At 62.9% G+C, this 108,206-nt stretch carries 118 protein-coding genes and 2 tRNA genes (1 of these 120 running past the window's edge); 59 read left to right on the top strand and 61 right to left on the bottom strand.

The window, feature by feature from the left end; all coding sequences use genetic code 11:
• Both betB and betA read left to right on the top strand, forming a co-directional pair.
• Window positions 1-818 carry the 3' portion of a betaine-aldehyde dehydrogenase gene (betB, locus tag ACQZ5H_RS00600; RefSeq protein WP_449096411.1) on the top strand. Its footprint begins 646 nt before the window's first position, so the window shows 818 of its 1,464 coding nt (coding positions 647-1,464); its start codon lies beyond the left edge, outside the window; the stop codon is at window positions 816-818.
• A 184-nt stretch (window positions 819-1,002) separates the two neighbouring features.
• A complete protein-coding gene (gene betA / locus ACQZ5H_RS00595; RefSeq protein ID WP_449096410.1) occupies window positions 1,003-2,652 on the top strand; it encodes a choline dehydrogenase in 1,650 nt (549 codons plus the stop codon).
• Between the two features lie 8 nt (window positions 2,653-2,660).
• Here the strand turns inward: betA and ACQZ5H_RS00590 are convergent, their stop codons facing one another.
• From ACQZ5H_RS00590 to ACQZ5H_RS00575, 4 genes are read right to left on the bottom strand one after another with little or no spacing between them, the layout of a single operon-like run.
• Complete coding sequence (locus ACQZ5H_RS00590; protein ID WP_112712743.1) at window positions 2,661-2,960, bottom strand: type II toxin-antitoxin system RelE/ParE family toxin; 300 nt, start codon at window positions 2,958-2,960, stop codon at window positions 2,661-2,663.
• On the bottom strand, window positions 2,957-3,238 hold the full coding sequence (locus ACQZ5H_RS00585; RefSeq protein ID WP_112712745.1) for a YlcI/YnfO family protein: 282 nt from the start codon (window positions 3,236-3,238) through the stop codon (window positions 2,957-2,959). Before ACQZ5H_RS00585 ends, ACQZ5H_RS00590 begins: the two co-directional genes overlap by 4 nt.
• Before the next feature lie 59 nt (window positions 3,239-3,297).
• Window positions 3,298-3,774, bottom strand: a complete 477-nt coding sequence (locus ACQZ5H_RS00580; protein ID WP_449096409.1) for a DUF6644 family protein — start codon at window positions 3,772-3,774, stop codon at window positions 3,298-3,300.
• 3 nt (window positions 3,775-3,777) lie between these two features.
• The gene (locus ACQZ5H_RS00575) at window positions 3,778-4,161 is read right to left on the bottom strand and encodes a DUF6152 family protein (protein WP_130278836.1); all 384 of its coding nucleotides are present in this window, start codon (window positions 4,159-4,161) and stop codon (window positions 3,778-3,780) included.
• Between the two features lie 149 nt (window positions 4,162-4,310).
• Between ACQZ5H_RS00575 and ACQZ5H_RS00570 the strand changes: the two genes are divergently transcribed.
• Window positions 4,311-5,660 (top strand): chloride channel protein, encoded by a 1,350-nt coding sequence (locus ACQZ5H_RS00570; protein ID WP_449096408.1) that lies wholly within the window; start codon window positions 4,311-4,313, stop codon window positions 5,658-5,660.
• Window positions 5,661-5,693: 33 nt separating this feature from the next.
• Here ACQZ5H_RS00570 and ACQZ5H_RS00565 read toward each other — a convergent pair whose 3' ends face one another.
• From ACQZ5H_RS00565 to ACQZ5H_RS00550, 4 genes are all read right to left on the bottom strand, one after another.
• Window positions 5,694-6,389 carry a hypothetical protein gene (locus ACQZ5H_RS00565; RefSeq protein WP_449096407.1) on the bottom strand — a complete coding sequence of 232 codons (696 nt, stop codon included), beginning with the start codon at window positions 6,387-6,389 and terminating at the stop codon, window positions 5,694-5,696.
• An 81-nt stretch (window positions 6,390-6,470) separates the two neighbouring features.
• Window positions 6,471-7,022: a hypothetical protein gene (locus tag ACQZ5H_RS00560; protein ID WP_449096406.1), complete on the bottom strand. Its 552-nt coding sequence runs from the start codon at window positions 7,020-7,022 to the stop codon at window positions 6,471-6,473.
• 136 nt (window positions 7,023-7,158) lie between these two features.
• Window positions 7,159-7,605: an RrF2 family transcriptional regulator gene (locus tag ACQZ5H_RS00555; protein ID WP_112712759.1), complete on the bottom strand. Its 447-nt coding sequence runs from the start codon at window positions 7,603-7,605 to the stop codon at window positions 7,159-7,161.
• 207 nt (window positions 7,606-7,812) lie between these two features.
• Window positions 7,813-8,028, bottom strand: a complete 216-nt coding sequence (locus ACQZ5H_RS00550; RefSeq protein ID WP_449096405.1) for a hypothetical protein — start codon at window positions 8,026-8,028, stop codon at window positions 7,813-7,815.
• On the opposite strand from ACQZ5H_RS00550, the gene ACQZ5H_RS00545 reads away from it, so the two are divergent.
• The 3 genes from ACQZ5H_RS00545 to cysN all read left to right on the top strand — a co-directional run bounded on the left by ACQZ5H_RS00545 (window position 8,027) and on the right by cysN (window position 11,337).
• Window positions 8,027-8,770 (top strand): phosphoadenylyl-sulfate reductase, encoded by a 744-nt coding sequence (locus tag ACQZ5H_RS00545; RefSeq protein ID WP_112714314.1) that lies wholly within the window; start codon window positions 8,027-8,029, stop codon window positions 8,768-8,770. The two genes, ACQZ5H_RS00550 and ACQZ5H_RS00545, sit on opposite strands and share 2 nt — an antisense overlap.
• Window positions 8,771-8,897: 127 nt before the next feature.
• Window positions 8,898-9,851, top strand: coding sequence for a sulfate adenylyltransferase subunit CysD (gene cysD / locus ACQZ5H_RS00540; RefSeq protein ID WP_112712761.1), 954 nt, complete (start codon window positions 8,898-8,900; stop codon window positions 9,849-9,851).
• 1 nt (window position 9,852) lies between these two features.
• Window positions 9,853-11,337: a sulfate adenylyltransferase subunit CysN gene (cysN, locus tag ACQZ5H_RS00535; RefSeq protein ID WP_112712763.1), complete on the top strand. Its 1,485-nt coding sequence runs from the start codon at window positions 9,853-9,855 to the stop codon at window positions 11,335-11,337.
• A 96-nt stretch (window positions 11,338-11,433) separates the two neighbouring features.
• Here cysN and ACQZ5H_RS00530 read toward each other — a convergent pair whose 3' ends face one another.
• The 6 genes from ACQZ5H_RS00530 to ACQZ5H_RS00505 all read right to left on the bottom strand — a co-directional run bounded on the left by ACQZ5H_RS00530 (window position 11,434) and on the right by ACQZ5H_RS00505 (window position 14,485).
• The gene (locus tag ACQZ5H_RS00530; protein WP_112712765.1) at window positions 11,434-12,045 is read right to left on the bottom strand and encodes an ATP-dependent Clp protease proteolytic subunit; all 612 of its coding nucleotides are present in this window, start codon (window positions 12,043-12,045) and stop codon (window positions 11,434-11,436) included.
• A 44-nt stretch (window positions 12,046-12,089) separates the two neighbouring features.
• Entirely contained in the window at window positions 12,090-12,449 is a 360-nt protein-coding gene (locus ACQZ5H_RS00525; RefSeq protein ID WP_112712767.1) for an SRPBCC family protein, read from the bottom strand.
• Window positions 12,446-12,760 carry an ArsR/SmtB family transcription factor gene (locus tag ACQZ5H_RS00520; RefSeq protein ID WP_130278842.1) on the bottom strand — a complete coding sequence of 105 codons (315 nt, stop codon included), beginning with the start codon at window positions 12,758-12,760 and terminating at the stop codon, window positions 12,446-12,448. The genes ACQZ5H_RS00525 and ACQZ5H_RS00520 overlap by 4 nt, the downstream gene beginning before the upstream one ends.
• Before the next feature lie 78 nt (window positions 12,761-12,838).
• On the bottom strand, window positions 12,839-13,873 hold the full coding sequence (locus ACQZ5H_RS00515; protein WP_449096404.1) for a LacI family DNA-binding transcriptional regulator: 1,035 nt from the start codon (window positions 13,871-13,873) through the stop codon (window positions 12,839-12,841).
• 235 nt (window positions 13,874-14,108) lie between these two features.
• Complete coding sequence (locus ACQZ5H_RS00510) at window positions 14,109-14,351, bottom strand: hypothetical protein (protein WP_199626381.1); 243 nt, start codon at window positions 14,349-14,351, stop codon at window positions 14,109-14,111.
• Between the two features lie 57 nt (window positions 14,352-14,408).
• Window positions 14,409-14,485, bottom strand: a tRNA-Pro gene (locus tag ACQZ5H_RS00505).
• Window positions 14,486-14,756: 271 nt separating this feature from the next.
• Here ACQZ5H_RS00505 and ACQZ5H_RS00500 point away from each other — a divergent pair.
• From ACQZ5H_RS00500 to ACQZ5H_RS00490, 3 genes are all read left to right on the top strand, one after another.
• Window positions 14,757-15,170: a hypothetical protein gene (locus ACQZ5H_RS00500; RefSeq protein WP_130278879.1), complete on the top strand. Its 414-nt coding sequence runs from the start codon at window positions 14,757-14,759 to the stop codon at window positions 15,168-15,170.
• A 193-nt stretch (window positions 15,171-15,363) separates the two neighbouring features.
• Complete coding sequence (locus ACQZ5H_RS00495; protein ID WP_449096403.1) at window positions 15,364-15,558, top strand: type II toxin-antitoxin system HicA family toxin; 195 nt, start codon at window positions 15,364-15,366, stop codon at window positions 15,556-15,558.
• Window positions 15,559-15,582: 24 nt separating this feature from the next.
• Window positions 15,583-16,008, top strand: coding sequence for a type II toxin-antitoxin system HicB family antitoxin (locus ACQZ5H_RS00490; protein ID WP_449096402.1), 426 nt, complete (start codon window positions 15,583-15,585; stop codon window positions 16,006-16,008).
• A gap of 25 nt (window positions 16,009-16,033) precedes the next feature.
• Here the strand turns inward: ACQZ5H_RS00490 and ACQZ5H_RS00485 are convergent.
• A tRNA-Gln gene (locus tag ACQZ5H_RS00485) sits at window positions 16,034-16,108 on the bottom strand.
• Between the two features lie 163 nt (window positions 16,109-16,271).
• Between ACQZ5H_RS00485 and ACQZ5H_RS00480 the strand changes: the two genes are divergently transcribed.
• The 4 genes from ACQZ5H_RS00480 to ACQZ5H_RS00465 are packed head-to-tail and all read left to right on the top strand — an operon-like array spanning window position 16,272 to window position 19,623.
• Window positions 16,272-16,568, top strand: coding sequence for a cupin domain-containing protein (locus tag ACQZ5H_RS00480; protein ID WP_112714318.1), 297 nt, complete (start codon window positions 16,272-16,274; stop codon window positions 16,566-16,568).
• A gap of 3 nt (window positions 16,569-16,571) precedes the next feature.
• Complete coding sequence (locus ACQZ5H_RS00475; RefSeq protein ID WP_449096401.1) at window positions 16,572-17,486, top strand: MBL fold metallo-hydrolase; 915 nt, start codon at window positions 16,572-16,574, stop codon at window positions 17,484-17,486.
• Window positions 17,483-17,941: a DCC1-like thiol-disulfide oxidoreductase family protein gene (locus ACQZ5H_RS00470; protein WP_112712781.1), complete on the top strand. Its 459-nt coding sequence runs from the start codon at window positions 17,483-17,485 to the stop codon at window positions 17,939-17,941. Before ACQZ5H_RS00475 ends, ACQZ5H_RS00470 begins: the two co-directional genes overlap by 4 nt.
• The gene (locus tag ACQZ5H_RS00465) at window positions 17,938-19,623 is read left to right on the top strand and encodes an SDR family oxidoreductase (RefSeq protein WP_112712783.1); all 1,686 of its coding nucleotides are present in this window, start codon (window positions 17,938-17,940) and stop codon (window positions 19,621-19,623) included. The genes ACQZ5H_RS00470 and ACQZ5H_RS00465 overlap by 4 nt, the downstream gene beginning before the upstream one ends.
• On the opposite strand, the gene ACQZ5H_RS00460 is transcribed toward ACQZ5H_RS00465, so the two are convergent.
• Window positions 19,620-20,531: a DUF1499 domain-containing protein gene (locus tag ACQZ5H_RS00460; protein WP_449096400.1), complete on the bottom strand. Its 912-nt coding sequence runs from the start codon at window positions 20,529-20,531 to the stop codon at window positions 19,620-19,622. The genes ACQZ5H_RS00465 and ACQZ5H_RS00460 overlap by 4 nt on opposite strands.
• A 254-nt stretch (window positions 20,532-20,785) precedes the next feature.
• Between ACQZ5H_RS00460 and ACQZ5H_RS00455 the strand changes: the two genes are divergently transcribed.
• Both ACQZ5H_RS00455 and ACQZ5H_RS00450 read left to right on the top strand, forming a co-directional pair.
• Complete coding sequence (locus tag ACQZ5H_RS00455) at window positions 20,786-21,175, top strand: hypothetical protein (protein WP_112712787.1); 390 nt, start codon at window positions 20,786-20,788, stop codon at window positions 21,173-21,175.
• Window positions 21,176-21,273: 98 nt separating this feature from the next.
• On the top strand, window positions 21,274-21,549 hold the full coding sequence (locus ACQZ5H_RS00450) for a hypothetical protein (protein WP_112712789.1): 276 nt from the start codon (window positions 21,274-21,276) through the stop codon (window positions 21,547-21,549).
• Between the two features lie 12 nt (window positions 21,550-21,561).
• Here the strand turns inward: ACQZ5H_RS00450 and ppdK are convergent, their stop codons facing one another.
• The 3 genes from ppdK to ACQZ5H_RS00435 all read right to left on the bottom strand — a co-directional run bounded on the left by ppdK (window position 21,562) and on the right by ACQZ5H_RS00435 (window position 28,977).
• Entirely contained in the window at window positions 21,562-24,228 is a 2,667-nt protein-coding gene (ppdK, locus tag ACQZ5H_RS00445) for a pyruvate, phosphate dikinase (protein WP_449096399.1), read from the bottom strand.
• Window positions 24,229-24,642: 414 nt separating this feature from the next.
• Window positions 24,643-28,104 (bottom strand): chromosome segregation protein SMC, encoded by a 3,462-nt coding sequence (gene smc / locus ACQZ5H_RS00440; RefSeq protein WP_449096398.1) that lies wholly within the window; start codon window positions 28,102-28,104, stop codon window positions 24,643-24,645.
• A 180-nt stretch (window positions 28,105-28,284) separates the two neighbouring features.
• On the bottom strand, window positions 28,285-28,977 hold the full coding sequence (locus ACQZ5H_RS00435) for a DsbA family protein (RefSeq protein WP_199626362.1): 693 nt from the start codon (window positions 28,975-28,977) through the stop codon (window positions 28,285-28,287).
• Window positions 28,978-29,186: 209 nt separating this feature from the next.
• On the opposite strand from ACQZ5H_RS00435, the gene ACQZ5H_RS00430 reads away from it, so the two are divergent.
• Window positions 29,187-29,426, top strand: a complete 240-nt coding sequence (locus tag ACQZ5H_RS00430; protein WP_449096397.1) for a FitA-like ribbon-helix-helix domain-containing protein — start codon at window positions 29,187-29,189, stop codon at window positions 29,424-29,426.
• On the opposite strand, the gene ACQZ5H_RS00425 is transcribed toward ACQZ5H_RS00430, so the two are convergent.
• Genes ACQZ5H_RS00425 through ACQZ5H_RS00415 form a run of 3 tightly spaced genes read right to left on the bottom strand, consistent with a single transcriptional unit; the run spans window position 29,427 to window position 30,530 of the window.
• The gene (locus tag ACQZ5H_RS00425; protein WP_449096396.1) at window positions 29,427-29,726 is read right to left on the bottom strand and encodes a type II toxin-antitoxin system RelE/ParE family toxin; all 300 of its coding nucleotides are present in this window, start codon (window positions 29,724-29,726) and stop codon (window positions 29,427-29,429) included.
• Window positions 29,723-29,992 (bottom strand): type II toxin-antitoxin system ParD family antitoxin, encoded by a 270-nt coding sequence (locus ACQZ5H_RS00420; RefSeq protein ID WP_449096395.1) that lies wholly within the window; start codon window positions 29,990-29,992, stop codon window positions 29,723-29,725. Before ACQZ5H_RS00420 ends, ACQZ5H_RS00425 begins: the two co-directional genes overlap by 4 nt.
• A 52-nt stretch (window positions 29,993-30,044) precedes the next feature.
• Window positions 30,045-30,530, bottom strand: coding sequence for a DUF721 domain-containing protein (locus ACQZ5H_RS00415; protein WP_449096394.1), 486 nt, complete (start codon window positions 30,528-30,530; stop codon window positions 30,045-30,047).
• Between the two features lie 96 nt (window positions 30,531-30,626).
• Here ACQZ5H_RS00415 and mutY point away from each other — a divergent pair, with 96 nt between their 5' ends.
• From mutY to ACQZ5H_RS00395, 4 genes are all read left to right on the top strand, one after another.
• Complete coding sequence (gene mutY / locus ACQZ5H_RS00410) at window positions 30,627-31,721, top strand: A/G-specific adenine glycosylase (RefSeq protein WP_449097002.1); 1,095 nt, start codon at window positions 30,627-30,629, stop codon at window positions 31,719-31,721.
• A complete protein-coding gene (locus ACQZ5H_RS00405) occupies window positions 31,722-32,330 on the top strand; it encodes an HAD family hydrolase (RefSeq protein WP_199626359.1) in 609 nt (202 codons plus the stop codon).
• 2 nt (window positions 32,331-32,332) lie between these two features.
• The gene (locus ACQZ5H_RS00400; protein ID WP_112712799.1) at window positions 32,333-32,698 is read left to right on the top strand and encodes a nuclear transport factor 2 family protein; all 366 of its coding nucleotides are present in this window, start codon (window positions 32,333-32,335) and stop codon (window positions 32,696-32,698) included.
• Between the two features lie 255 nt (window positions 32,699-32,953).
• Window positions 32,954-33,874, top strand: a complete 921-nt coding sequence (locus ACQZ5H_RS00395; protein WP_449096393.1) for a hypothetical protein — start codon at window positions 32,954-32,956, stop codon at window positions 33,872-33,874.
• Between the two features lie 110 nt (window positions 33,875-33,984).
• Here ACQZ5H_RS00395 and ACQZ5H_RS00390 read toward each other — a convergent pair whose 3' ends face one another.
• From ACQZ5H_RS00390 to ACQZ5H_RS00375, 4 genes are all read right to left on the bottom strand, one after another.
• A complete protein-coding gene (locus tag ACQZ5H_RS00390; protein WP_449096392.1) occupies window positions 33,985-35,115 on the bottom strand; it encodes a DNA methyltransferase in 1,131 nt (376 codons plus the stop codon).
• A gap of 150 nt (window positions 35,116-35,265) precedes the next feature.
• On the bottom strand, window positions 35,266-36,639 hold the full coding sequence (locus ACQZ5H_RS00385) for a pilus assembly protein TadG-related protein (RefSeq protein WP_130278891.1): 1,374 nt from the start codon (window positions 36,637-36,639) through the stop codon (window positions 35,266-35,268).
• Between the two features lie 200 nt (window positions 36,640-36,839).
• Complete coding sequence (locus ACQZ5H_RS00380) at window positions 36,840-37,196, bottom strand: antibiotic biosynthesis monooxygenase family protein (RefSeq protein ID WP_413711121.1); 357 nt, start codon at window positions 37,194-37,196, stop codon at window positions 36,840-36,842.
• The gene (locus tag ACQZ5H_RS00375; protein ID WP_112712809.1) at window positions 37,193-37,522 is read right to left on the bottom strand and encodes an NIPSNAP family protein; all 330 of its coding nucleotides are present in this window, start codon (window positions 37,520-37,522) and stop codon (window positions 37,193-37,195) included. The genes ACQZ5H_RS00380 and ACQZ5H_RS00375 overlap by 4 nt, the downstream gene beginning before the upstream one ends.
• 71 nt (window positions 37,523-37,593) lie before the next feature.
• Between ACQZ5H_RS00375 and ACQZ5H_RS00370 the strand changes: the two genes are divergently transcribed.
• Together ACQZ5H_RS00370 and ACQZ5H_RS00365 are read left to right on the top strand one after the other, a co-directional pair.
• The gene (locus ACQZ5H_RS00370; protein ID WP_449096391.1) at window positions 37,594-38,277 is read left to right on the top strand and encodes an ArsR/SmtB family transcription factor; all 684 of its coding nucleotides are present in this window, start codon (window positions 37,594-37,596) and stop codon (window positions 38,275-38,277) included.
• 103 nt (window positions 38,278-38,380) lie between these two features.
• Window positions 38,381-39,070, top strand: coding sequence for an HAD family hydrolase (locus ACQZ5H_RS00365; RefSeq protein WP_112712813.1), 690 nt, complete (start codon window positions 38,381-38,383; stop codon window positions 39,068-39,070).
• Here the strand turns inward: ACQZ5H_RS00365 and ACQZ5H_RS00360 are convergent, their stop codons facing one another.
• Together ACQZ5H_RS00360 and ACQZ5H_RS00355 are read right to left on the bottom strand one after the other, a co-directional pair.
• Window positions 39,071-39,988: a diacylglycerol/lipid kinase family protein gene (locus ACQZ5H_RS00360; RefSeq protein WP_449096390.1), complete on the bottom strand. Its 918-nt coding sequence runs from the start codon at window positions 39,986-39,988 to the stop codon at window positions 39,071-39,073.
• Window positions 39,989-40,046: 58 nt separating this feature from the next.
• Complete coding sequence (locus tag ACQZ5H_RS00355) at window positions 40,047-40,742, bottom strand: hypothetical protein (protein ID WP_449097001.1); 696 nt, start codon at window positions 40,740-40,742, stop codon at window positions 40,047-40,049.
• A gap of 207 nt (window positions 40,743-40,949) precedes the next feature.
• On the opposite strand from ACQZ5H_RS00355, the gene thrC reads away from it, so the two are divergent.
• The 5 genes from thrC (at window position 40,950) to ACQZ5H_RS00330 (ending at window position 48,594) form a co-directional block, all read left to right on the top strand.
• The gene (gene thrC, locus ACQZ5H_RS00350) at window positions 40,950-42,341 is read left to right on the top strand and encodes a threonine synthase (RefSeq protein ID WP_449096389.1); all 1,392 of its coding nucleotides are present in this window, start codon (window positions 40,950-40,952) and stop codon (window positions 42,339-42,341) included.
• 25 nt (window positions 42,342-42,366) lie between these two features.
• Window positions 42,367-43,665 carry a M16 family metallopeptidase gene (locus tag ACQZ5H_RS00345; protein ID WP_449096388.1) on the top strand — a complete coding sequence of 433 codons (1,299 nt, stop codon included), beginning with the start codon at window positions 42,367-42,369 and terminating at the stop codon, window positions 43,663-43,665.
• Window positions 43,666-43,693: 28 nt separating this feature from the next.
• Entirely contained in the window at window positions 43,694-44,308 is a 615-nt protein-coding gene (locus tag ACQZ5H_RS00340; RefSeq protein WP_449096387.1) for a GNAT family N-acetyltransferase, read from the top strand.
• Window positions 44,305-47,217, top strand: a complete 2,913-nt coding sequence (locus ACQZ5H_RS00335; protein ID WP_203429448.1) for a sensor domain-containing phosphodiesterase — start codon at window positions 44,305-44,307, stop codon at window positions 47,215-47,217. The genes ACQZ5H_RS00340 and ACQZ5H_RS00335 overlap by 4 nt, the downstream gene beginning before the upstream one ends.
• A 276-nt stretch (window positions 47,218-47,493) precedes the next feature.
• Window positions 47,494-48,594, top strand: coding sequence for a porin (locus ACQZ5H_RS00330; protein ID WP_449096386.1), 1,101 nt, complete (start codon window positions 47,494-47,496; stop codon window positions 48,592-48,594).
• 69 nt (window positions 48,595-48,663) lie between these two features.
• On the opposite strand, the gene ACQZ5H_RS00325 is transcribed toward ACQZ5H_RS00330, so the two are convergent.
• Window positions 48,664-49,053, bottom strand: a complete 390-nt coding sequence (locus ACQZ5H_RS00325) for a RidA family protein (RefSeq protein ID WP_449096385.1) — start codon at window positions 49,051-49,053, stop codon at window positions 48,664-48,666.
• A gap of 217 nt (window positions 49,054-49,270) precedes the next feature.
• Between ACQZ5H_RS00325 and ACQZ5H_RS00320 the strand changes: the two genes are divergently transcribed.
• Window positions 49,271-49,843 carry a TetR/AcrR family transcriptional regulator gene (locus ACQZ5H_RS00320; RefSeq protein ID WP_112712831.1) on the top strand — a complete coding sequence of 191 codons (573 nt, stop codon included), beginning with the start codon at window positions 49,271-49,273 and terminating at the stop codon, window positions 49,841-49,843.
• Here ACQZ5H_RS00320 and ACQZ5H_RS00315 read toward each other — a convergent pair whose 3' ends face one another.
• The 3 genes from ACQZ5H_RS00315 to ACQZ5H_RS00305 form a co-directional block, all read right to left on the bottom strand.
• A complete protein-coding gene (locus tag ACQZ5H_RS00315; RefSeq protein WP_449096384.1) occupies window positions 49,844-50,929 on the bottom strand; it encodes a zinc-binding metallopeptidase family protein in 1,086 nt (361 codons plus the stop codon).
• 82 nt (window positions 50,930-51,011) lie between these two features.
• Complete coding sequence (locus ACQZ5H_RS00310; protein ID WP_112712835.1) at window positions 51,012-51,203, bottom strand: CsbD family protein; 192 nt, start codon at window positions 51,201-51,203, stop codon at window positions 51,012-51,014.
• Window positions 51,204-51,291: 88 nt separating this feature from the next.
• Entirely contained in the window at window positions 51,292-51,897 is a 606-nt protein-coding gene (locus tag ACQZ5H_RS00305; RefSeq protein WP_112712837.1) for a YqgE/AlgH family protein, read from the bottom strand.
• 143 nt (window positions 51,898-52,040) lie between these two features.
• On the opposite strand from ACQZ5H_RS00305, the gene ACQZ5H_RS00300 reads away from it, so the two are divergent.
• Together ACQZ5H_RS00300 and ACQZ5H_RS00295 are read left to right on the top strand one after the other, a co-directional pair.
• Window positions 52,041-52,883, top strand: coding sequence for a protein-disulfide reductase DsbD domain-containing protein (locus tag ACQZ5H_RS00300; protein WP_449096383.1), 843 nt, complete (start codon window positions 52,041-52,043; stop codon window positions 52,881-52,883).
• 67 nt (window positions 52,884-52,950) lie between these two features.
• On the top strand, window positions 52,951-53,436 hold the full coding sequence (locus tag ACQZ5H_RS00295; protein ID WP_112712841.1) for a peroxiredoxin: 486 nt from the start codon (window positions 52,951-52,953) through the stop codon (window positions 53,434-53,436).
• A 380-nt stretch (window positions 53,437-53,816) separates the two neighbouring features.
• On the opposite strand, the gene ACQZ5H_RS00290 is transcribed toward ACQZ5H_RS00295, so the two are convergent.
• The gene (locus ACQZ5H_RS00290; protein WP_449097000.1) at window positions 53,817-54,041 is read right to left on the bottom strand and encodes a ribbon-helix-helix domain-containing protein; all 225 of its coding nucleotides are present in this window, start codon (window positions 54,039-54,041) and stop codon (window positions 53,817-53,819) included.
• Window positions 54,042-54,296: 255 nt separating this feature from the next.
• Between ACQZ5H_RS00290 and ACQZ5H_RS00285 the strand changes: the two genes are divergently transcribed.
• Genes ACQZ5H_RS00285 through ACQZ5H_RS00275 form a run of 3 tightly spaced genes read left to right on the top strand, consistent with a single transcriptional unit; the run spans window position 54,297 to window position 56,823 of the window.
• Window positions 54,297-55,037 carry an ABC transporter ATP-binding protein gene (locus ACQZ5H_RS00285; protein ID WP_112714328.1) on the top strand — a complete coding sequence of 247 codons (741 nt, stop codon included), beginning with the start codon at window positions 54,297-54,299 and terminating at the stop codon, window positions 55,035-55,037.
• Window positions 55,034-55,906, top strand: a complete 873-nt coding sequence (locus ACQZ5H_RS00280) for a metal ABC transporter permease (protein WP_112712847.1) — start codon at window positions 55,034-55,036, stop codon at window positions 55,904-55,906. Before ACQZ5H_RS00285 ends, ACQZ5H_RS00280 begins: the two co-directional genes overlap by 4 nt.
• 17 nt (window positions 55,907-55,923) lie before the next feature.
• Window positions 55,924-56,823 carry a metal ABC transporter solute-binding protein, Zn/Mn family gene (locus ACQZ5H_RS00275; RefSeq protein WP_199626345.1) on the top strand — a complete coding sequence of 300 codons (900 nt, stop codon included), beginning with the start codon at window positions 55,924-55,926 and terminating at the stop codon, window positions 56,821-56,823.
• A 36-nt stretch (window positions 56,824-56,859) separates the two neighbouring features.
• Here ACQZ5H_RS00275 and ACQZ5H_RS00270 read toward each other — a convergent pair whose 3' ends face one another.
• Window positions 56,860-57,168, bottom strand: a complete 309-nt coding sequence (locus tag ACQZ5H_RS00270) for a Dabb family protein (protein WP_203429457.1) — start codon at window positions 57,166-57,168, stop codon at window positions 56,860-56,862.
• Window positions 57,169-57,387: 219 nt separating this feature from the next.
• On the opposite strand from ACQZ5H_RS00270, the gene ACQZ5H_RS00265 reads away from it, so the two are divergent.
• Window positions 57,388-58,830 carry an FAD-binding oxidoreductase gene (locus ACQZ5H_RS00265; RefSeq protein ID WP_449096382.1) on the top strand — a complete coding sequence of 481 codons (1,443 nt, stop codon included), beginning with the start codon at window positions 57,388-57,390 and terminating at the stop codon, window positions 58,828-58,830.
• A 60-nt stretch (window positions 58,831-58,890) separates the two neighbouring features.
• On the opposite strand, the gene ACQZ5H_RS00260 is transcribed toward ACQZ5H_RS00265, so the two are convergent.
• Window positions 58,891-59,262 (bottom strand): DoxX family protein, encoded by a 372-nt coding sequence (locus tag ACQZ5H_RS00260; RefSeq protein ID WP_449096999.1) that lies wholly within the window; start codon window positions 59,260-59,262, stop codon window positions 58,891-58,893.
• Between the two features lie 260 nt (window positions 59,263-59,522).
• On the opposite strand from ACQZ5H_RS00260, the gene ACQZ5H_RS00255 reads away from it, so the two are divergent.
• Entirely contained in the window at window positions 59,523-61,418 is a 1,896-nt protein-coding gene (locus tag ACQZ5H_RS00255) for a diguanylate cyclase (protein ID WP_449096381.1), read from the top strand.
• Here ACQZ5H_RS00255 and ACQZ5H_RS00250 read toward each other — a convergent pair.
• From ACQZ5H_RS00250 to ACQZ5H_RS00225, 6 genes are all read right to left on the bottom strand, one after another.
• The gene (locus ACQZ5H_RS00250; protein ID WP_449096998.1) at window positions 61,415-62,218 is read right to left on the bottom strand and encodes an endonuclease/exonuclease/phosphatase family protein; all 804 of its coding nucleotides are present in this window, start codon (window positions 62,216-62,218) and stop codon (window positions 61,415-61,417) included. The genes ACQZ5H_RS00255 and ACQZ5H_RS00250 overlap by 4 nt on opposite strands.
• Window positions 62,219-62,242: 24 nt before the next feature.
• Entirely contained in the window at window positions 62,243-62,683 is a 441-nt protein-coding gene (rnhA, locus tag ACQZ5H_RS00245; protein ID WP_449096380.1) for a ribonuclease HI, read from the bottom strand.
• Window positions 62,680-63,645 carry a homoserine kinase gene (locus ACQZ5H_RS00240; protein WP_449096379.1) on the bottom strand — a complete coding sequence of 322 codons (966 nt, stop codon included), beginning with the start codon at window positions 63,643-63,645 and terminating at the stop codon, window positions 62,680-62,682. The genes rnhA and ACQZ5H_RS00240 overlap by 4 nt, the downstream gene beginning before the upstream one ends.
• Window positions 63,646-63,816: 171 nt before the next feature.
• Window positions 63,817-64,818 (bottom strand): 4-hydroxy-3-methylbut-2-enyl diphosphate reductase, encoded by a 1,002-nt coding sequence (gene ispH / locus ACQZ5H_RS00235; protein ID WP_449096378.1) that lies wholly within the window; start codon window positions 64,816-64,818, stop codon window positions 63,817-63,819.
• Window positions 64,819-64,881: 63 nt separating this feature from the next.
• Entirely contained in the window at window positions 64,882-65,637 is a 756-nt protein-coding gene (locus tag ACQZ5H_RS00230) for an SURF1 family protein (RefSeq protein WP_449096377.1), read from the bottom strand.
• Window positions 65,630-66,010, bottom strand: a complete 381-nt coding sequence (locus ACQZ5H_RS00225; RefSeq protein WP_203429461.1) for a DUF983 domain-containing protein — start codon at window positions 66,008-66,010, stop codon at window positions 65,630-65,632. Before ACQZ5H_RS00225 ends, ACQZ5H_RS00230 begins: the two co-directional genes overlap by 8 nt.
• Before the next feature lie 120 nt (window positions 66,011-66,130).
• On the opposite strand from ACQZ5H_RS00225, the gene ACQZ5H_RS00220 reads away from it, so the two are divergent.
• Window positions 66,131-66,772 (top strand): chloramphenicol phosphotransferase CPT family protein, encoded by a 642-nt coding sequence (locus tag ACQZ5H_RS00220; RefSeq protein ID WP_112712871.1) that lies wholly within the window; start codon window positions 66,131-66,133, stop codon window positions 66,770-66,772.
• A gap of 61 nt (window positions 66,773-66,833) precedes the next feature.
• Here the strand turns inward: ACQZ5H_RS00220 and ACQZ5H_RS00215 are convergent, their stop codons facing one another.
• The 6 genes from ACQZ5H_RS00215 to coxB form a co-directional block, all read right to left on the bottom strand.
• A complete protein-coding gene (locus ACQZ5H_RS00215; RefSeq protein WP_112712873.1) occupies window positions 66,834-67,712 on the bottom strand; it encodes a cytochrome c oxidase subunit 3 in 879 nt (292 codons plus the stop codon).
• A 58-nt stretch (window positions 67,713-67,770) separates the two neighbouring features.
• The gene (locus ACQZ5H_RS00210) at window positions 67,771-68,379 is read right to left on the bottom strand and encodes a cytochrome c oxidase assembly protein (protein ID WP_112714332.1); all 609 of its coding nucleotides are present in this window, start codon (window positions 68,377-68,379) and stop codon (window positions 67,771-67,773) included.
• Between the two features lie 4 nt (window positions 68,380-68,383).
• Window positions 68,384-68,521 (bottom strand): hypothetical protein, encoded by a 138-nt coding sequence (locus ACQZ5H_RS00205; protein WP_165402624.1) that lies wholly within the window; start codon window positions 68,519-68,521, stop codon window positions 68,384-68,386.
• The gene (locus ACQZ5H_RS00200) at window positions 68,521-69,477 is read right to left on the bottom strand and encodes a heme o synthase (RefSeq protein ID WP_112712875.1); all 957 of its coding nucleotides are present in this window, start codon (window positions 69,475-69,477) and stop codon (window positions 68,521-68,523) included. Before ACQZ5H_RS00200 ends, ACQZ5H_RS00205 begins: the two co-directional genes overlap by 1 nt.
• Before the next feature lie 147 nt (window positions 69,478-69,624).
• Window positions 69,625-71,322 carry a cytochrome c oxidase subunit I gene (gene ctaD, locus ACQZ5H_RS00195; protein WP_112712877.1) on the bottom strand — a complete coding sequence of 566 codons (1,698 nt, stop codon included), beginning with the start codon at window positions 71,320-71,322 and terminating at the stop codon, window positions 69,625-69,627.
• A 20-nt stretch (window positions 71,323-71,342) separates the two neighbouring features.
• Window positions 71,343-72,233, bottom strand: a complete 891-nt coding sequence (gene coxB, locus ACQZ5H_RS00190) for a cytochrome c oxidase subunit II (protein WP_112712879.1) — start codon at window positions 72,231-72,233, stop codon at window positions 71,343-71,345.
• Window positions 72,234-72,573: 340 nt separating this feature from the next.
• On the opposite strand from coxB, the gene ACQZ5H_RS00185 reads away from it, so the two are divergent.
• From ACQZ5H_RS00185 to ACQZ5H_RS00170, 4 genes are all read left to right on the top strand, one after another.
• Complete coding sequence (locus ACQZ5H_RS00185; RefSeq protein WP_112712881.1) at window positions 72,574-73,173, top strand: invasion associated locus B family protein; 600 nt, start codon at window positions 72,574-72,576, stop codon at window positions 73,171-73,173.
• Window positions 73,174-73,260: 87 nt separating this feature from the next.
• Entirely contained in the window at window positions 73,261-74,676 is a 1,416-nt protein-coding gene (gene tldD / locus ACQZ5H_RS00180) for a metalloprotease TldD (protein WP_112712909.1), read from the top strand.
• 17 nt (window positions 74,677-74,693) lie between these two features.
• Window positions 74,694-75,194: a GNAT family N-acetyltransferase gene (locus ACQZ5H_RS00175; protein WP_449096376.1), complete on the top strand. Its 501-nt coding sequence runs from the start codon at window positions 74,694-74,696 to the stop codon at window positions 75,192-75,194.
• A 42-nt stretch (window positions 75,195-75,236) separates the two neighbouring features.
• The gene (locus ACQZ5H_RS00170; RefSeq protein WP_449096375.1) at window positions 75,237-75,626 is read left to right on the top strand and encodes a DUF2442 domain-containing protein; all 390 of its coding nucleotides are present in this window, start codon (window positions 75,237-75,239) and stop codon (window positions 75,624-75,626) included.
• Between the two features lies 1 nt (window position 75,627).
• On the opposite strand, the gene ACQZ5H_RS00165 is transcribed toward ACQZ5H_RS00170, so the two are convergent.
• Both ACQZ5H_RS00165 and ACQZ5H_RS00160 read right to left on the bottom strand, forming a co-directional pair.
• Window positions 75,628-75,927 (bottom strand): pyrophosphatase, encoded by a 300-nt coding sequence (locus ACQZ5H_RS00165; RefSeq protein WP_449096374.1) that lies wholly within the window; start codon window positions 75,925-75,927, stop codon window positions 75,628-75,630.
• Between the two features lie 99 nt (window positions 75,928-76,026).
• Complete coding sequence (locus tag ACQZ5H_RS00160) at window positions 76,027-77,058, bottom strand: SDR family oxidoreductase (RefSeq protein ID WP_449096373.1); 1,032 nt, start codon at window positions 77,056-77,058, stop codon at window positions 76,027-76,029.
• Window positions 77,059-77,184: 126 nt separating this feature from the next.
• Here ACQZ5H_RS00160 and ACQZ5H_RS00155 point away from each other — a divergent pair, with 126 nt between their 5' ends.
• On the top strand, window positions 77,185-78,165 hold the full coding sequence (locus ACQZ5H_RS00155; RefSeq protein ID WP_449096372.1) for an AraC family transcriptional regulator: 981 nt from the start codon (window positions 77,185-77,187) through the stop codon (window positions 78,163-78,165).
• A gap of 23 nt (window positions 78,166-78,188) precedes the next feature.
• Here ACQZ5H_RS00155 and ACQZ5H_RS00150 read toward each other — a convergent pair whose 3' ends face one another.
• A complete protein-coding gene (locus ACQZ5H_RS00150) occupies window positions 78,189-79,472 on the bottom strand; it encodes a D-alanyl-D-alanine carboxypeptidase family protein (protein WP_203429469.1) in 1,284 nt (427 codons plus the stop codon).
• A gap of 220 nt (window positions 79,473-79,692) precedes the next feature.
• Between ACQZ5H_RS00150 and ACQZ5H_RS00145 the strand changes: the two genes are divergently transcribed.
• A complete protein-coding gene (locus ACQZ5H_RS00145) occupies window positions 79,693-80,739 on the top strand; it encodes a polysaccharide deacetylase family protein (protein WP_449096371.1) in 1,047 nt (348 codons plus the stop codon).
• Between the two features lie 4 nt (window positions 80,740-80,743).
• Here the strand turns inward: ACQZ5H_RS00145 and pdxH are convergent, their stop codons facing one another.
• Window positions 80,744-81,364: a pyridoxamine 5'-phosphate oxidase gene (pdxH, locus tag ACQZ5H_RS00140; protein WP_449096370.1), complete on the bottom strand. Its 621-nt coding sequence runs from the start codon at window positions 81,362-81,364 to the stop codon at window positions 80,744-80,746.
• A gap of 66 nt (window positions 81,365-81,430) precedes the next feature.
• On the opposite strand from pdxH, the gene ACQZ5H_RS00135 reads away from it, so the two are divergent.
• The 4 genes from ACQZ5H_RS00135 (at window position 81,431) to ACQZ5H_RS00120 (ending at window position 84,891) form a co-directional block, all read left to right on the top strand.
• Window positions 81,431-81,889, top strand: a complete 459-nt coding sequence (locus tag ACQZ5H_RS00135) for an RT0821/Lpp0805 family surface protein (RefSeq protein WP_130278922.1) — start codon at window positions 81,431-81,433, stop codon at window positions 81,887-81,889.
• A gap of 241 nt (window positions 81,890-82,130) precedes the next feature.
• The gene (locus ACQZ5H_RS00130) at window positions 82,131-83,333 is read left to right on the top strand and encodes a DnaJ C-terminal domain-containing protein (RefSeq protein ID WP_449096369.1); all 1,203 of its coding nucleotides are present in this window, start codon (window positions 82,131-82,133) and stop codon (window positions 83,331-83,333) included.
• A 122-nt stretch (window positions 83,334-83,455) separates the two neighbouring features.
• Complete coding sequence (fabI, locus tag ACQZ5H_RS00125) at window positions 83,456-84,274, top strand: enoyl-ACP reductase FabI (protein WP_130278924.1); 819 nt, start codon at window positions 83,456-83,458, stop codon at window positions 84,272-84,274.
• Window positions 84,275-84,300: 26 nt separating this feature from the next.
• Window positions 84,301-84,891: a histidine phosphatase family protein gene (locus ACQZ5H_RS00120; RefSeq protein ID WP_449096368.1), complete on the top strand. Its 591-nt coding sequence runs from the start codon at window positions 84,301-84,303 to the stop codon at window positions 84,889-84,891.
• 6 nt (window positions 84,892-84,897) lie between these two features.
• Here the strand turns inward: ACQZ5H_RS00120 and ACQZ5H_RS00115 are convergent, their stop codons facing one another.
• Window positions 84,898-85,158 (bottom strand): DUF1344 domain-containing protein, encoded by a 261-nt coding sequence (locus ACQZ5H_RS00115; protein ID WP_112386465.1) that lies wholly within the window; start codon window positions 85,156-85,158, stop codon window positions 84,898-84,900.
• Between the two features lie 276 nt (window positions 85,159-85,434).
• On the opposite strand from ACQZ5H_RS00115, the gene ACQZ5H_RS00110 reads away from it, so the two are divergent.
• From ACQZ5H_RS00110 to ribB, 3 genes are all read left to right on the top strand, one after another.
• Window positions 85,435-88,581: a bifunctional diguanylate cyclase/phosphodiesterase gene (locus tag ACQZ5H_RS00110; protein WP_449096997.1), complete on the top strand. Its 3,147-nt coding sequence runs from the start codon at window positions 85,435-85,437 to the stop codon at window positions 88,579-88,581.
• A gap of 162 nt (window positions 88,582-88,743) precedes the next feature.
• Window positions 88,744-89,841 (top strand): chorismate synthase, encoded by a 1,098-nt coding sequence (gene aroC / locus ACQZ5H_RS00105; RefSeq protein ID WP_449096367.1) that lies wholly within the window; start codon window positions 88,744-88,746, stop codon window positions 89,839-89,841.
• Window positions 89,842-89,852: 11 nt separating this feature from the next.
• Window positions 89,853-90,956, top strand: coding sequence for a 3,4-dihydroxy-2-butanone-4-phosphate synthase (ribB, locus tag ACQZ5H_RS00100; protein WP_112712939.1), 1,104 nt, complete (start codon window positions 89,853-89,855; stop codon window positions 90,954-90,956).
• A gap of 29 nt (window positions 90,957-90,985) precedes the next feature.
• Here the strand turns inward: ribB and ACQZ5H_RS00095 are convergent, their stop codons facing one another.
• Both ACQZ5H_RS00095 and ACQZ5H_RS00090 read right to left on the bottom strand, forming a co-directional pair.
• On the bottom strand, window positions 90,986-91,195 hold the full coding sequence (locus tag ACQZ5H_RS00095) for a KTSC domain-containing protein (protein WP_199626294.1): 210 nt from the start codon (window positions 91,193-91,195) through the stop codon (window positions 90,986-90,988).
• Window positions 91,196-91,454: 259 nt separating this feature from the next.
• Entirely contained in the window at window positions 91,455-92,645 is a 1,191-nt protein-coding gene (locus ACQZ5H_RS00090; protein ID WP_449096366.1) for a winged helix-turn-helix domain-containing protein, read from the bottom strand.
• Window positions 92,646-92,743: 98 nt separating this feature from the next.
• On the opposite strand from ACQZ5H_RS00090, the gene ACQZ5H_RS00085 reads away from it, so the two are divergent.
• The 3 genes from ACQZ5H_RS00085 to ACQZ5H_RS00075 are packed head-to-tail and all read left to right on the top strand — an operon-like array spanning window position 92,744 to window position 94,614.
• Window positions 92,744-93,418, top strand: a complete 675-nt coding sequence (locus ACQZ5H_RS00085) for an energy-coupling factor ABC transporter ATP-binding protein (RefSeq protein ID WP_449096365.1) — start codon at window positions 92,744-92,746, stop codon at window positions 93,416-93,418.
• Window positions 93,418-94,026, top strand: coding sequence for a CbiQ family ECF transporter T component (locus tag ACQZ5H_RS00080; RefSeq protein ID WP_449096364.1), 609 nt, complete (start codon window positions 93,418-93,420; stop codon window positions 94,024-94,026). Before ACQZ5H_RS00085 ends, ACQZ5H_RS00080 begins: the two co-directional genes overlap by 1 nt.
• A 24-nt stretch (window positions 94,027-94,050) precedes the next feature.
• On the top strand, window positions 94,051-94,614 hold the full coding sequence (locus ACQZ5H_RS00075; protein WP_449096363.1) for a biotin transporter BioY: 564 nt from the start codon (window positions 94,051-94,053) through the stop codon (window positions 94,612-94,614).
• Here ACQZ5H_RS00075 and ACQZ5H_RS00070 read toward each other — a convergent pair.
• Window positions 94,611-95,012 (bottom strand): acyl-CoA thioesterase, encoded by a 402-nt coding sequence (locus ACQZ5H_RS00070; RefSeq protein WP_203429476.1) that lies wholly within the window; start codon window positions 95,010-95,012, stop codon window positions 94,611-94,613. The genes ACQZ5H_RS00075 and ACQZ5H_RS00070 overlap by 4 nt on opposite strands.
• 163 nt (window positions 95,013-95,175) lie before the next feature.
• On the opposite strand from ACQZ5H_RS00070, the gene ACQZ5H_RS00065 reads away from it, so the two are divergent.
• Window positions 95,176-96,111, top strand: coding sequence for a histone deacetylase family protein (locus tag ACQZ5H_RS00065; RefSeq protein WP_413711088.1), 936 nt, complete (start codon window positions 95,176-95,178; stop codon window positions 96,109-96,111).
• Between the two features lie 2 nt (window positions 96,112-96,113).
• A complete protein-coding gene (locus tag ACQZ5H_RS00060) occupies window positions 96,114-96,365 on the top strand; it encodes an exodeoxyribonuclease VII small subunit (RefSeq protein WP_025582353.1) in 252 nt (83 codons plus the stop codon).
• A 5-nt stretch (window positions 96,366-96,370) separates the two neighbouring features.
• Here ACQZ5H_RS00060 and ACQZ5H_RS00055 read toward each other — a convergent pair whose 3' ends face one another.
• Both ACQZ5H_RS00055 and ACQZ5H_RS00050 read right to left on the bottom strand, forming a co-directional pair.
• The gene (locus tag ACQZ5H_RS00055; protein WP_449096362.1) at window positions 96,371-96,721 is read right to left on the bottom strand and encodes an HVO_A0114 family putative DNA-binding protein; all 351 of its coding nucleotides are present in this window, start codon (window positions 96,719-96,721) and stop codon (window positions 96,371-96,373) included.
• On the bottom strand, window positions 96,718-97,008 hold the full coding sequence (locus tag ACQZ5H_RS00050; RefSeq protein WP_449096361.1) for a toxin-antitoxin system TumE family protein: 291 nt from the start codon (window positions 97,006-97,008) through the stop codon (window positions 96,718-96,720). The genes ACQZ5H_RS00055 and ACQZ5H_RS00050 overlap by 4 nt, the downstream gene beginning before the upstream one ends.
• A 112-nt stretch (window positions 97,009-97,120) precedes the next feature.
• Between ACQZ5H_RS00050 and ACQZ5H_RS00045 the strand changes: the two genes are divergently transcribed.
• Window positions 97,121-98,044: a pirin family protein gene (locus ACQZ5H_RS00045; RefSeq protein WP_449096360.1), complete on the top strand. Its 924-nt coding sequence runs from the start codon at window positions 97,121-97,123 to the stop codon at window positions 98,042-98,044.
• A 103-nt stretch (window positions 98,045-98,147) separates the two neighbouring features.
• Complete coding sequence (gene dxs, locus ACQZ5H_RS00040) at window positions 98,148-100,064, top strand: 1-deoxy-D-xylulose-5-phosphate synthase (protein ID WP_449096359.1); 1,917 nt, start codon at window positions 98,148-98,150, stop codon at window positions 100,062-100,064.
• Between the two features lie 165 nt (window positions 100,065-100,229).
• On the opposite strand, the gene ACQZ5H_RS00035 is transcribed toward dxs, so the two are convergent.
• Together ACQZ5H_RS00035 and ACQZ5H_RS00030 are read right to left on the bottom strand one after the other, a co-directional pair.
• Window positions 100,230-100,559 (bottom strand): Atu4866 domain-containing protein, encoded by a 330-nt coding sequence (locus tag ACQZ5H_RS00035; protein ID WP_449096358.1) that lies wholly within the window; start codon window positions 100,557-100,559, stop codon window positions 100,230-100,232.
• A gap of 2 nt (window positions 100,560-100,561) precedes the next feature.
• Window positions 100,562-101,299 (bottom strand): SDR family oxidoreductase, encoded by a 738-nt coding sequence (locus ACQZ5H_RS00030; RefSeq protein ID WP_449096357.1) that lies wholly within the window; start codon window positions 101,297-101,299, stop codon window positions 100,562-100,564.
• 169 nt (window positions 101,300-101,468) lie between these two features.
• On the opposite strand from ACQZ5H_RS00030, the gene ACQZ5H_RS00025 reads away from it, so the two are divergent.
• Window positions 101,469-102,344, top strand: coding sequence for an AraC family transcriptional regulator N-terminal domain-containing protein (locus tag ACQZ5H_RS00025; RefSeq protein WP_449096356.1), 876 nt, complete (start codon window positions 101,469-101,471; stop codon window positions 102,342-102,344).
• Between the two features lie 261 nt (window positions 102,345-102,605).
• Here the strand turns inward: ACQZ5H_RS00025 and ACQZ5H_RS00020 are convergent, their stop codons facing one another.
• Complete coding sequence (locus tag ACQZ5H_RS00020; protein WP_449096355.1) at window positions 102,606-104,549, bottom strand: methyl-accepting chemotaxis protein; 1,944 nt, start codon at window positions 104,547-104,549, stop codon at window positions 102,606-102,608.
• Between the two features lie 236 nt (window positions 104,550-104,785).
• Window positions 104,786-105,793, bottom strand: a complete 1,008-nt coding sequence (locus tag ACQZ5H_RS00015; protein ID WP_449096996.1) for a DUF4424 domain-containing protein — start codon at window positions 105,791-105,793, stop codon at window positions 104,786-104,788.
• Window positions 105,794-105,921: 128 nt separating this feature from the next.
• Between ACQZ5H_RS00015 and ACQZ5H_RS00010 the strand changes: the two genes are divergently transcribed.
• Together ACQZ5H_RS00010 and ACQZ5H_RS00005 are read left to right on the top strand one after the other, a co-directional pair.
• A complete protein-coding gene (locus ACQZ5H_RS00010) occupies window positions 105,922-106,668 on the top strand; it encodes a TlyA family RNA methyltransferase (RefSeq protein WP_449096354.1) in 747 nt (248 codons plus the stop codon).
• Complete coding sequence (locus ACQZ5H_RS00005; protein WP_449096353.1) at window positions 106,665-107,915, top strand: class I SAM-dependent RNA methyltransferase; 1,251 nt, start codon at window positions 106,665-106,667, stop codon at window positions 107,913-107,915. The genes ACQZ5H_RS00010 and ACQZ5H_RS00005 overlap by 4 nt, the downstream gene beginning before the upstream one ends.
• Window positions 107,916-108,206 lie beyond the last annotated feature (291 nt).

The raw sequence follows: 108,206 nt of genomic DNA, 5'->3' as shown, positions 1-108,206 counted from the left end.
TCAACCATCCTGACGTCGCCAAGGTTTCGCTGACGGGATCGGTGCCGACGGGCCGCCGCGTCGCGGCTGCGGCTGCCAGCCATCTGAAGCATGTGACGATGGAGCTCGGCGGCAAGTCGCCGCTGATCGTGTTCGACGACGCCGATATCGACAGCGCCATCGGCGGCGCGATGCTCGGCAATTTCTATTCGACCGGGCAAGTCTGCTCCAACGGCACGCGCGTCTTCGTGCAGAAGAAGATCAAGGGCGAATTCCTGAAGCGGCTGAAGGGCCGCACCGAGGCGATGGTGATCGGTGATCCGATGGACGAGGCAACGCAGATCGGCCCGATGGTTTCATGGGCGCAGCGCCAGAAGGTTCTCGAGTATATTGAGAAGGGCAAGGCAGAGGGCGCGACACTGCTGACCGGCGGCGGCATTCCCAACAATGTGGCGGGCGAAGGCTATTACGTGCAGCCGACCGTGTTTGCCGATGTGACCGACGAGATGACCATCGCCCGCGAGGAAATCTTCGGGCCCGTCATGTGCGTGCTCGATTTCGACGACGAGGCCGAGGTGATCGGCCGTGCCAACGCCACCGAATTCGGTCTCTCGGGCGGCGTGTTCACCGCCGACATGACCCGCGCCCACCGCGTCGTCGATCTGCTGGAAGCCGGCACATTGTGGATCAACACCTACAATCTCTGCCCGGTCGAAATCCCCTTCGGCGGCTCCAAACAATCCGGCTTCGGCCGCGAAAACTCGGCAGCGGCGCTGGAGCACTATTCCGAACTGAAGACCGTCTATGTCGGCATGGGGCCGGTGCAGGCGCCTTATTGAGACTTTGAGATAAGAGAACCCCTCTTCCGCTTTGCCATGCAGCCCCCTCATCCGCCCTTCGGGCACCTTCTCCCCGAGGGGAGAAGGGAACACGAGGCCGCGCGGCACATCCCTTCTCCCCTCGGGGAGAAGGTGGCGGCAGCCGGATGAGGGGGCCGCCCGGACGAACCTAGAAGAGAGACCCATGCAAGCAGATTTCGTCATCATCGGCTCCGGCTCGGCGGGCTCCGCCCTTGCCTACCGCCTCTCCGAAGACGGCAAGAACACCGTCATCGTCATCGAGGCCGGCGGTTCGGATTTCGGACCGTTCATCCAGATGCCGGCAGCGCTTGCCTGGCCGATGAGCATGAAGCGCTATAACTGGGGCTATCTCTCCGAGCCCGAGCCCAATCTCAACAACCGGCAGATCACCGCGCCGCGCGGCAAGGTGATCGGCGGTTCGTCGTCGATCAACGGCATGGTCTATGTCCGCGGCCATGCCGAGGACTATAACCGATGGGAAGAGCTCGGCGCCCAGGGCTGGGCCTATTCCGACGTGCTCCCCTATTTCAAGCGCATGGAACACAGCCATGGCGGCGAAGAGGGCTGGCGCGGCACCGACGGGCCGCTGCATGTGCAGCGCGGTGTCTTCCGTAACCCGCTGTTCCAGGCCTTCGTCGAGGCCGGCAAGCAGGCGGGCTTCGAGACGACGGAGGATTACAACGGCTCGAAGCAGGAAGGCTTCGGGCTGATGGAGCAGACGATCTTCGGCGGCCGCCGCTGGTCGGCGGCATCGGCCTATCTGAAGCCGGCGCTGAAGCGGCCGAATGTCTCGATCGTGTATGGTCTGGCGCGCAAGGTGGTCATCGAGAACGGCCGGGCCCTCGGCGTCGAGATCGAGCGCGGCAACAGCGTCGAGGTGATCAAGGCGAACCGCGAGGTGATCGTTTCGGCCTCCTCCTTCAATTCGCCGAAGCTGCTGATGCTCTCCGGCATCGGCCCGGGCGCGCATCTGCAGGAGATGGGCATCGAGGTGAAGGCCGACCGGCCGGGCGTCGGCGCCAATCTTCAGGACCATATGGAATTCTATTTCCAGCAGGTCTCGACCAAGCCGGTGTCGCTCTATTCCTGGCTGCCGTGGTTCTGGCAGGGGGTTGCCGGGGCGCAGTGGATGTTCACCAAGTCGGGCCTGGGCACCTCGAACCAGTTCGAGGCCTGCGCCTTCCTGCGCTCGGCGCCGGGGATCAAGCAGCCGGATATCCAATATCACTTCCTGCCGGTCGCCATCAGCTATGACGGCAAGGCCGCGGCCAAGAGCCATGGCTTCCAGGTGCATGTCGGCTACAATCTCTCGAAGTCGCGCGGCAATGTCACGCTGCGCTCGTCCGACCCGAAGGCCGATCCGGTCATCCGCTTCAACTATATGAGCAACCCGGAGGATTGGGAGAAGTTCCGCCATTGCGTGCGCCTCACCCGCGAGATCTTCGGCCAGCAGGCCTTCGACCAGTATCGCGGACCGGAGATCCAGCCGGGCGAGAAGGTACAGAGCGACGACGAGATCGACGCCTTCCTGCGCGAGCACCTGGAAAGCGCCTACCACCCTTGCGGCACCTGCAAGATGGGCGCTAGCAACGACCCGATGGCCGTCGTCGACCCGGAAACCCGCGTCATCGGCGTCGATAACCTGCGCGTCGCCGATAGCTCGATCTTCCCGCACGTGACCTACGGCAACCTCAACGGCCCCTCGATCATGACCGGCGAGAAGGCTGCCGACCACATCCTCGGCAAGCAGCCGCTGCCCCGGTCGAACCAGGAGCCATGGGTGAACCCGCGCTGGGCTGTGAGCGACCGGTAGGCGGGAGGCTAGTGGTAGTCGTCTTCGCGTTGGTGGCGGATGGCGGCAATGGTGACGGCCTGGCTTCCGTCGATGTGAAAGAGAACCACATATCCCGAGGAGCCAAAGGGCACCAGCAATTCGCGCATCAGCGTATTCTCGGCGCTCGCCTTGCGGCATGAGAATGGGAATTCCTCAAGCACGACCAGCGCCTTCATGATGGCGTCATAGGCGCGGTCGGCGAGGTCGAGGTCGTAGGCGATGAGATAATCGTAGAGGCGGTCGAGGTCTTCAAGTGCCTCGTCGGTGAAGCGAAGCTGATAGCTCATTCCTGCCCGGCCGCGCGCTTTGCCTTGGCGGCATCAAGCTTGGCCTTCAACATGGCCATCACGTCTTCAGCACTGTGATAGATGCCCGTCCGCTCGGCTTCCGCCAGCGACGCCAGTCCCCGCGCGATAAATTCCGCCTGCGTCTTACGATAGTGAACCTGGCGCCGCAGCGAGTCTTCCATCAGCGCCGAGAGGGTTTCCCCCTCCTTCAGCACGCTCTCGGCGGCAGCGCGCAATTCGGGATCTACGCGAAGGGATGGCAAGGTTGCGGTTTTCATGGGGCGCTCCATGCGTTGCAATTGCGATGCATGATGCCGAACTTCAAGTTCAGAATCAACTAGACGAAACCGATCCATCGTCCCGCGAGGAGACTCGCAATCCAGGCGCAGAAGGAGATGCCGGCCGCGTATCGGATGCGGGGTGGGGCGAGTTCGTTGGTCAGCGTTTGGCGCCAGCCCTTCCCTGTATGGATGAGGATGGCGTTCAGGATGCCGAGGGCGATGAGGGAGAGTTTGGCGAGGAAGGCGGGGTTCTCCGCATACTCGGCCGGGCGGACGCTGAAGAGGAGTGCGCCGGTGAGGATGGCGAGCACGAGGCCGGTGGCGGCGGCGGTGGAGAGGAAGGGGCCGATGACGGCGAGCGGCACCGACTGGAACCAGCCCATGAGCCTGAGATCGAGCGGCAGGATGGCGCCGATCAGCAGGCCGATCGACAGGATGTGGGCGGCGTTGACGAAAATGTAGAGAAGCGCCGAGCGCCGGAGGGCGACGGCCGGCGGCGCTGCGGCGATCCACTCGAAGAGGTCTGCGGTCATCCGTCAGTTCGTCTGGATGCGTTCGGGATAGATGTCGTAGCGCTTGCCTGAGACTGTGATGCGCACCGCCTTCATGCGCTTCTCGCCAGCGTCCTGCGAGCGGTTGCCGAGGGCGACGATGGCGTCACCATTCTTCGCCGAGCCCTCGATGAAGCCGGAGCGCTCCGTCTGGCGCGGATTGCCGAGCTCGACCCGCCAGACGCCATCGGCGGCAGCAACGTCGAGCGACGGATGCGGGCCGCCCATCGAAATCTGCTGGATCGTGCCCGTCAGCTCCATCTGCTCGGCCTCCGCCCAGGACCAGCCGTGATGGGCCGCGGCGCCTGTTGCGAAGACTGCGGCGAGTGCTGCGGCGGCGATCGATTTCCTGATCATGGATATGCGCATGTCATGTCTCCCTACCCTGTTCCGGCAAGGGGCAAGTGGCGCGGTGGGCATGCTTGGGAAGGTATTTCACCAAATGTTGAAACAAGGGGTGATCTTTGCCGACGATTGGGACTAGAAGGGGATGCCCCCATCACGTGCCAGAGTCCCCCATGCCCTCCTCCCATCGCAATTCCAAGCTGCTCCGCCGTTCCCGCGTCATCTGGGGATCCTTCTCGCTCTGGCGGCCGCGGCTGGTCTTCTGGTGCGGGGCGCTGGCGATCGGGGTGATCAGCGTCGGCTTTGCCAAGCTCGCCGATCTGGCGCAGAAGGCCTTTACTGGACTGACATCCTCGGGCGAATGGGCCTTCCTGCTGCCGCTCGTCCTGACGCCCTTCGTCTTCATGCTGTCGGCCTATCTGGCAGCGACGCTGTTTCCGAATTCGCAGGGCAGCGGCATTCCGCAGGCGATCGCCGCCCGGCATCTGCGCGACGAGGAAGACCGGACGCGGCTCTTGTCGCTCAGGATCGCCTTCGGCAAGATCGTGCTGACGGTGCTCGGGCTGTTTTCCGGCGCCTCGATCGGCCGCGAGGGGCCGACGGTGCAGGTCGGCGCATCGATCATGCTGGCGGTCGCCCGGTTCGGCGGCATGGCGCAGGCGCGCGGTCTGATCCTGGCGGGATCGGCGGCGGGCATCGCGGCAGCCTTCAACACGCCGCTTGCCGGTATCGTCTTTGCGATCGAGGAGATGAGCCGCACCTATGAGTCACGGGCAAACGGCCTGGTGCTCACCGCCGTCATCCTCTCCGGCCTGGCGGCGCTCGGGCTTGCGGGAAGCTACAACTATTTCGGCGAAGCCTCCGTTGCGCCAACGCAATTGCGCGACTGGGGCCTTGTGCTCGTCTGCGGCATCGGTGGCGGGGCGCTCGGGGCTGCCTTCAGCGGCTTTGCCCTGCATTTCGGCCAGAAGATCCGCCGCTGGGCACAGCCGCAGCCGCTGAAGCGCATGCTGGCGCTCGCCGGTATCTGCGGTCTCGCCATCGCCGTGATCGGCATCCTCTCGGGCGGCACGACCTTCGGCACCGGCTACGAGCAGGCGCGCGGCGCCGTTGAAGGCCACGCGCTGCCGCTCCTCTTCTTTGTCGAGAAACTGGCCGCGAGTTTCCTGTCGATGATCTCAGGCATTCCGGGCGGCATCTTCGCGCCGTCGCTTGCCGTTGGCGCCGGTTTCGGCAGCACGGTCGGCTCGCTGCTCGGCACCAGTCTCGCACTCGCCGCCATCCTCGGCATGGCCGGATATTTCTCCGGCGTCGTGCAGGCGCCGATGACCGCCTTCGTCATCATTCTCGAAATGACCGGAGACCACCAGGCCGTCATCCCGATAATGGCCGTCTCGATGATCGGCTACGTAACGTCGCGCATCCTGTCGCGTGAGCCGCTCTATCACGGCCTGTCGCGCGTCTTCATCGCCGCAGCCATCCGGGCGCGGCGAGCGATCGAGAAGGAAGAGGTGGCAGGCTAGGCCGGCATCGGTGAAAAGCGCAACGCTCCCCTCTCATTGCAGAGCAGGGCTTCCATCGTGAAAACGGACTGTCCAGGTAGTAACATCGCCTGATGTCGTGCCGGCAGCGAATAGAGCAATCACAGAAGCTTGGTCATCTCTGAACACACGATATTTGCCGAAATTAGGCACCACAGTCTTTTCAATTACCGCTTTCAATCCCTTTGCCCTGATATTCATCGTACCGTTGAACTTGTGAGTATCGGCAGTGAAATCGCCTGCGCCTTCGAGTTCGACGCTGTATTTCGTGCTTGCGATTGACGCCGAAAAACGAGGAAACGCAACGGGATATCCGCTATCCTTGCCACGTTCTGGTCGATCGAGTGGAACCTTGAACGTAGCATGCACCTTCGCATCGAAAGGCAGGAGATCACCAAGCGCTGCACTGAAATAATGGCCCAAGCCGTGAAAATCATTGAGCGAAAAGTCGAATACACCCGTTCCATGCTCTTCACCCTTGCGGATGACTGCGGATAAATCATCGATGCCAAAATCTAAATTGAGGACGGGTTTATTGACGATATTCTTGGATCTCAGAGAAAATTCGTATTCGCTCACCCTCGAAAAGACACCATCAAGCAGATTTTCATTCAGCGCACGCTGCAGCGAATAGCCACTAACGATATCTTTCCAGATGCCAGAAAAGTCGCCTTTCAGCTTCCAGTTGATCGATGCCGATTGCGTTTTCATCAGGGACAATTGGCCTGACCGCCAAGTCTCCGACTGTAGTTCCGACGACGTAATTCCTCCCTGAAGCATCGAAAGCGAAGTCTAGATGCCGTTCAACCGGCTCCAAAGATAAATCGTTCCAAATGAATCAACATCGCTATCACCATTGGCGCTCGTCGCGGAATTGACGTCGCGAAACTCGGCGGCCAAACGGCTTTCACCCAATAACTCATAGGCCAGCTTTGCGTTGACATTCATGCTGGCAATCTGCGTCTTGACGCTGGCCTGGCCACCCAGGACGAGATCATTCGAATAACCGGTGGCTTCCGTGGACCTTATCGCCCAACCGTCACTTTCGGGTTCAGCGCGAAAATATCCAACCTGCGGCATCAGATACGCGTAGCTCGGCAACCCGATTGCCTGCGCGAACTTGTCGCTGATGATGGTTAGAAATTTCACGGGGCCATCTTCCTCAACCAACACAAAATCCTGTCGGCTGGCATCGATGCCAAAAAACCGGGTAATAGAATCCTGTATCGCTCGGGCGCTTCCCGGGAGAGCATCGGTATTGCTGCCCGACTCTTTCGCCAGCGCAATTGAAGGAGACGACATCGCTGCAAAAACAACTACAAAAAATACAGAAATGCGATCCAATGAAATATCCCTGCTCGCTCATCCGCGATGCAATTTCATAGAACTATTTTCACAATCCAGCCAAGGAACCGTGGACAGAATTTTGAACCAGAGCCCGATTTTCGATGCGTAAATCGAGAAAGTTTACGGCAGCAGGCTAGGCCAGCATCCGCGTCACGACAGCGCCCTTGGCGGGGGCGACGGCGTCGGCGATCGTCGTCGAGAACAGCACCTTGCGGGTGGCGTCGGCGACCTTGGCGAAGACGTGGCGGATTTCGCAGTTCTGTTCGCCGTCGCAGTCATCGCATTTGCGGTAGGCGGTGATCGACAGGCAGGGAAGCGGCGCGATGGGGCCGTCGATGATGCGCAGGATTTCGCCGAAGGTGATCATGTCGGCGGGCTTCAGCAGCAGATAGCCGCCCGCCTTGCCGCGGCGGCTGACGACGATGCCCTGATGCTTGAGGTCGAGAAGGATCTGCTCGAGGAATTTCTTCGGGATCTTCTGCTGTGCAGCAATATCCGAGATCATCACCGGTTCGTCGGCATCGGCTTCCGCCAAAACCGTGAGCGCACGGAGCGCATATTTTGCCTTCTGCGTAATCATTTTAGACCGTCACACACACCAGCGGCCCGTGAGCCCCGCCGCTTTTCAAGCTTACCTGCACCCCTATTGCACAACCAGCATGAACGGAATTTGAACGCGCCGGCAAAAGCCTTGAGATACAAGCATTTTGGCCCTGTTTTTCAAGCTTGGCCAATGGGCTTAATTCTACGTCAAAATTGCGTCTTCCGCATCTTTCGGCGCATCACTTCAGATTTCGAATTGACAGGCGGCGTGTAACTCTACTAAATCACTAGACATTAGCGCTGCCCGCCGGCTTTCATCGCCGGGGCGGCTGCTTTTCTGCATTGCGGCAGCTTCGGAGAGATATTTGCTCCTGCTTATGCTGCTTTCGAAATCCCTTTTTCTGTCCGATCCCTCCTCCAGCTGCGATACTCCGGCCAACATCGAGGACAGGATTGCCATGACTGTTATCCATACAATCGAAGAGGCCGAGGCGCTGAATGCCAAGCTCGCGTCTCTCGACCTTGCCGGAAGGCTGGCCTTTGTCGCCGGTCTCGGCGGCCGCGCCGTCTTCACGACGTCGCTCGGCATCGAAGACCAGGTGATCACCGCCGAGATCGGCAATCACCGTCTGCCCATCGACGTCGTGACGCTGCAGACCGGACGGCTCTTTCCCGAGACGCTGGCGCTGATCGACGAGACCGAGAGCCAGTACGACATCAAGATTTCTCGCTACGAGCCCGAACAGGCCGATATCGACGCCTATGCGGCGAAGTATGGCCTGAACGGTTTCTACGAAAGCGTCGAAGCCAGGCATGCCTGTTGTGGCGTGCGCAAGCTGAAGCCGCTTGCGCGCGCACTCAATGGGGCAACCATCTGGATCACCGGTCTGCGCCGCGGTCAGTCCAACAACCGCGCCGACACGCCCTTTGCCGAATATGACGCCGAGCGCCATCTGCTGAAGGTCAACCCGCTGGCCGACTGGGATATCGACGTGATCAAGGCCTATGTCGCCGACAACAGCGTGCCGGTGAACCCGCTGCATGCGCGCGGCTATCCCTCGATCGGCTGCGAGCCCTGCACCCGCGCCATCAAGCCCGGCGAACCCGAGCGCGCCGGCCGCTGGTGGTGGGAACAGGACGAAAAGCGCGAATGCGGCCTGCATGTTGCTGAAGAGGCGTCGGCGATCCCGGCTGCTCAGTAAGCGAGGGCAACGCCCGGAGCCCCCTCATCCGGCCCTTTCGGGCCACACGGTGCAACGCCGGTGAGGCCACGAAACAAGATCACGCAGAGGCATCTCTGCACACGAATTGAGAAGTCTGGAGTAGGAAATGCCCGATACCCGCAAGGATACGGAACTCAGCAATCCCCAGAGCAGCAAGCCGCCGCTCGATCCGCACCTGAAGGCACTTGAGAACGAAGCGATCCACATCTTCCGTGAGGTCGCTGCCGAATTCGAACGTCCCGTCATGCTCTACTCGATCGGCAAGGATAGTTCCGTCCTGCTGCATCTGGCGCGCAAGGCGTTCTATCCGGGCCGCGTCCCCTTCCCGCTGCTGCATGTCAATACCGGCTGGAAGTTCGCCGAGATGATCACCTTCCGCGACAAGATCGTGAAGGAATATGATCTCGACCTGATCGAGCATATCAATCCGCGCGGTGCGGCCGAAAACATCACGCCGTTCACCTACGGCTCGGCCCGCTATACCGACATCATGAAGACCGAAGCGCTGCGTAATGCGCTCGACGCCGGCAAGTTCGACGCTGCCTTCGGCGGCGCGCGCCGCGACGAGGAAGCCAGCCGCGCCAAGGAACGCATCTACTCGTTCCGCACGCCCGACCATCGCTGGGATCCGCGCAACCAGCGCCCCGAGCTCTGGAACATCTATAACGGCCAGATCCGCCAGGGCGAGAGCGTTCGCGCCTTCCCGCTGTCGAACTGGACCGAGGTCGATATCTGGCGTTACATCCAGGCCGAGAACATCCCGATCGTGCCGCTCTATTTCGCTGCGAAGCGCCCCTTCGTCGAGCGCGACGGCATGATGATCGATGCGACCGATCCGCGTCTGGAGCTGTTGCCCGGCGAAACGAAGCAGGAGGATTACATCCGCTTCCGCACGCTCGGCTGCTTCCCGCTGACGGGCGCCATCCGCTCGAACGCCACCAGCCTTGAAGAGATCATCGCGGAGCTGGAAATCGCCACGGTTTCCGAGCGCCAGGGCCGCGCCATCGACCGGGACCAGTCCGGCTCCATGGAAAAGAAGAAGCGTGAAGGATATTTCTGAGATGACCGCAGCAAACCTCGCCAACGCCGTTGCCCAGCCCGCAGCCGAGCCCGTTGCGGCCCTGCGCGACACGCGGCCGTTGCGCCTCATCACCTGCGGTTCCGTCGATGACGGCAAGTCGACGCTGATCGGCCGCCTGCTCTGGGATACCAAGGCAGTCAAGGAAGACCAGGCCGCGACCCTGCAGCGCGATTCCACCGGCAAGCAGAACGATCTCGGCCTGCCCGACTTCGCACTGCTGCTCGACGGCCTGCAGGCCGAGCGCGAACAGGGCATCACCATCGATGTCGCCTATCGCTACTTCTCGACCGACAAGCGCTCCTTCATCGTTGCCGACACGCCCGGTCACGAGCAGTATACCCGCAACATGGCGACCGGCGCCTCGACCGCCGATCTCGCCATTCTGCTGGTCGATGCCCGCGCCGGCATCCTCGAGCAGACGCGCCGCCACGCGACGATCGCTTCTCTGATGGGCATCAAGCAGTTCGTGCTGGCCGTCAACAAGATCGACCTGACGAATTACGATCGCGCAGGCTTCGACAAGATCACCCACGAATTCAAGGAATTCGCGCTGTCGCTCGGCGTCAAGCAGATCACCGCGATCCCGATGTCGGCTCTTAAGGGCGAAAACGTCGTCTATTCCGGCCAGGCAGCAATGCCCTGGTATAACGGCCCGACGCTGGTCGAGACGCTGGAGCTCGCCAGCGTGCGCTCGGGACAGTCGACCGGCTTCCGCCTTTCGGTCCAGCGCGTGTCACGCCCGGGCGAAAGCTTCCGCGGCTACCAGGGCACGGTTGCCGGCGGCTCGGTCAAGCCGGGTGACAGCGTCATGATCCTGCCGTCGGGCATGGTCGCCAACGTCTCCAAGATCGTAACCTTTGACCTGGTGCGTAACGCCGCCGTCACCGGCGATGCGATCACGCTGGTTCTCGACCGCCAGGTCGATGTCGCCCGCGGCGACATGATCGTCTCTATCGACGCACAGCCGCAGACCGGCATCAACTTCGACGCCCAGATCGTGGCACTGCAGCCCGAGGGCATCGAAGCCGGCAAGCGCTACTGGCTGAAGAGCGGCAGCCGCCGCCAGCGTGTCCAGGTGCAGCCGATCGCTCAGTTGGAACTGAAGTCCGGCGCCTGGGCTCCGGCCGACCGGCTCTACATGAACGCCATCGGCAAGGTCCGCCTGGTATTCGACGAAACGGCGATCTTCGACCCCTATGAGCAGAACCGCGCATCGGGCTCCTTCATCCTGATCGATCCGGAAACCAACAACACGGTTGCCGGCGGCATGGTGAGCGGCAAGCGCAGCGACGTCAGCGGCCTGCACGGCGGTGACGCCCGCGTCATTCTCTCGCTGCCGGCCGATCTCGCCGAGCAGATCATGGCAAGCGAACTCTTCGCCAGCCGCCGAGACGAAGCGCATGTGCAGCGGATGACCGCCGCAGAAGCCGCCGATCTCTGGAAGAATGCCGCCAGCGATATCTGAGCGGCATTCCGGAACGGATAAGACCTGCGATGACCGGCCATTGTTTTGGCCGGTCATCGAGAGCGTTTCTCAGACATGAGATTTCTGAAGCACGGCCTATAGTTCGCCCGTGTCTTCCCGAATCTTCAGGATGCGGTCGATAAGACCCCATTCCAGCGCCTCCTCCGCCGTCATGAAGCGGTCGCGATCCATCGCGCGCTCGAAGTCTTCGTAGGAACGCCCACAATGCTCGGCGTAAAGCCGCGTCATGCGGTGCTTGGTTTTCTGCATTTCCTCCGCATGGATCAGCATGTCCGAAGCCTGCCCCTGGAATCCGCCCAGCGGCTGGTGAATGTGGATGCTGGCATTGGGAAGCGCCGTGCGTTCGCCCGGCTGGCCGGACATCAGCAGGAACGAGCCCATCGAGCGGGCGGTGCCCATGCACAGCGTATGCACGGGGGCGCGGATGTAATGCATGGTGTCGTACATGGCGAGGCCGCTGGTCACGACGCCGCCCGGCGAATTGATATAGAGATGGATCGGCTTTCTGGGATTTTCCGCTTCCAGAAACAACAGTTGCGCGCAGACGAGCGCCGAGACGGTATCGTTGACCTCGCCATTGAGGAAGATGATCCGCTCGCGCAGCAGCCGAGAATAGATATCAAAGGACCGCTCCCCTCGGCTGGACTGTTCGACGACCATAGGGACGAGTTGCATCGCTTCGCGCATCGGCGACCTCCAGGCTTTCAGATTTTGAGGGGGAAGGCTCGCCGTCAGGCGGCGAGCATGAGCAGCGGGCTGTTGCTGTTTGCCGGCGCTCTGGTCATTTCATCGAGCCTCGCGTCCGTGAGCTCGTGGACGATCCGCAGGCAGGTGCCGCCATCGGCATTCGGGGTGAGCGTGAAGGTCACGATACTTTCAAGGAAAGGCGGCGTGTCGTCGCGCAGCCTGTAGCGAACCTGCTCACCGGGGGTGACCGATATCGCATCGGGATCGGCCAAGGATTCCTTCGGCAACCACCTTTCCCTAAGTTCGGGAATGGTGACGGCGCGCCAGACCTTTTGTGGCGGATCGCCGAGGTCGAACTCCAGCTCGATGCCGCTCTCCTGCTCGCTCACCTGCGCTTCGCTCATTGATCCATGTCCTTCAGCAAGACTTTGAGTGCTGCGATACGATCCGGCCAATAGGCGCGGTATTTCGCCAGCCACTGGGCGATGAGAGCCAGCCCATCGGGATCGACTTCGTAGATCACGAACCGCCCCTGCCGCTCTTCCCTGACGAGCCTTGCGCTGCGCAGAACCGCGAGGTGCTGCGACATCGCCGGCTGGCTGATCTCCATGCCCTCGCGCAAGGCGCTGGCGTTCATACTGCCTGCCGCGAGCTTCTCAAAGATCGCGCGGCGGGTCGGGTCTGCCAAAGCCCGGAAGAAATCGTTCTCTATCATGCAAACACATAAGCACGTACTTATGCGATTCGCAAGCGATTTCGAGGAAGGTTTCTGGCGGTGTTATGGAGATAGCGTCTAGCGGGTGGAGCCGCGCTCGACGATCTTGAAGCCGAAATCGACATGGGCTTCGTACGGCTCTTCCTCGCGGACAGCCTTCAGCAGCATATCGGCGACGCGGTGGCCGATATCGTAGCGCGGGATGCTGACCGTCGTCAGCGCCGGTTCGCAATGGATCGCGTAATCGAGATCGTTGAAGCCGCAGATGCCGATATCCTCGGGGACGCGCAGGCCGCGTGTCCAGCATTCGAGAAGCGCGCCGACGGCGAGGTCGTCGCTCTGGCAGAAGACCGCGTCGACATCCGGCGCGACCTCCACCAGATTGCTGAAGAGCTCGCGTCCGGCGCCGATGCCGATTGCACCCACCTGGCTTGCGACCAGTGCCTCGTCGAAACAGCCGGCTTCGCGCATGACATCGGCATATCCATCGAAACGGCGGCGCGGGCGGGTATCGCGGCGGCAGCCGACGAAAGCGATGCGGCGGTAGTTCTTCGACAGCAGCATGCGGGTGGCGGCAGCACCCGCCGCATAGTGATCGACGGCGGCGACCAGGCCCTCGGCCTTCTGGCTGGAATCGACGATATGGGCAACGGGGCAGGCAGCGGCGCTCAAAAGCGGCGCCAGCGCATCGTAATATTCCGCACCGGCAACGATGATGCCGGCCGGCTTCTGCGCCAGGAAGGATTTCAGCTGGTTCATTTCCTGGTCGGGATCATAGAGCGTATTGGCATATTGGACGCGCAGGTCGGTCGCCCGCAGGCGATCCTCGATGCCGCTCATGATATCGGTAAAGGAGTGCTGATGGAGGGCCGGCGTAATGACGCCGACGACGCCGCTGTGACGGCTGGCGAGCGCGCGGGCCGCGAGGTTCGGGACATAACCCATCTCATCGACAGTGCGCAGAATGAGTTGACGCAGATCTTCGGAAACGATCTCCGGATTGCGCAGTGCCCGGGAGATGGTGATGGGACTGACGCCCACCTTCTTTGCGACATCGCTCAATCTGACATGCGCTGAGCGCTTGCTTTCCCTACCCGGCACTTCATTCCCCATTCCGGCATTACACGCTGCGAACCCCTCCCCCTTCGACTCGCAGATGCCTTTGTGAAGAGAAATTAAATTAGAGTCCACTAACCCTTTTGCTTTTGCGACGAAAGGCGAAGCAAGGGGCCGTGTTTGCAGCGCTTTTAGATACGCTGGAGGCCGCCTACTGGATCACAGCCCCGATAGAACTGTCCAGATTCCGGAAAAATAGACAATCTTGGAATGGTGCGAGCCGCGGCGCGGCCTACTCCATGGCGACGAGGAGCTCGCCGCTTTCGACCATTTCGAACATCGAGCTGTCGATCAGCCTGACGGCATCGCCTTCGGCGGTGCACCAGAAGCGGGCGCCGACATAACGGCGCGGCCCGGCGGCGGTCTGGCTGAGGATCACATGGCGGCGCTCATAGAGCCTGACCGGCAGACCGTTGCTGTCGATACAGGCCCGCTCGCTGATCGTCTCGACCGTCTTCTCGCCGTCCATGTCCATGAGGATGCACTCGCAAAGCCATAAAAGAAAAAACCCCGCCGGAGCGGGGTTTTCGGCTGGTCGGAGTGGCAAGATTCGAACTTGCGACCCCCACGTCCCGAACGTGGTGCGCTACCAGACTGCGCTACACTCCGTGACCAGCGGCGCCTCTATAGAACGGCCCATCTTATTGCGCAAGCGCCAAATTTCAAAAAACTGACGCATTTTTTCGAGGCTCGCGAATGGCCGCTTGGGACGGCCTGAACTGCAACAAAAAGCCACACCGGCCGCAAATTTCGCAAATGCGAATGAAGGGCAATTTTCTTTTGCCGGGTTCCGCGCTAAAGCGCTTTCCGGGACAAGCGGAAACCGCTCGGACATAGCGATTCCCGCCGTCGAATGCGCGACAATTCAGGGACGATACATATGAAACTCCGCACCTTTGCCGCGGCCGGGCTCGCTATTGCGCTTGCCGGCTGCACGACCATTCCTTCTGCCGGCGATCCCGTTTCCGCACGCTGGAACGGCCAGTCGGCCGGAAAGTTCTTTGCTGCCTACGGCCCGCCGCTGAGCGACGCCGAAAACGGCTCCTCCGTCGTCTACACCTGGAAGGGCGGCTACAAGACCGTGCGCGTTCCGGCGAAATATGCCGAAGGCGACAACGGCAAGCGCGGCAAGCAGACGGCGCCGGCCCGCACCATGTATCTGCGCTGCCAGGCCGAAATCACCACCAATTCCGACTACACGATCCGCAGCATCCGCACGGTCAACGACATGCCCGGCGAAAGCGGCAAGTCCTACTGCGCCGAATTCCTGGCCCCGGCCCAGCCGGCAGGCTGATCGCGATCAGCGATCGGGTTTGATGCAGGCGGCCGGGAGGCCGCCTGTTTTCGTTTGTGCCCCTCAAAACTGCTGGTGACCGAACACACGAAATCGGCCGATAATCCCTTCGCTCGAAGCCCCGGCGAGGCATGCACGCATCATCGATATGAACTTGCGTTGCGCACAAAAATGTGCGCATTTGAGAGGGCGAATGAAACGCGAGCAGCTTCTGCGTGAACTTCGAAAGCTCGCCAAGGAAACGGGAAAGCAGTTCGACGTCTATGAAGACAGGGGCAAGGGATCGCATTATCGCGTCACGTTCGGAGACCGTTTCACGACGATAAAGTCGGGCGAGCTTACGCCCGGCTATGTCCGGCTGATCAGAAAGCAGCTTGGCGTCGATTGAACGCTGAGGCACGGAGAGAGCACGATGCGATATGTCTACATGGCAAATCTCGAAACCGATCCCGACGGCGGAATGCTTGTGACCTTTGCCGACGTGCCGGAAGCGGTCACCCATGGTGAAACGCTTTCCGAGGCGCTGAGCAATGCAAGGGAAGCGCTCGGCCTGGCACTGCGGGGTATCGTTCAGGAAGGGCGAACGACGCCGGTACCTTTGGCCGTTGATGGTGTGGCAGTGGCCGTCGATGCGGAGGAGGCAATCAAGCTCGCGGTCATCGAGGCGTTCCGCGAGGCCGGAATTTCGAAACGGGAGCTGGCGCGGCGGCTGAACAAGAGCGAAAACGAAGCCCGCCGCATCCTCGACCCGGACCACCCTTCCAAGCTCAGCCAGCTGCAGGATGCAATGCAGGCACTGGGCAAGACGATTGTCATTTCCGTGCTGGAAGCGGCGTAGGGAAGACAAGTAGAAACCAAAACAATGGCTGGGGCGCCAGGATTCGAACCTGGGAATGCCGGTACCAAAAACCGGTGCCTTACCGCTTGGCGACGCCCCACCAGAGCTTTTGCGGAAAACCGCTTTTGCCGAAGCGAGGCCTGATTAGCAAAGGTGGTGGCGCGTCACAATCACTAAGTTCGGCGGGCCAGCATATTTCTGTGCGCGCGGGCGGCAGGCGTGGTAGGTCTTCGGGCGAGTTATGAATGCCTGCCGGAGTTGCCATGAGCCAGTACCGTGCCCGCCCGCCTGCCCTTGCGACGCTGCTGCTTGACGATGCCGTGGTGCGCATCACCCGCTGGGACTTCGAGCCGGGGGCCGATACCGGGGTGCATACGCATGGATACGGCTATGTCGTGGTGCCGATGACGGATTGCGCCTTTCTGATCGAGGAAGGGGCGGAAAGCCGCCGGGTGGATATCGCCAAGGGTGCCGCCTACCGGCGCGAGGCGGGTACCGAGCATAATGTCGTCAATGCCGGCGATCAGCCGATGTCCTTCATCGAGATCGAATACAAGTAGATCATGCCGAGCCCGCGATTCGATCTGAGTTTCGACCCGGCCTATGGCACGCCCGTTGCCGTTGCGCCCGGCATCCAGCGGCTGACGGCCAATAATCCGAGCCCTTTCACCTTTCACGGCACCAACAGCTATATCGTCGGCGCGGGCGATACCGTTGCCGTGGTCGATCCAGGGCCGGAGAACGATGCGCATTTCGAGGCGCTGATGGCTGCGCTCGGCAAGCGGCGCGTCTCGCATATCCTGATCACCCATACGCATCGCGACCACTCGCCGCTTGCGGCGCGGCTGAAGGCAGCGACCGGCGCGCCGACGGCCGGCGAAGGGCCGCACCGGGCCTCGCGGCCGCTTCATGCGGGAGAGGTCAATCCCTTCTCGGAGAGTTCCGACATGGGTTTCATGCCGGATATTCCGCTTGCCGATGGCGACGTGATAGAAGGTGACGGTTTTACGCTCAGGGCGATAGCGACACCCGGGCATGCGGCCAATCACCTGGCCTTTGCTCTCGAGGGTAGCGACATCCTGTTGTCCGGCGATCACGTCATGGCCTGGGCGACCTCGATCGTCGCGCCGCCGGATGGGTCGATGGCCGATTACATGGCTTCGCTCGACAAGCTGATTGCCCGGCGCGACCATCTGCTGTTGCCCGGCCACGGCGGCCCGGTGAAACACCCGCTGACCTTTCTGAGAGCGCTGAAGACGCACCGGCGGATGCGCGAGCGGGCGGTTCTGGAGCGGATCAAGACGGGAGACCGGAAGATCGCCGACATGGTGAAGGCGATCTACCGCGATACCGATCCGCGGCTCCATGGGGCGGCGGCGCTTTCGGTGCTGGCGCATATCGAGGATCTCGTCGAGCGCGGCAAGGTGGAGACCAACGGCCCGCCGTCGCTGACAGGCGATTACTGGGTGGCCAAATGAGCGGGCAAAGGGATGCCTACAGCTTTCGCAGCGATGCCGGCGTTCCCGCCTTTCCCGATGACCAGCCGCTGATCATCTTCGACGGCGAATGCATCTTCTGCTCCGGCTGGGTGAAGTTTGCGCTGAAGCACGACAAATCCCGGCGCTACCGGTTTCTGACGGCGCAATCGCCGCTCGGCGAGGCGCTTTACCGGCACTATGGGCTGGACAGCCGCGACTACGAGACCAACATCTTCATCGACAAGGGCGTCGCGCATTTCAAATCCGACGGCTCGATCCGGATGATTGCCGGGCTCGGCTTTCCCTGGTCGCTCGTCACCGTCTTCCGCCTCTTGCCGCGGGCGCTTGCCGACCGGCTCTACGAATTTATCGCCCGCAACCGGCTGCGGATCGCCGGGCGCAGCAGCAGCTGTTTCGTGCCGACGCCCGAGGTGAGGAGCCGTTTCCTGGGATGACAAGCAGCGGGCTTCGCGTGCTCATCATCGGCGGTTACGGCACCTTCGGCAGCCGATTGGCGCGGCTGCTGAAAGACGATCCGCGCTTTCGCCTGATCATCGGGGGCCGGTCGCTTGAGAAGGCTCGTGGATTTGCGGCGGAGCTCGGCGGTCAGGCTGAGGGCGCGCGGTTCGATCGGGATGCGGAGCTGATCCCACAGTTGAAGGCGCTGATGCCATCGGTCATCGTCGATGCTTCCGGCCCGTTTCAGGCGATGGGGGAGGATCGTTACCGGGTGGCGGAAGCGGCGATCGCGCTCGGCATCTCCTATCTCGATCTGGCCGACAGCCTGGCTTTCGTTGCCGGGATCGACGCTCTCGATGCGGCGGCGAGCCAAAGCGGCGTCTTTGTGCTGTCGGGGCTCAGCAGCTTTCCGGCGCTCTCCTTTGCGGCGGCGGAAGTGCTTGCCGCTGATTTCAGTGAGGTGACCGGCGTCAGTGCGGGCATTGCGCCCTCCCCGCGCGCCGGGATCGGGCTCAATGTCATCAAGGCGATTGCGAGCTATGCCGGGAAGCCGGTGCAGGTGACGAAAGATGGGCGGGCGCTGGATGGGGTCGGCCTTGTCGATTTCAGGCGGATGGTGATCGCGCCGCCCGGGGCTGTGCCACTCCGGGCGCGGGATTTCCTCCTGGCGGATGCGCCCGATCTTGCGCTGCTGCCGATGCGCTTTCCGGGGCTGAAGACCGCGTTCACCGGCGCGGGAACGGAGCCGCGCTGGCTGCAATCGCTGCTGCGGCTTGCGGCACGGACAGTGAACTTCCGGCTGCTGCCGTCGCTTTCGCCGTTTGCCGGGCTCATCCATGCCGCGAGCCGCCGTCTTGCCTTTGGCGAGCATCGCGGCGGCATGTTCGTATCGGTCGAGGGCAAGGGGCTGGATGGCGGGGACTATCGGGCGGACTGGCATCTGATCGCCGAGGGCGATGACGGACCTTTCATTCCGGCGACCGGCGCAGCGGCGCTGCTGCGGGCGCTTGCGGATGGCCAGCGGCCGGCCTCCGGGGCGCGGCCGGCGATCGGTGAAGTGCCGCTATCGGCATTCGACGCGGCATTCCGGCCGCTGGCGATCCGGACCGGGATACGGCGGCATCGCGCTGGCGATCGCGACCTGCCGCTTTATCGGCGGGTGCTGGGCGATGCCTGGGCTGCATTGCCGCCGGCAGTCGCGGCGATGCATTCCGTCAGCGGCGGCGAATACCGCGTCTCCGGCCGGGCGCGGGTGGAGCGGGGCAAGGGTCTGCTTGCCTCGATGGTGGCCGCGGTGATCGGCTTTCCCAAGGCGGCGGAGGATATTCCCGTCAGCGTCACCTTCTCGGTCGAAGGCGGGCGCGAGACCTGGGTGCGCGATTTCGGCGGGCGGCGGTTCTTGAGCCGACAGCTTGAGGGCACCGGGCGGCATGCGCATCTGTTGGCGGAAGAGTTCGGGCCGGTCCGTGTCTATATCGCGCTCGTGCCCGAGAGCGGGCGGATGCGCCTGGTGATCCGGGGATGGCAGATATTCGGCGTAACTCTACCGCTGTTTCTCGCACCGGATGGCGATACGTTCGAGGAGGAGCGCGATGGGCGCTTCCGCTTCCATGTGGAGATCGGCAGTCCGCTGACCGGGCTGATCGTACGCTATACCGGCTGGCTGATGCCGGATTAACCGGCGATGCCGAGGAGCTCGGAATCCAGCGCTTCCAGGAACTGGTCGGCGAGAGCGGCGCTGAAGCCGAGATCGTGCGGGCCGTAGCGCGAGGCGACGCGGATATCGACGAAGGTGGTCTCGGCCTCTTCGCGCAGGCGGATGATGACATCGAAGCGCAGGCCGAGAATGAGGGTCTTGTCCTCGCCCTGCAGGGTGACGCCATTGGCGCCGCGGATCAGCTTGGCGACATCGTCGTCATAGGGGCGCGGGGTCGGCACCGGCACCTGATCGGGCGCTTCGGCCACGGCATCACCGGCGCCGGGTGCCGGCGGCTTGGCGGGCACGTCTTCCAAATCACGGCCAGGATCGCTGGCATCGCTGGTCTTGGTGATGACGATGCCATTCTGGCGGGCGACTTTCTTGACCGCTTCGAGAACGCGGTCGATGGCGCCCTCATAACGGCGGCCCGTCAGTTCGGGATAGGCTTCCAGCTGCTTTTCGCGGTCGGCGCCGGTTACTTCGGGGCTGCGCTTCATCCAGATCTGATCGGCATGCGGCTGGGAAAGCCATTCCGGCGCCGAGACGAGGTCAGTGGAGACATCATAGATCTCAGGCAGGGTGAAGTAGCGCTCGGCGGCGAGGCCGCCGAAAGCCAATGGTGCCGCGGCAAAGATGAGCGCCTTCAGCGCGTCGAGGCCGCCTTCGGCGCCTGTCAGCCACAGGCTTCTCAGGCCGACGAGCGCCAACAGCACGGCGAGCGCAGCACATCCGGTGGCGACGAGAACGAGCAGCACCATGTAGGGCGTGGCGAGGCCGCCGAAGCGATGGGCGGCGAGCACGGCCACCCAGAGGACCAGCGCAAACGCCCCGAAGCGCCGCGCGAAGCGGGCCGAACTGGAAACGGGGCGGTCGAAACGGATGGCCATCAAACTTACCGGTTATACGCGGGCACACGCCCGTCGCGGACACGCGAAGCACCCACACCTTGTTTATGGCAAGATTCGCCTAGTTTTTGAAACTGTTGTCTCTCGTCAGCGTCGCCAATCCACCGAAAGGCGGAGATGGTTTTTATGAGCGACATCTGATATGCCGTAAAATGGCCATTCTGGCGGGCTTTCATGCTGCCGGGAGGTTTGAAGCATGCTTAAGGCAAAAGCATGCGCGTTTCAGGAGAAGAGCCATGCTTTCACCGGAAATGACCGAAAGACAGCAATCGCCGGCGCTCGGTGCCGTCGATTCATCCGAACCCTTCCTGCCGATGGAGCTTCTTGAACTGGAGCTCTCGCTGGAAGGCTATAATGGCGGCGAAGCGGGTTTCTGCGAAGCCGTGCGCACCGCTGCCGGAAAGGCTGGCGGAGAGTTCCTTTTCGACCTGCCTGCAGCCGGCCTGATCGAGGACTGCCGCCGCATCGCGGTGCTGCGGGTTCCGACATCGAGCGACGACATGCGGGTGGTGCTGGCGGTGCTCGACCGCGATGGCGTCGAGATCCGGATGCAGGCGCCCGACGAGGATACCGTCCATCTCGTGCGCTTTGCCGATGCCTTCATCGAAGTGCTGGAACGAATCTGACTGCAGCCGCGTTGTCTCTGGCTGTTGATGCGGTGTTGACGCGGGCTGGCAAATCGCCTCATGTCCGGACGACCGTTTCACGCACCGGAGACTGTACCATGCGTCTTTCCGCCCTCTCGCTCACGCTCGCTGCCCTGGCGATCGGCCTTTCGGCCTGCCAGACGATGACGCCTGAAGAGCGGCGCGCGGCCGATGAGCGGCAGTGCCTGAGCTACGGTTTCAAGCCGGGCACCAACGGTTTCGCCACCTGCCTGCAGCGCATCGATCTCGACCGCCGCGCCGATGCCCGCGCCTTCCGCATCCAGGCCGACGAGAACTTCGACGACTTCATGGCCGGGCCGCGTTACTACCCGCGCTACTATTACCGCCGCTAGAATTGACCTGCCTCAATGGCCGCCGTTGATGGCGGCCTGCGCTGCCGCCAGCCGTGCGATCGGCACGCGGAAGGGCGAGCAGGAGACGTAGTCGAGGCCGATCCTTTCGCAGAAATGGATCGAGGCGGGATCACCGCCATGTTCACCGCAAATGCCGAGCTTCATGTCGTTGCGGGTGCGCCTGCCGCGCTCGGCGGCAATGCTGATCAGCTCGCCGACGCCATCGAAATCCAGCGAGATGAAGGGGTCATGCTCGATGATGCCCTTGCGCTGGTAGGTGGGGATGAAGGCCGAGGCGTCGTCGCGCGAGATGCCGAAAGTGGTCTGCGTCAGGTCGTTGGTGCCGAAGGAGAAGAATTCGGCGGCCTCGGCGATCGTATGCGCGCGCAGGGCCGCGCGCGGCAGCTCGATCATCGTGCCGACGAGATAATCGATCTTCATATCCGCTTCGGCCATGACCGCCTTGGCGATCGTATCGATGCGTTCCTTGACGTAATCGAGCTCGGAGCGCAGGCCGACCAGCGGCACCATGATCTCGGGGACGACGGCGGCACCGGTTTCGTGGGCAGCGGCGACGGCCGCCTCGAAGATGGCGCGGGCCTGCATCTCGACGATCTCGGGATAGGAGATCGCCAGGCGGCAGCCGCGATGGCCGAGCATCGGGTTGAACTCGTGCAGCGCATCGACGCGCTGGCGCAGCGCCAGCGGCTCCATGCCCATGGCCGCCGCGACATCGGCGATTTCCTCATCCGACTTCGGCAGGAACTCGTGAAGCGGCGGATCGAGCAGGCGGATGGTAACCGGCAGGCCGTGCATGACGCTGAAAAGACTGGTGAAATCCAGCCGCTGCATCGGCAGCAGCTTGTCGAGCGAGGCGCGGCGGCCCTTCTCGTCTTCGGCAAGGATCATTTCGCGCATCACATGGATGCGGTCGCCCTCGAAGAACATGTGCTCGGTGCGGCAGAGGCCGATACCTTCGGCACCGAAGGAACGGGCGGCGCGGGCATCGGCTGGCGTATCGGCATTGGTGCGCACCGTCATGCGGCGGACGCGATCGGCCCAGCCCATGATGCGGCCGAAATCGCCTGACAGTTCCGGCTGGATCATCGGCACTTCGCCCTTCAGCACCTGACCGGCGGAGCCATCGATGGTGATGATATCGCCCTTCTTCAGCGTCACGCCGACGCCGATCAGGCGCTCGTTGCGCAGATCGATGCGCATGGTGCCGGCGCCGACAACGCAGGGGATGCCCATGCCGCGGGCGACGACGGCCGCATGGCTGGTCATGCCGCCGCGGGTCGTCAGAATGCCTTCGGCGGCGTGCATGCCGTGGATATCTTCCGGGCTGGTCTCGACGCGCAGCAGGATGACCTTGCGCCCCTCCTCTTCCGCCGCAACCGCCTCTTCGGCGGTGAAGACGATGGCGCCGGTCGCCGCTCCCGGGGACGCCGGCAGGCCGCTGCCGATCACCTGGCGCTGGACGCGCGGATCGATGGTCGGATGCAGAAGCTGGTCGAGCGTCGAGGGCTCGATCCGCAGCACCGCTTCCTCTTCGGTGATCAGCCGCTCATCGACCATATCGACGGCGATCCGCATGGCGGCGCGGGTGGACCGCTTGCCGGAGCGGGTCTGCAGCATCCAGAGCTTGCCGCGCTCGATGGTGAACTCGATGTCCTGCATGTCGCGGTAATGTGCTTCGAGCTCCGAACAGATACGGGTCAGCTCGGCGAAGGCTTCCGGCATCAGCTTTTCGAGCGACGGGCGCTCCGAACCGGAATTTAGCCGCCCCTCCTCGGTGATGCTCTGCGGCGTACGGATGCCGGCGACGACATCCTCGCCCTGGGCATTGACCAGAAACTCGCCATAGAAGGACTTCTCGCCGGTCGAGGGATTGCGGGTGAACGCGACGCCGGTGGCCGAGGCATTGCCGAGATTGCCGAAGACCATGGCCTGGATGTTGATCGCCGTGCCCCAGACTTCCGGAATATTGTGGAGCATGCGGTAGGTGACGGCGCGCGCGCTCATCCAGCTGGCGAAGACGGCGCCGACGGCGCCCCAGAGCTGGACTTCCGGTTCCTGCGGGAAGGCTTCGCCGAGCTCTTCTTCGATGACGTCCTTGTAGAGCGCGACGATATGCTGCCATTCGGCGGCGGTCAGCTCGGTATCGTATTCGTGGCCAAGACGCGCCTTCTCGTCCTCGAGGATTTCCTCGAAGACCTCGTTATCGAGGCCCATGACGACATCGGCATACATCTGGATGAAACGGCGGTAGCTATCCCAGGCAAAGCGCGCGTCGCCGGCATCATGGCCGAGCGCCTGCACCGTCTCGTCGTTGAGGCCGAGATTGAGCACGGTATCCATCATGCCCGGCATCGAAACGCGGGCGCCAGAGCGGACGGAGAGCAGAAGCGGATGGGCGGTATCGCCGAAGCGGCGGCCGGTCGCCTTCTCGATGCCTTCGAGGCCGCTGCGGATCTGCTCCTTCAGCGCGTCTTCGAGCGTGCGGCCGTTCTTGTAATAGGTGGTGCAGGCATCGGCGACGATCGTCAGCCCCGGTGGAACGGGAAGTCCCAGCGCACACATTTCGGCAAGATTGGCGCCCTTGCCTCCCAGAACGTCCCGGTCGCGCGCACGGCCTTCCGCCTGCCCGTTTCCGAACGTATAGACCAGCTTGGACATCTTCCCCCCGTCTCATTCTCCGGGACCACCTTAATCCCTTGGTCCGGAAATGAAAATCGACAAATACGGCAAAATGTTGCACCGCACAATGAATGCGGGACATCAAACCGTTTTAATGAGGGAAGCGCATAAAAAAAGCTTTGCGGGACTGCAACAACGGTCCCGCAAAGCCTTATTTCCGTCCAGCCAGGAAAACTGGACGGGGGGTCCACCTATGCCATCAAGCCCGGTTTCTGCCCTCGTCCCGGACCGTCTAGCAGTATCCAACATGCGCGACGGAGCTCACTTTTCAGCAATCTCTTTATTCGCTAGGACAACTTCTAATGCAAAAGCAAGCTGAAAGCATCACCCAATTGGGTTAAGGTTTCCGCCAGACCCGTACTTTTTTGGGGTTTTCTCGAAAAGCTATTATTTTCAAGCGGTTTCGCGCAGGCGTTCGGCCGTCTGAAGGTCGACGGATAAAAGCTGAGAGACACCCTGCTCTGCCATCGTCACACCAAATAGGCGATTCATGCGGGCCATGGTGATCGGATTGTGAGTGATGATCACGAATCGCGTTTCCGTCGAAGCGGCCATCTCGTCCATCAGGTTGCAGTAACGCTCGACATTGTGATCGTCGAGCGGGGCGTCTACTTCGTCCAGCACACAGATCGGCGCCGGGTTGGTGAGAAATACCGCAAAGATCAGCGCCATGGCGGTCAGCGCCTGCTCGCCGCCGGAAAGCAGCGTCATGGTCTGCGGCTTCTTGCCGGGCGGGCGCGCGAGGATTTCGAGGCCGGCTTCGAGGGGATCGTCGGATTCGATCAGCTGCAGCTCGGCGGTGCCGCCGCCGAAGAGGTGGGTGAAGAGGCGCTGGAACTGGCCGTTGACCACGTCGAAAGCGGCGATCAGGCGCTCGCGACCTTCGCGGTTCAGGCTCTGGATCGCGCCGCGCAGCTTGCGGATGGCGTCGATGACGTCGTCGCGCTCCTTGATCAGCGCTTCGAGCTTCTCGCTGAGCTCCTTCTGCTCTTCCTCGGCGCGCAGGTTGACGGCGCCGAGACGCTCACGCTCCATCTTCAGGCGCTCGAGATCACGCTCGACTTCGCGCGGATCGGGGATTGCCTGCATCGGCTGAAGGCCGGTGAGGCGGAAGGCTTCGTGCGGGGCGACGTTCAGCGCCTCGCGGATGCGGCCTTCGCTTTCCTGCCGCTTTTCACGGGCGGAGACGAGACGCTCTTCGGCGCGGCCGCGGCGCTCGCGGCTTTCGGCGAGTTCCGACAGCGCGGTGGCGGCCTTGTGATCGGCATCGCGCTGGACGAGCTCGGCTGCGGCAAGCAGATCGGCGGCGTTGCGGCGGGCTTCGTCGGCTTTCTGCAGCTCGCTCAGCAGCGCCCGGCGCTTGTCGTCGAATTCATCCGGCGCCATTTCCAGCTCGGCGGCTTCGTCGCGGGCTTCTTCCTCGCGGTCGCGGAGCGTTGCGATATGGTCTTCGGCGCTGGCGGCGCGCTGCCGCCAGGTTTCGCGCTCCTGGCCGATCGCCACGATGCGGCGCTGGCGGGCGTCGTTTTCGCGGTTCAGGCTTTCGTGGCGGGCGCGGGCTTCGGCAGCAAGGCCACGATCGGTCGCGACTTCGACCTGCTGCAGGCGCAGCCGCTCGTCGATCGCCGTCAGATCGGGCGCGTCTTCCAGCTCGATGCGGGCATTCTCTTCCTGGATCGAGAGGTCTTCCTGCTGCGACTGCAGCTGGCTGACGGCCTCGGCAACGACATCGCGGCGGCGCACGAGATCGCCGGAGGCGCGCTCGGCGGCGGCAAGCGCATCACGCGCTTCGGCGAGATGACGGGCCGACAGGCGGCTCATGTCGCGGGCGTCGTTGAGACGGCGTTCCTCGCCGCGGATACCTTCAGCGGCAGCGGCAAGCCGCTCCTCGGCCTCGGCGAGAACATCGCGGGCGAGCGAGACTTCGTTTTCCAGTTCCGCAAGGCGGTTCTTCTGGGCAAGGCGGAGGGCAGCGGCGCTCGGCGCATCGGCGCCGGTGACGTGGCCATCCCAGCGATAGACGGCGCCTTCCTTGGTGACCAGGCGCTGGCCGGGCTTCAGATCGCGCACGAGGCGGCGGGCATCGGCTTCGACAACGAGGCCGATCTGCTTCAGGCGGCGCGTCAGGGCAGCGGGCGCGCGGACATGGTTCAGGAGCGGCGTTGTGCCGGCGGGCAATGCGGGGTCAGCGGCGCCATCGCCGTTTTCGGACCAGTGGGCCGGCGCCTTCGGATCGAGCGGCGATTCCAGATCGTCGCCGAGTGCTGCACCGAGCGCCGTCTCGAAGCCACGATCGACGCGCAGCTCTTCGGCAACCGGCGGGAACTCGCCTGCGGCGGCACCGGCAGCCAGCATGCGCTGGATGGTGCGGGCTTCGGTTTCCAGGCCATTGAGCTTGGCGCGGGCTTCGTCGACCGGGGCACGCGAAAGCGCCTCGGTGCGGCGGGCTTCGGCGAGCGCCTGTTCGACCGCTTGGATCGCAGCTTCGGCCTCGGCAACGGCGATCTCGCCCGCCTCGACCATCGCGCGCTTCTCCTCGGGATCGGGAAGCGCCGAGACCTTTTCCCCGATGGCGGAGAGTTCGCGGTTCGCCTCGTCCATCTGCCGCTCGAGGCGCATCTTGCGATCGGCGAGATCGCGGATGGCGCGTTCCAGCTGATTGCGGCCGGCGGCGGCTTCGGCGCGCTCGGCGGTCAGCGAGGTGAAGATGCGCTCGCTGTCCGAGAGCTTGGCGGCGGCTTCCTCGAAGGCTTCGCGGAGCTCATCGGCGTGGCGGCCGGAATCGGCCAGGATCTCGGTGATATCGGCCTCTTCGGCATCGAGACGCGCGAGGATTTCGGCATTGTCGGAGACAAGACGCTCTTCGCGGCGGATGTCCTCGGCAAGCTGCGTCAGGCGGCGGGTCAGCTCGTCGCGGCGGCGCAGGATGCGGTTGGCATCTTCTTCCAGCTGCGTCTTGGCGATCTGCAGGCGCTGCAGGGCGGCGGCAGCGCGCGCCTCGGCATCACGCAGTTCCGGTAGCTTGAGGCTGGCGATGCCCTGAGACTTCGCCGCTTCCATCTGGATCTGCGCCTTTTCGGCGACGACGACGGTGGCCTGGTTCAGTGCGCTGTCGGCCTCGGCTTCGGCTTCCTTGGCCTGCACCCAGCGGATATGCAGCAGCATCGCCTCGCGGGCGCGGATATCGGCCGACAGCGTCTTGAAGCGGTTTGCCTGACGGGCCTGACGCTTCAGGCTCTCGATCTGGCTTTCGAGCTGCGAGGTGACATCGTCAAGGCGCTCGAGATTGCTCTCGGCGGCGCGCAGGCGAAGCTCGGCTTCGTGGCGGCGGGAATGGAGACCGGAAATGCCGGCCGCTTCTTCCAGCAGCTGGCGGCGGGCCTGCGGCTTCGCCGAAATCAGCTCACCGATACGCCCCTGGCCGACCATCGACGGCGAGCGGGCGCCGGTCGAGGCATCGGCAAACAGCAGCTGCACATCCTTGGCGCGGCTTTCCTTGCCGTTGATGCGGTAGATCGAGCCCTGCTCGCGCTCGATGCGGCGGGTGACCTGGATTTCGTCGCTGTCGTTAAAGGCTGCAGGCGCGGTGCGCTCGCCGTTATCGAGATAGAGCGCGACTTCGGCGGTGTTGCGCGCCGGGCGGTTGCCGGAGCCCGAGAAGATGACGTCATCCATGCCGGATGCGCGCATGTTCTTGTAGGAATTCTCGCCCATCACCCAGCGGAGCGCCTCGACGAGATTGGACTTGCCGCAGCCGTTCGGCCCGACGACGCCCGTGAGGCCGCGCTCGATGATGAATTCAGTCGGTTCTACGAAGGATTTGAAGCCGACAAGGCGGAGCTTGTTGAACTTCATGCGGTCGTCTCCAATCGACGGACCGTGTTAGGAGGCAGTAGGGACACCTTGAAGCTTGCGCTCCGTGGCCCCCTCATCCGCCCTTCGGGCACCTTCTCCCCGTGGGGGAGAAGGGAAGGCGCAGAGTAAAAGACGGGCGCGCGGCTTTCGCCGCCGCCCGTCAGATCAAAACGGTACGGTTCAGAGCAGGCTGTCGATAAGTGCCGACATGGAGTCAACCGTCATGTCCCCAGCGTAACGCTTGCCGTTGATCAGGAAAGTCGGCGTGGCGTTGACGCCGAACTCCTTGGAGCCCCTTTCCCGGGTCGCGTTCACTTCATCCAGAAGCTTCTGGTTCGTCAAGCACTTCGTAAAGCTATCCTCACTAAATCCAGCGAGTTTGGACATCTGCAGAAGTGCGGCGCGGCGATCGTCGGCAGCAGCCCAGGTTTCCTGCTGCTTGAAGAGCATCGAAACCATCGGGAAATACTGTTCCGGCGTGCTGAGCTTCGTCGGGTCGGAGGCGTTGCAGCGCGCCAGCATGAAGGCGGCGGCAGCGGCCGGATCGAAGGGGAACTCGCGGATGATGAAACGGACCTTGCCCGTTTCGACATACTTCTTCTTGATCTCGTCGAAGGTGGTGTTGTGGAAGTGGGCGCAATGCGGGCAGGTCATCGACATGTATTCGACGATCTTGACCTTGGCGTCCTCAGGACCGAGCGCCATTTCCGGCAGCTCGCCGGGCTTCAGCACCGCTTCCATATCGACATCGCCTTCCGGCTGCGGCATTTCAACCGCTGCATGGGCCGCGGTGGAGAGCGCGAGCGTCGCGGTCGCTGCGGCGACACCGCTCATGAGCTGGCGCTTCGTCAGTTGCATTTCAGAAAGCTGCATGGGTTCCCCATAAACAAAAAGTGGCGGCTGCATGTGCGATATAACGGCCAATGGCCGCGAACAAGGCACGCTTCGCCAACTTTCTTCAAAGAATTGTGACCTTGCGAAGGCTATCAGGGAAATTCTTCCGGCGGCAACCGTCCGGCGCCAGATTTCCTTGATATCATCGATCCTCGAAATGATATCGTCTACCGTAAACGGAGGCGCCGATGCCGACCATTGTCCTACGCAACCTGCCTGCGGAAACACACCGGGCGCTCAAGCTTCGAGCAAAGCTGAACGGCAGAAGCATCGAGGCCGAAATCAGCTCGATCCTTGAGGACGCGGTCAGACCCGCGGGCAGGCTGAAAATCGGATCGGAGCTTGCAGCATTTAAGGACGAGCTCGGTGGCAGCGAGATCGAATTTCGCCGTGACCTCACTCCCATCAATCCAGCCTCTTTCGAATGATCATTCCCGAAAAGCTGAGGGCGTGTTTCTGCCAGCGTAAAACATTCGCAAAATCTGGATGTTCGCTCGATGAAGCCGGTAGGCGATGGTGACGCGTTTCTCGTAGACGAGGATTCGCACGCCAGGCGAAAAGTCGTCGCGCGGCGAGCCTCGTTCCGGAAATTCTGAGAGGCTGGCGCAAAGCGAGCGGATACCTCTGACCATGGCGATGGCTGCTGTGGGATTTTCGGAGGCGATGTGGTGATAGATATCAAGCAGATCCTTCTCTGCCCGCGGGCGGAAAACGACCTTTGCCGTCACGAGCGCCCAGCCTTTTCCGCCTGCGCATGAAGCTGCTCGATACGGTCGAAGACGGTATCGGCGTCGATATCGGGAGCCGGATCATCGATCGCTTCTTCGATCTTGCGCCTGATAATTTCGTTCAGGGCGGCGTCTTCGCGGTCCAGTGCGCGCAGAGCGGCGCGCATGACTTCGCTGGCCGAGCTATACTCGCCGGAGTCCAGACGAGCATCCAGACTCTTCTGCTGGCTTCCCAATGTCACGGTGATTGGCTTGCTTGTTCGCATCGGCGTGCCTCGCTCTCTATTACACTGTAATACAGAGGCCGGTTATTTCAAGCTACCGCCGCTTCCCCAGCACCGCCGTACCCAGCCGCTTCACCGCCTCGCGCAGCTTGTCGCCCTCGATGCCTTCCATCATGCCTTCGAGCTTGCGGGCCGCTTCGCCTTTCAGGGGCGGCGGGGTGCGGGAGCGTTTGCTGGCCTGGGAGACCGGCTTCTGGACGATGCGGATCTGGTGGACGGCGGAGAAGCCGAAGAAGCTGTTGATGCGCTGGATGAGTTCGCCCTGCGCGTGGGTGAGGAAAAGGGCGCGCGCGCCTTCGCAGGCGATCGTGAGAACGCCGGGCTTGTAGGTGCCGTCTTCGCCGCCGCGGGCCCAGGCGATCTTTTCGGGGCGGGTGCAATCGGCAAAGTCCTCGCCAGCGATTTCGTCCCATGAACCGAGCAGCGCGGTATTGATACCGGCGCGCTTGGCGAGCACCGGATCGATCAGCCCGTTTGCCAGCTCGGAGATCTGCTTTTCACCTTTGCGTGGATAACTCATCGAAACCTTCTGATGCCGCCGCCAACTGGCGTTGCTGCCTTGATCGGGCGGCAATGCTTCGCCAATTATAGGCCACTCCCCGCACTCCGGTAAATGATGACTTCCACGACACTCATCGCGCCAAGCGCAAAAGCCCTGCTCGACTGGTACGACCGGCACCACCGCGACCTACCCTGGCGCGTCTCGCCGCCGATGGCGGCGCGCGGCATCAAGGCCGATCCCTATCGCGTCTGGCTCTCCGAAGTGATGCTGCAGCAGACGACCGTGCAGGCGGTAAAACCCTACTTCGCCAATTTCCTGGCGCGCTGGCCGACGGTGAAGGATCTGGCGGCGGCGCCGAGCGAGGACGTGATGGCGGCCTGGGCGGGGCTCGGCTACTACGCCCGTGCCCGCAATCTGAAGAAATGCGCCGAGGCTGTCGCGGCCGGTCATGCCGGCATCTTTCCCGATACCGAGGAAGGGCTGAAATCGCTGCCTGGTATCGGCGACTATACGGCGGCGGCCGTCGCCGCCATCGCCTTCAACCGGCAAGCGGCGGTGATGGATGGCAATGTCGAGCGGGTGGTCTCACGCCTCTATGCTATCGCCACCCCCGTTCCCGCCGGCAAGCCGCTGATGAAGCATAAGGTAGCTCTGCTGACGCCGGCAGACCGGCCGGGCGATTTCGCGCAGGCGATGATGGATCTCGGGGCGACGATCTGTACGCCGAAGCGACCGGCCTGTTCGCTCTGTCCGTTCAGGGATGCGTGCGAGGCGCTGCGCGTCCATGATCCCGAGAAATTTCCGGTCAAGGCGGCGAAGAAGGACAAGCCGGTGCGCGTTGGCGCCGCGTTCATCGCCGTCACCGCCGATGGCGAAATCCTGTTGAAGAAGCGCGTCGAGAGCGGGTTGCTCGGCGGCATGACCGAGGTGCCGACGACAGGATGGACGGCGCGGATCGACGGGGCGACCGGGACGGATGCCGCACCTTTCGCCGCCGACTGGCAGGCGTCGGGAACGGTCACCCATGTCTTCACGCATTTCGAGCTGAGGCTGTCGATCTATCGCGTCGCCATTGCCGATCCCATTGAAATCAATGACGGATGGTGGGAGCCGGTTACAAATCTTGAAGCCCAGGCGCTGCCGACCATCATGAAAAAAGCGATCGCAGCGGCTATTCCTCTCGCGTTCAAATCAGCCAAGGAACGATAGATGCCCATCAATCATATTGTCTTCGATATCGGCAAAGTGCTCATCCACTATGATCCCAGCCTGCCCTACCAGCGGCTGATCCCCGATGCCGGAGAACGCAAGTGGTTTTTCGACAATGTCTGCACCCATGACTGGAACATCGAGCAGGACCGCGGCCGCACCTGGGAAGAGGCCGAAGCGCTGCTGATCGAGGCGCATCCTGAGCGCGAAGAGCAGATCCGCCATTTCCGCAAATACTGGCACGAGATGGTGCCGCATGCCTATGACGATAGCGTCGCCGTGATGGAAGAGCTGATCGCGGGCGGGCATGACGTGACGATGCTGACCAACTTCGCCTCCGACACCTTTCGCGAAGCGCAGGTGCGCTATCCGTTCCTGACGAAGACGCGGGGCGTCACCGTCTCGGGCGATGTGAAGCTGATCAAGCCGGATGTGGCGATCTACGAGATGCATGCCGACAGCTTCGGCCTCGATCCGGCAACCACCGTGTTCATCGACGATACCGTCGCCAATGTCGACGGCGCCAAACAGGCTGGATGGCAGGCGGTGCATTTCACCGGCGCCGACAAGCTGCGCGCCGATCTGACCGCGCTCGGCGTGAGGGTCTGATCATGGCGTTCGATCCTGTCGAAGAAATCAAGCTCTTCCACGGCGCCATCAACGCGCTGGATTTCGAAACCATCGAGAATTACTTCGCGGAGGATGCGACCTACGTCTCCAACGGTGTCGGCAGTCTTGCCGGGCGCGACGAGATCATGGCGGCCTTCCGCAAGTATTTCGACGATTACCCGGACCAGACGGCAATCGATACGCTGGTCGAAAAAGTGTCGCCCCGCGCTGGGCGCGCAGTCTGGTCCGTCCGGGCCACGCATAGCGGCACCGGCAAGCCGCTGATCCGCGAGGGCGAGGAGACGATCACCTTCGACGAGGACGGCCATGTGACCCACGTGCAGGTCACCGACTACCAGGCCTTCTAACCGGCAGGGCGGCACCGCTGCCGCCCTTTCTGCAACAATCCCTGCAAATGTTGCAACCAACTCAAAGACTTCAGGAACATTCTCGGTTTCCCGCTGTTTTGATCCCAGCCGCATCGATTGCGGCATGCATCAATCAGCAGCCCGGCATGGCCGGCAGGAGGACTAGGATGGGTAGAGGTATATTGCTTTGGTTTCTCGGGGTTCCGATTCCGCTGATCCTGATCATCCTTCTGTTCTGGCACTAGGGGGATCACGATGTCGCAACCCCTATCGAGCGTCGTCACCGGCGCTCCGCAGGAATCGTCGTCCTCGGCCGTCAGCTGGGGACCGATCCTCGCCGGCACGCTGGCCGCCACGGCGATCACCCTGATCTTCATGCTGATCGGCTCCGGACTGGGGCTGACGATGATTTCCCCGTTTGCGGGCGATAGCAGTTCGCTGGCGACCATCGGTGCGACGGCAGCCGTCTGGCTGATCGTCGTGCAATGGGCATCGTCGGCGCTTGGCGGCTACATTACCGGCCGCCTGAGATCCAAATGGGTGGGCGTTCACACCTATGAGGTGTTTTTCCGCGATACGGCGCATGGCTTCCTTGCCTGGGCACTGGCAACGCTCATCGTCGTCGGTCTGCTCGGCTCCGCGATATCGTCTCTTGCCAGTGCCGGAGCCAGCGCGACGGCGACCGCAGTCGGCGCCACGGCCGCGGCAGGTGGTGCCGGAGCAGCGGCGGCAGCCTCTAACTCGGACAGCGCCGGTGGCTTCTCGACGTCGTATTTCACGGATGCCCTGCTGCGCCCGGCCGATGGCCGCAGCGCGCCGCAGAACCAGAGCAACGAAGCCGTCAGCGCCGAGATCTCCCGCGTGCTGATCAATGGTGCGGCACAAGGCGAGATTTCCGCCGACGACCGCGCCTATCTCGACCAGGTGGTCGCTACGCGGACCGGGCTTTCGGAAGCCGATGCGAAAACCCGTGTCGATGGCGTTCTGAAGCGCATCGACGACGCCAAGGCAGCGGCGCAGAAGGCAGCCGATACGGCGCGCAAGACGGCGTCGGGCGCTGCCCTCATCGGCGCGATGTCGCTGCTCGTCGGCGCCTTCATCGCCAGCGTCTCGGCCGCAATCGGCGGCCGCCAGCGGGACGACGACGAGGAGCGTCAGGCGCTGCTGCAGCGGTAAGCCGAAAAAGAAGACGCCCGGGGTGTTGATCCCCGGGCGCCATGGGCCTTCTTCCGTAACTGGAGGTACAAAAACCGGAAGAAGGTAGTCTCGACCGGTAAAGGCTTACGCTATTCCGCCTTTGCCAGATCACTGCGGATGACGGACCGGAGATCGTCGATCGGGCGCAGGGTCTGCCCGTCTTCGTAATGCCAGAAGGTCCATCCGTTGCATGCATCAAGACCCTGGACCTTAGCGCCAAGGCGATGAATGGAGCCGGCGTCACCGCCGGAAGCCACGGTGCCGTCGGCGCGGACGATCGCGCTGTAGCGGCGGCGGGCGTCATGCAGCACTTGGCCGGGCTTGATCAGGCCGCTTTCGACGAGAACGTTGAAGGCAACGCGCACTTCCTGCTTCTTGCCGGTCATGACCGTCAGCTCCGCCTTGCCGAGCGGCTCGACGGCGGCGATGCGGGCGGATGCCGCATCGATATAATCCTGCTCGCGCTCGATGCCGACGAAGTGGCGACCGAGGCGCTTGGCAACGGCACCCGTGGTGCCCGAGCCGAAGAACGGATCGAGGATCACGTCGCCCGGCTTCGAGGAGGCCATGATGACGCGGGCGAGCAGCGCTTCCGGCTTCTGGGTCGGGTGGACTTTCTTGCCGTCGTCGCCCTTCAGGCGTTCGCCGCCGCTGCAGATCGGGAACAGCCAGTCGGAGCGCATCTGCACGTCGTCATTGGCAGCCTTCATCGCATCGTAGTTGAAGGTATAGCCCTTGGCCTTGGCATCCGGGCTCGCCCAGATCATCGTTTCATGGGCGTTCTGGAAACGGCGGCCCTTGAAGTTCGGCATCGGGTTGGTCTTGCGCCAGACGATGTCATTGAGGATCCAGAAATTGAGATCCTGCAGCGTGGCGCCGACGCGGAAGATGTTGTGATAGGAGCCGATGACCCAGATCGTGCCCGTCGGCTTCAGGACGCGGCGGCAGGCGAGCAGCCAGGCGCGCGTGAAGGCATCATAGGCTTCGAAGGAGGCGAACTGATCCCACTCGTCGTCGACGGCATCGACCAGCGACTGGTCGGGACGGTGCAGCGTGCCGCCCAGCTGGAGGTTATACGGCGGGTCGGCGAAAATCACATCGACGGAATTGGTCGGCAGGGCCTCGAGGGCAGCGACACAATCACCCTTGATGATCGTGTCGATCCAGGAATCCGGTTTTGCGGAGGCCTTCAGATCGGCAAGCGGAAAGACAGACGCCATTATGATACTCGCTCATACACTTACGCTTTTTACTGATCGTTATGGTTACCCAGTTTGGTTACCAAAGCCTGAAGCGGTGAACGATTTCGGGAAATTATTCAAAAGATACACGCAGGAAATGAAGAAGGCGGGCACCCGGCCCGCCTCCCCTCAATTCGTCAGTCTGAGGCCGCTCGTGGCACTCGCCGCCTTGCTGAACAAGGCCGACATCGAGGCGGCCATGTCATCCGTCGGCTTCACCTCGAAGAACAATCCCTCGGTGGCGCAGGCTTTCAGATTGGGGCCGATATTCTTGGCGAAGACGGGGTTGATCGCCTGGTTCCAGATCGGATCAGTAGGGATCGGCAGGTAGGTGGTGTAGAGCACCGCCACCTTGATGCCGCGGTCTTTCAGGGCCGAACAGAGCTTGGGATCGATTGGCTGCAGGCAGCGGTCGGGATTGGACCACCAGGAGCCGCCGGTGCAGCTGTCCTTGCGGCTGTCGCCCATGCCGTCGGTGACGAAGAAGACGACTTCCTGGCGGTCGCCGGTGCTGGCGCCGGTGCCGCCATCGGTCTTGATCTCCTTGCCGATGCTGGTCAGCGCCGTATCGAAGCTCGTCAGTGCATCCTCGTTGAACTGGTGGTGCTGCGTCGTCATCAGGCTGATCTGGCCGATGGCGTTGCGCATCGTCGAGAGGTCGCCGGTCAGGCTGGCGATACGCGAGATGCTGTAATAGGGCGCGGTTTCGGAGGCGGCCGCACCGAAGGTGTAGGCGGCGAAGCGGTACTGGTTCGGCTGCGTTTCCTCGGCGGCATCGTCCATCAGACCCTTGACGGCATCGGTGACCACGTCGATGCGCAGCGTGATGTCGTTGGCGCGGGCGATGATGTAATCGCTGTCGGTGTTTTCGACGCCGCTGCCCCAGACCATGTGGCAGGCGAAGGCACAGTTGCGGCCGGCGGCATCCGGGGAATTGGCCGTCGCCTTCACCAGTGCGTCGATATCGGCCTGTGTCGCGCCGATACCCATCGAGGGCGTGTTGTCGAGCAGCAGGTAGAAATCCGTGTAGCTGGCGCTCGACATGCCGCCGCTCGTCGCCGTGGCCGTGCCTGCGACGGTCATCGTGTCGACGCCCAGAACCTTCATGAAGGTGGTCGGCGCATCGACGCTGAAATTGACGGTCGAGGTGACGACGCCGCTTGCTTTCGCGACCTTGATCGTGATGTTGAGCGGCAGGTCGGAGAGCGACTGGCTGAGGCCGCTGGAGCGCTGCGCCATGAACATGTCCCTGGCGTCCGCCTCGGCCACGGTGATCTCGCCATCGCCGGTCATGGCCTGGACGGCCTTGTAACCGGCGGTATCGGGAGCGATCGCGCCGAGGGCGGCGGCATCCGCGGCCTCCATCAGCTCGGTGTGCATTTCGCTTTCGTTGCTATAGTCGACGGCGATGCCTGCGGCGCCCAGGAGCGGCACCATGAGAATTGCTGTCATCACGCCGAAATTGCCGCGCCGGTCCTTGAGAAAGGGACGAAAAACACGCATTGAGAATATGCCTCGGATCTAAAATATAAATCCGTTATGCGGGAAATTCGATAATATACCGTAAGCATGGAAGCGCTTTCACGGCTTCGTGACAGTAAAATAATACTCTATATACTTTAGATGATAGTGATATCCAAGTTCTATTCTACCAGTAATGGAATGCCGACAGAATTGCCGGCACGCCCTCGTTGATATCGGCTTCAGGCGCCCGCTGCGTCGTGAACCCTGCGGCTGTCCTCGGGCGCCTCGTCCCGCTCGAACATGCCGTAGTCGCGCACGATATGGCCGATGCGCAGGCGGTAATCGGCGAAGACACCGTTGCGGCCGGCGGCCTGGGCGTTGCGGTGGGCCTCGCGGTTGCGCCAGTTCTTGACGGCCTCCTCATCGCGCCAGAAGGACAGCGACAGGATCTTGCCGCGCATGGTCAGGCTCTCGAAGCGCTCGATGGAGATGAAGCCATCCATGCTCTCGAGTTCGCCGCGCAGCTCCCCGGCGAGATCGAGATACTTGTGGCGCTCGCCCATGAAGGGCACGACTTCGAAGATGACGGCGATCATGGCAGCACCAGCTCGGCATGGGGAGCGGAGACATTCTTCAGGAAGATGCGGTCTTCCTTCAGGATGAAGCGCTCGCGTTTGGCAAATTCGTAGTTCTCACGGCCGAGAGGATCGGCGGCGAGCCTGGCACGATAGGCCTCGTAGGCGGCCAGGCTCTCGATATTGTAGACGCCGTAAGCCGTCGTCAGCGAGCCCTCATGCGGGGCGAAATAGCCGATCAAGTCGGCGCCGTTCCTCGGGATGGCCTGGCCCCAGTTGCGGGCATATTCGGCGAAGGCCTCCTTCTTGAACGGGTCGATCTCGTAGCGGATGAAGCAGGTGAGCATCTCTTTCTCCTGTTGTTGTGAGAAGAGTTTTGCATGTTGCCGCACCGACATGCTTCGGTTACGATCGAAGTATGAAAGAAGGACCAGACATCGCACAGATCGGCTCGCTCATCGGCGATCCCGCCCGCGCCAACATGCTGACGGCGCTGATGGGCGGCAAGGCGCTGACGGCGACGGAGCTTGCCGCGGCCGGCGGCATCACGCTGCAGACGGCGAGTACGCATCTTGCCAAGCTCGAAGCCGGCGGCCTGCTGGCGCAGCGCAAGCAGGGGCGGCATCGCTATTTCGCGCTGGCCGACGACGCGGTCGGCAAACTGCTAGAAAGCATCATGGGCTTTGCGGCCGGGCGCGGGCATCTGCGCCATCAACCGGGACCAAAGGAGCCGGCGCTGCGCAAGGCGCGCATCTGCTACGATCATCTGGCGGGCGACTACGGCGTGCGGATGCTGGACAGCCTGATCGCCTCAGGCGCGATCGATGCCATCGGCGACGGCTTGGTGGTGACCGAGAAGGGCGAAGACCGGTTCAAGTGCATCGGCATCGACCTGCACGGCCTGAAATCGTCGCGGCGGCCGCTCTGCCGCTCCTGCCTCGACTGGAGCGAGCGGCGCGCGCATCTGGCTGGCAGCCTCGGCAAGGCGCTGCTTTCGAGTTTCTTCGACAAGGGCTGGGCGCGGCGAACGGCGGAAAGCCGCTCGGTGATCTTCTCCCCGGAAGGCGAGCGGCAGTTCCTGCAGCTGTTTCCGGCGGACTAAACACAGCCGCCCACAGCGCGCATCGCAGCCATGCCGCCCTGCCCGTTGAGATTTTCCGTTCCATCGTGTAAACGGCGGCGTCCCCAAACAAGGCTGGAAGAATATGCAAGGCTTCGACCTTATTATCTTCGACTGCGACGGCGTTCTGGTCGATTCCGAAATCATTGCGGCGCAAGTCGAGTCCGGGCTTCTGACTGAAGCCGGTTATCCGATCAGCCCCGAGGAAATGGCCGAGCGTTTTGCCGGCATGACCTGGAAGAACATCCTGCTGCAGGTCGAGAAGGAGGCGAGCATTCCGCTTTCCGCCTCGCTGCTCGACAAGTCCGAGAAGCTGCTCGACCTGAAGCTCGAAAGCGAAGTGCAGGCGATCGCCGGTGTCGAGGCTGCGGTTTCGAAGCTGCCGCTGAAGCGCTGCATCTGCTCCAATTCCAGCTCCCACCGTCTCGACATGATGCTCGGCAAAGTCGGCCTCAAGCCGCTGTTTGCGCCGCATATCTTCTCGGCCAAGGATCTTGGACCGGATCGCGTCAAGCCGAAGCCGGATATCTTCCTGCATGGCGCGGAGAAGCTCGGCGTTTCGCCGTCGCGCACCGTCGTCGTCGAGGATTCGATCCATGGCGTTCATGCGGCGCGCAGTGCGGGCATGCGGGTCATCGGCTTTACCGGCGCTTCGCACAGCTATCCCTCGCATGCCGACCATCTGACCGATGCCGGCGCCGAAACGGTGATTTCGAGGATGAGCGATCTGCCGGGCGTCGTTGCAGCACTTTCCGAATGGGAAGGCGTGCTCTGATCAGACGAGGAGGTTGACTGCCCCGGGCAGCACCTCGAAACGCGCCGGGATATGGCCCGGCGCCTCGCCATCGCTGTCGATGGATGCCGGCTCCCCGGCCGGCCAGACCTCGACGAGCCGGGCCCGGCGGGTGCTGACCAGCGGGCTTTTCACATGACGGCCGCTATAGATGCTGTTCATCAGCGTCAGCACCTTGAGCCGCGCTGCCCCCTTGATGATCACCACATCGAAGACGCCATCGGCGACATCAGCCTCCGGCGCCACCTTCATGCCGCCACCGAACCAGGCGCCGTTGGCGATTGCGACAGCGGTGACCGGGCCGTCATAGACATCCTCGCCATCAAGGCGCAGGCGGATGCTGAGCGGCTTGTAGCGCAGGATCTCCCGGAGGCTGTGATAGAAGAACACCATCCGCCCCGGCAGCTTGCGGCCGCGGCGCGCCTCGTTGACGGCGCGAACGATCTCGCCGGAGACGCCGAAGCTCGCGATATTGATGAAGTGCCGGGTGCAGGTCAGGCCATCTTCGGTCTCGCAGGTGAGCAAACCGGCATCGACGGACCGGACCGGCGCGGTGACAAGATGCTCGGCGATCCTGGCGGGTTCACGCGGAATCTTGAAATTGCGGGCGAAATCGCAGCCGGTGCCTGTCGGGATGAAGGAGAACACAGCGCCCGGACGATGCGAGCGCAGGATACCACCCGCCACCTCTCCGACCGTACCATCGCCGCCGACGGCGAGCACCAGGTCGCAACCATCTTCGGCGAGCTCGCGTCCATGCCTTTCGGCATCGCCGAAACCCTTGGTCTCACGCAGGCTGATATCGGCCGAGCGTGCCTCGAGCGCACGCCGCAACGCGGACCAGAACAGCCGCCTGCCCCGCCTTCCGGACGCCGGATTGAGAACGATACCGATTTTCACGATCTAATCTCTCCCGCCATGACAGAAGCATGACGGGAGGGCCGAAACAAGCGGCGCGTTACGAGCTCTTGGCTTTCTTCGTCTTCGGGGCGTTGCCCTGATCGAAGCCGATATTGACGCGCACCAGCCCGCCCGAGCCGACCGGCAGCTTGAAGCCGTCGTGGCGGAAGAGAACCTGCGTCGAGGTCTGGCCGGGCGGGATCTGCGCGGTGAAGGGCACGGTTTCGCTGTTGATCGCACCCTGGCTATCGACGGCGCTGATGCGGATCGGCAGCGACACAGTGCCGGAACCGCCGGCCGGACCGGCGAGCACGCGAATCTGCGCGACGATGGTCATCGTCAGGTTCTGGTCGTTCAGCGTGCACTGGCGCGTGTAATCGGCGAAGGAGGCCTGATAGACGATCTGGTCAGTCGGCTGCGTATCCTGCTGGCCGGCGGCGCTGTTGACGACAGGCTTCTTGCCGCCCTTGGCATAGGTGCGGAAGATCGCGTCCTGATCGCGCATGTAGATCTGTGGGCAGGCGCCCTGAACGACGCGCTGGACATTGCCGGAAGCGTTGGTGGCGGTGCCGATCGACGGGTCGTTGGAAGACGGATTCTGCGGCGCCATCGGCATGATCTGGGCATTGCCGCTCGGCTGCGCCGGGGTCTCTGCCGGCTTGCTGTCGCCGCCCATTCCAAGGGAATTGCAGCTTGCGAGAAGAGCGGCCAACGATGCGGAAACGATGAGACGCGAGACTTTGCCGAACACGATTATTCCACCCTCTTACAAAGTTTTTTGGCAGGCCCGAAGTCGCGTTTGCAAGGCCTTTCGTCACAGTTTGCGATGGTCTATATCAGCGGCGCAAAGAAAAATCGATTGGGTAAGCACTGTTTTGATGCACATTTCAGCCCGCATCATTCCGGGGGCTTGCTTTCCTTCTCCGGATTTCCTCCGGCCATAACGTCAAGGATGAAGAACGTGGACTATATCTCGACCCGCGGCGAAGCCCCTTCCCTCGGCTTTTGCGATGCGCTTCTGACGGGTCTTGCCCGCGACGGCGGTCTCTATGTTCCGCGTGAATGGCCGCACTTCTCCAAGAAGGACATCCGGGCGCTGCGCGGCAAGAGCTATCAGGAGATCGCGTTCACGATTCTCTCGCCCTTCACCAATGGCGAAATCCCGGCAGACACGTTCCGCGCCATGATCGACGAGGCCTACGGCACCTTCCGTCACCCGGCGATCGCGCCGCTGGTGCAGACCGGCCCGAACAGCTTCGTGATGGAGCTTTTCCACGGCACGACGCTCGCCTTCAAGGACGTGGCGATGCAGCTGCTCGCACGCCTTATGGACTATGCGCTGGAGAAGCGCGGCGAGCGCGCCACCATCGTCGGCGCCACCTCGGGCGATACCGGCGGCGCTGCGATCGACGCTTTCGCGGGCCGCGAGCGCACCGACATCTTCATCCTCTTCCCGCATGGCAAGGTCTCGCCGGTGCAGCAGCGCCAGATGACGACCTCGACCTCGCCGAATGTTCACGCGCTCGCCGTCAACGGCAATTTCGACGACTGCCAGAACCTCGTGAAGGCGATGTTCAACGACGGCGCCTTCCGCGACAGGGTGAAGCTGTCCGGCGTCAACTCGATCAACTGGGCGCGCATCATGGCCCAGATCGTCTATTACTTCACGACCGCGGTTGCGCTCGGCGGTCCGGACCGAAAGATCTCGTTCACCGTACCGACGGGGAATTTCGGGGATATCTTCGCCGGTTACGCCGCCAAGAAGATGGGTCTGCCGATCGGCAAGCTGGTCATCGCCACCAACGAAAACGACATCCTGGCGCGGACGATGAAGACCGGCCGCTACGACATGAAGGAGGTCAAGGCGACCACCTCTCCGTCGATGGATATCCAGATTTCGTCGAACTTCGAACGCCTGCTGTTCGAAGCCTATGACCGCGACGCCTCGAAGGTGCGCCATGCAATGGACAGCCTGAAGCAATCGAACGGTTTCGAGATCTCCTCGAAGGCGCTTGCCGCCATCAAGAAGGACTTCCGTGCCGGCCGCGCCAGCGAGAAGCAGGTTGCCCAGACGATCAAGGAAACGCTTGCAAAAACCGGCTATCTGCTTGATCCGCATTCGGCGATTGGCGTCTTCGTTGCGGCCAAGCACGAGAAGCCGAACACGCCGATGGTGACGCTGGCGACAGCCCACCCGGCTAAGTTCCCGGCGGCCGTAAAATCCGCCTCCGGTATTGACCCGGCGCTCCCGACGTGGCTTGCTGATCTGATGCTTAAGGAGGAGCGCTTCCAAGTCATCGATCCGGAACTTAAGGCCGTTGAAAGCTTTATCGGCAAGCATGCCCGGACGTAATTCGGCAGGCGCAGAAAGATAGCCAATGACAGTTGAGTGCACCCGGCTCAAATCCGGGCTGACAGTAGTGACCCAGACCATGCCGCACCTTGAAAGTGCCGCGCTCGGGGTCTGGATCAAATCAGGTTCGCGCAACGAGACGGAAGACGAGCATGGCATCGCCCACCTGCTCGAACACATGGCTTTCAAGGGAACCGCACGCCGCTCGGCGCGCGATATCGCCGAAGAAATCGAGGATGTCGGCGGCGAAGTGAACGCCGCGACATCGACCGAAACCACCTCCTATTACGCCCGTGTCCTCAAGGATCACGTACCGCTCGCCATCGATATCCTCGCCGACATCCTGACGGAATCGGCTTTCGAGGAAGATGAGCTGGAGCGCGAAAAGCAGGTCATCCTGCAGGAAATCAACGCCGCCAACGACACGCCCGACGACGTGGTCTTCGACAAGTTCTCGGAGACCGCCTATCGCGACCAGACGCTCGGCCGGCCGATCCTCGGCACGCCGGAGACCGTCGTCTCCTTCTCGCCGCAGCAGATCCGCACCTATCTCAGCCGCAACTACACGACGGACCGGATGTTCGTCGTCGCGGCCGGTGCCGTAAAGCACGACGAGTTCGTGAAGATGGTGGAGCAGCGCTTCGCCAGCCTGCCGACCTCGCCGAGCGCCCCGCCCGTCATGGAGCCGGCCCGCTATATCGGCGGCAACGTGCGCGAGACGCGCGACCTGATGGACGCGCAGATCCTGCTCGGCTTCGAGGGCAAGGCCTATCACGCCCGCGACTTCTACTGTTCGCAGATCCTCGCCAATATCCTTGGCGGCGGCATGTCCTCCCGCCTGTTCCAGGAAGTGCGCGAAATCCGCGGCCTCTGCTACTCGCTCTATGCCTTCCACTGGGGCTTTTCCGACACCGGCATCTTCGGCATCCATGCCGCGACCGGCGGCGAGAACCTGCCGGAGCTGGTGCCCGTCATCATCGACGAGCTGCACAAGTCGGCCTCCTCGATCGAGCAGAAGGAAATCGAGCGCGCCCGCGCCCAGATCCGCGCCCAGCTTCTCATGGGCCAGGAAAGCCCGGCCGCCCGCGCCGGTCAGATCGCCCGCCAGATGATGCTTTACGGCCGCCCGATCTCCAACCAGGAGATGATGGAACGGCTGGAAGGCATCACCGTCGAGCGCCTCACCGACCTCGCCGGCCGGCTGTTCTTCGATACCGTTCCGACGCTTTCGGCGATCGGCCCGCTGGAGCAGCTTGCCCCGATGGAAGACATCGCCGCATCGCTTTCCGCCACGGTGCCGCAGTCCAAGCAAGCAAGCCGCTAGACCGCTTTCAGCCCGCCGGGAGTGATCGATGCCCAAATCGGTTTTTCGGTTCCTGTCGCGGCAGCCGGAAGCAGTCGAGCTGGAAAACAGCCGCTATGCGCTGCGGCTGCCCCGCTATCAGGACTTCAACCAGTGGCACAGGCTGCGCTCGGACAGCCGCCGGTTCTTGGAACCCTGGGAGCCGACCTGGCGGCGTGACGAACTGACGGAGGGCGCCTTCCGCGCCCGCGTCATCCGCGGCAAGCAGGAATATGCTTCCGGACAGGCGATCCCACTCTTCCTGTTTTCCAAGCCCGAGATGGAACTGCTCGGCGGCATTACCATCGGCTATATCCGCCGCGGGGCGGCGCAGAGCTGCATGATCGGCTACTGGATGGGCGAGAAGCACGCCGGCCAGGGCCATATGTTCGCCGCACTTCAGTTGGTTATACCCTATATCTTCGCAGGGCTTGAGTTGCACCGTATCGAAGCAGCCTGTATTCCAGACAACGCACGGAGCATTCGCCTGCTTGAAAAAGCCGGGTTTCAGCGGGAAGGCTATCTGCGCGGATACTTGAAAATAAACGGTCAGTGGCATGACCATGTGATGTTTTCACTGCTGGCCACCGACGCGGATACAGGCAGGAAAACCGACAGCCGATGACCACGAACCGCATGCTGCACCTATCACCGTCCGGCCGATTGATCGCGGTGATCGCAGCCCTCTTCCTGTCGGTGCTTGCGCTGGCTGCAGGCACCGCGCATGCGGCTGAACCGGTCAAGATTTCGCGTGACGACACGGCGCTCGACCTGACCAAGACTACCGAAATCTATGCCAACCAGGGCGAGGCCTTCCAGGTTTCCACCGCGGCCGGTGCCGACGGTATCCGGCGCCGTATTGAGGTACGTGCCAGCTCGGACAACCACCAGGGCGACTGGGCGGTATTCGCGCTGGCCAACGTTTCGGAAGAGCAGCTGGAGCGCGTCATCGTCGCCCCGCATTTCCGCCTCGTCAATTCCAAGCTTTTCTGGCCGGATCTCGGCTCGCAGCGCATCATGGCAATCACGCCGAGCGAGGGCTTTGCGCTCGACCGGCAGCCGAGCGACGAGGCCGACGTCTTCCGCATCACGCTGAACCCGGGCGCCGTCATCACCTTCGTCGCCGAGCTCACCAGCCCCGATCTGCCGCAAATCTATCTCTGGGAACCCGACGCCTACAAGGACACGATCAACGCCTTCACGCTCTATCGCGGCATCGTGCTCGGCATTGCCGGTCTGCTGGCGGTGTTCCTGACGATCCTGTTCGTCGTCAAGGGAACCTCGATGCTGCCGGCGACGGCCGCACTCGCCTGGGCGGTGCTCGGCTATATCTGCGTCGACTTCGGCTTCCTCGGCAAGCTGATCAGCATCGCTTCGGCGGACCAGCGAATATGGCGCGCCTGCGCGGAAGTGGCGCTGGCCTCGAGTTTCGTGATCTTCCTGTTTACCTATCTGAACCTCAACCGCTGGCACACGCATCTCGGCTATGCGACGCTCGCCTGGGTGCTTGGTCTCGCCCTGCTCTTCGGCGTGGCGATCTACGACCCGTCGATCGCCGCCGGTATCGCCCGCCTGTCCTTCGCGCTGACGGCGACGATGGGTCTGGTGCTGATCGTCTATCTCGGCCTGAACCGCTATGACCGCGCCATCCTGCTGGTGCCCGCCTGGGCGCTGATCCTCGTCTGGATCTTCGGGGCGTGGCTGACCATCACCGGCCGGCTCGACAACGACATCATCCAGCCGGCGCTCGGCGGCGGCCTCGTCCTCATCGTGCTGCTGATCGGCTTCACCGTCATGCAGCATGCCTTTGCGGGCGGCGCATTCCAGCAGGGACTGTTCTCCGATCTGGAGCGGCAATCGCTGGCACTCACCGGCTCCGGCGACATGGTCTGGGACTGGGACGTGGCGCGCGACCGTGTCGTCACCATCCCCGATGTGTCCGTCAAGCTCGGGCTTTCGCCGGGAACCATGCATGGCGCGGCGCGCAACTGGCTGCCGCGGCTGCATCCTGACGATCGCGACCGCTTCCGCGCCACGCTCGACGTTCTGCTCGAGCATCGCCGTGGACGTCTGAACCACGAATTCCGCATCCGCGCCGAGGACGGCCATTTCCATTGGCTGCTGATCCGCGCCCGGCCGGTGCTTGGCTCAAACGGCGAGATCATCCGCTGCGTCGGGACGATCGTCGATGTCACCGAACAGAAGAATTCCGTCGAGCGGCTGCTCCATGATGCGCTGCACGATAACCTGACCGGCCTGCCGAACCGCCAGCTCTTCCTCGACCGCCTGCAATCCGTTCTGGCGCTGGCGCCTTCCGGCGAGACACTGCGGCCGACGGTGATGGTGATCGATATCGACCGCTACAAGCTGGTCAACGATGCACTCGGCGTTGCTGCCGGCGACAACATCCTGATCGCGCTGACGCGCCGCCTTCGCCGCCTCTTGAAGCAGCAGGATACGCTGGCCCGCCTTGCCGGCGACCAGTTCGGCCTGATCCTGGTCTCTGAACGCGACCCGGCGAAGATTGCCGATTTTGCCGATGCGATCAGCAAGGCGATCATGGTGCCGATCAACTTCTCGAACCGCGAGATCATCCTGACCGCCTCGATCGGCCTCGCCTCCTGGGTGGATCAGCAGGAAAACGCATCGGGCATGCTGAGCGATGCCGAGCTTGCGATGTACCGCGCCAAGCGCGCCGGCGGCAATCGCGTCGAGCCGTTCCGCCCCGCCTTCCGCGATTTCGGCGCCGACCGTCTGCAGCTGGAATCCGACCTGCGCCGCGCCATCGAGCGCAAGGAACTGTCGATGGTCTATCAGCCGATCGCCGGGCTGGAGAATGTCGAGATCGCCGGTTTCGAGGCACTGATGCGCTGGGAGCATCCGAAGCGCGGCAATATCCCGCCATCGGAATTCATCCCGATCGCCGAGGCTTCCGACATCATCGGCCCGCTCGGTCTCTTCGCGCTCGAGCAGGCGACCAACGACCTGATGGGCTGGCAGAACCAGACCGGTGAATTGCCGATCTTCGTTTCGATCAATCTCTCCAGCGTGCAGCTGCTCAACAACGAGCTCTATGACGACGTGCGCTCGGTGCTCGCCAAGACGCATTGCGAACCCTCGCGCCTGAAGCTGGAGCTGACGGAATCGATGGTGATGGAGAACCCGGAACAGGCGCGCCTCGTGCTGCAGAAGCTCAAGGAAGCCGGTCTCGGCCTGGCGCTCGACGACTTCGGCACCGGCTATTCGTCCCTCTCCTATCTCACCCGCTTCCCGTTCGACACGATCAAGCTCGACAAGGCGCTGGTGCGCGACGACAGCGACAAGAAGGCGACCATCCTGCGCTCGGTCATCAACATGGCCCGCGAACTCGACATGAAGGTGGTGGCCGAGGGGATCGAATCCAACGAGGATGCGATCGAGCTGGCGAAGATGGGCTGCAGCTACGGCCAGAGCTACCTCTTCGGCCCGCCGATGCCGTCGGAATCGGTTCTGCGGCTGCTGAAGGAACGCTTTCCGCTGACGAAGCGGGCTTGAGCCGAGAATATCTTTTCGCGGGAATTTTCCCGCGAAACACTCCCTTCTGATTGCAAATTGCGACAGAACGATGTGACAAAGGCGTCACGTTTGAGGCGCTTTGCCACTTTTTTATACATGTGCGTTTAGCATATAATTGACGAAGCCGGCTCCCAGCGAGCTTAGTGTTTCCGTTGCCAATCGGCGCGTTCCCTCTCCGGCGTCCCCCTCGCGGCACCGCACGCCTCGCGCCACATGCGAGCCAACCGCAAGGTGGGCTCTGAAACGGAGACAAGCATGAACATCAAGAGCCTTCTTCTCGGCTCCGCCGCTGCATTCGCAGCAGTATCCGGCGCCCAGGCTGCTGACGCCATCGTCGCTGCCGAGCCGGAACCCGTGGAATATGTCCGCGTCTGCGACGCGTACGGAACAGGCTACTTCTACATACCGGGCACCGAAACCTGCCTGAAGATCGGCGGCTATCTGCGCTTCGAAGTCGGCTACGGCTTCGGAGAAGGCTATGAAGACAATGGCGTCGGCGGCAGCGGCGATCAGGACTGGGAAAGCCATACCCGCGCCCATGTGAGCTTCGACGCCAAGAGCGATACCGAATACGGCCCGCTGACCAGCCGCATCGTTCTCGAATCCAACTACTATGGCGGCGGGGGCCCCGCCACGCGTACCACCGAGTTTGTCGGCTGGTCGAATGCCGCCGCCTATGGCACGGACAATACGATCATCGACGAAGCCTATCTGGAGCTTGCCGGTATCCGCGCCGGCCGCTTCGCAAGCTGGTGGGACAACGACTTCTCCGGTGAATCCGATCTGATGACCGGCAACGACACCAAATGGAATGCGATCCGCTACGAATATGACAGCGACAGCTTCAATGCCGGCCTGTCGCTGGATGAACTGCCTGCAGACTTCGACGGAGCCGAAAGCGGTCTCGGCATCGACGCGATGATCGGCGGCAAGGCAGGCGTCTTTACCTGGCAGGTCTATGGCGGCTACGACGCCGCCATGCAGGACGGTTCCGTGACGGCGCGCATGGGCGCGGAAATCGGTCCGGGCGTCTTCGAACTTGCCGGCATCTATTCGAGCGGCCCCAATACCTACTACCAGGCCAGCGAATGGTCGGTGATCGCGCAATATGCGCTGAAGATCAACGACAAGTTCACCATAACGCCGGAAGCGCAATATAGCGGCCGGATCCGCGAAGCCGACGACGAATATCACGGCGGCAGCATGTGGCGCGGCGGCGTGACGCTCGACTACAAGATCGTTGACGACCTCACCCTGCATACGGCGGCAACCTACGTGGCCGAGAACCACGACTTCCCGGGCACCGACGACTCGCATTACGTCGAAGGCTTCGTGCGCCTCGAACGCGACTTCTGAGAGCGCTTGCTTCACAGTGAAAGAAAGACCCGGCGCAAGGCCGGGTCTTTTGCTTTTGTGCATTCAGGCCTACGGCACCCGCGCGATCACCTTGATCTCGAAATCGAAGCCCGCCAGCCAGTTGACGCCGACGGCGGTCCAGGTGGGGTAAGGCGCTTCGCCGAGAAAGGTCTCGCGGATCGCCATGAAGGTCTCGAACTGGTTTTGCGGATCGGTGTGAAAGCTGGTGACGTCGATGACGTCCTCGAACGTGGCGCCGGCAGCTTTCAGCACGGCATTGAGATTTTCGAAGGCGAGTTTCACCTGGCGCTCATAATCCGGCTCCGGCGAACCGTCGGCGCGGCTGCCGACCTGGCCGGAGACGAACAGCAGGTCTCCTGAACGCACGGCCGCGGAATAGCGGTGCGCGGTGTAGAGGGCGTGGCGGTCAGCCGGAAAGATTGCTTCGCGTTTGGTCATGTCTAACTCCTGATGACAAAGCGGACCCCGCGGGCAGACACGCGCCTGCCCGGCCTTGCACCGTGATCTGTGGTGAGGTCCGCACTTAACAAGTGGCAGCGATTTTGATATACGCTCCGTATGCGTATATGTTTGCATACGTCTCGTATGTCAATATGCATACGGGGCGTATGTTCGATTTCAGGAGAGTGCCGTGGTTGGAAAACGCCGCGCGGAAATGATGGAAGAGACCCGGGCCAAGCTTATCCAGGCGGGCCGGAAGGCTTTTGCGACAAAGGGTTATGCCGCATCCTCGATGGATGATTTCACCGCCGAGGCCGGACTGACGCGCGGCGCGCTCTATCATAATTTCGGCGATAAAAAGGGTCTGCTGCAGGCGGTGATCGACCAGATCGATGCGGAAATGCTGGTGCGGATGTGCGCCGCGCAGAAACAGGCACCGACCCGCTGGGAGGGCTTCCTGGCCGAGGGGATCGCCTATATCGAGATGGCGCTCGAGCCGGAGATCCAGCGCATCATGCTGCTCGACGGTCCCGCCGTTCTCGGCGATCCCTCGCAATGGCCGAGCCAGAACGCCTGCCTGACGACGACGGCGGCGACGATCCAGGCGCTGATCGATGAAGGCACGGTCAAGCCGGTGGATGCCGAAGCTGCCGCCCGCCTCTATAACGGCGCGGCGCTGAATGCGGCGCTGTGGATCGCCGCGGAAAAGGATTCCGCCGAGGTCTTCGCTAAGGCCGTCGAAGCGTTCAAGCAGCTCGCCAGCGGCCTCCTGAAGACGCCTGCCTGATCAGGCGGCCGCGCGCTGCCATTCCATATTGGCGCCCTGGATCAGGGCGTGCACATAGTCGAGCTTGGCGATGACGGGCGGCGAGAGCACGAAAGGATAGGAATCCGGCTGGCCCATGCTGCGCTGGATGGCATTGATGGCGACGCTGAGCGGGATCCAGGCGCTGGCGAGCTGTTCGGCATCCTTGGCTCTGTAAGGCTGAAAATCGACTTCCGCCGCCATTTCCTCGTGACCGCGCGGATCGATGGCGATGCCGAAGGCGCGCGCCGTCTCCAGCGTATCGACGATATGCAGGTAGTGCGCGAAGCACTCAGCGAAATCCTCCCAGGGATGAGAGGCGGCATAGGCGCTGATGAAGCTCTCCTGCCAGCCGAGCGGCGCGCCATTGGCATAGTGGTTTTGCAGGGCGACGGCATAATCCTGGCGCTCGTCGCCGAAGACGGCGCGGAAGGCATCGAAGCCATTGCGGTCACGCACCAGCTTGTTCCAGATGAAATGCCCGGTCTCGTGGCGGAAGTGGCCGAGCAGCGTGCGGTAGGGCTCGTCCATGGCGCTGCGCGCCAGCTCGCGCGTCACGTCGTCGGCTTCGGCGGCGCGGATGGCGATCAGCCCCTCCTCGTGGCCGGTCATGGCGGGTACGACATTGCCGTCGTTCTGCACCACGTCCTCCAGGAAGTCGAAAACCAGCCCGCCCTGCGGATCCTCCTCGCGGTCGGGATGCGGCAGATGCCAGCGCAGCAGCGAATAGAAAAGATGGCGCTGCGCCTGGCTGATGCGGCGCCAGCGGTCGATGCCGTCCTGCGTATTTGTGTTGGGCACCAGCCGGTTATGCCGGCAGGCGATGCAGAAGGGATTGGGATCATCGGCCGAGGTCAGCCAGTTGCAGATATCGAGAGCGGCATTGGCGCAGAAGCGCACCGCCCTCTGCGGCCTCGCGACCAACTGCCAGGCCACGTCATCGCGCGGCTCCAGCGCGTGCATCGCCAGATCCTCGGGCAGGAAGCCCAGGCGGTGATTGCAGCGCACGCATTGGCGATTGTCGAAATGGACGACCTGATCACAGTTGTCGCAGGCGAAAAGTCTCATGAAAGCACCCCGGCACGAACGGACGAAAAATGCCTGCCGCGCCGCTGCGCAACAGGCATGTGTCATGGAAATGGAAGGATGCTTACATCCGGTCGACGGCGTCCTTCAGCTTGTCCTTGGCCTTGCCTGCCGCGACCTGGGCCTTGCCCTTGCCTTCCTGGACTGCGCCCTTGGCCTGCATGCTGCGGTCGCCGGTCACCTTGCCGGCAGCCTGCTTGGCCTTGCCTGCAATCTCGTTGGTCTTGCCGGAAATCTTGTCGCTGGTGCTACCCATATCAGATGCCTCCTATCGCGCCGGGGGCGAGCTTGCCCTGGCTTGCGGAAGGACTAACGTCAGCTATCTGAATTCGTTCCGAAGAAAGTCAGGCGTGGCCGGCTTCGGCAGAGAGCATCGCCGCCGTGACGCCCATGCCCGCCAAAGCCCGCTCGTATTTGTCATCGAGGCTGCGATCGAAGATCAGCGCTTCGTTGGCCGCGCAGGTCAGCCAGCCATTGTTGCCGACTTCGGTTTCCAGCTGGCCGGCACCCCAGGAGGAATAGCCGAGCAGCATGGTGGCGCGCTTGGGACCGCCGCCCTTGGAGATGGCGCGGACGATATCGAGCGTCGCCGTCAGGCAGATATCGTCGCTGACGGGGATGCTGGAATCGCTCAGATAATCATCGGAATGCAGCACGAAGCCGCGGCCGCTCTCGACCGGGCCGCCGGTCTGGATCGGGAAGTCGCGGGCGTGATCGGGAAGAACGATGGAATCGCTGTCCTTGATCATTTCGAGATGCAGGAGGACGTCGGTAAAGGTCAGGCTCTGCGGGCGATTGATGACGAAGCCCATGGCTCCGGCATCGGAATGCGCGCAGATATAGACCACCGTGCGCGCAAAATTTCTGTCTTCCATGCCGGGCATGGCAATCAGGAACTGCCCGTCGAAAAAGCCGCGTTCCCGTCTGTTCTTCAGCGTCGATAAGGACATAATTCCTCCTGCTGCCAGACCGCGTGAAAAGGCCCCGACACAGGAAACATGGGGCAATGTCACAAATCAATCAACCGAAAATGAAGAATTAGAATCACTCCTCATATGGCAGCCTGTAGCACTTTTCGATAAACCTTTGTTCCATGAAGATTATTTCTTTTACGCGCCGGATCATCCGCGGCCTCGGTCTTTCTGCCGCAGCCCTTCTCAGCCTGGCTGCCGCCGCGCAGGCGGAAATAAGCGACTGGGTCGATAACGAGGGCGGCCGGATGCGGCTGATCGCGCTGCCGCCGGAGCGCGACGGAACGATCCATGGCGGCCTGCAGATCGAGCCGAAACCCGGCTGGATCACCTATTGGCGCGAGCCCGGCAGCAGCGGTATTCCGCCGCAGATCGCCGTGGCGCCCGAAAGCGGCGTGGCGCTGAAGGAGATCCGCTATCCGGTGCCGAAGCATATCAACGACGGCAAGGTCGACGACATCGGCTACGACGCCCCCGTCGTCCTGCCGCTGACCTTCAAGGCGGACGGCGACGGGACGCCCGGCGCGATCAAGGCGACGGCCTTCATCGGCATCTGCAAGGAGCTCTGCGTGCCCTTCCAGGCGGCCTTCGAGCTGCCGCTTTCGGACGCAAAGCAGTCGCGCCCGGAGGAAGAGGCGTTGCTGGAACAGGCGGAGAAAGCCCTTCCCGAAGTGGCCTCATCCGGCTTCCAGGTGGTGTCGCACAAGATGTCCGCCGACATGAAGGAGCTGTGGCTGGAGATCGCCCTTCCCGGCGGCGGCGACACGGCGCCGCAGGTGATCGTCACCGGGCCGAACGGCTATGTCTTCACCAAGCAGCTGATGAGCAAGCGCGACGGCAAGACCTTCTCGACTTCGGTCGCGATCGGCAAACTACCGCGCAACTATGCGCTCAAGGGCAAGACCTGGCATGCGCTCGTCATCGACGGCGGCCGCGCCATGGAGACACCGCTTGCCTTTGAGTGACCGGCTCCTATAGTCCCCACCGACCCCGCGGCATCTGCCGCTTCATCATCTCAACGAGGAGAGTTTCATGAGCATCGCAATCGGCGACAAGCTTCCGGCCGCCACCTTCAAGGAAAAGACCGCCGACGGCCCGGTCGAGATCTCGACCGAGCAGCTGTTCAAGGGCAAGCGCGTCGTGCTCTTCGCCGTTCCCGGCGCCTTCACGCCCACCTGCACGCTGAACCACCTGCCGGGCTATCTCGAAAACCGCGACACCATTCTCGGCAAGGGCGTCGATGACATCGCCGTCGTCGCCGTCAACGACTGGCACGTGATGAGCGCCTGGGCACAGCAGTCCGGCGGCGCCGGCAAGATCCACTTCCTGGCCGACTGGGACGCCGGCTTCACCAAGGCGCTCGGCCTCGAAGCCGACCTCTCCGCCGGCGGCCTCGGCGTCCGCTCCAAGCGCTACTCGATGCTCGTCGAAGACGGCGTCGTGAAGTCGCTCAACGTCGAGGAAAGCCCGGGCCAGGCAACGGTTTCGGGTGCAGCTGCGATGATCGAGCAGCTTTGAGGATTGGGGCGGCGGACTGGGGTTCGCCGCTTTTGTTTTGGGAGGGTGTGTTTCGAAGACTGCGGCCGGGGCGCGCCTGAGCGGCGGGCGAAACCATACACCGCGCCCGGAGCCCCTCACCCTGCCCTCTCCCCGCTGGGGAGTGGGATGTTGGCGCGAGAGGCAGCCGCGGTGCTCCCTTCTCCCCCGCGGGGAGAAGGTGCCCGAAGGGCGGATGAGGGGGCCGCGAGTACAGGTCTTCCCCATCTCTGTGCTCTTCACAGAGCCGGCCCAACTCCTTGCGCCGAAAAGACTTCTCCCGCCGCGCAGACGCGCGGCGACTGAATTCCTGTGACAAGCACAGGAGTGAGGGAGGAGAGGACCGAGTATCCTAGCTAGCGTTAAGTTTTTAGGCCAGCTATCCGCGCTGCCAACGCAGCACCCAGCTCGTCGTCGCTGACGTCGCCACCGGTCGCGATGGAAGCATCAATGATATCGCGCAGCTTTTTCAGCCGCGCCTCCCGCTGCGCGACGAGGCTCAATCCTGTGGTGACGACCTCTTCAGGTGAGCGATAGCGCCCCCGCGCTACCAATTTCTCGACAAAATCCTCCCACTGCTTTTCGATCGAAACCTTTATGGCGACACTCCCTTGCCCACAGGTTACCGGAAAGTCGTAGGCACCGCATCCACCCCGCTTGCACCCGCCCCGTTTTTGCCGTAAACGTTACAACATAACAGTAATGTTATTACATTTTAGAAAGCCTGCAATGCCTCGCCCCCTCCCCCATCTACTCCGGCAATCCGCCTTTGCGCGCGCCGGTTTCGTGTTGTTGCTGATCGCCTCTCTCTGGCTGGCGATCTATTGGGCGGCGGTGTTGCCGTGAGTGTTCCCCTGATCGAGCTTGAGAATGTCACCGTTACCTATGACCGGCATCCCGCCGTGCATCATGTGTCCGGCAGCATCCGCGAGGGTAGCCTGACGGCGATTGCGGGGCCGAATGGGGCGGGGAAGTCGACGCTTTTGAAGGCGCTGGTGGGGGAGCTGAGACCGGCGGCCGGGATGATCCGGCATCGGCTGGCGCGGCTTGATTTCGGCTATCTGCCGCAGGCGGCCGATATAAACCGGCGTTTTCCGATCTCCGTTCTCGATACCGTGATGCTCGGCGCATGGCGGCAGGCGGGTGCCTTCGGGCGCGTTTCGGAGGCCGAGCGGCTGAAGGCGCTGGAGGCGCTTTCGGCGGTCGGGCTCGATGGTTTCGACAACAGGCATATCGGCTCGCTCTCGGCCGGGCAGTTCCAGCGCGTGCTGTTCGCGCGGCTGCTGCTGCAGGATGCCCGGGTGATCCTGCTCGACGAGCCCTTTACCGCAATCGATGCGCGCACCACGCGCGACCTTCTCGATATCGTCGCCCGCTGGCATGGCGACGGGCGCACGGTGATTGCCGTGCTGCACGATTTCGAACAGGTGCGGGCGCATTTTCCCGAGACGATGCTGATCGCCCGCGAGCTGATCGGCTGGGGGCCGACAGCCGAAGTGATGTCGGCGGCGAACCTGATGACGGCGCGGGCGATGGCCGAGCGCTGGGACGAGGAAGCCGCCATCTGCGAGCCTGCCGCATGACCGCCTACGACATCTTTCTCGCACCCTTCGCCGATTATGGCTTCATGCGCCGGGCGCTCGTCGCCTGCCTCTGCCTCGGGCTCGGATCCGGTCCGATCGGCGTCTTCCTGATGCTGCGGCGGATGAGCCTGATGGGCGATGCGATGAGCCATGCGGTGCTGCCGGGGGCCGCGATCGGCTATCTCGTCGCGGGCTCGCTGTCGCTGACGGCGATGGGGATCGGCGGGCTGGTGGCCGGGCTGTCGGTGGCGCTGCTTTCGGGCGTCGTCAGCCGCATGACCGTGCTGCAGGAGGATGCGAGCTTTGCGAGCTTCTATCTGGCGTCGCTGGCGCTCGGCGTCCTCATCGTTTCGCTGCGCGGCTCGAATATCGACCTGCTGCATGTGCTGTTCGGCACGATCCTGGCGATCGATACGCCGGCACTTCTTCAGATCGGCACGATCACCTCGCTGACGCTGCTGGCGCTTGCCGTGATCTACCGGCCGCTGGTCACCGAGTGCTTCGATCCCGGCTATCTGCGCGCGGTCGGCGGGCGCGGGCCGGTCTATCATTTCCTGTTCCTGCTGCTCGTGGTGCTGAACCTCGTCGCCAGCTTCCAGGCGCTCGGCACTCTGATGGCCGTCGGGCTGATGATGCTGCCGGCCGCAATCGCCCAGCTCTGGTCGCGCAGCCTGCCGCAGATGATGGTGATCTCGGTCCTCAGCGCCACGGCGTCCGGCTATCTCGGCCTGATCGCCTCCTACCATCTCGAGCTCGCCTCCGGACCGACGATCATCATGACGGCGGCGAGCCTCTACGCGCTTTCGATCCTCTTTGCGCCATCGGGCATCGCCCGGCGCCTCTTCCCCCGCCCCCATCTCAAGGGCTGAATCCAAGGAGACTGACCATGCTATCGCGTACCCTGCTTCTATCCGCCGCCCTGCCGGCGCTGCTTGCCGCCTCGGCGATCCCGGCTTCTGCCGAGACGCTCAAGGTCGTCGCCTCCTTCACCGTGCTTGCCGATGTCGTCAAGCAGGTCGGCGGCGATCATGTCAGCGTCACCAGCCTCGTCGGCCCGAACGGCGACCCCCATGAATTCGAGCCCTCGCCTGCCGATGCCAAGCACCTGAAGGCGGCGCAGGTGACCTTCGTCAGCGGCGAAGGCCTGGAAGGCTGGATGGACCGGCTGATCACCGCTTCCGGCTACAAGGGCACGCCGGTCACGGCTTCCGAAGGCATCAACACGCGGACGATGGAAGAGGACGGCAAGACCGTGACCGATCCGCATGTCTGGAACAGCCCGGTCAACGTCAAGGTCTGGGTGGTGAATATCGAGAAGGCGCTCTCGGCTGCCGATCCGGCCGATGCCGCCGCCTTCAAGACCAATGCCGATCGCTACACGAAGACGCTCGACGAACTCGATGCCTATGCGCATTCGAAATTCGACAAAGTCGCCGACGATCGCCGCAAGGTGCTGACCAGCCACGACGCCTTCGGCTATTTCGGCCGCGAATATCAGGTGAGCTTCCTGGCTCCGCTCGGCGTTTCCACCGAGAGCGAAGCCTCGGCTGCCGACGTCGCCAAGCTGATCGAGCAGATCAAGGCCGAGAACGTGAAGACCTACTTCTTCGAAAACTCGAACGACCCGCGCCTCGTCAAGCAGGTGGCGAAGGCAACAGGCGCAAAGCCCGGCGGCGAGCTCTATGTGGAATCGCTCTCGGACGCCAAGGGACCGGCCCCGACCTATGAGAAGATGTTCCGCTACAATGTCGACCAGATCGCCGCGGCGATGGCAAAGTCGAGCTGAGTACGGACGGCCGCGGAGCGATCCGCGGCCTTTTCCTCAGACGTTGAGGTCGAAGACCAGGAGGCCGCCAAGGCCGCCATCGACGGATTCGACGATCTTCTCGCCGACCGCGACATGTTCAGGATGGATGAGGTAGGCGTCACGCGCTTCCGGGCTCTCGAAGGTGACCACGAAGCCTTCGACGAAGCCGCCATGCAGGCCTTCCGGCGAGACGTTCGGGCCATGCTTGATGTCGATGATCCCCGGAATGACCTGCTGCAGCGCAACGACCGAGCCGAACAGTGCCTGCTTCTCTTCGCCGGTCATGGCGGCCTTCAGCCGCAGAAATACGCAATGCAGGATCATATGGTGCCTCCCAGTTTCTGCGCGGCAGCATAGTGGGAATGACACCGAGGGCAAGCCCGCCAGAAATGGCGGGTCCGGTTTAAATCCCGCATCGCGGGCAAGGTGCCGCACGCTTTCCATCCCCGGATACATTTATTAGCGATAGCTTGTGGATGCGTTTGCGCAGGCGCAAAATGCCGCGCCGATGGGACGGGGGCTCCCATCGTAGGGAGGACCATCATGGATGATATGAACCTCACGACCCTGCAGAAGGGCCATAAAGTCATGCGCGCCGATGCGATCGAGGCCCTTGCGGCGGGATTGCGCGGGCGGCTGATCACCAAGGCGGATAGCGACTACGACGAAGCCCGGACGATCTGGAACGCGATGATCGACCGCAAGCCGGGAATGATCGTGCGCTGCGCCGGCGCCAGCGATATCATCAAGGCGGTCCGCTTCGCCCATGACAATCACCTGCTGCTCGCGATCCGCGGCGGCGGCCACAACATTGCCGGCAATGCCGTCTGCGATGGCGGCGTGATGATCGATCTCTCGGCGATGCGATCCGTCTGGGTCGATCCGGCGACGCGGCGCATGCGGGTGGAGCCGGGTGCAACGCTTGCCGATGTCGATGCGGAAACGCAAGCTTTCGGCATGGTTCTGCCGACCGGCATCAACTCGACGACGGGCATTGCCGGCCTGACGCTCGGCGGCGGCTTCGGCTGGACGACGCGCAAATACGGGCTGACGCTCGACAACCTGATCTCGATGGATGTCGTCACCGCTGACGGCAGGCTGAGGCGGGTCAGCGAAAAGGAGGATCCTGATCTCTTCTGGGCGCTGCGCGGCGGAGGCGGCAATTTCGGCGTCGTGACCTCCTTCGAATTCCGCCTGCACGATCTGCCCGGCAATGTGCTCGCGGGCCTCGTCGTTCATCCCTTTGCCGATGCCGAGATGGTGCTGAAGCAGTATCGCGCCGCACTCGAGAAGGCGCCGGACGAGCTGACCTGCTGGGCGGTGATGCGCCAGGCGCCGCCCCTGCCCTTCCTGCCCGCCGAATGGCACGGCAAGGAAGTCCTGGTGCTCGCCATGTGCTATTGCGGTGATCTCGCCGCTGGACAGGCAGCAACGGCGGAGCTTCGCGGGATCGGCAAGCCGATCGCCGATGTCGTGGGGCCGGTGCCCTTCGCCGCCTGGCAGCAGGCCTTCGACCCGCTGCTCACGCCCGGCGCCCGGAACTACTGGAAGAGCCAGGATTTCGCGGCGCTCTCCGATCAGGCGATTGCCGTGCTGCTCGATGCGGTGCGCAAGCTACCGGGGCCGGAATGCGAAATCTTCGTCGGCCATGTCGGAGGTGCCGCCGGCCGGATCGCCGGCGAGGCGACGGCCTTCCCGCAGCGCAGCTCGCATTTCGTCATGAACGTCCATGGGCGCTGGCGCGATAAAGCCATGGATCAGAAAGGGATCGCCTGGGCGCGAGGGCTGTTCGAAGCCACCAAGCCGCATGCGATCGGCACGGCCTATATCAACTTCATGCCCGAGGACGAGGCAGACCGGGTGGAGAAGGCCTATGGCAAGAACTACCGGCGGCTGGCCGAGATCAAGCGGCACTACGACCCGGAAAACCTGTTCCGCATGAACCAGAACGTCAAGCCACTGCCGGAGATGCGGGCGGCAAGCTGACGGCGCGCTGGCTCAGGCGGCTTGCCATGAACAGGCCGGCGGATGCGCTCCGCCGGCCGGCTAACGGGCTTGCGGGAACGGCCAGTCGATGACGCCGCCCGCATAGAGCGCCCACCAGACAAAAACCGGTTGAAAGGCCAGCCGCGGCACATGATAGAGCCAGGCATAGGTACTGGCGTCGACCGCCGACAATCCGTCGATCGCATGCTTGATATTGGCGGGATAGACGCAGACCGCATAGGCGGCGAGCCCAATCCCTGCGGCGGCGCGAAAGGGCGACGAAAGCAGCCCGGCCGCGGCTGCCACCTCGCATGCGCCGGTGATGAAGACAACAGCAGTCGGAAACGGCACCAAAGCCGGCATGATCCTGAGAAACGGACCCGGTAGCAGCATGTGAAGAATGCCGACGGTCAGGTAGATCGCCGACAACACAAGCCGCCACCAAAATCTCGATTCCAGGGATGGTTCAAACCACATCCCAATGTGCACGGCCATTCAATCCTCGCATCGCGCTTCACAGACGTTGATACGAAGGTGATCGGTTTGTGGATGTGTCCGATTGGAACGACGCTGGTGCAAACGCTCAAATCCGGCGCAGGATTTTCTTGCGCAATCTCCATTCAATTAAACCCGCTTAAAGGAAAAAGCCTTACAAATGCGGGGATTGGCGCGTCTGGGTTCACTAGCACTGCATGAATACAACCTGGCAAATACTGATCGGCAATCTTGCCATCGTTGCACTTGTGATCTCGATCTGGGCTCACATCTATTTCCGATTCCGGCTGATGACCGACCTGCAGACGAAGCTTGCCTTCGGCGCGGTGATGGGCGCCGGGACGATGGCTTCGATGATGATGTCGGTGCCGCTCAGCAATGGCGTCTTCATCGACCTGCGCTATTCGCTGGTCGCCATCTCCGCGCTGTTCGGCGGCGCGCCTTCCGCCATCCTGACGATCCCGCTGGCCGTCGCCTTCCGCCTGCAGATGGGTGGCGCCGGCGCGCTTGACGGAATGATCAGCATTGCCTGCGTCGGAGCGGTGTCGCTGACGCTGCGGGTGCTGCAGAAGCGCCGCAAGGCGAGGCTTGCCGATACGTTCATTCTCGGCGCGCTGGTTTCCGTCACGCTGTTGGCGACGATGCTGGTCCTGCCGGCGCAGATCAGCGCCATGGCGCTGCAGCTGGTCGGCGTGCCTGCTGTCGTGCTGAATTTCGGCGCGATCGTCGTTGCCGGTGCGCTGCTCCTGCAGTTCGAGCATATGGCACTGGACCGCGATCTCTTGACCGCAGCGCTGACGCAGACGCCGGATTTCCAATATGTGAAGAACCGCGACAGCGTCTTCGTCGTCGTCAACCGCAATGTCGCCGAGCATCATCATTTCACTTCTCCGGAAGCGATGGTGGGCGCCACGGATTTCCACATCGCCACCCAGCGCCGCGCCGAAGTCCTGTTTGCCGAAGAGCAGGCGCTGATGCGCAGCGGCGAGGCGCTGATCAACAAGATCGAGCCGCTGCAGCAGGGCGACACGGAGCACTGGTTCCGCACCTCGAAAGTGCCGCTGCGCGACCGTGACGGTATCGTCATCGGCCTTGCGGGCGTCACCCGCGACATTACGGAGGAGCGCAGCATCGAGCGCGAGCTGCGCGCGAACCGCAACATGCTGTCGCACGCGATGTCCGGCATGTCCGATGGCTTTGCGATGTACGATCCGAAGGGCGACCTCGTTTACGCCAACCCGCAATATGCGCATCTCTTTCCGCTTTCCGGCGTGGTGCGCGTTGCCGGCTTCAACATTCGCGACATCCTGCGCAAGGCGGTCGAAACGCAGGAGCGCCGCAGCTTTCCGGCCGAGATCGACGAAGAGTGGATCGAGACCGCAGCACGCGACCTGCACCGCGACAAGGACGAGGAAATCGACCTCTATGACGGCCGCTGGCTGAGCCTGCGCACCCGCATGACCGCCGATGGTATGGCGCTGGTCGTCGTCTCCGACGTGACCGCGATGAAGCAGGCCGAGCACTCGCTGCGCGCCGTCGCCGACCGGATGAAGAGCCTTGCCGATACCGACGGCCTGACCGGCATCGTCAACCGCCGCGCCTTCGACGAAGCCCTGGCGCTGGCGCTCGCCCGCAGTGTGCGCGAGCGCACGCCGCTCAGCCTGCTGATGATCGATGTCGACCGCTTCAAGGCCTATAACGACACCTACGGGCACCTGGCCGGCGACGAATGCCTGAAGGCTGTTACCGACTGCCTGCGCAAGGCGGCCCGGCGCGATACCGATATCGTCGCCCGCTTCGGTGGCGAGGAATTCGTCGTGCTGATGCCGGAAGCCGACGAGGCGGATGCCTGCCGTGTCGCCGAACAGTTCCGCGATGCGCTGCATGCACTGAACCTGCCGCATACCGGCAGCGAGTTCGGACGGGTGACGGCGAGTGCCGGCATTGCCGTCAAGCAGAGCCGTGCCCGCGCGACGACGCCTGCCGAGTTCATGCAGCATGCCGACGAGGCGCTTTACGACGCCAAGCGCAATGGACGCGACCGGATCTCGATCTGGGAATCGCCCGCCAATGCGCGGACGGCAAACGGCTAGGCGATATCCAAGAGCAGAGCGCAGTGATCGGAAACTTCGGGCTCGCTGACGACCTCGAAGCGAGTAACGCTTACGCCCGGCGAGACCAGCATGTAATCGGCAAAGCGCCCGTCCTTCGGATAAAGCGAGGTGCGCGTTCCCGCAAAGCCGCCTGATGTGACGAGCTCGGTGAGGCCGAGCTGGCCCAGGATTTCGAAGGTGGCGCTATCGGGCAGCACGTTGAAATCGCCGCAGACGACGAGCGGTTCATCCTGCTTGCGGATACGCCCGATCAACGCGACCAGCGCCTCGGCTTGCGCCAGTCTGGCCGGTGTATCGCCCTTGCCGGCCATGTAGCGCAGGCCATGCAGCTGGGCAACGACGAGCGGGCGGCCTGAGGCGTAGTCGAAGAGGCGCAAAACCTGCGCGTTGCGCGGGCGCGGATGGGCGCCGTAACCATCGGGCGAGAAGGCGCCGTGGACGAAATCCATCGCCTGGCCGGAGATGGCGAGCGAGCGGTGGACGAAGGTGGCGAGGCCGAACTCGGAGGGGACGGCTGTCTCGCCATCCAGGAGTTCACCGCGCGAGGCAGGGGCGAAGATGCCGTCATGTTCCGGCAGAACGGCCTTCACCTCGTCGAAGAGATTGGCGCGCTGCGGCAGTATGTGGCTGCCGTCGCGATATTCCAGCCAGCCGCTCGTGACGCCGACGGAGCGGGTGACTTCCTGCAGGCAGAGAATATCGGCCCTGGCGCCGGCGAGGTAATCGACCAGCGGCTGATGGATCTTGCCGCCCCAGGCGTTCAGAGAAATGATCCGCAGTGCCGCCTCCCCAGCTTTGCCTGCCTACTTCTTTTTGTAGGGTGCCATGCCCATGCGCGCCAGTTCGTCGGCACGCTCGTTTTCCGGGTGGCCGGCATGGCCCTTGACCCAGTGCCACTTGACCTTGTGGCGCTGATTGGCTGCGTCGAGCGCCTGCCAGAGCTCGCCATTCTTCACCGGCTTCTTGTCGGCGGTCTTCCAGCCGTTCTTCTTCCAGCCGAAGATCCACTTGGAGATGCCGTCCATGACATATTTGCTGTCGGTGTGGAGATCGACTTCGCAGGGGCTGTTCAGCGCCGAGAGAGCCGAGATTGCCGCGAGCAGCTCCATGCGGTTGTTAGTGGTCTCGGCTTCGCCGCCCGACAGCTCCTTCTCCACCTCGCCGTAGCGCAGGATGGCGCCCCAGCCGCCTGGGCCGGGATTGCCCGAGCAGGCGCCGTCGGTGAAAATCTCGACATGTTTCATGCGGAAAGTCCGTATTCGGCGGCAGACTGGATCTGCCGGTGGAAGCGCAGCTTGCGCAGATATTCGAGCGGGTCCTTCTTGGTGACCATGGCGCCCTCAGGCGTCGTCAGCCAGTCGTAGAGGCGGGTCAGGAAGAAGCGCAGCGCCGAGCCGCGTGCCAGGATCGGAAGAGCCGTGCGTTCGGCTTCGCTCAGCGGGCGCACACTCTGGTAGGCGTCGAGGAAGGCCGTGCCCTTGGTGATGTTATAGGCGCCGTCCTTTTCGAAGCACCAGGCGTTCAGGCAGATCGAGACGTCGTAGGCGAGCAGGTCGTTGCAGGCGAAATAGAAGTCGATCAGGCCGGAGAGCGTATCTCCGAGGAAGAAGACGTTGTCAGGGAAGAGATCGGCATGAATGACGCCTGAAGGCAGATCCTTCGGCCAGTGGGCCGAGAGGAAATCCATCTCGGCGCGAACCTCGTCCGACATGCCCTTCTCGACCTCGTCGGCGCGGGCTTCGGACTTCTCCCACAGCGTCTTCCAGCCATCAATCGAAAGCGCATTGGGACGCTTCAGCTCGAAGCCTTCGCCGGCGATATGCATCTGCGCCAGCGCCTTGCCGACTTCGCGGCAGTGCTTCGCCTCGGGCTTGCGCAGCCACATGCCTTCGAGGAAGGAGATCAGCGCCGCCGGACGATCGGAGAGGCGGCCGAGAAGTGCGCCATCCCTGCGCGGCAGCGGCAGTGGGCAGGACAGGCCGCGGGCGGCCAGGTGATGCATCAGCCCGAGAAAGAACGGCAGATCGGATTTCTCGACGCGCTTTTCATAGAGCGTCAGGATCAGCGGGTCCTTCGAGGTGTGCAGCAGGAAATTCGAGTTCTCGACGCCCTCCGCAATGCCCTTGTAGGAGAGCAGCTCGCCGGTCTCATATTCCGTCAGGAACCACTTCAGATCGTCTTCGGAGATATCGGTGTAAACGGCCAAGGTGCGGTCTCACGGTCGGTTCATAGAGTGGAAGCCTTCAGGGCGCTACCCCTCTGCCCTGCCTGACATCTCCCCCACAAGGGGGGAAATCGGCCTGCGGTGGAGCTTTCCCCAAACAAATCATCTTGGAGCGAGCGGCAGAACAGAGGCAAGTGCCCCCGCAACGCCGCTCTAGCCGTTCACGAAAGCCATATCCGCCGCGGTCAGCTCGATATTGCGGAGCTCGCGGTTGACGAGGAAGTGTTCGTTTTCCTGCACCGTCTCGGCAAGCTCGACCTGGGCAGCGAAACGGGCGCGAAAGGCTTCGATGATCTCGTTGACGATGACCTCGGGGGCCGACGCGCCGGCGGAGAGGCCGAGCGTCGAGATCTGGCCGATCTCGTCCCAGTTCAGTTCGGAGGCGCGCTGCACCAGGATCGACTTCGTCGCCCCTGCCCTCAGCGCCACTTCGACGAGGCGCTTGGAATTGGACGAGTTCGGTGCACCGACGATGATGAAGAGATCGCAGCCGGGTGCGGCCTGCTTGACGACTTCCTGGCGGTTGGTCGTGGCATAGCAGATGCTGTCTGCGGCCGGCGCCGTCAGGTTCGGGAAGCGCTGCTGAAGGCGGGCGATGACACCGGCGGTATCGTCGACCGAGAGCGTCGTCTGCGTCACGTAGCCGAGATTGTCAGGGTCGACCGGCTGATAGGCATCGGCGTCCTCGACGGTCTCGATCAGCGACACCGAGCCTTCCGGCAGCTGGCCCATCGTGCCGATGACTTCCGGGTGGCCGGCATGGCCGATCAGCACGACATGGCGGCCAAGGCGGTTGTGGCGCATCGCCTGCTTGTGGACCTTGGAGACCAGCGGGCATGTGGCGTCGAGATAGAAGAGGTTGCGGGAATTGGCATCCTCGGGAACCGACTTCGGCACGCCATGCGCCGAGAAGACGACCGGCTGGGCGCGGTGTTCTTCCGGGATCTCGTTGAGCTCCTCGACGAAGACGGCACCCTTGGCTTCCAGGCCCTCGACGACATAGCGGTTATGGACGATCTCGTGGCGGACATAGACCGGGGCGCCGTAGGATTTCAGCGCCAGAACGACGATCTGAATGGCGCGGTCGACGCCGGCACAGAAGCCGCGCGGCCCGCAAAGCCTGATCGTCAGAGGAGGTTTCGCTGCGATATTCATGTTCAAGTCCGATGTCCGTTGTCCCGGGTGTCTAGCCCAATATGGGGACGAATTGAAGCAATACTATTGCGCCGGGGCGCCGCGGCGGCCGCGGAACCAGGAGACGCCGACGATGGCGACCAGAACGGCGGCCAATCCGTACCAGGTGAAGGCGTATTCCAGGTGGTTGTTGGGCAGGTCGATCTCGGTGACGCCGCCGATCGGGAAGCCCTTGGGGTTCGGGGTCGAATCCGCATCGATGAAGAAGGGCACGACCTTCGAGGCATCGAAGCCGTCGCTCGATGCCATCGCGTCGATATCCTTCCAGTAGAAGATGTTCTTGGCGATATCGTTGTCAGGCACCACCCAGGAGGGCTTGCCGGGGAGACGGTTGCGGGCGAGGCCGGTGACGCTCTGCTGGCCGGTCAGCTGGCCCTGCATGCGCATTTCCGGCTCCTTGTTCTCATAGGGAACGAAGCCGCGATTGACGAAGAGGTAGCGGCCGTCGGCAAGCTCGAGCGGCGTATAGACGTAGAAGCCCGCCTCCCCACGCCAGGTGGCGAGGAAGTGGCGCTCCTTGTTGTTGACGTAGCGGCCGGTGACGGTGACCGGGCGGTATTCGATATCGGTGCCGGAAGAGAGCATCTGCTCGATATCGGCAAGCTGCACCGGAGCGGCATTGCGGCGCGCGGCGATATCGGCGAGCAGGCCTTCCTTCCAATAGAGGCGCTCGACCTGCCAGGTGCCGAGGGAAATGAGAATGGCGAGCGCAATCAGCACCGCGATGCCGGTGAAGACCGGCAGCTTGCGGCGCGCGGCCGGGATGTTCATGTCAGTCACTCAGGCGTCCTTCACGGGCATTGTGGCGGTATTGCATGGCGATCAGGATGCCTTTGCACCAGCGCAGCGTCAGCAGCGACAGGATGATCGTCAGGGGGCCGAAGAGCAGGATGTGCAGCCAGATCGGCGGCGCGTAATTGACCTCGAGCCAGAGCACGCTGCCAATGACGACGAAGCCGACGAGCAGGATGACGAAGACGGCAGGACCATCGCCCGAATCGGCAAAGGCATAATCCAGGCCGCAGGCGGCGCAGCGCGGCTTCAGCGACAGCAGGCCGTCGAACAGCTTGCCATTGCCGCAGCGCGGGCAGCAGCCCTTGATGCCTGTCTTGACCGGGTCGACCGGAGGAAAGAGAGCGGTGTCTTCTTGCATGTGGATTCCCGTGGCGTCACCTAAAGCCGCCTTAACTCTCCCATAAAGTATCCGCAGGACGAAGGGAAATACCTGCGCGATTTCGCCTCAGCGATTCGGGCCAATCAGAAAAGAAGAGACATGAGCACCGACAGCACCGCAGCCCAGATCGTCATTCTCAACGGGGCGCCGCGCAGCGGCAAGACGACGATCGCGCGCGCCATCCAGCAGCAATTCGACGGGCCGTGGCTCAATTTCGGCGTCGACAACTACAATGCGATGACGCCGTCGCAATATCTGCCGGGCATCGGGCTGCGGCCGGGCGGCGAACGGCCGGATCTGGAGGAGTTCGTGCCATTCTTCTATGCCGCGCTCTACGAATCGATCGCCATCCATGCCGGGCTCGGGATCAATGTCGTGGCCGATCTCGGCCATCACGACGCCTATTCGCAGCCGCTCGGGATTCTGGCCGATTGCGCCCGCCGGCTCGATGGTTTCCCGGTGCTTTTCGTCGGCGTGCGCTGCCCGCTGGAGGTGATCATGAAGCGGCGCGAGATCGACGAGCCGGGCCGCGAGGAACTCTATGCCAGGGCAAGCGCCGAGATCGCCGTGCCGGATGCTGTCAGGCGCTGGCAGGACGAGGTCCACAAGCCCGGCATCTACGATCTCGAAGTCGATACCTCGCTCCTGACGCCCTACGAATGTGCCGAGGCGATCCGCCAGCAGCTCGATATCGGCATACCCGACCCTTCCGCCTTCGAGCGGATCGCCGGGGCACGGTGAGGACAAAGAAAAAGGCGGGCGCCGATGGCACCCGCCTTTTCTATTGTCCGTGTGAACCGGATCAGCCGTGGGCGACCGGTGCACCCCATCCACCCCAGATGTAGATGGAGAAGAACAGGAACAGCCAGACGACGTCGACGAAGTGCCAGTACCAGGCAGCCGCTTCGAAGCCGAAATGCTGCTTCGGCGTGAAGTCGCCGCGGATCGCGCGCACCAGGCAGACCAGCAGGAAGATCGTGCCGATCAGAACGTGGAAGCCGTGGAAGCCGGTCGCCATGAAGAAGGTCGCGCCGTAGATCGATGCCTTGAAGGCGAACGGAGCGTGGGCGTATTCGTAGGCCTGGACGAAGGAGAACAGGATGCCGAGCAGGACGGTCAGCGTCAGGCCCTGGATGAGGCCCTTGCGGTCGTTGTGCAGCAGAGCATGGTGTGCCCAGGTAACCGTCGTGCCCGAGAGGAGCAGGATGACGGTGTTGTAGATCGGCAAGTGCCAGGGATCGAGGACTTCGATGCCCTTCGGCGGCCACTGGCCACCGGTGAAGGCAAGGCGCGAGGCCTGGATCGCTTCGTGCGGATAGAGGCTGGCGTCGAAATAGGCCCAGAACCAGGCAACGAAGAACATCACTTCCGAAGCGATGAACATGATCATGCCGTAGCGCAGGTGCAGCGAGACGACGCGCGTGTGGGCGCCCTCATGGGCTTCCTTCACGGTATCGGCCCACCAGCCGTACATGACGTAGAGGATCAGCGCGAGGCCGATGAAGAACAGCCACGGATGAGCCCACTCGACACCGAAGAGGTGCAGCGAGCCGCCGTTCAGATAGCGCATGTAGCCGACGCCACCGAAGGTGATGATGAAGGCGCCGATCGAGGCGAGCAGCGGCCACGGGCTCGGATCGATAATATGGTAGTCGTGATTCTTTTGATGCGCGTCGGCCATCTCTAATCCCCGGATCTCTTCCTCGCTCGCCCCCGGCATAGCCGGAAACGAACCTCAATCAAAGTTTCTTTTCAACCTTCTCCGCTCCACCCTCATTCGAAGCCAGCGGCTTCGGTCCCTCTTTCGGGTAGAACGTATAGGATAGCGTGACCGTGTGAATGTCCTTCGACTCCACGGCCTTGGTAATTTCCGGATCGATGTAGAACACCACCGGCATTTCAAGCTTTTCGCCCGGCTTCAGGTCGGTCTCGTTGAAGCAGAAGCACTGGACCTTGTTGAAATAGGCCCCGGCTTCGCCTGGCGTGACGTTGAACACGGCCTGGCCGCGCTGGGTTTCGTTCGAGCGATTCTCGGCGATGAAATTCACCTGGATCGTCTCGCCGATGCGCGGATTGACTTCGCGCTGGACCGGCTTGAACTCCCAGAAGAGACCCGGAGCGACATTGGCGTCGAAGGTGACGCGCATTTTGCGGTCGAGGATCTCGGTCGACGCCTGTTCGACGCGCTGCGTCGTGCCGTTGTAGCCGGTGATCTGGCAGAACATGCGATAGAGCGGAACGGCCGCGTAGCTCATCGCGCCCATGCCGACGACGAAGCTCAGGCACATGAAGACGACAGCGCCGTTGTTGCGGCCCGGCTTCTTCGGTGCGTTGGCGGTGTCGCTCATCGGCTCAGCCTCCATGTCCCAGGAATTTCACGATGGTAATCAGGTAGAACAGAACGCAGAGACCGGCGAGAACGAGGCCGAGTGCCACGTTGCGGTTCCGGCGCGACTTGCGCTGCGCTTCGGTCAGCTTCACGGTTTCCATCAGATGATACCTCCTGCATGGAAGACCAGGATCGATGCCAGCCGGTCGAACATCAGCGCGGAGAAGATCGCGAAGAGATAGAAGATCGAGAAAGCGAAGAGCTTCTTGGCCGGGATCATCTTTTCATCGCCATCCGGCATGCGCCAGACGGCGATGGAACAGCTTATGAAGACGGTGCCGAGCAGCGTCGCGACAAGACCGTAGCCGAAGCTCGCAAAGCCGAGCAGCGACGGGATGACGCCGCAGATGGCGGTCAGCACCGCATAGGCGACGATCTGGTGCTTGGTGGTGCGCTCACCCGAGACGTTCGGGAGCATCGGGACGCCGACGGCTTCGTAATCGCGCATCTTGAAGAGCGCGAGAGCCCAGAAATGTGCGGGCGTCCAGAGGAAGATGATGAGGAACAGCACGGTGCTTTCGATGGTGACCGAGTTGGTCACGCAGGCCCAGCCGATCATCGGCGGGAAGGCACCGGCAGCGCCGCCGATGACGATGTTCTGCGGCGTCGAGCGCTTCAGCCACATCGTATAGACGATCGCGTAGAAGAAAATCGTGAAGGCGAGGATGCCGGCCGACAGCCAGTTGACGGCGAGGCCGAGGATCGTCACCGAGAAGCCCGAGAGCACCAGGCCGAACGCCAGCGCTTCCTTGGGCTGAATGCGGCCCGCGGGGATCGGGCGCTGCGCCGTGCGGGTCATGACGGCGTCGATATCAGCGTCATACCACATGTTGAGAGCACCCGACGCGCCAGCGCCGACAGCAATGCAAAGGATCGAGATCAGGCCGAGAACGGGATTGATTTGACCCGGCGCCAGCACCAGGCCGGCAAAAGCCGTGAAGACCACGAGCGACATGACGCGCGGCTTCAGAAGCTCGAAATAATCGCGCGCGCCCGCTTCCGAAAGGCGGAGTTCGCCTTCCTCTGCAAGTGCCTCGTGATTGTCGATGACCGTCATTATTCCGTCCTGCTCGGCTCAAGCGCGCTGCGATCCTTCAGATCGGCTGGATGCGCTCTGGCCTCTTGTTTTTTCCGCATGCCCTACCGCGTCATGCGTTAAGGCCGGACGCCGCATCGGAATGCGGCGCCCGGAATTTGGAGCATCTTACTTGATGCGCGGGAGCTGTTCCCACTGGTGGTACGGCGGCGGCGAAGGCAGCTGCCATTCCAGGGTGGTTGCACCCTCACCCCACGGATTGTCGCCAGCGAGGCGCTTCTTGGCGAAGGCTTCGAAGACACCGTAGAGGAAGATCAGCACCGCGAAGGCCGAGATGTAGGAGCCGATCGAGGAAACGTAGTTCCAGCCGGCAAATGCATCCGGATAGTCGATGTAACGGCGCGGCATGCCTGCGAGACCGAGGAAGTGCTGCGGGAAGAACACCAGGTTGACGCCGATGAACATGACCCAGAAGTGCAGCTTGCCGAGGAACTCGTTGTACATGTAGCCGCTCATCTTCGGGAACCAGTAGTACCAGGCAGCGAAGATGGCGAAGACGGCGCCGAGCGACAGAACGTAGTGGAAGTGAGCCACGACGTAGTAGGTGTCATGCAGCGAGCGGTCGAGACCGGCATTTGCCAGCTGAACGCCGGTGACGCCACCGACCGTGAACAGGAAGATGAAGCCGATCGCCCAGACCATCGGCGTGCGGAACTCGATCGAGCCACCCCACATCGTTGCGATCCAGGAGAAGATCTTCACGCCCGTCGGAACGGCGATGACCATCGTCGCGAAGACGAAGTAGCGCTGTGCGTCGAGCGACAGGCCGACCGTGTACATGTGGTGAGCCCAGACGACGAAGCCGACGGCACCGATGGCGACCATGGCGTAGGCCATGCCGAGGTAACCGAAGATCGGCTTGCGCGAGAAGGTCGAGATGATGTGGCTGACGATGCCGAAGCCCGGCAGGATCAGGATGTAGACTTCCGGGTGACCGAAGAACCAGAACAGGTGCTGGTAGAGGATCGGGTCACCGCCGCCTTCCGGCGCGAAGAAGGTCGTGCCGAAGTTGCGGTCGGTCAGCACCATGGTGATGGCGCCAGCCAGAACCGGCAGCGAGAGCAGCAGCAGGAAGGCCGTGATCAGAACAGCCCAGGCGAAGAGCGGCATCTTGTGCAGCGTCATGCCCGGTGCGCGCATGTTCAGGATCGTGGTGATGAAGTTGATCGCGCCGAGGATCGACGAGGCACCGGCGACGTGCAGCGAGAAGATCGCGAGGTCGACGGCCGGACCCGGCTGGCCCGCGGTTGCGAGCGGCGGATACATCGTCCAGCCACCGCCAGCGCCGTAAGCACCTGCCGGGCCTTCGACGAACATCGACAGCACGAGCAGCAGGAAGGCCGGAACGATCAGCCAGAAGGAGATGTTGTTCAGACGCGGGAACGCCATATCCGGGGCACCGATCATGATCGGAACCATCCAGTTGGCGAAGCCGCCGATCATCGCCGGCATGACCATGAAGAAGATCATGATGAGGGCGTGAGCGGTGGTGAAGACGTTGAACATGTGCTTGGCGCCGTCGATCGCGGCGTCGCCCTCGAAGCCGTAAACCATCGAGGCCAGACCGTGGAAGATCTGGATGCCAGGCTCCTGAAGCTCCATGCGCATAGCAACGGAGAGCGCCCCGCCGATGATGCCGGCGAAGATCGCGAAGATCAGGTAGAGCGTGCCGATGTCCTTGTGGTTCGTCGAGAAGAACCAGCGATTGACGAAGCTCGGCTTGTGCGAGTGATCGTGATGGTCGTCATGCGCATGTGCGTCATGGCCATGATGATCATGAGAATGATCGTGGGCGGAACCAGCCATTTTTCCGAGTCCCTTCTAGATTACTGAGCGTTTTCGGCGACATCGACGGTCTTTGCAGGACCATCGGTGGCAGCCATGAGAGCCTTGTAGGCTCCGGGAAGATCGGAAGCGGCAGCCGTGAGCCACTGCTTGTACTTGTCTTCGGAAACGACGCGGATCGCGATCGGCATGAACGCATGGTCCTTGCCGCAGAGCTCGGAACACTGGCCGTAGAACAGGCCTTCGCGCTCGGTCTTGAACCAGGTTTCATTGAGGCGGCCCGGAACGGCGTCGATCTTGACGCCGAAGGACGGCATTGCGAAGGCGTGGATCACGTCCGTCGGAGCGGCGGTCACGAGAACGCGAACGACCTTGTTGACGGGCAGGATAATTTCGTTGTCGACGGCCAGCAGGCGCGGATAGGTCGCCAGATCCGTCTTGCCGGCAGCGGCACGATCCGGATCCTTCAGGAGGTAGGAATCGAAGGCCAGCGGATTGTCGCCGGTGCCTTCATATTCGTAGTTCCACTGCCACTGGGTGGCTGTCGCCTTCAGCGTCACATCCGGATTTTCCGGAAGCGTCAGCTGTGCGGTGAGCAGGTTGAACGACGGAACGGCGAGGAAGAGAAGAACCAGGACCGGCCCCACGGTCCAGATAACTTCGATGACGGTGTTATGGCTCGTCTTCGACGGCACCGGATTGGCGCTCGCACGGAACTTCCAGCAGACGACGATGAGCAGGACCAGAACGAAGAGCGTGATCGGTACGATGAACCACAGCGTATATTGTTCGAACCAGCGGATTTCCCGCATAATCGGCGTTGCCGCCGGCTGCAGCGTTGCCTGCCACGGCATCGGCTGATCGGCATATGTGCCGGAAGCAAAAAGCAGACAGACCAGCGCGGTCAGAGCTGCATAAGCCTTCTTAATCACCTTAGTATCTCCCTCGAGCGCTTGACCTGCCTTAAATCGAACGCAGAATCCTTGCCATCTTCAGCGCTTCAAACCACAGTTTGCAACTGACCGCAACAGGCCAGAGCGATTGTCTATGCGGCATTTTTGCCAGAAGCCGATTCACAAGCAGGCACAAAACATTACCGAATATTTGCACCATCATACGGAAAAGGCTTACGCGGGCCAATCCAAAGCTCCAACATTATTGCGGAAAGGTCCTATTTCTGCCGTAGTCCCCCGGTTTTCACGGGGCAGGTCTTTTCATTTCCGGTCACGGCCTTCAACAATACCGTCACCGATTCGAATTCCAGAGGTTTTCATGGGTTTCCGTTCCCTTGTGCGGTCGTTTGTTCTGACCACCACTCTTGCAGCAGCAGCGGCAGCCCCCGTTTTCGCCCAGCAGCCGGCAGCCCCAGCCCCGGCCCAGCCCGCTCCCTCGCAGCCGGCACCGGCCCAGCAGGCAGCGCCCGGCCAGAGCCAGCCGCAGGCGCCGGGCACGGTGAAATCGAACCACGGCGCATGGTCCGTCGTCTGCGACAAGCCGGCCGGCGCTTCTGCCGAGCAATGCGCGCTGATGCAGAATGTCATCGCCGAGGACCGCCCTGAAGTCGGCCTCTCGGTCGTCGTTCTGAAGACCGCCGACCGCAAGTCGAAGATCCTGCGCGTGCTCGCCCCGCTCGGCGTGCTGCTGCCGAACGGCCTCGGCCTCAATGTCGACGGCAAGGATATCGGCCGCGCCTATTTCGTCCGCTGCTTTGCCGACGGCTGCTATGCCGAAGTCGTGCTCGAGGACGAACTCTTGAAGACCTTCCGCAGCGGCACCAGCGCCACCTTCATCGTCTTCCAGACGCCGGAAGAAGGCATCGGCATTCCCGTCGACCTGAAGGGCTTTGCCGAAGGCTACGACGCGCTTCCCTGATGTCGGCCCGATAGGGGCTTGCTCGAACTGCCCTGCGGTCCTACATCGGCTTTAAAGCATTCCTGCTTTGAAGCGGAGCATACCATCATGAATACCGATCTCCTGACGCTCTTCGATGCCGACGAAGCGACGACGCGCAAGCTCGTGGCCGAGGCGCTTTCCGGCTCCGATGACGGCGAGCTCTATATCGAACATGCGCAGGCGGAATCGCTGATGTTCGACAATGGCCGCCTGAAGGGCGGCAGCTTCAATACCGAGCAGGGTTTTGGCCTGCGCGCCGTTGCCGGCGAAGCCGTCGGCTATGCGCATGCCGGCGATCTTTCGGTTTCGGCGCTGAAGCGCGCCGCTGATGCCGTCGGCGCCGTGACCCGCGGTTATTCCGGCAGCTATGCGGCTGCGCCCCAGGGCACCAACAAGAAGCTCTATACCGACGAGAACCCGATCGGGACGCCGACCTTCGAGGAGAAGGTGAAGATCCTCACCGATATCGACGCCTATCTGCGCAACAAGGATGACAAGGTGCGCCAGGTGACGGCTTCGGTCGCCGCCAGCTGGCAGGTGGTCGATATCCTGCGCGCCGACGGACACCGCGTCCGCGATATCCGGCCGATGACGCGCATCAACATCTCCGTCGTCGTCGGCGAAGGCGACCGGCAGGAGAGCGGCTCCTTCGGCCAGGGCGGCCGTATCGGCTTCGGCGATTTCATCACCGAAAGCAGCTGGCAGACCGGCGCCGACGAGGCACTGCGCCAGGCGCTCGTCAATCTCGAAGCGATCGAGGCGCCGGCAGGCACGATGGATGTCGTGCTCGGCTCCGGCTGGCCAGGCGTCATGCTGCACGAGGCCGTCGGCCACGGGCTGGAAGGCGATTTCAACAGGAAGAAGACTTCGGCCTTTGCCGGCCTGCTCGGCCAGATGGTTGCCGCACCGGGCGTGACCGTCGTCGACGACGGCACGATCGACAGCCGCCGCGGCTCGATCACCATCGACGACGAAGGCACGCCTTCGGCCTATAACGTCTTGATCGAAAACGGCAAACTGGTCGGCTACATGCAGGACCGGCAGAATGCCCGGCTGATGGGCATGGCGCCGACCGGCAATGGGCGACGCCAGGGCTATTCGCATGTGCCGATGCCGCGCATGACGAACACCTATATGCTCGGCGGCGACAAGACGCCCGAGGAAATCATCGCGTCCGTCAAGAAGGGCGTCTATGCCGTCTCCTTCGGCGGCGGCCAGGTGGACATCACGTCGGGCAAGTTCGTGTTCGGCTGCACCGAGGCCTATCTGATCGAGAACGGCAAGATCGGCGCGCCGATCAAGGGCGCCATGCTGATCGGCAACGGTCCGGATGCGATGAAGCGCGTCTCGATGATCGGCAACGACATGAAGCTCGATACCGGCATCGGCAATTGCGGCAAGGGCGGCCAGTGGGTGCCCGTCGGCGTCGGCCAGCCGCATCTGCGCATGGACCAGGTAACAGTCGGCGGCACACAAGCCTGACGCGGCAGGAGGCGGCGATGAGCGACATTGAGATCAGGCCCTTTGACATCGCCGATATCGACGGCGTCTTCTCCGTCATCCTGCCGATCCAGCGCGATGAATTCGGCATCGCCATCACCGCCGACGACCAGCCCGATCTCGCCGTCATTCCGGACTTCTACCAGGCCCGCAAGGGTCAGTTCTGGGTGGCCGATCTCGACGGCACGATCGTCGGCACGGTCGGCCTCAAGGATATCGGCAACAACCAGACGGCACTGCGCAAGATGTTCGTGGCGGCCCATGTGCGCGGCCGCGAGCACAACGTCGCCGCCCGCCTGCTCGACGCGCTGTTCGCCCATGCCGAAGCCGAGGGGATCACCGACATCTTCCTCGGCACAACCGACAAATTCCTCGCCGCCCACCGCTTCTACGAAAAGAACGGCTTCAGCGAAATCAAGCGCGACGACCTACCGAGGTCTTTCCCGCTGATGGCGGTGGACAGCAAGTTCTACCGGCGGAAGGTCGCTGCCGTTTCTTGAGAAACCCAACACGTTGGGTTATCGTCAGGTATGAAAGTAAATTTGGACATCGACGACGCGTTGGCGCGTGGCAGGAACACGCGAGCCAGCGAGCCGCGGGCGCTTTCCGCACGTTTCGATGCGCGCAACGGCCGGATGATCGTCGACCTCACCAATGGCTGCACCTTCGCCTTCCCTCCCCGCCTCGTGCAGGGGCTGGAAGATGCAGGGGATGGCGACTTAAGTACCGTCGCAATCCTTGGCGCAGGTTACGGCCTGCATTGGGAAGCGCTCGACGTCGACATCTCCGTTCCCGGTCTTCTCGCCGGAATATTCGGGACTAAATCCCATATGGCACGCCAGGCGGGCAAAGCGACGTCGGCCGCGAAAGCCGAGGCGGCGCGGGCGAATGGCGCGAAGGGCGGTCGGCCTCGCAAATCGGCTGCACAGTAATCTAAGGCCTGAACAGCCATTTGCGCTCGATTGCGGCTTCGAGATCGAGGCGGTTGTTGTGGGCGAAGAGGAGGATGTGGCCGAGGAGGTCGGCGGTTTCGTCGGCAAGGTCGCTGCTCATGTCGTCCGCGCTGCGGCCCTTGGCGCGGCCCCTGCCCGTCAGGCGGTTCCAGGCCTGGGTGAGTTCGCCCATTTCTTCCTGCAGCTTCAGCAGAAACCAGTCGGGATCACGCTCCAGGCCGTTGGCTTCGGCGTAGATTTTTGAGGCCCGTTCGAACTTGTCGGCGAGGTCTTCAAGCATATTCGTTCTCCTTTCGTACGCATGCAGGAGAACCGTGATTCCTCGCTTATGTCCATAGCAGACAGCGGCCGGGGGCGGCCGCTGTCTGTGCCAGGCTGCTCAGTTGCGGAGCAGGCCGAGGCGGATCAGGCTTTCGGCAGAGGCGACGATCGCTTCCTCCTTCGGCCGCGGTGCCCAGCCGAGCAGGCGCTCGGCCTTCTCGCCCGTTGCACTCATATCGTAGTTCAGCAGCGGCACGACGCCCTTCAGCTGTTCGTTGGTTTCACCGGCGATGCGGACCTGTTCGTCCGGCCAGACCTGCGTCGAGACCTTTTCGGCGGCCTTGCCGAAGCGTTCGCGCAGCAATTCGGCGACCTCGATCATCCACATGCTCTTGCCGGAGGTCGCAAGGAAGCGTTCGCCCTTCGCCGCTGGATCGATCATGGCGCGCAGATGGAGATCGGCGACATCGCGAACGTCGACGCAGCAGGAATTGACGTTCAGGCAGCCCGGCTGCCCCTCAAGCATGTTGGAGATCAGGCGGATCGAGTGGGAAAAGTCAGCTCCCAGCGCCGGTCCGTAGACGGCGACCGGATTGACCGATGCAAGCTCCAGCCCGTTGCCCTCGCGGGCGATGAAATCCCAGGAGGCGCGCTCCGAGAGGGTTTTGGATTTCTGATAGGGGGCGACGTCGCCGGTCAGGTCGCTCCAGTCGGTCTCGTCGAACGGGCGGCGGTGGCCGGGCTTGTGGCCGACGCCGATCGCGCCGAAGGCGGAGGTCAGGACGACGCGCTTGACGCCGGCGTCGCGAGCGGCGCGCAGAACGCGGAGATTGCCATCGACAGCCGGGCCGATCCAGTCTTCCTCGCGGGTCTGGTCGCCAGAGGGCGTCGGCGAGGCGCCGTGCATGACATAGGTGCAGCCTGCAGCAGCTTCCGCCCAGCCGGCATCGTCGGTCAAATTGGCAACGACGAAGGACAGCCGGTCGCCGGCTTCGACGCCGCCGGTTCTCAGATGCTCGCGCACCTCCCCTTCCCGCTCAAGCGAGCGGACGGTGGTGCGCACGCGGTAGCCGGCGTTCAGCAGCGCCAGCATGCAGTATTGCGCAATGAAGCCGGTGCCGCCGGTTACGAGAACGATTTCGTCTTTCATATCATACCTCAAGGAGTTTCACGGCAGCCGACATCGCCGCCGCTGATTGACATGACGTGAAAGTAGGTCGGGCATCTTGCACTGTGAATGCTTGAAAGTGCGCGTTACTTGCGCGACAGTACGAGAATGGCTGTCGATCCCTTTTCAGACGTTCTCACTCTCAGCAAGGCCGAAGCCGTCGTCACCGGCGGCTTCACGGCGGGTGGCCCGTGGTCGATCCGCTTTCCGGCGCGCGAGAAGATCAAGTTCTTCGCGGTGGTGAAGGGCAGTTGCTGGGTGCATCTCGAAGGGGCGCGGGAACCGCTTCTGTTCGAGACCGGCGATGTCGGCCTGCTGGCAAAGCCGCGCGTCGCCGTTCTTTCCAGCGACCCCGCCCTTGAGCCCGTCGATGCGATGAGCCTGTTTTCGAATGTCGGGCGCAACGCTGTGGCCGTCGTCGGCGATGGCGGCGATTTCGGCTATATCGGCGGCCATGTGATGCTCGATCCGATCCGCGGCAAGCTGCTGGCGGATATCTTGCCACCGTGGATTCTGACGCGGGCGGCCTCCCCGCACGCGGCGGCGTTTCGATGGCTGCTGGACCGGCTGATCGAGGAGCGCACCGGCGGCCGGCCGGGGTCGCAGCTCGCCTCATCGCAGCTGACACAGCTGCTGTTCATCGAGATCCTGCGCTCGCATCTCGGCACCGCCAAGCTGATGCCGGCCGGTTGGCTGCGGGCGCTGGCCGAGCCGCGGATCGCGCCGGCTTTGCGGCTGATGCATGGAGATCCGGCGCGTTCATGGCATCTGGAGGAGCTCGCCAAGGCATGCGCGATGTCGCGGACGTCCTTCGCCTTCCATTTCAGAACGGTGGCAGGCGTTGCGCCGCTGACCTATCTCGCGACCTGGCGGATGCATCTCGCCGAACGCTCGCTTCGCGACGAAAGGACGGCCGTAGCGACGGTGGCGCGCTCGCTCGGCTATACGTCCGAGAGCGCCTTCAGCAATGCCTTCAAGCGGGCGAACGGCAAGTCGCCGAGTGCCTATCGCGCATCCGTCTCAGGTCTGGACAAGACCGTGCCCGAACAAACGAATAACGCCGCCCCGGCAAGCGAGACGGCGTTCTGAGAATAGCCTTCAGGTCTGTCTGATCAGCCGTTGCCGCCAACCGTCATGCAGTCGTAGGAGCGCTTCTTCAGCGCGTCGCAGGCGGCTTCGGCAGCGTCCTTGCTGTTGAAGCCGGTGAAGCGGGCTCGGTAGACGGCGTTGGCGCCGGAGCCGACGGCCTGGGTGAAGGGCGAAGCGGATTTCAGGGCAGCGCCGCCTTCTGTCTTTGCCTGTGCGAGCAGCGCCTGGGCGGCTTCGGCGCTCGGAGCAGCCGAAATCTGGATCTGCCAGCCACCGGCGGAAGCCTGCAGGCTGCCGGCCTTGCCCATCTTCGTCAGCGGCGACGGACGATCGAGCGGAACGGCGGCTTCGTTATAACCAAGCGCAAACGGGATGGCTTCGGCATCGCCCTGGGCGCGCGGCGCGTTTACCGGAACCGGAAGATCGGCATCGTCGGCAGCGGAGGCGACTTCCACGGGTGCGGCTGGAACCGGGCGCTGCTTTCCGCCGATGCTGGCGACGAGGCCGCCGCCGCCAGAGGCGCGGTCGAGATACTTGTTGAGCAGTGCTTCCATCTTGGCGTCACGGGCGCGCGCCGTGCGGCCGCCGAGCACGACGCCGACGACGCGCCGGTCGCCATCGCGCACGGCGCTGACGAGGTTGAAGCCGGAGGCATTGGTATAGCCGGTCTTGATGCCGTCCATGCCTTCGTAGCGGTACATGAGATTGTTGTGACCGCGGATCTGCTTGCCGCGGAAATTGAAGGAGGCGACCGAGAACATCCGGTACTCCCTCGGGAAATTCTTGATCAGCGCCACGCCGAGGGTCGACATGTCGCGCGCCGTCGTCACCTGGCGGCTGTCGGGCAGGCCCGACGCATTGTAGAAGGTGGTGCGGCTCATGCCGAGCTGGCGGGCCTTCTGGGTCATCATCCGGGCGAAGTTGCTTTCCGAACCGCCGAGCTTCTCGCCCATGGCAGCCGCGGCATCATTGGCCGACTTGACGATCATGCCGTAGACGGCTTCGCGAACGGTGATCGTGCTGCCGGGCCTCACGCCGAGCTTGGTCGGTGGGCGGCTTGCCGCATATTTCGACATGACGATCTGGCTGTCCCAGCTGAGCTTGCCGCGATTGATCGCTTCGAAGGCCAGGTAGAGGGTCATCATCTTGGTCAGCGATGCCGGGTGATTCAGGGTATCGGCATTTTCCGAAGCGAGAACCTTGCCGGTGCGGGCATCGAGGATGAACGACGCGCTGCCGGCCATAGCCGCGACGGGCGCCGACACGGCGAGCGTCACGCTCAACAAAGCAGCCAACAACCTCTTCATGGATTTCCCCTCTAGGTGCCACGCATGCGCGGCATTGCCAAAATATGTCCCGTTCTGTGACAGAGCCTGCACATTCGCGCGACTTTGAGGCAACGGACACTGGTTTTCTGAGTTTTTTCCACCCGTGGTGAAGGAAACGTAAAGATTTCAGTCGGAAAAGCAATCTTCAACAAGGTTTAACACCAGAATTGGTAGGATCCGCACCTTTCACGGAGCTGACATGCAGGGGTTGTGGAAAAAACGGGCCAGGAAAGCTGCCATCACCGCCGGTCTCGAGGCGGCGCATCTGATTTCGGCCGCACGGCTGATGCGCGGCGCGCGTGGCCGCGGCGCGATCTTTACCCTGCATCATGTCCGCCCTTACGAAGCGCATGACTTCGAACCGAATGCGCATCTCGAGATCACACCCGAATTCCTGGATGCGGCGCTGACGAGACTGAAGCAGGACGGCTACGAGTTCGTGGCGCTCGCCGATGTCCCTGCCCTGCTCTCAGGCCCCGCCCGCGAAGCGCCGTTTGCCGCATTCACGCTCGACGACGGCTACCGCAACAACCTCGTGCATGCCTATCCGATCTTCGAGAAACACGAGGCGCCCTTCACGATCTTCGTCGCCAAGGGTTTGACCGAGCGGACGCATACGATCTGGTGGGAAACGCTGACATTGCTGCTGCGCCGCACCGACCGGCTGCATTTCGACTTCGGCCGTGGCGAGGAGGTTCTGGAGACCGATACGCCCGCCGAACAATACTCGGCATTCGCGAGATTTGCGGCCTTTCTCCACATGAGCGACGAGGAGAAGGCGGTGCGCTCGCTCGACGTGCTTGCGCGGCGCTACGACATCGCTCCGGGCGAGCTGGTCGAGGATCTGGTGATGAGCGAGGCCGAGCTCAATCTCATCGAGGCGAGCCCGCTGGCAGCGCTCGGCGCCCATACGATCAGCCACCGCGCCCTGGCGCGACTCAGCGAGGCGGAAGCCCGGGAAGAGATGCTGCGGTCGGCGGAACACGTAAAGGTGATCACCGGCAAGACGCCCGCGACGATCGCCTTTCCCTATGGCACCCGCGAAGCCGCGACGCTGCGCGAAGCGGCAATCGCGGCCGAGCTCGGCTTTACGGCCGCGGTGACGACACAGCCCGGCGTGATCCGGCCCGGCATGGCGGGCGGGACGACCTATCTTCCGCGGCTCTCGCTCAACGGGCTCTACCAGAAGCCGCGCTATGTCTCGGCGCTGGCTTCAGGCATTCCGTTGAAACTGATGGGAAAATAAGAGGTTACGGATACATCCGTACCTTGTCCCAATCGGCTTCCGGCGTCTCGCGGCGGAACTCGACGCGGTCGTGCAGGCGGAAATTCTGGTCTTTCCAGAACTCGATCGAGACAGGGTTGATGCGAAAGCCGGACCAATAGGGTGGGCGCGGAATTTCGCCGATGGCATAGCGCGCCGTGTACTCGGCGACGGACTTCTCCAGCGCGAAACGGCTCTCCAGCGGGCGCGACTGCTTCGATGCCCAGGCGCCGATGCGGCTGCCTCTCGCACGCGATTGGAAATAGACGTCGGCCTCCTCGTCGGTTACCACCTCCACCGGACCACGCAGACGCACCTGGCGGCGCAGCGTCTTCCAATGGAAACACATGGCGGCCTTCTTCTGCCCCAAGATTTCGCGACCTTTCTGGCTCTCGAAATTGGTGTAGAAGACAAAGCCTGCTGTATCGAATCCCTTCAGGAGAACCATGCGGACATTGGGAAGACCAGCTTCGTCGACGGTTGCCAATGCCACGGCATTGGGGTCGTTGACCTCCGAAGCCTCGGCTTCCTTCAGCCATTCCGCGAAAAGCTTGAATGGTTCGCCGCGTTGGGTAAAGTCACCGCTTGTTAACTCATTTGCCGACATATTAGCTCAAATGCCCCGGGGTTTTAGGTTGAATGCCCAGCTGGTAGCGACTGGACAGGACACAGGGTGGAAGTCATAGCAAAGTCAACTCACCATACAAAGGGGCTCCTGCGACGCAGCAGCTCTCTGATTCTGATCGGGGTGGCGACGCTGTCGCTCTCCGGCTGCATGACGGGTGGTTTTGACTTCCTGAGCGAATCCAAGGTCGACCGGTCCGTTGCGACCGGCACCGTGCCGCAGAACCCGCCGAGCACCGATACGCTTTCCGATGAAATGACCGTGCGCAATGCCGTGACGTCTGCCGATGTCGGCCGGATCGGCGCGCAGCCGCTTGCCTGGGCAAACGCCTCCACCGGCAGCGCCGGCGTCATCGACACGATCGTCGAGAACAATGAATCCGGCCAGGTCTGCCGGCAGTTCCGCACCACCCGCCATTCCTATGACGGCATTGCCAAGTTCATGGGCAAGACCTGCCTCGTCGGCGGCGGCAACTGGCAGCTTCTGAGCTTCCAGCCCGAGAGCTGATCCGTTTTCCACACATATGCTTAATACCGGCGCCTGCGGCATTGCGATGCTTAGCAGAACGATAACCATTTGCCGCAAAAGCCGCCGAGCGCCCGGCGAAAATAACAAGTGATTAGCAACTCTCCCGCACGATCCAGCCCATAAGCGCGAGGTCCGGTTGAACCGGATGGCGCGCAAAGAGTTGATATTGGGCTTCGGCTGCCAGAAGGGACGGCAGCCGCACGGACACCGGCGGATTACTATGCGCGATCCATATAAGGTATTGGGCGTCCAGAAGGACGCAGGGGCAGACGAGATCAAGGCAGCATGGCGCCATATGGCGAAGGCCGTGCATCCCGATCACAATCAGGGCGACCCGAATGCAACGGCACGTTTTGCCGAGATCGGGCGCGCCTACGAGACCCTCAAGGACCCGAAGAAACGCAGCCTCTTCGACACCGCGGCCCGCATGGCCGAGGCGAAGATGGGCGGCGGCGAAACCATCATGCAGCAGCGCCAGGCGGCCCGCGAGGCTGCAGCCCGCGCCAAGGCTGCGCAGGAAAATGCCGAACGGGTGATGGAAGAGCTCGCCCGCGCCAACGCCCAGAAGGCGGCAAAGGCTGCGGCTGAGGAAGCGGCCAAGCAGAAGGCATCAAACACGGCAGGCGCCGAGAGCGCCGAAGAGGTTGTCGACCGGATTTTCGGCACGCAGACCAAGGCTGCGGGCGGGACCGCCGGCAATGCCGGTCAGGCGCAATCGCAGGCACAGGGACAAGCTCAGGCCCAGGCAAAGGCCAAGCCGGCAGAGGCCGAGACCGCCAAGAGCGAAACGGAAGCGCCGAAGACCGACGCTGACGCCATCGACCCGAATGCTGCGGCTTCGGCCGGCATTCTTCAGCCGTTCAGCATCCTGAATGCGCTGGTGCGCCGGTTCACCGGCACCGCCCCTGCCCCGGAAAAGGCGCCCGATCAGTTCGCTCAGGCGACCGTGACGATCGACGACCTGATGAAGGGCAGCCGCATCATCGTGCCGCTCGGCGAAGGGCAGGAAGCAAGCTTTACGCTTTCGCCGGGAACGACCGAGGGCCAGCAGATCCGCCTCAAAGGCCAGGGCCTGAAGCTGCCGAACATGCAGCGCGGCGACGCCGTGATCGGCGTCCATATCGCGGCCGATCATCGCTTCACCGTGCACGGCTTCGACCTGCACACGGTTCTGCCCGTGACGATCGAGAATGCCGTGCTCGGCACCGAGACAGAGATCGAGGGCCCGGGCGGCCGGCTCAAGGTCACCGTTCCGGCCTGGTCGGGTTCCGACAAGACCATCCGGATCGAAGGTCAGGGACTGCCAGACGGCAACAGCGGACGCGGCGATCTGGTGGTCGAACTGCGCATCATGCTGTGGGAAAAACCCGACGATAAGGTCACGGATTTGATGCGCAGCATGCGCGAAGGTCTTTTCCTGTGAAATTTTCGTGACATGCGCACCCTTTGTTACGCTCCCTAACAGTTGATGATTGCTCCCAATCTTGAACCGATTAACGGCCTATGCCATAGGCAATTTCCAATTGGTTCATTAGGGGGCAAAATATGGCTCAAGCAACAGGCCTCATGTCAGGCAAGCGCGGCGTCATCATGGGCGTCGCGAACAATCGCTCGATCGCGTGGGGCATTGCGAAGGCCATTCATGCACAGGGCGGCGAAATTGCCTTTACATATCAGGGCGAGGCGCTGAAGAAGCGCGTCGAGCCGCTGGCTGCCGAACTCGGCGGCGTTCTGGCCGGCCACTGTGACGTCTCCGACGAAGCAACGATCGACGAAGTTTTCGCCAATGTCGAAAAGATGTGGGGCAAGATCGATTTCGTCGTTCACGCCATCGGCTTCTCCGACAAGGACGAGCTGACCGGCCGCTACGTCGACACCTCGGCCGACAACTTCGCCAAGACGATGAACATCTCCGTCTTCTCGTTCACCTCGGTCGCTCGCCGCGCCGAGAAGCTGATGACGGACGGCGGCTCGCTTCTCACGCTCACCTATTACGGTGCCGAGAAGGTCATGCCGAACTACAACGTCATGGGCGTTGCCAAGGCTGCTCTCGAAGCCAGCGTCAAGTATCTGGCCGTCGACCTCGGACCGAAGAACATTCGCGTCAACGCGATCTCTGCAGGCCCGATCAAGACGCTTGCAGCATCCGGCATCGGCGACTTCCGCTACATCCTTAAGTGGAACGAGTACAACGCTCCGCTGCGCCGTACCGTGACCATCGAAGAGGTCGGCGACGTCGGTCTCTACATGCTGTCCGACCTGTCGCGTTCGGTTACCGGCGAAGTCCATCACGCCGACAGCGGCTACCATGTCATCGGCATGAAGGCTGTGGACGCGCCGGATATTTCCGTTATCAAGGACTGATCGAACTCCAAGAAGCGGAATATGCCGTGCTTATCTATGTGGTCCGACACGGCCAGACCGACTGGAATGCCGAACGCCGCCTTCAGGGCCAGAAAGACATTCCGCTGAACGCCATCGGCCGCGAACAGGCGCGGCTGAACGGCATCGATCTCGCTGAGATCCTAAAGGTCGAAGGCATTGCCTTCGACTTTGTCGCCAGCCCCCTGACCCGCACCCGCCAGACGATGGAAATCATGCGCACTGCCATGGGGATCGACCCCAGCGGCTACCGCACCGACGAGCGTCTCGTCGAGGTTTCCTTCGGCGACTGGGAAGGCTTCACGCTCAAGGAACTGAAGGCGACGCAGCGCGACCGGGTCAGCGAGCGCAACCTCAACAAATGGGATTTCATCCCGCCGGGCGACGACGCGGAGAGCTACGAGATCATGTCGTGGCGCAGCGCATCCTGGCTGAATTCCGTTGACAAACCAACGGTTTGCGTGACGCACGGCGGCGTCATCCGCAGTCTCTTCAAGATGATTGGCGATGTTCCTAAGCACGAGGCCGCTGAGGGAGAAATCTGGCAGGACCGGATCTTGAAGATCGATACTGCCGAGCGGCTGATCGGCTGGATCTGAACCGGCTTACTGAACGATATCGAGATCGTTGATGACGCGCTTGCCGTCGACTTCGGTATAGAAGATCACGACCTTCACGCCGGCCTTCAGACCATCGAAATTGAACTCTTCAGGCGCCTGGTAGGTCTTGCCGTCATCGAGCGTCAGGCTGAGATTGGCGGTATCGACCTTCTTGATCGTCGCCTCGACATCCGCGCTCTCAGCAAAACCGCTGATCGGCGACAGGAAACTTGCGGTGGCCAACAGCGTGGCAACAAAAAAACGCATCGCGGCAACCCTCTTCACACTCGACGCTAAAATCTTATCAAACACAGATAATCCCCTGAATATGGCAAAAATCGCCCGGAAGAATGGCTTTCACCGCCCAATTGATGAATAGCATTTTAACAATAATCAAGAGGCGTCGTTAACCATCCACTCTGTCTTGTTTCGGCACCCGAAATATAGAAGGCCGGGCAATCGTAAATTAACAAGTTCCCCCTACAGTTGCTTTTAAACAAAGGGGAACTTGTTTTGCTTATCGGGCTGGGCGGCCACAGGCAATTGCGGCGAATTTTCAAGAATACCTGGCTTTCGCTGCTGGTCTCCGGCTTCGTCGCCTTCATGGTCGTCGCTGTCGGCATCACTCTTGATCGCGCCAATACTGCCGCCCATCTGCGCGAACTGCAGATCCGCACCGAAAACGAGACTAACCTGATCCGCGCCCGCATGGCAGCGCAGATCAACATGGACATTACTATCGTCCGTGACCTCTCCAACATGATTTCACTGAGCGCGCGCACCAATGACGAGGAAATGGAGCGGCAGATCAACTGGCTGCTGATCCAGAACCCGCATTTCCTCAATGTCGCCGTCGCCCCCAATTTCATCGTCAGCAACGTCTATCCGCCACAATCCGACAAGGACCGGATCGGCAAGGACGTGCGCGAGGCGCTGTCGACCATGCAGTCGGTCGGGCGCAATACCGGCGACCAGCAGGCGCGGTTCTACGGCCCGATCAAGACCGCCGAGGGCAAGGATGCCTTTGCGATCTTCTTCCCGATCTTCGTCAAGGAAAACGGCCAGCGGAAGATCTGGGGCGCCGTCGAGGTCACCATCGACCGCGACATGTTCTACGAGAACACAGGCCTGAAGCCGGCGCGCAACAGCGAGAACCAGGAGCGCTACCCGCATCTCGATCACCTGTCGATCGCGGTGCGTGACCTCGGCACGGCTGCGGCCGATGCCGCCCTGCCCTTCTTCGGCAATACCGATGTCTTCCACAAACAGCCGCTGCGCCGCAAGATCGCCTTTGCCGGCGGCCGCTGGGAACTCTCGGCCGTACCGACCACCGGCTGGAACGAGGCGCCGGCGAACCAGTCGCAGCTGCGCGTCATCATCATCACCGCGGGCTGCGTCATCATCATCCCGATCTTCTTCGCAACACTGCTGCTCGGCGAGCGCAACCGCAACATCTCGCAGCTCGAACGCCGCGAAGCAAAGCTGCTGGAGCTCTCGCAGCGCCTGAACCTGGCGCTCGATTCCTCCAACATCGGCATTTGGGAGCTCGAAGAAGGCGGCCACAGCCTCTATTGGGACGGGCGCGCCTCCGCGCTGCACGGCGAAGCGGCAGGCGAAGGCAGCCATCCGCTGGAGAACTGGTTCTCGCGGATCGCTCCCGACGACCGGCATATCGCCGAAATGCATTTCTTCAACTGCAGCGTTGCCGGGGCTTCCTGCACTGCGCAGTATCGCATCCTTCTCGATGACGGCACGGTTCGCTACCTGCGCTCCGTCGGCTCCTTCTATACCGATGCCGGTGGCGTCGGCCGCACGATCGGCATCGTCGCCGACGTGACAACGGATGCGGAAGCGGCCGAAACGCTGCGTCACGCCAAGGATGTCAGCGACATCAAGAATGCCGAGCTGGAACTGGCGCTGGACGAAATCTCGCGGCGCGAGGCGCAGCTCACCGAAATCTCCGGCAAGCTCGATCTGGCGCTCGACGCCTATCAGTGCGGCATTTGGGACGCGACCTGCGGTGAGCAGGGCTCGCTCTGGGACGAGCGCATGCACGAGCTCTACGGCCTGCCGGCCCAGTACGGCTTCGTTCCCGAAGAACTCTGGCTTTCGCGCGTGCATCCTGACGACCGGGCTGCCGCCGTCGAGAGTGCGCGCTACTTCAAGCAGCCGGGCGACACCCATACGCTGATCTGCCGCGTTCCCTGCGACGATGGCAGCGTCCGCTACGTGCGCTCGACCGGCAAGGTGCACCAGACGCCGTCTGGCACCACGAAAATCATCGGCGTCGCCTTCGATGTGACGGAAGATTCGCTGCTGACCGCCGAACTGAAGGCGGCCAAAGACGAGGCGGTCGCCAAGAATATCGAGCTCGAACTCGCCAAGAACCGCATCGAGCACAATTCGCTGCATGACCCGCTGACCGGCCTCGCCAACCGCCGCAAGATCGACATCGCGCTCGAAAGCCTGACGGTCGATGCCCGCTCGCAGCGCCAGAAATTCGCAATCCTGCATATCGACCTCGACCGCTTCAAGGAAATCAACGACACGCTCGGCCATGCGGCCGGCGATGCGATGCTGGTCCACGCATCCAAGGTTCTGTCGAAGAACGTGCGCGGCAGCGATCTCGTGGCACGTATCGGCGGCGACGAGTTCGTGATCCTGGCGCATGACGTCAGCGACGTCGATATGGCGGAGCTTGCCGGACGCGTCATCGAGGAGATGCGCCAACCGATCGACTTCCAGGGCTTCTCCTGCCGCTGCGGCGTCTCGATCGGCATTGCACTGGCGAACGGCATCCATGTCGATGCGCGCAAGGTGCTGATCAATGCCGATATCGCGCTCTATCGCGCCAAGAGCATGGGCCGGAACCGCTACGAGTTCTTCAACCAGAACCTCCAGGCCGACATCATCAACAACAAGCGCACCGCCGATGAGATCCTCGCCGGTATCGAGAACAACGAGTTCACCGCCTGGTACCAGCCGCAGTTCTGCGCCCGCACCATGAAGCTCGCCGGTGTGGAGGCGCTGGTGCGCTGGCACCACCCGACCCGCGGCGTGCTGACGCCCGACAAGTTCCTGCGCATCGCCGACGAGATCAACGTGGTGCAGACGCTCGACAGCATCGTTCTGGAGACGGCGCTGAAGGACAAGATGCGCTGGACCGCCCATGGCCTCATCGTGCCGCAGGTCTCGGTCAACGTCTCGGCGCGGCGCCTGCATGACGGCAGCCTGTTCGAGTCGCTCAGCCACCTGCATATCCGCCCGGGCGAACTTTCCTTCGAACTGGTGGAATCGATCTTCCTCGACGAAAGCGAAGACGTCGCCGCACAGAACCTCGACCGCATCAAGGCGCTCGGCATCGATATCGAGATCGACGATTTCGGCACCGGCCATACCTCGATCGTCTCGCTCCTGAAGCTGAAGCCGAAGCGGCTGAAGATCGACCGGCAGCTGGTGCAGCCGATCCTGCATTCCTCGCAGGAACGCACGCTGGTGCGCTCGATCATCGACATTGCCCGCTCGCTCGGCGTCGAGACGGTGGCAGAAGGCGTCGAGAGCCTCGACCATGCCGACATGCTGCGCGATCTCGGCTGCGACATGCTGCAGGGCTATGCCTTCTCGCGCCCCCTCTCCTTCGACGACTTCACGCAGGCAGCGCTCGGCACCGCCTGGCGTCTCGCCTCCTGAGCCCATCGTTTCCAAATTGCGGAAACATCATTCTCAGATCCGGCCGCATTTCGGCAAAGAAAGGCGTTTGCCCGCCTGGCTTTTTGGCCTATGAGTGACCCCGAATTCTAAAGGTTGGCGCTGCCGGCAACGGTCCGTGCGGCGCGCATTGGTCGGTACCACATGTCGCATAATACATTCGGTCATCTTTTCCGCGTCACGACCTGGGGCGAAAGCCATGGGCCGGCCCTCGGCTGCGTCGTCGACGGCACGCCGCCCGGCCTGCGCTTCAAGCTCGAGGACATCCAGGTCTGGCTCGACAAGCGCAAGCCCGGCCAGTCGCGTTTCGTCACCCAGCGCCGCGAGGCCGACCTCGTCAAGGTGCTCTCCGGCGTGATGCTGGACGAGGACGGCGAGACGATGATCTCGACGGGTACTCCGATCTCCATGCTGATCGAGAACACCGACCAGCGCTCCAAGGATTACGGCGAGATCGCCCGCCAGTATCGGCCGGGCCATGCCGACTATACCTATGACGTGAAATACGGCATCCGCGACTATCGCGGCGGCGGGCGCTCCTCGGCGCGCGAAACTGCGGCCCGTGTTGCCGCCGGCGGCATTGCCCGTCTCGTCGTTCCCGACATGAAGGTGCGTGCGGCGCTGATCCAGATCGGCAAACACAAGATCAACCGCCAGAACTGGGACTGGGATCAGGTCGACCAGAACCCGTTCTTTGCGCCTGATCCGGCGATCGTTCCGGTCTGGGAAGAATATCTCGACGGCATCCGCAAAAATGGCTCGTCCGTCGGCGCCGTCGTCGAGGTGGTTGCCGAGAATGTGCCGGCAGGCTTGGGCGCACCGATCTATGCCAAGCTCGATCAGGACATCGCCTCGCTCCTGATGTCGATCAACGCCGTCAAGGGTGTCGAGATCGGCAACGGCTTCGGCGCGGCGGAAATCACCGGCGAAGAGAATGCCGACGAGATGCGGATGGGCAATGACGGCAAGCCGCTGTTCCTCTCCAACCACGCCGGCGGCATCCTGGGCGGCATTTCCACCGGCCAGCCGGTCATCGCCCGCTTCGCCATCAAGCCGACCTCCTCGATCCTGACCGAGCGCCAGTCGATCGATGCCGACGGCAAGAATGTCGAGGTGCGCACCAAGGGCCGTCACGACCCCTGCGTCGGCATCCGCGCCGTGCCGATCGGCGAGGCGATGGTTGCATGCGCCATTGCCGATCACTATCTCCGCGACCGCGGCCAGACCGGCCGGTTGAAATAGGAATTACCCCCATGCCTTACGATCAGAAGCGTGTCGTCGATGCCATCCGTGCCTTCGAAGCCGGCGAGATCGTTGTCGTCATGGACGACGATGACCGCGAGAACGAAGGCGACCTGATCGTCGCTGCCGTGCATTGCACGCCGGAGAAGATGGCCTTCATCGTCCGCCACACGTCCGGCATCGTCTGCACGCCGATGCCGAAGGAAGAGGCCAAGCGCCTGAACCTGAACGCCATGGTCGCCGAAAACGACTCGGCGCATACGACGGCCTTCACCGTTTCGGTCGACTTCAAGCATGGCACGACGACGGGCATTTCCGCCGACGACCGGACGCTGACGGTGCGCAACCTCGCCAACCCGAATGTGGGTGCGGCCGATTTCGTCCGTCCCGGCCACATCTTTCCGCTGATCGCCCGCGAAGGCGGCGTGCTGATGCGCTCCGGCCATACGGAAGCCGCGGTCGACCTCTGCAAGCTCGCCGGCCTGCCGTTGATCGGCGTCATCAGCGAGCTCGTCAATGACAACGGCACCGTGATGCGCGGCCCCCAGGTGAGCAGCTTTGCGGAAGAACACGGCCTCAAGCAGGTTTCGGTCGCCGATCTGATCGCCTACCGCCAGCGCAAGGAAACGCTGATCGAGCTCGGCCAGAGCTTCGACATCGAGACCCCTTTCGGCAAGGCCAAGGCCCATACCTACTCGCTGCCCTGGGACCCGATGCAGCACCTCGCCGTCGTCTTCGGTGACATCCGCGACGGCATCGACATTCCGGTGCGCCTGCATCCTGAGAACGTCGCCGAGGACCTGTTCGGCAAGAAGAGCCCTGTCGACCACTATATGCAGAAGATCGCCGAGGAAGGCCGCGGCATCATCGTGTATCTGCGCGAAGGCTCCGTCGGCGTCGGCCATATCGACAACGGCCGCAAGGCCCGCAGCCAGGGCCGCGAGTCGCACGCCGAGGCAGCAACGCGCGAGAGCGAATGGCTGGAAATCGGTCTCGGCGCACAGATCCTGAAGGATCTCGGCGTGACCTCGATCAAGCTCTTGACCACCCGCGAGCGGCACTATGTCGGGCTCGAGGGTTTTGGGATCAAGATCACCAAGACTGAACTCGGCTGATCACAGCAGATATGCTTAAACGCCCGCACTCAGGCAGCGATACGCTTGAAGCGGGGGCGGACGTTGCGCATGTAATATTTGCCCGGTGACTGCGAGGTGACCATGGCGATGACATGCGCCTCGTTGACGCCCTCGAAAGTCCGGTCCTCGCCGTTGCTAAGGCAGACGCGAAGACGGCCGTCCTGCTGGCTGAAATAGACCGCGTCGATCAGCGCCGACTTTACCGCGACCGGCTTCATCGGCTCTCGCTGTTCGCCCATTGAGACAGTTGAGGCCGCCGCGGCACGGGCGTCGCGGCGGTTGCGGATCAGAGCCCTGACCCTGCGGCCCAGGTCGTTCCAAGCCAACCATGCGGCGTATCTGATGGGGTGCGTTTTCATGCGCCAACCGTAGGGGAACGGTGTTTAACAAGTTCGGCACGGGCATGGTAAACCGACGTCAAGATTAACGTCGAGTAATTTCGAAAAAACTTCTTAAAATCCAATCAATTGGCATTGGCTACCCGAGCCAGCCGTCAGCAAGGATCACGCGCTCCACGCCGGCAAAGCGGGCGACGCGGTCGAGCTCGGCAGCAAGCCTGTCGAGACGTCCGGCGGAGGCCCGCACACCCGGCTCAAGCCACAGACGCTTCACATCCAGCGTGCCCTTCTTCCTGTCAGCCTTCATGTCGATGCGGCCGATGAGTTTATCGCCTTCGAGCAGCGGGAAGACGTAGTAGCCGTATTCACGCTTCGGCTCGGGCACGAAGATCTCGATGCGGTAGAAGAAGCCGAACAGGCGTTCGGTACGGTTGCGGTCGCGGATCATCGGGTCGAAGGGGCTGAGCACGCGGATGCGGGCCGGCGGCTCGGGGAAATCGGCGATCTCTGCCGGAAATTCCGCGAGCGCCCAGGAGTGGCGTGGCTTGCCGCCAAGCGCGGGTTCGATGATGATTTCGGTGAGTTCGTCGCGATGCGCGGTGACCCAGGCCTTCGCTTCCTCCGGCGAGATCAGGCGCCAGAAGGCCGCTATCTCGCCTGATGTGGCAAAGCCCAGACGCGTCAACGCGCTGCGGCAGGCCCAGTCGACAAACTCCTCGCGGCTGACTTCCTGCTCGCGGAACTCATCGGGGATGACGCGCTCGACGAGGTCGTAGATCTTCTGGAAATTCGAGCGCCCGGCGATGGCGAACTTGCCGGTGTGCCAGAAATATTCGAGTGCGGTCTTGTTCGGATGCCAGTTCCACCAGCCGCCGGAAACGTGATCGTCCGCCTTGATGTCCCGCGCCAGGATCGCGCCGTTCTGGACGACGCGGTCATAGGTTTCCTCGAAAGCGTGTTCGAAGCCCTCGCCCTGCCATTTGCGCCAGCGCTCGACCAGCACCTCCTCCTGCTGGACGAACTTGTGCTTCCAGTACTTGAAGAAGCTGCTCGGCAGGATCGAGGCGTCATGCGTCCAGTGTTCGAAGAGGGCGCCATCCTTCTCCAGCAGCGAGGTCAGGTGTTCGCGCCGGTAAGTCTGGTTGCGGGAGAACAGGATCTGGTGGTGGGCACGTTCCACCGTCTGGATGCTGTCGACCTGGACGAAGCCGAGATCGTGGATGAGCTGCAGAAGCCCGTCCTTGGTCAAGGCGCGGTTGGGCGGAGTACTCAGGCCCTGCTTGGCGATGAAGACGCGGCGGGCATCGGCATTCGAGAGCAGATTCGTCATGACGGCATCATATGCCGGAAAATCTTCCTAGCCACCCGCTTTTGCACTTTTGCCGCCGCCGCTATAGAAGCGAGCGCCAGAAGGATGAGGGACTGCATTTGGACATCCGTTTCGAAGGGGCTTCGGTCAGCTATGGCGCGCGCCAGGCGCTGGCACCGCTGACCTTGCAGCTGAGCGAAAACCGCATCGGCATCATCGGCCTGAACGGCTCCGGCAAGACCACCTTCGCGCGGCTGATCAACGGCTTGGCGAAGCCGACGGCCGGACGCGTTCTCGTCAATGGCCGCGATACGGCGGGCGAGCGCGGCGCGCTTTCCGATGTCGGCTTCATCTTCCAGCAGCCGCAGAACCAGATCATCCTGCCTGTTGTGAAGGACGACATCGCCTTCGGGCTGAAGAGCCGCGGCGTTGCGAAGGGCGAGATCGAGGCGAAGGTCGAAGCCGTCCTCTCACGTTTCGGCGCCGCGCATCTGGCGCCCCGCCGGGCGCATGAACTTTCCGGCGGCGAGTTGCAGATTGCGGCTCTGGCAGCGGTGCTGGTCACCGGGCCTGATATTCTCATCCTCGACGAGCCGACCAACCAGCTCGACCTCAAGAACCGGGCGCTGGTGCAACGGCTGATCGAGGGGCTGCCGGAAAATGCGATCGTCATCACCCATGACCTCGAGCTGATCGCCGATTTCGGCCGGGTGCTGGTCTTCCACGAGGGCACGCTTGCCGCCGATGCGCCAGCCGCCGAGGCGATCGCGCGCTACAGGGAGATCGCCGGCTGATGCAATCGCTCTATGTCGAGGGAGAGAGCGTCATGCACCGCCTGCCGGCGCGTGCCAAGCTCGCGGTGCTCGCGATCCTCGGCGTCATCCTGTTCACGACGCGCGAGATACCGCTGCTGTCGCTGGCGGTACTGGCGACGGCGGCCATCTATTTCCGGCTCGGCATTCCGCTTGCGCAGGCGCTCGACCGGCTGAAGCCGGTACTGCTGACGATCGCCATTGTCGCGCTGTTCAGCCTTGCCTTCAATCCCTGGCATGGCGCGGTCGTGGCGCTGCTGCGGCTGACATCGCTGATGTTCTTTGCGGCGGCCGTGACCGCCACGACGACGATTGCCGAGCTCATCGACGAGATTACCCTGCTGGCGCGGCCGCTCGAGCGGATCGGGCTGGTGCAGGCCAATGATGTCGGTCTCGCCGTCGGGCTGGTGGTGCGTTTCGTGCCTGAGATCCTCGGCCGCTATCAGGCGATCAAGGAAGCGCATGCGGCACGCGGCATCAAGGTGCGGCCGGTGACGCTGCTTGCGCCGCTAATCATCCTCACCCTCAGAGATGCGGATAACATTGCCGCGGCGATTGACGCGCGCGGCATTCGGCGGCATGTCAGTTAACCGATCGTAAACACGGAGCCCATAATGAGCACCCGCGACCTCGTCTTGTCTGCCCTTTTTGCCGCGATCATCGTGGCGCTCGGCATCCTGCCGCCGATCACCCTCGGCTTCATTCCGGTGCCGATCACCGCGCAGTCGATGGGCGTGATGATGGCCGGTGTCGTGCTCGGCGCGCGCCGCGGCTCCATCGCCGTGCTCATCGTCTGGGTGCTCGTGGCCATCGGCCTGCCGGTTCTTTCGGGCGGCCGCGGCGGACTTGCCGCCTTTGCGGCGCCGACCACCGGCTTCCTGATCGGCTGGCTGTTTGCCGCCTTCACGACCGGCTATCTCAGCGAGCGCCTCGTCAAGGCCGAGCAGTCCGGTCTCGTCCAGACCGTCGGCTTCTTCCTGTCGGCGATGATCGGCGGGATTGTCGTGCTCTATGCCTTCGGGATCATCTATCTGGCGATTGCCGGTGGTGTCAGCCTCGAGCCGGCCTTTGTCGGCTCCATGGCCTTCGTGCCCGGCGATGTCGCCAAGGCCTTCGTCGCAGCCCTCGTCGGCCGCGCCGTCATGGTCGGCTATCCGCTGTTGCCGGTTCGCGCCTAATCGAGGAACGTGTAGAGCCAGTCGCGCGTCTCTTCAGGCAGCGACACCGGCTCGCCGATCTCGCGGCTGCGGGCCTGCCAGGTGATCTCCACTTCGGCGGCACGCTCTCCATCCGCATCGACGGCGACCACGAAGCCGACGGACCTCAGGCCGATCTTGTCGACGGCGGCGGTGAAGACCGCGTCCTCTTCGTATCGCAGCGGGCGGTGCAGCGTGCAGGAAACCTTGCAGGCAATGTAGAGCGGCTCATCGGCGAGTTCCGGCCGCATCGACCAGAAACCGGCGAGCGCGGATTCGGCATAGGAGATGTATGAGGCGAGAAACATCTGCCCGTTCATGTCCACGTCACGGAACGGAATGCGGATCTGCTCTCTGTTCGAGCGCGCTGCCTTCACCATCGTCTTCCGGCTCCCCCTGCCATCACGAGCAAGACTAGGCCCGGCCCGAGGTGAAGTAAACGCTTGCCGTGACGTGGTTGCGACAGCATGTGTCTGTTGAAATAGCCCGCCTCAGCACCATCTGCTGTGGATCATGACAGGGCCAGAGGATAAGTATTTCGCCATGAGCACCCGTCTTTACGAACATCCGATCTTCCTCGAACATGTGACGCCCGACGGCCATCCGGAGCGGCCGGACCGCATGCGCGCCATCAATGTCGCGCTCGGCCATCCGAATTTCGAGCGGCTGGACCGCAAGGAGGCGCCGCAGGCCAATGAGGACGCGGTGCTGTTGGCCCATCCCGAAGAGCACCTTTTCGCCGTGATGCGGCAGATCCCGGAAGAAGAAGGCGAAATCAACCAGCTGGAAGCCGATACCTATGCCAGCGCCAAGAGCCTGCAGGCGGTCTTGACCGGCGTCGGCGGGGCGATGGCTGCCGTCGACGACGTCTTCACCGGCAAGGCCGACAATGTCTTCGTCGCGGCCCGTCCGCCCGGCCATCACGCCGAGAAGAACAAGGCGATGGGCTTCTGCTTCTTCAACAATGCCGCGATTGCCGCCCGCCATGCACAGAAGCGCTACGGCGCCGAGCGCGTCGCGATCGTCGATTGGGACGTGCATCACGGTAACGGCACGCAGGACATCTTCTGGGACGATCCCTCGGTTCTGTTCTGCTCGACCCACCAGATGCCGCTCTATCCGGGCTCCGGCGCCAAGGACGAAAGCGGTAAGCACGGCACGATCGTCAATGCGCCGCTCTCGCCGAATGTCGGCAGCGACCATTTCCGCGAGGCCTTCAAGTCCCGCGTGCTGCCGGCGCTCAACGACTTCCGGCCGGACCTGATCATCATCTCCGCCGGCTTCGACGCCCATCACCGCGATCCCCTGGCGCAGATCAATCTCGTCGGCGAGGATTTCGACTGGGCAACCGGAAGATTGCTGGAGATAGCCGACAAAAGCGCCTCCAACCGGGTCGTCAGCCTGCTGGAAGGCGGCTATGATCTCGAAGGTCTGGCCGAATCGGCCGGGCTACATGTGCTTCGATTGATGAAGGGTTGAGTATGACTGACAGCGCCAAGCCTGAGGTTTCAGGTCTTTCCTTCGAAAAGGCCGTGGCCGAACTCGAAAGCATCGTCGCGCGCCTGGAACGCGGCGACGTGGCGCTGGACGAATCCATCGAGATCTACGAGCGCGGCGAAGCGCTGAAGAAGCATTGCGAAACCCTGCTCTCGGCCGCGGAAAACCGCATCGAGAAGATCCGCCTCGACCGCTCTGGCAAGCCGCAGGGCGTGGAGCCTCTCGACGGGGCTTGACTGGCCTAGAGGGCGATCACCGTTCTGATTTCGTCATAGCCGGTGCGCAGACCGTTTCCATCCCGCTCGATCAATCCGGCTTCGGAGAGAATTTCGACATCCTCGTGCACCCGGCGATAATCGCGCCTCAGGCTTTTCGCCAGTGCCGAAATGCTCGTCTGCGGATGCCGGTGGAGGTGACGCAGCAGCTCCAGCCGCTTGGCCGTCATCGTGCGCGAAAAGGCGTCCCAGCCAACGAAGGTGAGATGATCCTCGGAGACCGTCTCGCCTGCTTCGGCTCGATGCCAGGCATCGGCGACGCGCTTGGCCGCGTCCGCGAAGGAGCCGCCGATATGCAGTTCGATATCCTTGCTCATATCCGTTCTCCTCTCAGCCTTTCGACGTCGGCCTGAAAATCCAGAAGCATCTGCTCGATCGAGACGAAGGTGTAAGCTTCCTCGCGCTCGCCACAATGGCGATGGTCGCCCTTGCCGCGCTCGTTGTCATAGCCGATCAGCCGCTCGCCCGGCCTGCCGTAGAAAAGCGAGTATTTCAGCATGTGCCGGGAACCGGGCACCTGCACGGGAACACGCCAGACTTTCATTTCGAGTATCGCGCCGTCACCGAAAACGATGCGTTCGCGAATGACGCGCTCGGCTTTCATCGCGTAAATATGTCATTACATGACATATGTCGTCAAGCGACATAGAAACTTTCGCTACCACCGCCTCGCCGAACTGTTTAGGTTGGCGGCAAATCCCGCTTGGAGAACCGCCATGTCCTTCTTCCCCGGTAAAGATCCCCTCCCCGGCGATGCCTTTGCCTGTGATGCGATCGAGAATCTGATCATTCCGCGCACCAGCGATATCGGCGGGTTTCAGGTGCGTCGCGCGCTGCCGACCAGGCAGCGGCGGCTGGTGGGGCCGTTCATCTTCTTCGACCGGATGGGGCCGGCGATCCTCAGGCCCGACGAGGCGCTGGATGTGAAGCCGCATCCGCATATCGGGCTTTCGACGGTGACCTATCTCTTCGACGGCGAGATCCGCCATCTCGACAGCCTCGGCACCGAGAAGGTGATCCGGCCGGGCGATATCAACCTGATGACCGCGGGGCGCGGGATCGTGCATTCGGAGCGGACGCCCGACAACCTGCGCGGACATCCGCTGGCGATGTCCGGGCTGCAGACCTGGCTGGCGCTGCCCGATGAAAAGGAAGAGATGAACCCGGAGTTCACCCATACCGAAAAGGGCGACATGCCTGTTATCGACGATGGCGGGGTGACCGGGCGCGTGGTGATCGGCTCCTTCGAGGGGCTGAAGTCGCCGGTGAAGGTTTTCACCGATACGCTCTATGCCGATATCAGCCTGCAGCCGGGATCGAAATTCCCCTTCGGCGCTGCGCATGAAGAACGCGCCGTCTATGTTCTCTCCGGCGAAGTGGTGATTGCCGGCGACCGGTTTGCGGCCGATCAGCTGCTGGTATTCCGTCCCGGCGATGCCATCACGCTCGAGGCGGGTGAACAGGGCTGTCACCTGATGCTCTTCGGGGGTGCGGCACTGAATTCCAAGCGCTATATCTGGTGGAACTTTGTCTCTTCGTCGAAAGAGCGGATCGAGAAGGCCAAGGAAGAATGGCGCACCGGCCGTTTCGACATCGTTCCGGGGGATGAAGAGGAATTCGTGCCTTTGCCTGAAGGCTGAACTTCTCTAGAATGGAGCGGTTGCGGTTCTTGAAACGCACTTGTTTCGCCGCAATTTAATCGGAATAAGCATCTCCGAGAATGATAAGAAAGAGCGCCCGCCCGTGACACAACCGCCGAAGACACCGCTGCTCGATCAGGTCAAGCTTCCAGCCGACCTGCGCAAGCTCGATGACCGCGAGCTGCCGCAGCTCGCACGCGAGGTTCGCGACGAGATGATCGACGCCGTGTCGCGCACTGGCGGACATCTGGGTGCAGGGCTTGGCGTCGTCGAGCTGACGATCGCCATCCACAGCGTTTTCAATACGCCCGACGACCGGCTGATCTTCGATGTGGGGCACCAGTGTTATCCGCACAAGATCCTGACCGGCCGCCGCGACCGCATCCGCACGCTGCGCCAGGAAAACGGTCTCTCCGGCTTCACCCGCCGGGCCGAGAGCGAATACGACCCCTTCGGCGCCGCGCATTCCTCGACCTCGATTTCCGCCGGTCTTGGCATGGCCGTCGCCGCCGAGCTCGACCAGACCGACAAGCGCGTGATCGCCGTCATCGGCGACGGCGCCATGTCGGCCGGCATGGCCTATGAGGCGCTGAACAATGCCGGTGCTCTCGACGCGCGGCTGATCGTCATCCTCAACGACAACGACATGTCGATCGCTCCGCCGACCGGCGCGATGAGCGCCTATCTGGCGCGTCTGGCGTCCGGGCGCACATACATGGGCTTCCGCGATTTCGGCAAGAAGCTGACCGCCTATCTCGGCAAGAAGGTCGACCGCGCGATTACCCGCGCCGTCGAGCACGCGCGGGGCTATGTGACCGGCGGCACGATGTTCGAGGAGATGGGCTTCTACCATATCGGCCCGATCGACGGTCACTCCTTCGAGCACCTCTTGCCGGTGCTGCGCAATGTTCGCGATCATGCCGAAGGCCCGGTGCTGATCCATGTCGTAACGCAGAAGGGCAAGGGCTATCCGCCGGCCGAAGCTGCCGCCGACAAGTATCACGGCGTCAACAAGTTCGACGTCATCACCGGCGCCCAGGCGAAGGTGAAGCCGAATGCGCCGAGCTATACGAGCGTGTTTGCCGAAGCGCTGGTGCAGGAAGCCGAGCTCGACGACAAGATCGTCGGCATCACCGCAGCGATGCCGAACGGTACCGGCCTTGACAAGCTGGCGAGCCTCTATCCGGCCCGCTGTTTCGATGTCGGCATTGCCGAGCAGCATGCGGTGACCTTCGCCGCCGGTCTCGCCGCCGAAGGCTACAAGCCGTTCGCCGCGCTCTATTCCACCTTCCTGCAGCGCGCCTATGACCAGGTCGTCCACGACGTGGCGATCCAGGGCCTGCCGGTGCGCTTCCCGATCGACCGTGCCGGCTTCGTCGGCGCCGACGGGCCGACGCATGCCGGTTCCTTCGACACGACTTTCCTGGCGGCACTGCCGGGCTTCGTCGTGATGGCGGCGGCCGACGAGGCGGAGCTGAAGCATATGGTGCGCACGGCGGCTGCCTATGATGCCGGTCCGATCTCGTTCCGCTATCCGCGCGGCGAAGGTGTCGGCGTAGAAATGCCCGTTCGCGGTGAAATCCTGCAGATCGGTAAGGGCCGGATCGTCAAGGAAGGCACCAAGGTGGCGCTGCTCTCCTTCGGCACCCGCCTCGCCGACAGCCTGCTCGCAGCCGAGGATCTCGATGCGGCCGGTCTGTCTACCACCGTTGCCGACGCGCGCTTTGCCAAGCCGCTCGATCACGACCTGATCCGCCAGCTCGCCGCCCACCACGAAATCCTCATCACCATCGAGGAAGGCTCCGTCGGCGGCTTCGGCAGCCACGTCATGCAGTTCCTGACGATGGAAGGCCTGCTCGACAACGGGCTGAAGGTTCGCTCGCTTGTGATGCCCGATATCTGGATGGAGCAGGCGAAGCCCGAGGCGATGAATGCCCATGCAGGGCTCGATCGCGCCGGGATCGTTTCGACGGTGTTCCGGGCGCTTGGCCGTGGTGTTGCGGTGGGGGTTGCTGGGTAAGTCTGAAACTTTCCTACCCGGAGCCCCCTCATCCGCCCTTCGGGCACCTTCTCCCCGAGAGGAGAAGGGAATTGCCGCAACGTCTCCGATCCCTTCTCCCCCGCGGGGAGAAGGTGGCCCATAGGGCCGGATGAGGGGGCCGCGGGCACCACCTCCGCGTCAGAGCTACTCAACCATCCCATCCCGATAAAACACCATCCCGCCATGATGCAGCACGTTGCCGCCGACGAAATCGCCGTCGGCGGTGAAGCCGGTGTCGTCCCAGTATTCGATATGGTCGCCCTCTACCTCGTAGCGCCCCCGGTAGGCGCTCTTGCGGGTGCCGCGGGCTTCGTCGTAGCGGCCGTTCGGCAGTAGCTCCTGGCGGATATGGCCGTCGGCGGTGATCCACATGCCGATATAGGAATGGGTCTGCATTGTCGTCTCCTGGTCATTGGCGAAGGCAAGGGTGGCGCCGCAGAGGGCGGCGCCTGTTATCAGAGAGAGCCCGCGCATGGTCAGATCGCCGCGTTGGCGGTGGGGCGGATGGTGATCTCGTTGGTATCGACATCGTCGGGCTGCTCGATCGCGAAGCGGATGGCGCGGGCGATCGCATCGCCCTGCAGCGCGATGGCGCGGTAGGTGGCCATGGCATCCTTCGCGAAGGGCTCGGTGATGGTGCTGGCGAGCTCGGATTCGACGACGCCGGGATTGATGCAGGTGACGCGGAGCTTGCGGTTCTCCTGGCGCAGGCCATCCGAAATCGCCCGCACCGCAAACTTGGTGGCGCAATAGACCGCCGCGGTCGGCGACACCGCAAGGCCGCCAATCGAGGAGACGTTGATGATCTGACCGCTTTCCTGCGCATTCATGATGGGCAGCACGGCGGCGATACCATAGAGCACGCCCTTGATATTGACGTCGATCATCCGGTCCCATTCCTCGACCTTCAGCGACGACATCAGCGATAGCGGCATGACGCCGGCATTGTTGACGAGAACGTCGATGCGGCCGAAGGCATCGACCGCCGACTTGGCGAAAACCTCCATATCGGTGCGGTCGGTGACGTCGAGGGCGCGGAATTCGACGGTGCCGCCTTGATTGCGGATTTCGGTTGCGAGCGCCTCCAGCCGGTCGGTGCGCCTTGCGCCGATGACGAGCCTGGCGCCGGCGGCGCCGAGTTCGCGGGCGGTTGCGGCGCCGATGCCGCTGCTGGCGCCAGTGATCAGAACTGTCTTGCCTTGGATGCCGGTCATGTCTTCTTCCTCATGCTGTGGCTGTGACGGCCGCCAATCGCGGCCCCGGCAGAAGATGCTCGCTTGATGGCACCGGCCGGTAGCAGGCTTCTCCGGATTTCTTGCACGATCTTCCGGAAGCGGTGCATCACGGCTTGGCATTTGCGCCGCTGCCATTCATCCTGCTGCAATGGAAAAGATTGCCCAGCTTGCAGAATTGATCGATCGCCATGCCGGAACTGATGGCAGCTTCGACACCGCCCTACCGCGCGTCGGGATCATACGATCCTCGGCCAAGACCGAGCCGATCCACACGATGTACGAGCCCTCCTGCTGCATCGTCGCGCAGGGGCGGAAGCGCGCGGTGGTGGGAGACCGGGTGCACGTCTATGACAGCGCCCATTATCTCGTCGTCGGTGTCGACCTGCCCGTGATCGGCGCCGTCGTCGAGGCGAGCGCTGACCGGCCCTATCTCTGCATGCGGGTGCAGCTCGATCGCGGCATGCTGGCGGAGCTGATGCCCGCGGCGGACGGCAAGGCGAGTGAGAGTGCGGCAGCCGGCGTCAGCGCTTCGACGCCGGAGCTGCTTGATGCGGCGGTGCGGATGCTGCAGTTGCTGGATGCGCCCGAGGATGCTGGTATCCTGGCGCCGATGATCGAGCGCGAGATGCTCTACCGCCTGATCCGCGGCCCGCAGGCGCCGCTGCTGAGGCAGATCGCCAATCGCGAGAGCCGGCTGAACCAGATCGGCCGGGCCGTCGATTTCATCCGGAAGAATTTCAGCGAGCCCTTCGCGATCGAGCATCTTGCCTCGGTGGCGGGTATGAGCGCCTCGACCTTCTACGAGCATTTCAAATCGGTGATGGCTATGAGCCCGCTGCAGTTTCGCACGCAGCTGAGATTGCAGGAGGCGCGGCGGCTGATGGTGACCGAGGGGCTGACGGCGGCGGAGGCGGGCTTTCGGGTGGGCTATGATAGCCCTTCGCAGTTCAGCCGGGATTATGTGCGCGTGCATAGCGTGCCGCCGCGACGGGATGTGGAGCGGATGCGGGTTGTGGCGGGGTAGGATCGTAGCCCCAGCCGCTAACGTCGCGCCTGGAGCCCCCTCACCCTGCCCTCTCCCCCAAGGGAGAGGGGAAGCTCGAGTTTGGAGCAGGCCTTTCGTTCTCATAGCTGAGCGGGCGAGCGAGCGAGCGCCGCACTCCCCTTCTCCCCTCGGGGAGAAGGTGGCGGCAGCCGGATGAGGGGGCCACACCCGCAAACGCCCAAAACAAAAAGGCCCCCGAAGTTTCCCCCGGAGGCCCCGTTTCAAACAATCAGGCTGGTCTCAAAACTCTTCCCAATCTTCCTGCACGGCAGCAGCGGCCGTTGCAGCGCGGCCGCCAAAGGCGCTGGCGACGCGGTTGTTCAGTGCGCGGGCCGGAGAGGCGACCGGGCGGGAGGCCGGCTGGGCGATGGCGGCGCGCGGGGCGACGGCAACGGCTGCGGCGGCACCGAGCTTGAACTGGTGCAGGAGGGCATCCAGCGATGCAGCTTCCAGGGCCAGCGAGTGGCTGGCGGCCGTCTGTTCCTCGACCATGGCGGCGTTCTGCTGGGTGCCCTGGTCCATGTTGTTGACCGCAGTGTTGATCTCCTGCAGGCCGACGGACTGTTCGCGAGTGGCGGTGACGATCGCGCCGACGTGGCGGTTGATCTCCTGCACCTCGGTGACGATCTCGGCCAGCGCCTTGCCGGTCTGGTCGACCAGCGAAACGCCGGTGCTGACCTGCTCGCCCGAGGTGTTGATCAGCGCCTTGATTTCCTTCGCAGCGTTTGCGGAACGCTGGGCCAGTTCGCGAACTTCCTGGGCGACGACAGCAAAGCCCTTGCCTGCTTCACCGGCACGCGCGGCTTCGACACCGGCGTTCAGCGCGAGCAGGTTGGTCTGGAAGGCGATGTCGTCGATGACGCCGATGATGTTGCCGATCTCGCCCGAGGACTTCTCGATCTGCTCCATGGCGGTGACGGCCTTGCGGACGACGTCGCCGGAGCGCTCGGCGCCGAGGCGGGCGCGCTCGACAAGCTGGCCGACATCTTCGGCGCGCTTGGCGCTGTCGCGAACGGTGGTGGTGACCTGTTCGAGAGCTGCTGCGGTCTCTTCGACGGCTGCGGCCTGCTGCTCGGTGCGGCGGGCGAGATCATCGGCGGCCGAACGGATTTCACCGGCGCCGGCATTGATCGCCGAAGCGTTGCGGCCAACGGACTGCAGGGTCGCCTGCAGCTTGCCGGCGGCATTGTTGAAGTCGGTGCGCAGACCGTCGAACTGGGCGGAGAACGGCGTGGTGATGCGGCTTGCGACATCGCCGTTTGCGAGGTTCGAGAGGCCGGTTGCCAGGCCATCGACGACGAAGCGGATGTCGGCGGCTTCGCGGGCCTTCTCCTCGTCGGAGAACTGGCGCTGACGCTCGGCATCGCTGCGCATGCGGTCGGTTTCGCCAGCGAGGCGGAGCTTTTCGGCAGCCGCATCCTTGAAGACCAGAACCGACTGGGCCATGCGGCCGACTTCGTCGCGGCGGTCGAGGGCGGGAACGTCGACATTGTGATGGCCGTCGGCAAGGCGGCTCATCGCCGTCGTCATGCCGATGATCGGCTGGACGATGGCGCGCGACAACAGCCATGCGAGAACGGCAGCGGCGAGCGAGGCGCCGATACCACCGAAGAGCAGCGTGCTGTTCAGGTCGCTATCGGCATCGGCCTGGATGGCGGCGAGCGACGCGGACTTGTCGCGGGCGGCAGCCTTGATCTTGGCGGAAGCCTGACGGAAGCCGTCGAGCTGGCCCTTGGTGGCGTTGACGCCGATCTTGACGACATCGGCGATCGGGGTTTCGGTTTCCTTGCGGGCCTTGGCCTGCGGCTCGGCGAGCTCATGGAAATAGATGTCGGCAGCCTTCTGCATGCCGTCGATCATGTCGAGGATTTCGGGCTCGCCGGCAGCGGTTTGCTTGGCGGCGGCAATCGCCTTGAGCATGCGCTCGCGGTTGGCGAAGATATCGCCATAGGTGCTGTCGGAGCGGAAGAGGATGAAGCCGCGCAGATTGACGGCCTGCTCGAGCATGGCCTGCAGCGCGTCGTCTACCTGGTTGACGAGCAGCTCGGATTTTTCCTGCTGTGCGGAGGCCTCAGCGGAGGCGTTTGCCTTCATATAGACGAAGGACGAGACGGCAACGAAAATGACGATGAGGGCTGCGAACGTGGCCGCAAGCTTCCCCTTGAGTGAGATATTGGCGAACACCGGTAATTCTCCTGGCAAATAATCGGCGTGTCTGATCGGGCCACCGCGGGGCGACGGCAGCAGGCTAAGAAATTTGGGAGGAACATGATTTGCGGGCAGAAAATGCGTGCCGTCATGGCAAAAGCGATTCAGGCGAACCACTGCAATCGGGGCGAACCTAGGCGGCCGGGCTTTAAAATTGTTTAAGTTTGCACCGCACAAAAATAGGGGATGGCGATATTGCGCCACCCCGACGCTTACTGGACCTGCCCGGGCGCGTTGAGGATCAGAATATCGAGATCCCGCTCCGGCCAGAAATCCGCCGCCGTCATCTCGAATGTCGTCGGGCCGGTTTTCTTGACGGTCGAGCCGCAGAAGCTGATGAGGTTTTTCGGGTCGCCCTTATCCAGCGTCAGCTTGAAGCTTTTGATCGGGCCGTTCCAGTTGGCGCCGGTCTTCAGGATGTAGGAAATCCAGCTTTCGGTATAGTTCGGGCCGCCATTCGCCTCAGCCTTCGCAAGTTTCTGCGCCGCTTTGACGAAGCCTCCGTCCATGCAGTAGCGGCTATTATATTCTGCAAAGCGGTCACCCTTGGCCTGCCCCTCCTCCAGGAAGCTGATTGCCACCGTGCCGCCGACGCTCGGCGTGTAGCGGTGCGAGACCGTCACCTTCGCCCTGGCCGGAAAGACGGTCTTCCACCAGTAGGTGGAGCGCAGCGTCCAGAGCGGCGTCATGTGATGCTTCATGCCGCTGCCGTCATTGTCATAGACGTCGTCGTAGAGCAGGCCTCGGGAGAGCCAGTCCTGCTTGACCGCGTCGGGGAGCTTTTCAAGCGCCTCGGCCGTGCCTTCGGCATAAGGGAGCGGCGGAATGTTCTGCGCCTTCAGGTCATCGGTGACGTCGATGCTGGCGGCGATCGCCCGCTGCTGTAGCGCCGGCGTGATCGGCTTGCCGTCCTGCATCACGGTGAAATCAAGGAAATTGTCCTTGCCGGAATCGGCGATGGCGATATCGCTCTCCACATGGCCCGGCAGATCCGGCATCGGGAAGGCGACGAGGGTCTCGACATCCTTGCCGGCGCTGTTTTCGAAGACGTAATCGACGCGCACCTCCCTGGCCGAGATGAAGAGCGCCTCGCTCTCCATGCTGACATCAGGCGACTCGACGAAGGTGAGACCGCCGGTCTTCAGCTCGGCCATCGTATCGTTGGCGAGCGCCGGGGCGGCAGTCAGGACGGCGGCGATCAGAGCCATGCTTCTCGATATCGGCATGCCGTCTCACTCCCCTACCCCATGACCGGAGCCGGAATTATCGCCGGGTGCCGGCGGGCGTCAACGGCGCCGGTGCAAACAAAAGGCTTGCAAGCGCGGGTTTTGCCAGTCATGGACTGCCAATGTCCGATCAGAACCCACAACGTCTCGACCAGCTGCTCGTCAGCCTCGGTCTTTTTGCCAGCCGCTCGCGGGCGCGCGATGCCATCGACCGCGGCACCGTGAAGGTGGGCGGCAAGGTCGTCACCAAGCCGGGCGCGCTGTTTGCCGAAACGGCCGAGATCGAAATCGACGATCCGGCGCAGGATTACGTCTCGCGCGCCGCACTGAAGCTGACAGCGGCGCTCGACCACTTCCGGCTCGATCCGGCCGGGCATCACTGTCTTGACGTCGGCGCTTCGACCGGCGGCTTTACGGAAGTGCTGCTGGAGCGCGGTGCGACGCATGTGACGGCGATCGATGTCGGCCACGGGCAGATGCATCCGCGCATTTCGGCCGATCCGCGCGTGACGAATATAGAGGGGCTGAACGCCCGCAATCTGATGGCCGACGATATCGGCCATGCGGTGACCTTCTTGGTTTCCGACGTCTCGTTCATTTCGCTGAAGCTGGCGCTTGCCCCGGCACTCGACATCGCCGAGCCGGGCGCCAAGGCGGCCCTTCTGGTCAAGCCGCAATTCGAGGCGGGCCGCGAGGCGATCGGCAAGGGTGGCCTGTTGAAAGACCCCTCCTCGGCGCCGTCGGTGGCCGCAGAGCTGGAGCGCTGGTTTACCGAAGACATGGGCTGGAAGAGCCTCGGCCTCATCGCCTCGCCGATTGCAGGCGGCGACGGCAATCAGGAATATCTACTTGCAGGAATAAAGCCGTGAGCACCGAAACAGTCACGATCAAGAAACTCGGCGGACAGGGCGACGGTATCGCCGAAGGCAGGGATGGCGCGATCTATGTGCCTTTCGCACTGCCGGGCGAGGAGGTGGCGATCGCGCGCGTCAAGAACCAGGGCACGATCATGTCGATCGCCAAGGCCTCGCCCGACCGGCAGGAGCCGGCCTGCCGTCATTTCGGCCCCGACGGCGTCAACGGCACTTGCGGCGGCTGCACGCTGCAGCATCTTTCGGACGCGCCCTACCGCGCCTTCAAGCGGCAGCTGGTGGTCAACGCGCTGAAATCGCAGGGGATCGATGCCGAGGTCGGCGAACTCGTTGCCGCCCATCCCGGCGAGCGTCGCCGCGTCGTCTTCGCGGCGCGCAAGACCGAGAAGGACATGCTGATCGGTTTCAACCAGGCCGAAAGCCACCATATCGTCGCAATCGAGGAATGTCCGATCTCGTCGGCGGGGATCATGGCCCGGCTGCCGGCGATCAAGGCGATCGGCGCGGCGATGGCGACGAATGCCGAAGCCTTCCGCATTTCGGTGCTGGAGACGCTCTCCGGCCTCGACCTCGCCGTCGACGGCATCAAGAAGCTTCCCGACCAGCAGCGCCGCAAGGCTGTCGAGACCGTGCTCGGCATGCGCGGTATCGCCCGCGTGTCGCTGAACGGCGAAATCCTCGTCGAGCCGCAGAAGCCGGTGGTCGATTTCGGCGGCGTGCAGGTCTCGCCTCCGGCTGGCGGCTTCACCCAGGCGACGAAGCCTGCCGAAGAGGCGATGGCGGAACTCGTCGTCGCCCATGTCGGCAAGGCGAAGCGCATCGCCGATCTCTTCGCCGGTTCCGGCACCTTCTCGCTCCGGCTCGCCCGCATCGGCCGCGTCCATGCGGTCGAAGGCGACGACAAGGCGCTCGCGGCGCTCGATCACGCTGCCCGCAAGGCGCAGGGGCTGAAGCCGGTGAGCGTCGAGAAGCGCGACCTCTTCCGCCGTCCGCTGATGACGGCGGAATTCAAGCATTACGACGCCGTGGTCTTCGACCCGCCGCGTGCCGGCGCCGAATTCCAGTCGCAGGAACTGGCGCGCTCAGCCGTCAAGAAGGTCGTCGCCGTCAGCTGCAATCCGCTGACGCTGGCCCGCGATCTCGCGATCCTGATCGAAGGCGGCTACCGGCTGACCAGCGTGACGCCGATCGACCAGTTCCTCTGGACGGCGCATGTGGAAGTGGTGGCGACGCTGGAGAAGTAGGCGCCGCCTCCCTCATTCCTGTGCTTGTCACAGGAATCCAGTGCGCCCCAGTCCTGGGGCGCGGGAAACTGCGTTGAAGAGGAATGAGGGAGATGCCCCGGGTGCGGCCCCCTCATCCGGCCCTTCGGGCCACCTTCTCCCCGAGGGGAGAAGGGAACGCCGCGTCCGCAGCTCGCGCCAACACCCCCTTGTAACTTCCCTTTATCCGCTATCGAGGCTGTAATGCCTATCGCGGTGGCGAGCGAGAGACCGAGGCCCCTCTGGGACACCAAGCCCGCGGGAGAGCATGGG

It is taken from the genome of Rhizobium sp. 21-4511-3d, assembly GCF_053522545.1.
The sequence above is the reverse complement of the archived record's forward strand: the minus strand, read 5'-3'. Positions and strand labels throughout refer to the sequence as shown.

Coding starts and splice junctions, on each gene's coding strand:
- betA (WP_449096410.1), top strand. CDS start 1,003: ATGCAAGCAGATTTCGTCATCATCGGCTCCGGCTCGGCGGGCTCCGCC.
- ACQZ5H_RS00590 (WP_112712743.1), bottom strand. CDS start 2,960: ATGAGCTATCAGCTTCGCTTCACCGACGAGGCACTTGAAGACCTCGAC.
- ACQZ5H_RS00585 (WP_112712745.1), bottom strand. CDS start 3,238: ATGAAAACCGCAACCTTGCCATCCCTTCGCGTAGATCCCGAATTGCGC.
- ACQZ5H_RS00580 (WP_449096409.1), bottom strand. CDS start 3,774: ATGACCGCAGACCTCTTCGAGTGGATCGCCGCAGCGCCGCCGGCCGTC.
- ACQZ5H_RS00575 (WP_130278836.1), bottom strand. CDS start 4,161: ATGCGCATATCCATGATCAGGAAATCGATCGCCGCCGCAGCACTCGCC.
- ACQZ5H_RS00570 (WP_449096408.1), top strand. CDS start 4,311: ATGCCCTCCTCCCATCGCAATTCCAAGCTGCTCCGCCGTTCCCGCGTC.
- ACQZ5H_RS00565 (WP_449096407.1), bottom strand. CDS start 6,389: ATGAAAACGCAATCGGCATCGATCAACTGGAAGCTGAAAGGCGACTTT.
- ACQZ5H_RS00555 (WP_112712759.1), bottom strand. CDS start 7,605: ATGATTACGCAGAAGGCAAAATATGCGCTCCGTGCGCTCACGGTTTTG.
- ACQZ5H_RS00545 (WP_112714314.1), top strand. CDS start 8,027: ATGACTGTTATCCATACAATCGAAGAGGCCGAGGCGCTGAATGCCAAG.
- ACQZ5H_RS00550 (WP_449096405.1), bottom strand. CDS start 8,028: ATGGCAATCCTGTCCTCGATGTTGGCCGGAGTATCGCAGCTGGAGGAG.
- cysD (WP_112712761.1), top strand. CDS start 8,898: ATGCCCGATACCCGCAAGGATACGGAACTCAGCAATCCCCAGAGCAGC.
- cysN (WP_112712763.1), top strand. CDS start 9,853: ATGACCGCAGCAAACCTCGCCAACGCCGTTGCCCAGCCCGCAGCCGAG.
- ACQZ5H_RS00530 (WP_112712765.1), bottom strand. CDS start 12,045: ATGCGCGAAGCGATGCAACTCGTCCCTATGGTCGTCGAACAGTCCAGC.
- ACQZ5H_RS00525 (WP_112712767.1), bottom strand. CDS start 12,449: ATGAGCGAAGCGCAGGTGAGCGAGCAGGAGAGCGGCATCGAGCTGGAG.
- ACQZ5H_RS00520 (WP_130278842.1), bottom strand. CDS start 12,760: ATGATAGAGAACGATTTCTTCCGGGCTTTGGCAGACCCGACCCGCCGC.
- ACQZ5H_RS00515 (WP_449096404.1), bottom strand. CDS start 13,873: ATGGGGAATGAAGTGCCGGGTAGGGAAAGCAAGCGCTCAGCGCATGTC.
- ACQZ5H_RS00510 (WP_199626381.1), bottom strand. CDS start 14,351: ATGGACATGGACGGCGAGAAGACGGTCGAGACGATCAGCGAGCGGGCC.
- ACQZ5H_RS00500 (WP_130278879.1), top strand. CDS start 14,757: ATGAAACTCCGCACCTTTGCCGCGGCCGGGCTCGCTATTGCGCTTGCC.
- ACQZ5H_RS00495 (WP_449096403.1), top strand. CDS start 15,364: ATGAAACGCGAGCAGCTTCTGCGTGAACTTCGAAAGCTCGCCAAGGAA.
- ACQZ5H_RS00490 (WP_449096402.1), top strand. CDS start 15,583: ATGCGATATGTCTACATGGCAAATCTCGAAACCGATCCCGACGGCGGA.
- ACQZ5H_RS00480 (WP_112714318.1), top strand. CDS start 16,272: ATGAGCCAGTACCGTGCCCGCCCGCCTGCCCTTGCGACGCTGCTGCTT.
- ACQZ5H_RS00475 (WP_449096401.1), top strand. CDS start 16,572: ATGCCGAGCCCGCGATTCGATCTGAGTTTCGACCCGGCCTATGGCACG.
- ACQZ5H_RS00470 (WP_112712781.1), top strand. CDS start 17,483: ATGAGCGGGCAAAGGGATGCCTACAGCTTTCGCAGCGATGCCGGCGTT.
- ACQZ5H_RS00465 (WP_112712783.1), top strand. CDS start 17,938: ATGACAAGCAGCGGGCTTCGCGTGCTCATCATCGGCGGTTACGGCACC.
- ACQZ5H_RS00460 (WP_449096400.1), bottom strand. CDS start 20,531: ATGGCCATCCGTTTCGACCGCCCCGTTTCCAGTTCGGCCCGCTTCGCG.
- ACQZ5H_RS00455 (WP_112712787.1), top strand. CDS start 20,786: ATGCTTTCACCGGAAATGACCGAAAGACAGCAATCGCCGGCGCTCGGT.
- ACQZ5H_RS00450 (WP_112712789.1), top strand. CDS start 21,274: ATGCGTCTTTCCGCCCTCTCGCTCACGCTCGCTGCCCTGGCGATCGGC.
- ppdK (WP_449096399.1), bottom strand. CDS start 24,228: ATGTCCAAGCTGGTCTATACGTTCGGAAACGGGCAGGCGGAAGGCCGT.
- smc (WP_449096398.1), bottom strand. CDS start 28,104: ATGAAGTTCAACAAGCTCCGCCTTGTCGGCTTCAAATCCTTCGTAGAA.
- ACQZ5H_RS00435 (WP_199626362.1), bottom strand. CDS start 28,977: ATGCAGCTTTCTGAAATGCAACTGACGAAGCGCCAGCTCATGAGCGGT.
- ACQZ5H_RS00430 (WP_449096397.1), top strand. CDS start 29,187: ATGCCGACCATTGTCCTACGCAACCTGCCTGCGGAAACACACCGGGCG.
- ACQZ5H_RS00420 (WP_449096395.1), bottom strand. CDS start 29,992: ATGCGAACAAGCAAGCCAATCACCGTGACATTGGGAAGCCAGCAGAAG.
- ACQZ5H_RS00415 (WP_449096394.1), bottom strand. CDS start 30,530: ATGAGTTATCCACGCAAAGGTGAAAAGCAGATCTCCGAGCTGGCAAAC.
- mutY (WP_449097002.1), top strand. CDS start 30,627: ATGACTTCCACGACACTCATCGCGCCAAGCGCAAAAGCCCTGCTCGAC.
- ACQZ5H_RS00405 (WP_199626359.1), top strand. CDS start 31,722: ATGCCCATCAATCATATTGTCTTCGATATCGGCAAAGTGCTCATCCAC.
- ACQZ5H_RS00400 (WP_112712799.1), top strand. CDS start 32,333: ATGGCGTTCGATCCTGTCGAAGAAATCAAGCTCTTCCACGGCGCCATC.
- ACQZ5H_RS00395 (WP_449096393.1), top strand. CDS start 32,954: ATGTCGCAACCCCTATCGAGCGTCGTCACCGGCGCTCCGCAGGAATCG.
- ACQZ5H_RS00390 (WP_449096392.1), bottom strand. CDS start 35,115: ATGGCGTCTGTCTTTCCGCTTGCCGATCTGAAGGCCTCCGCAAAACCG.
- ACQZ5H_RS00385 (WP_130278891.1), bottom strand. CDS start 36,639: ATGCGTGTTTTTCGTCCCTTTCTCAAGGACCGGCGCGGCAATTTCGGC.
- ACQZ5H_RS00380 (WP_413711121.1), bottom strand. CDS start 37,196: ATGATCGCCGTCATCTTCGAAGTCGTGCCCTTCATGGGCGAGCGCCAC.
- ACQZ5H_RS00375 (WP_112712809.1), bottom strand. CDS start 37,522: ATGCTCACCTGCTTCATCCGCTACGAGATCGACCCGTTCAAGAAGGAG.
- ACQZ5H_RS00370 (WP_449096391.1), top strand. CDS start 37,594: ATGAAAGAAGGACCAGACATCGCACAGATCGGCTCGCTCATCGGCGAT.
- ACQZ5H_RS00365 (WP_112712813.1), top strand. CDS start 38,381: ATGCAAGGCTTCGACCTTATTATCTTCGACTGCGACGGCGTTCTGGTC.
- ACQZ5H_RS00345 (WP_449096388.1), top strand. CDS start 42,367: ATGACAGTTGAGTGCACCCGGCTCAAATCCGGGCTGACAGTAGTGACC.
- ACQZ5H_RS00340 (WP_449096387.1), top strand. CDS start 43,694: ATGCCCAAATCGGTTTTTCGGTTCCTGTCGCGGCAGCCGGAAGCAGTC.
- ACQZ5H_RS00335 (WP_203429448.1), top strand. CDS start 44,305: ATGACCACGAACCGCATGCTGCACCTATCACCGTCCGGCCGATTGATC.
- ACQZ5H_RS00330 (WP_449096386.1), top strand. CDS start 47,494: ATGAACATCAAGAGCCTTCTTCTCGGCTCCGCCGCTGCATTCGCAGCA.
- ACQZ5H_RS00325 (WP_449096385.1), bottom strand. CDS start 49,053: ATGACCAAACGCGAAGCAATCTTTCCGGCTGACCGCCACGCCCTCTAC.
- ACQZ5H_RS00320 (WP_112712831.1), top strand. CDS start 49,271: ATGATGGAAGAGACCCGGGCCAAGCTTATCCAGGCGGGCCGGAAGGCT.
- ACQZ5H_RS00315 (WP_449096384.1), bottom strand. CDS start 50,929: ATGAGACTTTTCGCCTGCGACAACTGTGATCAGGTCGTCCATTTCGAC.
- ACQZ5H_RS00310 (WP_112712835.1), bottom strand. CDS start 51,203: ATGGGTAGCACCAGCGACAAGATTTCCGGCAAGACCAACGAGATTGCA.
- ACQZ5H_RS00305 (WP_112712837.1), bottom strand. CDS start 51,897: ATGTCCTTATCGACGCTGAAGAACAGACGGGAACGCGGCTTTTTCGAC.
- ACQZ5H_RS00300 (WP_449096383.1), top strand. CDS start 52,041: ATGAAGATTATTTCTTTTACGCGCCGGATCATCCGCGGCCTCGGTCTT.
- ACQZ5H_RS00295 (WP_112712841.1), top strand. CDS start 52,951: ATGAGCATCGCAATCGGCGACAAGCTTCCGGCCGCCACCTTCAAGGAA.
- ACQZ5H_RS00280 (WP_112712847.1), top strand. CDS start 55,034: ATGACCGCCTACGACATCTTTCTCGCACCCTTCGCCGATTATGGCTTC.
- ACQZ5H_RS00275 (WP_199626345.1), top strand. CDS start 55,924: ATGCTATCGCGTACCCTGCTTCTATCCGCCGCCCTGCCGGCGCTGCTT.
- ACQZ5H_RS00270 (WP_203429457.1), bottom strand. CDS start 57,168: ATGATCCTGCATTGCGTATTTCTGCGGCTGAAGGCCGCCATGACCGGC.
- ACQZ5H_RS00265 (WP_449096382.1), top strand. CDS start 57,388: ATGGATGATATGAACCTCACGACCCTGCAGAAGGGCCATAAAGTCATG.
- ACQZ5H_RS00255 (WP_449096381.1), top strand. CDS start 59,523: ATGAATACAACCTGGCAAATACTGATCGGCAATCTTGCCATCGTTGCA.
- rnhA (WP_449096380.1), bottom strand. CDS start 62,683: ATGAAACATGTCGAGATTTTCACCGACGGCGCCTGCTCGGGCAATCCC.
- ispH (WP_449096378.1), bottom strand. CDS start 64,818: ATGAATATCGCAGCGAAACCTCCTCTGACGATCAGGCTTTGCGGGCCG.
- ACQZ5H_RS00225 (WP_203429461.1), bottom strand. CDS start 66,010: ATGCAAGAAGACACCGCTCTCTTTCCTCCGGTCGACCCGGTCAAGACA.
- ACQZ5H_RS00220 (WP_112712871.1), top strand. CDS start 66,131: ATGAGCACCGACAGCACCGCAGCCCAGATCGTCATTCTCAACGGGGCG.
- ACQZ5H_RS00215 (WP_112712873.1), bottom strand. CDS start 67,712: ATGGCCGACGCGCATCAAAAGAATCACGACTACCATATTATCGATCCG.
- ACQZ5H_RS00210 (WP_112714332.1), bottom strand. CDS start 68,379: ATGAGCGACACCGCCAACGCACCGAAGAAGCCGGGCCGCAACAACGGC.
- ACQZ5H_RS00205 (WP_165402624.1), bottom strand. CDS start 68,521: ATGGAAACCGTGAAGCTGACCGAAGCGCAGCGCAAGTCGCGCCGGAAC.
- ACQZ5H_RS00200 (WP_112712875.1), bottom strand. CDS start 69,477: ATGACGGTCATCGACAATCACGAGGCACTTGCAGAGGAAGGCGAACTC.
- ctaD (WP_112712877.1), bottom strand. CDS start 71,322: ATGGCTGGTTCCGCCCACGATCATTCTCATGATCATCATGGCCATGAC.
- ACQZ5H_RS00185 (WP_112712881.1), top strand. CDS start 72,574: ATGGGTTTCCGTTCCCTTGTGCGGTCGTTTGTTCTGACCACCACTCTT.
- tldD (WP_112712909.1), top strand. CDS start 73,261: ATGAATACCGATCTCCTGACGCTCTTCGATGCCGACGAAGCGACGACG.
- ACQZ5H_RS00175 (WP_449096376.1), top strand. CDS start 74,694: ATGAGCGACATTGAGATCAGGCCCTTTGACATCGCCGATATCGACGGC.
- ACQZ5H_RS00165 (WP_449096374.1), bottom strand. CDS start 75,927: ATGCTTGAAGACCTCGCCGACAAGTTCGAACGGGCCTCAAAAATCTAC.
- ACQZ5H_RS00160 (WP_449096373.1), bottom strand. CDS start 77,058: ATGAAAGACGAAATCGTTCTCGTAACCGGCGGCACCGGCTTCATTGCG.
- ACQZ5H_RS00155 (WP_449096372.1), top strand. CDS start 77,185: ATGGCTGTCGATCCCTTTTCAGACGTTCTCACTCTCAGCAAGGCCGAA.
- ACQZ5H_RS00150 (WP_203429469.1), bottom strand. CDS start 79,472: ATGAAGAGGTTGTTGGCTGCTTTGTTGAGCGTGACGCTCGCCGTGTCG.
- ACQZ5H_RS00145 (WP_449096371.1), top strand. CDS start 79,693: ATGCAGGGGTTGTGGAAAAAACGGGCCAGGAAAGCTGCCATCACCGCC.
- pdxH (WP_449096370.1), bottom strand. CDS start 81,364: ATGTCGGCAAATGAGTTAACAAGCGGTGACTTTACCCAACGCGGCGAA.
- ACQZ5H_RS00130 (WP_449096369.1), top strand. CDS start 82,131: ATGCGCGATCCATATAAGGTATTGGGCGTCCAGAAGGACGCAGGGGCA.
- fabI (WP_130278924.1), top strand. CDS start 83,456: ATGGCTCAAGCAACAGGCCTCATGTCAGGCAAGCGCGGCGTCATCATG.
- ACQZ5H_RS00115 (WP_112386465.1), bottom strand. CDS start 85,158: ATGCGTTTTTTTGTTGCCACGCTGTTGGCCACCGCAAGTTTCCTGTCG.
- aroC (WP_449096367.1), top strand. CDS start 88,744: ATGTCGCATAATACATTCGGTCATCTTTTCCGCGTCACGACCTGGGGC.
- ribB (WP_112712939.1), top strand. CDS start 89,853: ATGCCTTACGATCAGAAGCGTGTCGTCGATGCCATCCGTGCCTTCGAA.
- ACQZ5H_RS00095 (WP_199626294.1), bottom strand. CDS start 91,195: ATGAAGCCGGTCGCGGTAAAGTCGGCGCTGATCGACGCGGTCTATTTC.
- ACQZ5H_RS00090 (WP_449096366.1), bottom strand. CDS start 92,645: ATGACGAATCTGCTCTCGAATGCCGATGCCCGCCGCGTCTTCATCGCC.
- ACQZ5H_RS00080 (WP_449096364.1), top strand. CDS start 93,418: ATGCAATCGCTCTATGTCGAGGGAGAGAGCGTCATGCACCGCCTGCCG.
- ACQZ5H_RS00075 (WP_449096363.1), top strand. CDS start 94,051: ATGAGCACCCGCGACCTCGTCTTGTCTGCCCTTTTTGCCGCGATCATC.
- ACQZ5H_RS00070 (WP_203429476.1), bottom strand. CDS start 95,012: ATGGTGAAGGCAGCGCGCTCGAACAGAGAGCAGATCCGCATTCCGTTC.
- ACQZ5H_RS00065 (WP_413711088.1), top strand. CDS start 95,176: ATGAGCACCCGTCTTTACGAACATCCGATCTTCCTCGAACATGTGACG.
- ACQZ5H_RS00060 (WP_025582353.1), top strand. CDS start 96,114: ATGACTGACAGCGCCAAGCCTGAGGTTTCAGGTCTTTCCTTCGAAAAG.
- ACQZ5H_RS00055 (WP_449096362.1), bottom strand. CDS start 96,721: ATGAGCAAGGATATCGAACTGCATATCGGCGGCTCCTTCGCGGACGCG.
- ACQZ5H_RS00050 (WP_449096361.1), bottom strand. CDS start 97,008: ATGAAAGCCGAGCGCGTCATTCGCGAACGCATCGTTTTCGGTGACGGC.
- ACQZ5H_RS00045 (WP_449096360.1), top strand. CDS start 97,121: ATGTCCTTCTTCCCCGGTAAAGATCCCCTCCCCGGCGATGCCTTTGCC.
- ACQZ5H_RS00035 (WP_449096358.1), bottom strand. CDS start 100,559: ATGCGCGGGCTCTCTCTGATAACAGGCGCCGCCCTCTGCGGCGCCACC.
- ACQZ5H_RS00030 (WP_449096357.1), bottom strand. CDS start 101,299: ATGACCGGCATCCAAGGCAAGACAGTTCTGATCACTGGCGCCAGCAGC.
- ACQZ5H_RS00025 (WP_449096356.1), top strand. CDS start 101,469: ATGGAAAAGATTGCCCAGCTTGCAGAATTGATCGATCGCCATGCCGGA.
- ACQZ5H_RS00010 (WP_449096354.1), top strand. CDS start 105,922: ATGTCCGATCAGAACCCACAACGTCTCGACCAGCTGCTCGTCAGCCTC.